Raw genomic sequence first — 115,343 nt, forward strand, 5'->3', positions numbered from 1 at the left:
CATTGAGCCGGTAATTTGGCGTATTGAAATAGGGAATAAAACCTTCTGCAACATCCCCAATTTCGTCTGAGTAAGCATTCAAAGACAAACTATTTGCTTCATTGAGTTTGTACTGCATTCCAAGTCCAAATCCATAAACTTTTACTTTATCCTGACCATTGGTAACAATGGAATAAGTTAAACCTTTTGATGGCTGATAAAGGGTGGTTCTGCCAAGAAAGTCTTTGTATTGTCCCCAGTATGCATAGGCATCGAACATGAATACATCATTCCATAAGGCTTTATAACCAATTTCAAAAGATTGATTACTTTCTGGTTTCAATTCAGTGAAAACATATGGTTTAGGTTTCGGCACTCCACCTACAAGCTCATGAACAGGATGCTTAGACACTTCCATATAATCCTGTATCCATGGCAGACCACCCAAAAGAGTATAGCCACCTACATTAAGTCTTATGTATTTTCCTTGCGTTGATGCGAAGCGATATGCAGTCTGGTATGAGAAACGAATATTATTATTCTTTGCCACCCTGATTAAAGCAGTGAATCTCGGGGTGAACCTGGGTTTGAAGTCATCGTTCTTATCCCATCTCCCGGAAGCAGAGAGATTAAGCCGTTTGTTCAGCATGTCTTTAGATATCTGGGCATATGCACCAATTTCCTGGATGGTTATGGGGCCCGCAGTATCAATAAACAAGGTGCCATCGGAGTCAAGAATGTATTTTTTCCAATTGCCTCCTACAATCACATCCACGAATTTTACCAGATGCGTAAAGTTATATTGCAATTCGGTCATCCATAACTGTGATTTTTCTTTAAATAATCCTCCAGCTGGTATTGGTGTTTTTCTAATAGCATCAAATGCCTGAACGAATTGTGCGCTTCCAGGTGATGCAAGGTCACGGTCGGCAAAAGCCCTTGCTGCCTGGTGCGCCTCTCTATCCCCAAGATTATTTGCCCTTGCCTGCAGGTATGCCCCTGTATATTGTGGATACCAGCTTTGCATTGGATTGGCTGGATCATAGCTGGGTTTAAGCGCTTCATTAAGATACTGGCCAGTAATATTTGCTGTATATGCTTCCCCGGCATCCTCCTGGGTGGTGAAACTTCGGATAAACCAGTTACGGTGCTTCAATTCAAATTTGTATTGGCTGATCATGATCTCTTTTAAGGCATATCGGTTATTACTTGTATAAACGGTGTTGCCCTTTGACCAGTTTCCCAATACGATGGCCTCTAATGCAGGTGTAATACGATAATGGAGCGCACCTGACATGCGTGTGTTTTTAGCTTGTGGATCTATAAGGCTTTTCTCCTCAAACCCTGTACGCGAAACCATCACAGCCTCTGGTGGCAGAACACCCCCAGGGTTGAGTGCCGCAAGAAAAGGACGAATATCAACGGAGGTCTCATCACCATAAATATTAACGCCATTGTAGTTTGGGTCTGAATTACGGTCACCTGATTTTACCCGTCCCGTAGCACCCACACCTTCATAGTTTGTGCGATCAACAGCAAGCCAGTCTTCTCCTTTAATGAACTGTCCTCCAATCTTAAAGGCAAACCTATCATTAAATGCTTTGGCAATTCGGAAACTATAATCTGAAATAAGGGAAATCTTTTCACGTTGTTTTTTATCAACTTGCATCACTCCGCTACGGGCCTGAAAACTTATGCCCTGGTGGGCAAATGGATCCTTGCTGGTGATCAGGATGGTCCCATTCATACCTCCTGGACCAAAGAGTGCAGATGAAGCGCCGGGCAGGATCTCAACATTGTCAACATCAAGGTCAGTTGGCCCGGTAAAACTTCCCACAAAAAAATTAAGGGCCGGCGCCTGATTGTCCATGCCATCAACAATTTGGTTTACTCTGGGGCTGCCACTGTAGTTAAATCCACGGGTGCTTATAGTTTTAAACGTTAGACTGGAGGTCGTGATATCAACGCCCTTCTGAAATGCTGCGATATCATAATAGGAGAAAGCTGGTGATTGAACGATCTGTGCACTGCCATAACGTTCTATGGATACCGGTGATTCCAGTATACGTGTAGGCTGCCGGGTAGCTGAAATAATTACCTCATGCCCCATTGAGTGTTGTGGTACCATTTCTATGCGCAGCGGTACAGTATCAATAGCCTCAAGTGAGATGCTGTCATATCCGATCGAACTTAGAATAAGGGAAACCGGGAAGCCGGAAACTGGTAATCGGAATTCGCCCCTGTTATTGGTATAGGTGCCTGTGGTTGTCCCTTTTATCAGTACTGTAACATTGGAAAGAGCCTCATTGCCGTATTGATTGAACACTTTGCCCCTAACATACTGGGTCCAGCCCTTTAAGGCTGCAGGCAATGTTAAACACAGTGCCAGCAACACTTTTAGTAGATTCTTTTTCATAATTTAAGGTTTAATGGTAATAGGTAATGGCTCATTTTGTCATGGCCAATTCCGCGAGCCGATTATAATTTGAATGGAATTTTTCTTTTTTGCCTTCAATAAGAAAGGTCTTCTTTGTAAGGGTACCAATTAGTGTTCCTGCTACGGCGCCGAGAACACCATACACAATTGCCCCGCCCGCAGCTTTTTCTTCGGCTGTCATGGCAAAAATCCAATCTTGATCAGGATTATCATCCCCAGATGCAAACCCAAATACCGTCCCAAAAATGGCTCCTGCTCCAAGGCCAATAAGGGCCCCTTTGCCTACTCTTCCTTTTCTTTTGAACTTCATGGATTGGACCTGTTCCGGACTAAGCACATAATTTTCGCTTAAAGAGGTGGAAAAGGGCTGAATGTAGATGGAATCAGTAGTTACCCGCGAAAGATAACCCTCCACGAGCTTGCCATTGGTTTCAATTACGGTCGACTTGTAGATACGTATTTTCCTTGCTCTGGAGGAACTGTCTTGCTTTTGGGCGAATCCGGTAAACATTATGAAGATCGCCAGTATGGTTGTTATTGTCATTTTCATATACCAAAACTAAATGGAGTGAGTAGCGGTATAAAATGGGATTATCATAGCGTTAAAACAAGAATTGCATAATTCGGTAAATGCCCGGGTTTTTCATTGCAGTCGGAAATTGATTATTGCAATAAAAGGAGGTATATTTAATAGAAGTTGGTAGAATTTACTAATGTGAAATTGTGATTTGGCAGAAATTCCCAAAATCTGGTTATGGAAAACGGCAATGTTCAGGTAGCGTTCTTTCAGCATCTTAAATCTCAATTGCCTACGCATGTATCGTTGGTGGAAGAGATTGCAGATTTGCTGGATATTAGTACTGATAGTGCTTATAGAAGACTGCGTGGGGAGAAACCGATAAGTTTTGAAGAACTCCAGAAACTTTGTTTTAAGTACAAGATTTCATTGGATCAGCTTTTTCACCTTCAGTCTGACACCTTAATCTTCTCCGGTCGGAATGTAGGTCAGCCGGATTTTAACTTTCATCAATACCTCAATGGGGTTGTTAGTAATCTGCAATACATGAATACGTTTGAGAAAAAGGAAATCTTTCATCTCAATAAGGATGTTCCAATTTTTCATTTTTTTTATTACCCCCGGCTGGCAGCATTTAAGCTTTATTTCTGGCGGCGTTCTATTGCGCAGGATGAAGAACTTCTGAGTCATAAGTTCAGCTTTGATCTTATTGATGATGAATTATTGAAACTGGGTGAAAAGATGGCCGATGCATATGCCCAACTTCCCTGTACCGAAATATGGAATATTGAAAATATTTCAGCCAGTCTTATGCAGATTAATTACTATAAGGATTCTAACCTCTTTCAATCTAACAGTGATATTCATGATGTTTATCAGGATCTTGAAAAATGTATCGACCATATTGAATACCAGGCTGAATTAGGTTACAAAACGAGTCCTGATGGTAAGGTACATTACCGACATATCCCATACAGGATTTATGTTAATGAATTTATACTTGGTGACAATACCATACAGGTAAAACTCAATGATACGCTGGTTACTTATCTCACGCATTCTGTATTCAATTACCTGAATACCCGCGACCAACAATTCAATGAAAGCATCTCGAAACATTTTCACAATATCATCCGTAAATCAACACTGATAAGCGATTCGGGAGAAAAAGACCGCCGCCGTTTCTTTACTGCTATACGAACAAGAATTAATGAAAGAAAAGCTGCAATTTCGTAGCGACTAAATGATCGCTTTACATGTTTGATTCCTTACAGTTGGTTGAATGCCCCCGGGATGCTATCCAGGGTTGGCATTCCCCGGTTTCCACAGAACAAAAAGTTCGTTATATCAATGCGCTTTTAAAGGTAGGATTTCAAACTATAGACTTCGGAAGTTTTGTATCCCCAAAAGCGATTCCCCAGATGGCGGACACAAAGGAGGTTCTTGCTGCACTGGATCTTAGTGTTACAAAATCTTCACTTCTCGCAATTATCGCTAATAAAAGAGGTGCTGAGGAAGCAGTGTCGTATGATTCAATCCGTTACCTTGGGTTTCCACTTTCAGTTTCAGAAACATTTCAGCAACGAAATACAAATAGCTCTATTGATTCATCTCTGAAGATAGTGGAAGAGATCCAGGACCTTTGCCTGCATCGCAAAAAAGGACTGGTGGTTTATCTTTCCATGGGATTTGGTAATCCCTATGGAGATCCATGGTCAGCCGATATTGTATTTGAAAAGGCATCATTGCTGGCCAATATGGGAATTGATACAATATCTCTGGCTGATACTGTGGGTGTGGCCACTGCCACCCAGGTTTTTGATCTGACTTCCCAACTTATTAGGGAAATGATTGGAGTAAGAATTGGTGTACATCTTCATGCGACCCCAATTAAATGGCTTGAAAAAGTTGAAGCAGCATTTAAAGCAGGTTGTCGCCGGTTTGATGGTGCCTTGAAAGGTATTGGAGGCTGCCCAATGGCAGGAAATGCGTTGGTTGGAAATATTGATACAACTAACCTCATTTGGTATCTCGAAAAGGAAAAACTTAACACAGGGCTAAATATGCAGGCCCTTGAGGAAGCATCCGAGATTGCTAATGAAATTTTCAATTAACCCATGTGCCATGAAATTTATTGCAGATATAACTATCAAAGGCCCGGAAACACCAATAGAATATAGAGACCCTATCTTCCTGATCGGTTCATGCTTCACTGAACATATTGGCAATAAACTGCAAGATCTTAAATTCAATATAGTTCAGAATCCCCACGGAATTCTCTTTGATCCGATCAGTGTATGTAACAGCCTTAACAGTTATATTGAACGCAGCCATTATAATGATGATCACCTTATACTGTTGAATGAGCTCTGGCAGAGTTGGAGCCATCATTCAAAGTTTTCAGGAACAAATAAAGCTGAAGTGCTGAGGCTTATCAATGAATCTCAGGATCGGGCAAACGCACATCTTAAAACTGCCCGATGGCTGATTATTACCCTTGGTTCCGCCTTTTCTTACAGGCTCGTTGATTCAGAAAGTCCGGTGGCAAATTGTCATCGGGCCCCTTCCCAGTGGTTTCGAAAGCATATGTGCACAATTGATGAAATAGTAACCGCTCTTGATAATACGCTCTACCGCTTATTTCACTTTAATCCTGATCTGAAGATAATTTTTACAATTAGTCCTGTGCGTCATTTACGTGACGGGGTTATCGATAATAACAGGAGTAAGGCAAGGCTACTGGAATCGGTGCATCATCTTGTCAATAAATTCAACAGGCTCTATTATTTCCCGGCCTATGAGCTGGTGATTGACGTGTTGCGTGATTATAGATTCTATGATATTGATCTTGCCCATCCCAATTACCAGGCCACTGAATTTGTTCTTGATGCATTCCGAAAACATTATATTTCAGGGCCTTCACAAGATATCATGGAACAGATACAGCAAATCGTAAATGCAAGGCGCCACAAACCCTTTCAACCTCAAACACAAGCCCACCGGCAATTTCTTCACAATTTTGCAGTAAAAGCACATCAGCTGCAACAAGAGCATCCGTACTTGTTATTGCAGGATGAGATTGAGTTTTTCAAGGCATCATAAGTCTGTTTCTAATTGTTCAAGTAACACTAGTTGATGAAACGCTTTGATGAGGTGGTCTTCTTCGTTTATTGGATCTTCACCCAACTTATTTGATAGATACTTAATTGTATGCTCAAGTGTTTGCCTGTACTCATCAATCAGGTTTACGTAATTTAAATTAGTAAGGTCAGCTGGTTGATGAACATAATGAGATTTTTCACGTAAACATGCAATTATATGTGTGGCTTTTAAGAGGTAGCGAATATTAGCACGAAGAATTGTTTCTTCAAAAAGTTGATAGGTATCATTCAAACTAATCATGAAAATTTATTTATGATTTTAATGAATACGGTCACCCCTGATCTCAAGGGTATGCATTATTTCCACTTCGTGCCGGAGCCATTCATTCCATCGATGTCGGACTTTTTCCCTGTCAATATAATGCTCTGCGAGTTCTATGAATAGCCTGTAATGGCCCGCTTCGCTTTCCATAAAACGGCGATAAAATTTTCTAAGGTACTCATCACCCAGCCCTTCGCTTAACCTCTTAAATCGTTCACAACTGCGGGCTTCAATTAGAGCCATAGTTAATAGCCTGTCCAGAAACCGGTCCTCCGGATGTCCGTCTTTTTTTTGAAAAATTAGCAGCTGGTTTACATATTCATCTTTTCTCTGTTTTCCAAGTTTCAATCCCCTTTTATTCAACTCCTGCAGAACAAGCCTGAAATGCCCCCATTCTTCTGACACAATAGGAGCTAGTTCCCTTACCATCAGTTCTCTGTCACTGTATTTCTGAATAAGTGAAATGCAGGTGGTGGCAGCTTTTTGTTCACAATAGGCATGATCGGTTAATACGGCTTCTAATGAAATGGCAGCCAGGTCAACCCATCTGGGATCTGTAGGTAATTGAAGTCCGAGGATATTTTTTACATCGCTATTTTCAGTCATTTCCATTATGAGCCTTAATTTGGCGGTAAATTAAATATTCCGGATGAAAGAAGCATTTCTTGAAAAGAAACTTGAAGAAAGGAAGAATGAGGGTGCTTTGAGAAAACTCTCCCTCCGGAAGGAGATGATGGATTTCTGTTCCAATGATTATCTTGGCCTGGCAGGTATTTCCCGAAATAATGGTTATTATCAATCACAGCAATTATTGCTGGAAGGATTATCGCATGGCAGTACTGGATCCAGGTTGTTATCAGGAAACAGCGTGATGGCAGAAAATATTGAATCTATGATTGCCAGCTTTCATGATGCCCCTGCCGCCCTCTTGTTTAATTCAGGCTATGATGCTAATACAGGTCTTCTCTCAGTTCTTGGAAAAAAAGGTGATTATATACTCTATGACAAGCTTTCTCATGCATCCATTCGTGATGGTATCAGACTGGGGTATGCAACTGCCTGGCCTTTTGAACACAATTCCATAGAGTCACTGATAAGCAAACTTAAAAATGCCCGGCAAGCTCATTTAAATGATGCAGGAGAAGGAGAGATTTTTGTAGTAACGGAATCTGTTTTTTCCATGGATGGAGATATTGCTCCGTTAGTAGAAATGGTGGAAGTGTGTGATCGTTATGGGGCTCACCTGGTTGTTGATGAGGCCCATGCCCTTGGTATAATTGGAGAGAGGGGAGAAGGCTGCTGTCAGAGTTTTGATGTACATGCTAAATGTATGGCCAGAATATATACTTATGGAAAAGCTGCCGGGGCACATGGTGCGGCAATAGTTGGGAGTACGATTCTTAAGGAATACCTGCTAAATTTTGCACGATCGTTTATTTACACTACAGCATTGCCTCCCGTTAGTTTAATTGGTATCCAATATGCTTATGAACGCTTTCCGCAAATGGGGAAAGAAAGAATGCACCTGCATAAACTAATTAGCATCTTTCGTGATGCTGTACTTGTTCATGAAAAACTGGATTCAAATACTGCCATTCAGGGAGTGATAGTACCTGGTAATTATACGGTACGATTGTTGGCAGAGAAAATTCAGGATGCCGGCTTTGATGTCAGGCCCGTCATGTATCCAAGTGTACCGAAGGGGAAGGAGCGTTTAAGGATTGTATTGCACGCTTATAACACTCCGCAGGAACTCGAAATGCTTATCGGACACCTGCAATAACTTATTTCATCATGAATAGAACCAGGAGTATCACAAAAAGCAATCCCAATATAGTTTTGCTGCTTAAAATTTGTTTGGTATAATTTGTTTTCATAATGATGCGTTTATAAATGATGAACAGGGTTTCATAAATATGACATCAAAAACAGCAGGAAGTTTACCCATAAACCTGTTAAATAGAAATTAATATTATTTTTAGCCAAAGCAATAAAGATCAAATGAGATTAATCTTCCTGGCTGGTGCCGCTCTTTTTACCATCGGATTAATATACTTATTGAATGGTAGCCAGGTTTTACCAGCCCCGCTGGGTAAACTGCTGAGCCCGCAGCATGGGGTATGGCAGAATGCCGAGGCAGTTGATGAATCCTTTGATGGTGATATTAGTATTCGTGGATTAAAAGGCAATACAGATGTATATATAGACGAAAGACTTGTACCACACGTTTTTGCGGAACAGGAAGATGATCTCTATTTCGTTCAGGGTTACCTGCATGCAAAATTCAGATTATGGCAAATGGAATTCCAGACCCACGCTGCTGCAGGTAGGCTTAGTGAAATTTTAGGAGAGGGTCCGGATAGCAGAATTCTTCAGTATGATCGAAGCATGAGGCGGCTGGGTATGGTGTATGCCGCGGAACGTTCAATGGAGGAAATGGAAAAATCACCTGCTTCCAAAGCACAATATGAGGCCTACTCTAATGGAGTGAATGCATATATTGATCAGATGACCGAAGCAGAATTGCCTCTTGAATACAAACTCCTTGGGTATTACCCTGAAAAGTGGACACCATTTAAAACAGCATTGTTCCTGAAATACATGAGCTATGATCTTGCAGGAAGGGAAGATGATCTTGAATTCTCCAATGCACGTGATAATTTTTCTAAAGCTGATTTTGAATCAATATTTAATATTCTGTCAGACTCACTTAAACCGGTAGTTCCTAATACAATTGAAAATCCTTATCCAGTAAAACCTGTAGTAGATCTAGCGCCACCTGCAAATGCGGATTCATTGTATTATTCTTTTCGCAATGATAGTCTCACTGCTTCCGATCCCTTTAAACCCGCTCGTGAAAATGGCAGCAATAATTGGGCTGTAGCTGGAAGCAAAACAAAAAGTGGCCGCCCGATCCTGGCAAATGATCCACATCTGGGTCTCAACTTACCTTCCTTATGGTTCGAAATGCAACTAACTACTCCGGAATTTAGTGCCTATGGGGCAAGCTTTCCAGGCTCACCAAATGTGATCATTGGATTCAATGAACATATTGCTTTCGGATTTACAAATGCTGGCCGTGATGTGAAAGATTATTATGAGATACAGTTCCAGGACCAGGGAAATAATGCATATCTGTATAATGGCGAATGGAAACCATCCACCAAACGAGTGGAGATCATTCGCATTAAAGGGCAGTCACTCCTGAGAGACACTGTTGTATACACTCACTTCGGTCCGGTTATGTATGACCATACTTTCAAAGCTTCAGAAAGGGAAGTTCGTAATCTCGCTGTGAGATGGAAAGCACATGACAGCAGTAATGATGGCCTTGCTTTTTATGGTCTTAATCATGCAAAAAATTATGAAGAATATCTTGCTGCTATCAGAAACCTGGGCTGCCCCGGACAGAATTGCATTTTTGCTTCCCGAAGTGGTGATATCGGTATCTGGCAACAGGGTGAATTCCCCGCAAAATGGCGGCGGCAGGGAGATTTTATTATGCCAGGTACAGACAGTAGTTATATGTGGAAGGCAATGATTCCTCAGTCTGAAAACCCCCATATGGTTAATCCCCCCCGGGGATATGTGAGCAGTGCCAACCAGCTTTCTACCGATAGCAGCTATCCTTACTATACAGGAAATGTATTTCCAGTTTACCGTGGATATATAATCAACAGGATGCTTGATAGTGCTTCCCACATTACGCCTGAGGACATGATGAAGATGCAGTGCGATAATTATAATGTGAAGGCTGAATTTGCCAGGGAAATTCTGCTTCGTACTAATACCAATGTACTTGATGAAACAGCACGTAAATATTTTGAAACCTTCAGAAGCTGGGACCTTAGAAATGAGATTGGATCAATGGGTGCAACTGTTTTCGAATTATGGTGGCAGCAATTACAACAGCTAATCTGGAATGACGAATTTACATTGGCCGGCGTTCCATTGCCCTGGCCATCTGAATATGCCCTGGTTGAATCTCTGAAAAATGACAGTGCTTATAAATTCACTGATGATATCAACACTCCTGCAAAAGAGTCGCTTGAGGATATGCTTGCACTTTCTCTGAAAAAAGCAAGCGATTCCCTGTCAAGGCTTGAGCGGGAAGGAAGAGGACAGTGGGAGAAGGCAAAAGATACCCGTATCACACATCTTCTCAAAGTCATCGATCCGCTTAGCCGATTGCATGTGCGTGTAGGTGGGGGAAAAGGAATAATTAATGCAACCAACCGTGATAATGGTCCGAGCTGGCGTATGGTTGTGCACATGACTGATGGTATCGAAGCTTATGGAATTTATCCGGGCGGACAAAGCGGTAATCCGGGCAGTCGTTATTATGATAATTTTATTGATGACTGGGCGGGAGGTAAATACTATGAACTTTGGATGATGAAAAAAGAAGAAAATAAGGATAAAAGAATCCGTTGGACTATGCGTTTTCGAGCAGCCTGACCAATTTTGAAACAACTAACAAGTAAAGATGAAATTCCTGATCTCCCTTCTCCTGACAGCTCTTCTTAGCTTTGCCCTGAGTCTTTTCTTACCCTGGTGGATTATTGCAGTGGCAGCATTTATTGTTGCAGTATTCATTTGCCAACACCCCGGAAAAGCTTTCCTGGCGGCATTTCTATCCCTTTTTCTCTTTTGGACCATCATGGCATGGTCTATAAGTTCCGCTAACGAAGATATCCTGGCTTCTAAAGTATCAATGGTAATACTGAAGCAGGATAATCCATTTCTACTGATTCTTCTTACAGGTTTAATCGGCGCCCTGGTGGGGGGATTAGGTGCTCTTACCGGAAGCCTTGCAAGATGGGCAATGAATAATCAAAGGCAATAAAAGTTATTGGCCTGTAAACTCAAACTGTTTTATTAATTTTGCATCCGTCCAGGAAATTTTGTTCACAAGGTAAGTGTCCTTAAAATTTCAAATAAAGATGCCCGTATTACACAATCGTGTCTCCCAGGAGGAGCTGAAAAAACGTTTAATGGAAGAGTCCGAACCCCGGACCACTATTTCCTTTTACCAATATTTTTTTATTGAGAATCCGCAGGAGTTCCGTGATCAACTCTATAGCCAGCTGAATGCAATGAAAGTATTTGGTCGGATTTATGTTGCTAATGAAGGGATCAATGCGCAGATAAGCGTTCCTTCATCCGGTTTTGACGCGCTTCGCCAATACCTGTACTCCATTCCTGAACTCAATGGTTTGCGTCTGAACATAGCTGTGGATGATGACGGAAAATCATTCTGGGTGCTGAAAATAAAAGTGCGTGATAAGATTGTAGCAGATGGAATTGATGACCCTGCATTTGATATGCGTCGTAAAGGCCGTTATGTAGACGCCGTCACATTCAATAATCTCACGGAAGATCCCCAAACCATAGTAATTGATATGAGAAACCACTATGAATATGAAGTGGGTCATTTTGATGGAGCAATAGAAGTACCCAGCGATACATTCAGGGAGCAATTACCAATGGCTGCAGAAATGATGGAGGCGCATAAAGAGCAGAATATCATCATGTATTGCACAGGTGGAATAAGATGTGAAAAGGCAAGTGCCTATCTTTTGCATAAAGGTTTCAAAAATGTATTTCACCTTGAAGGCGGTATAATCAATTATGCAAATAAGGTTAAGGAAGAAGGATTGAAAAATAAATTCAGGGGGAAGAATTTTGTATTTGATAACCGTATGGGAGAGAGAATCAGTGAGGAAGTGCTGGCCCATTGCCACCAATGTGGTGAACTGGCCGATACCCATGTTAATTGTACCAATGAAGCTTGTCACCTGCTCTTCATTCAATGTAGCAAATGTGCCTCAGTTTATGACGGATGTTGCAGCAGAGAATGCCAGGATTTTATAAAGCTGCCGGAAGAAAAACAGAAATTACTGCGTAAAGGCATCATGAAAAACCAGAATGTTTTCAATAAAAGCCGTGCGAGACTCAGGCCGAAGAAGATCTCTTAACAATTTATTGGTGGGGAAAATACCCCTCTTTTCCGGGGAAGATGACCATGGTAAGTGTGGCTGATAGTGGTAAATTTGGGTTGTGCTTCTAAACCTTAATTACCACATCGAAACCTTTTGTTATGAAAAAGAAAATTGCAATTATCGCGACCGCGATACTCCTGCTGGGAGTAACATCAACCAGTGTTGTAAATGCAAACCCCGAATTGCGCAGCACTCCAGCCAGCACTTTTGGAATCCTTGACGATTCCTCAGTTTCCCCAATGACAAGTTTTGCCAATGCCCTGGTATTGTTAGACAAAAATCTCTTCCGGAAATTTGATAAAGCTTTCCCAAGTGCATCTAATGCTAGTTGGTACAGGGAAGGTAAAAAAACTAAATTCTATTTTAACCAGAGTAATAGAATCATCCGTACCAGCATGAATGACAGGGGACAGTTTGATTATATAATCCAATATTATCCCGCTACAGAATTGCCAGAGGATGTTGCCCAGTCTGTTCAGGATGAATTCAAAGGATATGTTCTCGACAAGGTTACTGAAGTTAATATTGATGAAAAAAATGCATATATCATTATTATCAAAGGAATGCGGGATTGGCTAAAAGTAAAGTTCCTGGATGGTGAAGTAACTGTGATGAACACATTTAGTTACGATCGTTGAAAAAAAGAAGATAGTTTATTCACCGGATGCATATGCGTCCGGTTTTTTTATTGTAGTTCCCCATACTTGGTTTTCCTCAACCTTCTTTGGTATTGCTTTGCCTTTCCGAAATCGAAATAACGCTAACTTTGCCGGTCCGGGTAATTAACGCTTACCTGGATTACTTGATTATGAAACTATTTCCTGAATCGGCGATCGTACAGCTGGAATTCGAAAAGATCCGGACCCTGCTCGAGCAGCATTGCAAAACAGAATATGCAAAGCAAAAAAGCCTCGGATTGCGGATTCATACACGTTTGTCATTCATCGAAACAGAACTACGGCAGAGCCATGAATTCCGGCAATTATTACAACACTCAGTATATTTCCCCAACGACTTTATTCTTAACCTGGCCAAGGAACTTAAATTATTGGGGATTCCGGGGGCTGTATTATCTGGGGAACAGTTCATTCATATTCGCAAACTCGCTGAAAATATCCAGAATATTTTCAGATGGTTCGATAACGAACGCCGCCTTGCTTACAGCGGACTTGCGTTGGTGCTGGAAGGCACCTACTATGAAAAACAGATCAAAGATCGGATAAATGAAATTCTTGATGATCAGGGTGTGGTAATGGATCATGCTTCGGAGGAATTACGCCGCATCCGGGTTAGCCTATACAAAAAAAGAGGAGACCTGCGCCGGGTCTTTGAAAGGGTAGTTCAGAAACTCAATAAACAAGGATACCTGGCCGATATCGAGGAATCTTTCCTGAATGGAAGACGGGTGCTGGCCGTGTTTGCAGAACAAAAAAGAATGATCAAAGGAATCCTTCATGGTGAAAGTGATACAAGAAGAACTGCCTTTATTGAACCTGAGGAAACCATAGAACTCAACTATGAAGTTTATTCACTTGAAAACGAAGAGCAACGTGAAATTTACCGCCTACTCTGGGCTCTGACTGCTGATTTATCGGGCCATGCTGAATTATTGAAGACCTATCTTCAGGTTGCCGGAGAATATGATTTTATACGCGCAAAAGCAAGGCTCGCCCAGGACTATAACGGCGAATATCCCATGGTAGTGGATAAAGCTCATATCCACGCTGTGAATGCTTACCACCCTCTGCTCTATATTTATAATAAGCGATTGGAGAAACCTACCATACCGGTCAGTATTACCCTCGACGACAGGAACCGGATACTAGTAATTAGTGGCCCGAATGCAGGAGGAAAAACAGTCACCATGAAAACCATTGGCCTGAACCAAATGATGGTGCAGGCAGGATTACTTGTACCTGTTCATCCCTCATCGGTTTTCGGCATTTTTAAACAGTTGATGATACATATTGGTGACACCCAGAGCCTTGAATTTGAACTAAGTACATACAGCTCCCATCTCAAGAACATGAAACATTTCATGGAAACGGCCAATGGTAAAACCTTATTCTTTATCGATGAACTCGGGAGTGGCTCCGACCCCAACCTGGGTGGCGCTTTTGCTGAAGTGATCATGGAAGAACTTGCGCGTAAACATGCAATGGGTATAGTTACCACCCACTACCTGAACCTTAAGGTAATGGCAAATAAAACACCCGGAATAATTAATGGCGCCATGGCTTTTGATGAGCAAAACCTGATGCCCCTGTATAAATTAATCATCGGAAAACCAGGAAGCTCTTATACTTTTTCAATCGCAGAGCGGATAGGGCTCGAAAAACGTTTGATTGAACGTGCCCGGCAAATGGTGGATGAAGATCATTTTAGCCTCGATCGCCTTCTCAACCGAACTGAACAGGATCTCCGCGAACTTGAGCTAAAAGAAAAGGAACTCAGTAAATTATTGAAAGAGAATGAGCGACTGAAAAAAGAAATGGAACAGGTGCTTGATAAAGAAAAACACCGCCAGCAAGTTGAACTGCTTAAAGAACAGAACCGTATCTCAGAAGAGAAAATGATGCAACTCAAGGATATGGATCGCAAGATGAAACAGATCCTGATAGAGTGGAAAAAAACTTCCGATAAGGAAAAAGTGATGAAAGAAATGTTCTCATTGCTTTTCAAAAAGGACGAGAAACAGGTTGTAAATAAACTTCAGAAAAAAATTGATTCAAAATTTGATGAGGTGGGTGGTGAAATAAAGGTGGGAATTAAAGTAAAGATGAGGCGAAACCACCAGGTTGGCGAAGTGATTGAATTAAGGGGAAAACGCGCAGTGGTTAAGATCGGGCTTCTTCCTATGCAGGTCGACATAAAGGACCTCGTGGCGGTTATAGAAAAGCCGGTAATTGAATAATGGCGTAACATAGATTATTTTAATTTCATATACGGGAATAAAATTTTTATCTTACCACATCCTTAGAAAAACGGGTAGCTCTGAACTGTAGGCATTCCTTATACCTAAAACAGTTACTATGAAATGGTTTATCCGGATTTCAATCGCAAGTCTTCTATTTTTAATTTACACCATCCCGGTCCATTCTCAACTTATTAAAGATCTCCAGAAAAGAGCTGAATGGAAGTTGAAACAGAAAGCCAACCAGAAAGTTGATGATGCCATTGGTAAAACAGTGGATGGAAAACCAAAAAACAAGGAGACCTCTGCAAAGGAAAATGATAAATCGAAGAAGAAAGCCGGCGATCCCGACAAAACTGAGGAAAAAGAAACTGGAGCTGTTACTGATTCAAAGGGAACTTCTACAAAATCCTTCAAGTCATATTCCAAATTTGATTTCGTTGCCGGTGAGAAACTGGTAGTATATGAGGACTTTAGTAAAGATGCTGTCGGAGATTTTCCCCTGCATTGGAACACAAATGCCGGGGGTGAGGTTGTGACTGTTGAGGGAAGTGATGTACGTTGGCTTAAACTTCCGAAAGAGGGAGTATTCCATCCTGAATTCATTAAAGACCTTCCCGAGAATTTTACATTGGAATTTGATCTCATTTGCACCAATCCTTTTAGTTTTTATTCCACTGCCTTAATGGTGAATATGGTTCAACTTAATGAGCCTTCCGAGTTCGAGAACTGGGGTCGCTTTATCCGCTCAGGTAATAAGGGGGCGCGATTTTCAATCCACCCAACAAGTGCTGGAAACGGATCTGGGCGCCTTGAATTTTTCTGGATCGAGAATCGTAAGGAATCCATGAAGAATGAAGTTGATGTGAGCCAGTTTCATGCCAAAACAGATAATATAGCCCATATCTCAATGTGGCGTCAGAACCAGCGGATGCGGATCTATGTTGACGAAGAAAAGGTGTTTGATCTGCCAAAAGCAATTCCTCCCTCCACAAAATTGAATGCATTGCTTTTTACATTGGGTGGCTATCATGACAAGGCCGATCATTATCTCATAAGCGGCCTCAGGCTTGCGGTTGGTGCTCCTGATACACGCCATAAACTCATAAATGAAGGAAAATACTCAACAACCGGAATTCTATTTGATGTTAACTCAGATAAGATCAAACCCGAATCCTACGGTACTTTAAAGGATCTTGCATCTGTACTTAAAGAGAATGGAGTTGTTAAGGTTAAAGTTATAGGACACACTGATAGTGATGGTGATGCAGGGAATAATATGGAACTTTCCAAAAAACGCGCATCAGCGGTCAAAGCCAGCCTCGTTAATGATTTCGGAATTGAAGCAGGGCGGATAGAGACAGATGGAAAAGGAGCTTCACAACCTGTTGGAGATAATGCAAAGGCTGAGGGAAAGGCACAAAACAGAAGAGTTGAATTCCTCAAACAATAATGGCTGCCTTTTAAGATCAGGGTAATAAACTGCTTATCTTTCTGCTAAGAATGTATATAAGACTGCAAATGGGAGATCGTTTCTGCCTGGTTTGCTATAACTGCTTTAATGACATCATTCACTGAAATTATACCCACCAGGTATTGATCATTAAATACCGGTAGATAACGGATATTATTGACCGACATCAGTTGCATACATTCTTCAATTGAACTATCGGGACTAATCCTTGGTAGATCAGTACTCATGATATCTGAAACCATGGAATCAGTGGAAGATTTACCCTTTAGGATCACTTTTCTCGCATAGTCCCTTTCTGTCAATAAGCCTTTGTATTGATCATCTTCCGTAACCAGGATAGAGCCTATGTTATTATCTGCCATGATCTTTAATGCATCCAAAACAGTAGTGGAGGGCACAACACTGATGAGCTGGCGGTTTTTGCGTGCCAGTATATCTGCTACTTTTTTCATACAGAAGCTTTAGGATTAAGCCTTAAGGTACATATTTATTGGGATAATGTGAAAGTTGCCCAGTCCTTATCTTTGGGCTTGACCGAAATGACAAATGCAAGCTGATGAATGAAGAGAAGCAACGACTGAATGATCCGCTCTGGAAGAAATGGGGACCTTATGTGTCAGACCGCCAATGGGGTACTGTACGGGAAGATTACAGCGAGGATAGCAATACCTGGGAGGCGGTTTCCTATGATATGGCCCGGAGTTATGCCTACCGCTGGGGTGAGGACGGCATTGGCGGTATTTCCGATGATCATCAGAATCTTTGTTTTTCACTGGCATTGTGGAATAAAAAAGACCCCTGGCTGAAAGAGAGGTTGTTTGGACTTACCGGCCCCCGGGGAAATCATGGGGAGGACGTTAAGGAGCTTTATTATTACCTCGATTGTTCCCCCTCACACTCCTATATGAAGATGCTTTATAAGTATCCACAAAGAGCATTTCCATATGATCAGCTTTACCAGGAAAATGATAAGCGTAGCCGGGAAGAACCGGAATATGAACTTCTTGATACTGGAATATTTGACAAAGGCGATTATTTCGATGTCTTTATTGAATATGCAAAAGCAGACCCAACTGATATTCTCATTAAGATATCAATTGCAAATCGTCATAAAGAAGCAGCTCCTATTTCTGTACTCCCAACTATTTGGTTCAGGAATACATGGGCATGGGGGCGTGATGATTACAAACCCACCATGGAAGCGGAAGGCGCTGGATATATCAAAATTCATCATCAACGCATAGGACATTATTATCTTTATTGTAACGGAAATAATGAGCTTCTCTTTTGCGAAAATGAAACCAATACCAAGAGACTCTATGGCAAGAAAGGTATACAACCAGTAGCAAAAGATGGTATCAATGATTATGTTGTAAACAGGAAGCGAACTGTTCTCAATAAGTCGAAATCTGGTACTAAGGCCGCTGCACACTATAATCTAGTAGTAGGGGCAGGTGAAACCCTCACCCTTCAGCTCAGGCTTTCCAAACATGCACTTGATCATCCATTCCATGATTATGATGCGGTATTCTGGCGTCGTATTTCAGAGAATGATGAATACTATGCTGATAAACAAAGGGTTGTACTCTCGGCTGAAGACAGGATGATCCAAAGACAGGCCTTCGCGGGTATGCTTTGGAGCAAACAATTTTATTACTATGATGTAGAACAATGGGTGAATGGCGACCCCAAAAAGCCTGCACCTTTCCATCGTCCATGGGGTCGCAACCACGATTGGACCCACCTTAATAATGCCGACATCATATCCATGCCTGATAAATGGGAGTATCCCTGGTATGCTGCATGGGATCTTGCTTTTCACTGCATACCTCTTGCATATCTCGATCCTGGTTTCGCCAAGAGCCAACTGCTGCTGCTAACCAAAGAATGGTATATGCATCCCAATGGTCAGTTTCCAGCTTATGAGTGGAATCTTGGAGATGTAAATCCCCCAGTTCATGCCTGGGCTACCTGGCGGGTATATGAAATTGATAAGGTCAATAATGATGGTAAAGGAGATATAGCCTTTCTCGAAAGTGTATACCATAAACTACTGCTGAACTTTACCTGGTGGGTTAACCGGAAAGACCATGATGGGAACAATATCTTCCAGGGAGGTTTCCTTGGGCTGGACAATATCGGGGTCTTTGATCGCAGTGCGCCTCTTCCCGGTGGGGGACATCTTGAGCAAAGTGATGGTACAAGCTGGATGGCCATGTATTGCCTCAACCTCCTTCGCATTTCATTGGAACTGGCAACCCATAATCATGTGTATGCCGACATGGCCACGAAGTTCTTTGAGCATTTTGTTTATATAGCCAAGGCCGTCAATAGCTTCGGTGAACGGGAATCCGGGCTATGGGATGAAAAAGACCAGTTCTTTTATGATGTTCTTAAAAAGCCCGACGGGTCAGAACAGAAATTAAGGGTAAGGTCAATGGTTGGCTTAATCCCGCTTTTTGCAGTTGAGGTAATTGATCACAGTCTCTTCGAACAAATACCAGAATTTGTGCAAAGGCTGGAGTGGTTCCTGAAGCATAAATCATCATATGCAACCGTGATCTCTGAATGGAGTAGTACACTAAAAGATTCTAAGCATTTGCTATCATTGATTAGGGCCGAAAAACTTATCGCCATACTGCGCAGGGTTCTTGATGAAACAGAATTTCTTAGCGATTATGGTATCCGGGCACTATCTAAATACCATGAGGAAAAACCATTTGAAATAGAGGTGGAGGGAAATAAATTTGGCGTAAAATATCTCCCGGGTGAATCTGATAGTAGCATGTTTGGTGGCAACTCTAACTGGAGAGGTCCCATCTGGTTCCCACTGAACTATCTGCTGATTGAATCATTGCAGCGGTACCATTATTATTATGGAGATGCACTTAAAGTGGAATATCCAACAGGAAGCGGAACATTCCTGACTCTGGACCAGGTGGCTGATGAGCTTGCAGCAAGACTGGTCAGAATATTCCGGATGGACAAAGATGGCCGACGACCACTGGCAGGGGAATTTGAACTTTTGAATAAAGACCCTTATTTCAAAGATTATATCCTGTTCTTTGAATATTTTAATGGTGATAATGGTAAAGGAATAGGGGCTTCACATCAAACAGGATGGACGGGGCTGGTAGCAAAATTACTTCATCCGCGTCATTAAGGAACACTAGTAAAAACATCATCAATGAGGAGGTCAGCCGGTTCTCTTATAGTAGCTGCTATTTTTATTCTTTCCGTAAATTATGCCACTGCGCAGAGCGGTAAAACTGCCCGCGAACTCGGTATAAATATTGGTGTTATGAAGCCAGGTAACTGGAACGCTATCACAGATGTAGCAGGAGTTAAAGTTGGTCATATTACCTTGGTTAGAGGTGACTCAGTGCGCACAGGCGCCACCGCCATTATTCCTCATGAGGATAATTTATTTCAAAGTAAGACTCCTGCTGCAATCTTTAGAGCAAATGGATTCGGAAAACTTGCCGGATCTACTCAGGTGGACGAGTTGGGTAACCTTGAAACACCTGTTTTACTAACTAACACATTGGCAGTAGCTGATGCCATGCAGGCTATTATTGACTATACACTTCTTCAGCCTGGAAATGAGAATATACAATCCGTTAATGCACTGGTGGGAGAAACAAATGATGGCTGGCTGAATGATATCAGGGGCAGACATCTCACCAGAAAAGATATCATTAAAGCTATTGCATCTGCTAAAAGCGGTGAAGTAGAGCAGGGTGCCGTAGGAGCCGGAACAGGTACGGTTTGTTTTGGATTTAAAGGCGGTATTGGAAGCTCCTCCAGAAAATTGCCGGAAACACTTGGAGGATATACAGTGGGCGTGTTGGTGCAATCAAATTTTGGAGGTGTGCTTCAGGTTAATGGAGTACCGGTGGGAGAAGAACTTGGTCGGTTTTCTTTTAGCAACCAGTTATTGAATAATGTTGATGGATCTTGTATGATAGTTGTTGCAACCGATGCCCCGCTTGATGCCAGAAACCTGGAAAGATTGGCCAAACGGGCTTTTCTGGGATTAGCAAAAACAGGTGGAATAGCATCGAATGGAAGTGGAGATTATGTTATCGCCTTTTCCACTTTCAAAGGCAATCGTATTCCTCATGACGCTAAAGAAAAGGACCTGCCATTGGTCGTTTTACATAATGATTATACAACGCCTGTCTTCATGGCAGCCATTGAAGCAACTGAAGAAGCAATAATTAATTCTATGCTCATGGCAACCACCACAAAAGCAAAAGGAAAGGTGGTAGACGCATTAACTCCCACCATACTAATACCGATTTTAAAAAAATATAATCGTCTTCAACGCTAATGAATCGTTTAACCCTTATAAATGATGCCCTTGCTCCTGCTGACCAGGCACTCATCCATGTTTCCGATCTTGCTTTGCAAAGAGGATATGGAATATTTGATTTTTTCAAAGTGATTAACGGCAACCCCGTATTCCTGGATAATCACCTTGATCGTTTTTATCGTTCTGCCGCCAGGATGCGACTCCAGCCTGTTATGCCTGCAGATATTTTACGGGAAAAGATCGCCGAACTTATTGCTGCAAATAATTTAATTCAATCTGGTGTTCGAATTACCCTCACAGGTGGATATTCACCCGACGGGTATACTATTAGCCATCCTAACCTGATAGTCACAGAGCAACCCCTTAACCTTCCCACTTCAATTCACGAGCAAGGAATCAGCCTGATTACATTCCCCTATCAACGGCAATTACCTGATGTGAAGACAATAGATTACCTCATGGCGGTATGGCTTCAGGATAAAATAAGTCAGGCGCAGGCGGCAGATGTTCTATACCATTATGATGATTGTATCACCGAGTGTCCCCGTGCAAATATTTTCATGGTCACCTCTTCCAATGTTTTGATAACCCCTGCTAATAATATACTAAAAGGGGTTACCAGGCACCGGGTTCTTGAGATTGCCGCAGGGGAAATGAAAGTGGAAGAGCGTGATATTAATAAAGAAGAGATTTATAAAGCAAGGGAAGTATTCATTACCAGTACAACGAAACATCTGATGCCCGTAAAATTAATTGATGGCAAGATTATTGGAACCGGAACTGCCGGAGAAACAACCCGATACCTATGCAATAAATACAATCAAAGTGTTTATGGTAAATGAAAAAGGGGTGAACATTCGTCCATCCCTTTCATTAGAATTAAAAGTAAAATTTAGCGTATAGGCGTATTAGTTATTTATTGAATGTTGTTCCGGAAATTAAACCACCATCAGGGATAAGTCCACCTGTTGGTATCAATCCGCGTGACGGAATCAGTCCACCGCTTGATTGAACCCTTCCCGATTTTCTGTCACGTGAGCGGCCAATTGCATAACCCGCACCGGCTCCTACAACACCACCAATTATAGCACCACGGCCACGCTTGTTTTTGTCAATTACAGCACCTGCACCTGCGCCAACTACACCTCCAATCACAGCTCCTTTTGCAGCATCACTCCATCCCTTCTTCTTTGCTGGCTCCATTGCAGCATTTTCACTTGGTATCTCGTAGCTGCCGGTTTTCTGCGGCGCTGGAGAATAATCGGTGTTTACTTTTCTGCTTGTTCTTTTAGAAGCTTTTCGGGCAACTGTTGGCTTCACTGTTTCTTCCACAGGTGTTTCCGTAGTCAGATTTTCTGCAGCCTTTTCTTCACCAGGCTTTTCAATGGTCTGGCAGGCTGCCAGTCCTCCAATAACGATCATTGAGTAGATAATTTTTTTCATGTCTTAGATTTTAGTGTTTAAAAAAATATATGACATGAAGTCCAAATTTGGGACCATTGTGCCAGTTTTACCCTTAGGTACAATCCTATTAACAAAGGATTCTGTTAGCTGTTAAATTGACGATAAGTATGACTTTTTTCTGAAGGGGTGATTAAACCTTTTTAATCATTTCATGTCACCCACCATTTTAGCGCATTTTTACACGCAGAACATACATATCCGCTGTGATATATAAGGTTTTATCATTATCGGCGAGGGCCACATTTGAACATGCTTCCGGAACAAGGATTTTCCCAAGAACTCTTGCATTCTTATCAAAGATCCAAACACCGCCCGGACCTGTAGCAAAAACATTCCCACGGGAATCAACTTTTAATCCATCCGGACCACCCTTGTCTGTCTTACCTGCTTCTGTTGCATCATGGAACATACGTGGATTGATCAATGAATCATTTGTTGCAATATCAAATGCATACCATCCCAGTACAGGTGCTTCAGAATTCGCAACAATCAGTGTTTTTTCACCCGGGAGGAAGGCAATACCATTGGGACGTTTGATTGAATCAACAAGAAGGCTTACAGTTCCATCTACGGCAACTTTATATACACCCTGGTAAGGGGCGGCTTTTGTAGTATCATCAATATAACCGGGAAGTCCATAAGGCGGATCAGTGATAAAAAGATCTCCATTACTCCGATATACAGCATCATTCGGGCTGTCAAATTTTTTCCCCTGATAATTGTTTGCAATGGTTATATAATCTGCACGTGGTGCATCAAGCGGCGCATCCATCAGCGCAATCTGTCTGTCACCATGCTGGCATAATACCAGTTGTCCTTTTTTATTGAGTAATAATCCATTTGATCCGGGTTCTCTTCCTCCTTCACCACTTCCGGTAAAGCCACTTGGTTGCAGATATAGCTCCTTGCCTTTAGCTTCTGTCCATTTGTAAATAGAATTCCGCGGTATATCAGAAAATAGCAGCATTTTGTGGGAATCAACCCATAATGGTCCCTCACTCCATTCAAATCCATCCGCAATTATTTCTACAATAGCATCATTACTGATGATTTCCTCCAGTGCAGGGTCTGTTCTTTCAATGGATCCGATGGTCTTATATGTTGCCTTCCTGGGGGAATTACAGGCTGAGATTATTATTGTAACGCTGAAGAGTATCCGTAGAATTGATCTATGAAATGGAATATTCGATTGAAACATGGCGGTGGATTATGGGATAATGAATTTACGATATATCTCCAGCTTTAAGTATTTTAGGGTACAATCAACCAATCTGCAAATGAATCGTCGCAAATTCCTGAAAATGTCCTCAGCGGGCGTGCTGGTTTCTTCGATGCCTGTATTCCCTTCCTTTACCCAATATGCAAAATACCGAACTGCTTTGGTTGGATCCGGATGGTGGGGGATGAACATCCTGCGGGAAGCAATCGTAGCCGGGGAATCTAAAGTTGTGGCATTATGCGATGTGGATGACCGTTATCTCTATCCGGCGGCAGAGGAGGTAAATAAACTGAATGGAGATCGGCCTAAAACCTATAAGGATTACCGTGAGATGCTTCAAAAGGAGCGCCCGGAGATTGTGATCGTTGCAACGCCCGACCATTGGCATCCACTTATTACCATTGCTGCCCTCCAGGCTGGTGCGCATGTATATGTTGAGAAACCCATTGGCCATACCATCAATGAAGGGAAGGCTATGGTGCGTGCAGCAAGAGAAACCAACCAGGTGGTTCAGGTTGGAACACATCGCCGTGTATCTCCTCATAATATTTCGGGGATGGATTTTCTGAAATCTGGTAAGGCCGGTAAAATTGGAATGGTGAGGGCTTTTGTACATTATGGTGGTGATGCCGGAAAAATGATTCCAGACTCAGAAGCTCCTAAAGGACTGGATTGGAATGAATGGTGTGGACCTGCTCCTTTGCGTCCTTACAATGCTGCAATCCATCCAAGAGGATTTCGCCAGTTTCTCGATTACTCCAATGGTCAACTGGGCGACTGGGGCATTCATTGGATGGATCAGATTCTATGGTGGACGGAAGAAAAGGGACCCAGGAAAATATATTCTTCTTCTGCCCGAAGAATTAAGAAAGATAATACCGATGCACCTGACACCCAGTTGGTCAATTATGAATTTGAATCATTCAATGCAGTGTGGGAACATCGCCTCTATGGCGCCAACGAAGCAGAAAAAGCCAATGTGGGTTGTTATTTTTATGGAACGGAAGGAACTTTCCATATGGGTTGGCAGGATGGATGGACTTTTTATCCGGCCGATAAGAAAAAATCATTGATTCATGCTGATCCTGTTCTACATACAGTAGATCATCATAATGTGAAGGAACTATGGGCCGATTTTCTATTGTCCATTTCACAGAAACGCCGGCCTGTTTGTGACATTGAAATAGGTCACCGTTCTACCAATATGAGTTTGCTGGGTATGATTTCGGCTAAAGCGGGGAGGAGCATCAGCTGGGACCCTGAAAAGGAAATGATCCTGGATGATAAAGGCGCTTCAGCTTTATTGAAAAGAAATTATCGCGCTCCCTGGATATATCCATCTATATGATTGAATAAGTCAAATAATATCATTTAATTTTCATTATAAAATAATTCGATATGCCTACCAATCGTCGTGAATTCATTACCAATTCTGCAAAAGCAATCGCTGGGGTTTATGCAGCCTCCGTAGGATTCAGTGCTAAGAGTTATGCACGCATAATTGGAGCAAATGATCGGGTAAGAGTTGGAGTAGTTGGATTTTCAGATCGCTTCCGCCATTCGCTCTTGCCTTGTTTTATGAATCATTTCAAACAGCAAAACTTTGATATGGTGGCAGTTTCCGATCTCTGGAAAACCAGGCGTGAAGAAGGTGTTGCACTTATAAAGGAGAAAATGGGCCATGATATTACAGCATGCAGGAACAACGATGAATTATATGCTATAAAAAATATCGATGCCGTAATGATCAGTACTGCCGATTTTCAACATGCCCGCCATGCCATAGAAGCTATTAAGGCAGGCTGTGATGCTTATGTAGAGAAACCATTTGCAGAAACCATGGAAGATAACAGAGCCGCATTGAGAGCCGTCAGGGCATCAGACCGCATCGTGCAGATAGGTTCACAACGCCGAAGTGGTTCAAATTATATGGCTGCTGATAAGTTTATCAGGGAAGGGAAATTTGGTGCTATAACAATGGTAGAACTTACCTGGAATGTTAACCAGCCTGGTCGCTGGCGCAGACCCGCCCTGGTTGCTTCATTAAAGAAAGAAGACACAGATTGGAATCGTTTCCTGTTGAACCGTCCATTTGAAGCATGGGATCCAAGAAAATATCTTGAATACCGTTTGTTCTGGCCTTATTCATCCGGCATACCGGGTCAATGGATGAGCCACCAGATCGATACGGTTCACTGGTTCTCCGGACTCAAGCATCCACGAAGTGTTGTGGCAAATGGGGGCATTTATATGTGGAAAGATGGCCGAAGAAATTGGGACACACTTACAGCCGTATTTGATTATGGGCCGGCAAATGATGCTTCCACAGGCTTCCAGGTTACTTTTGGTTCAAGAATGCACAATGGCGAAGAAAGACCTGCTGAAATATATTATTCAAACGGAGGAGAATTGAATCTGATCACCAACAAGGTTTCACCGAAAGGTGGACTCACAGAAAATTTCGCAGCTGCAATGAATATACCTCCTAACCTTTTACCCGAACTAAATCTGGCTGATACAACCAGCCAGGTTGTAGCTTCTGCGAATACAGGTGGTGATACACTAACATCTGCTCATGTTCTGAATTGGATGGAATGTATAAGAAGCAGGAAACAGCCGAACGCACCAGTTGAAGCCGGATATTATCACTCAATAGCCAATATCATGACAACCGCTGCATCCAGAACCGGAGAAAAAGCTGTGTTTGATGAAAAGTCACAGGAAGTTATGGTGGGCAATAAAATATTTAAATACTGAAAAATCTATTCAATAGAAAACACCATTGATTCTAATGGTTCGCTGTCAATGGTAATGTATCCTAGGCCATTTCTAATTTTCAAGGTGGCGGTTCTTCCTGTCAGCTCATCCTTAAGGTCATAGCTTGAATTAGCCAGCTTCCATTTTTTGATGATAGAATCCGGCAAAAGCAATTCACCAGTGAATCGATTTGTGTCACTGAAATTCGAAAATACTATCAGTTGCTTATCTGCTGTCCATCTCACAAATGAAAATTGTTTGTCCGAATAAGATTTGTTTTGTTGGCGATTAAACCGGTGAATCTCTTCATAATCACCCATCAGTACATTATTAGATTTAGTGAAATTTAAGAGTGAACTATAAAATTTTTGAAGTTCTTTTTCCTTTTGAGTAAGAAGTCCGCCATCAAACTTCCCCCCATTCATCCATCTCTGATGTGTTGGTACTCCTATATAATCGAAAATACTGGTACGGGTTGGATTACCATATCCTGCATCCTCTTTACCTTCTTCACCCAATTCCTGGCCAAAATAAAGTAGGGTAGGTGAACTGCTGATCAAAGTAGAAACTACCATAGCTGGCTTTGCCTTGTCAGGATCACCCGCGAAACCAGTGCTGGCTATTCTTTGTTCATCATGGTTTTCAAGAAAATGAAGCATATGATGTTCAATATCAGCCATCCTCCTTTGCAATGCTACCAGGTTATCAGTACTACCTTTACCCTGTATGATGTTCCTTAGCGTATCATACATTTCAACTTTATCATAGAGATAATCCATTTTACCTTGTTTGATATAGTTTCTGTATTCTGATGGGTTGTATATCTCCGCAATAAGTGTTGCATCTTTATTTCTCATCTTAATAGCAGCATTCATATAACTCCAAAATTCAACTGGAACCATTTCTGCCATATCGAAACGGAAACCATCAAGCCCAAGATCTAACCAGAATAAAGCAATTTCCCTGAATTTTTTCCAGGTTGCCGGAACCTTTTTATTTGCCCAGAATGCATTATGATCCTCTACCGGAAGCGAGGCATAAGTAGCTGGTAGCGTGTCAAAATCCTTAACACCATCGGGCTTTATACCATAATTGACTTTTATGGTTTCATACCAATCATCCACATCAGGTTGTGAAAGCCTGCTGCCATTTCCCGTCCACTTTGCAGGTATCTCTTCAAATTTTCCATCACTCAAAGGATGTGCAGCCCCGCCTAATGGCTTATAACTGTCTTTACTTGCCGGAACCTTAAATGATTCACCTTGTATATAATAAAAACTATTATCCCGATGATATTCCACATTCCGATCATCCTTTGCACCAAAGTCTTCTGCACTATCGGGTTTGTTCAACGAAATATATTGTCGTGCCACATGATTGGGCACAATATCAATAATCACTTTCATCCCGTTCTTGTGCGTGCGTTCAATTAATGATTTGAATTCTTCCAGCCTTTTGGCTGGATCTGTTGCCAGATCTGGATTTACATTATAATAGTCCTTCACAGCATAGGGTGATCCGGCGCGGCCTTTTACAACATCCGGATCATCGTGGCTGATCCCAATACCTGAATAATCTCTGATCACTGCGTGATGCGGAACACCTGTATACCAGATATGGGTGATACCCAGCTGGCGAATCGCGGCAAGGGCGGTATCAGTGAAATCATTAAACTTGCCAACGCCATTTTCTTCAATCGTTCCCCATGGCTTCCAGGTAGTATCTTTATTGCCGAACAGACGGGTAAATACCTGGTAAATTACAATCTTACCTCCCTCAGGTGTTGGCTCTGAATTATCAGTATTTACAGTTGCAGTACATGCTGTTAAAAAAATAAGTACCACTACTAACCCCGACAATGTTCTCATACCTGCAGCTTTTTTGTTACCAATATTTGTAAAAGTATAGCAATTTGGAGATAAACTTTCTATAACATAAACGCAGCGCTGGAGGCGCTGCGTTTCACATTTTAAGTAGTTAAGAATTTATTTTTAAAGCGTCTGGTATATCAACCTTTTGTTCAAGCGGTAATACGATCACGAAACTCGCACCTTCTCCTTCCTTACTGTAGGCCGTAATGATACCCTTGTGCTTTGCAATTATCTTTCTTGCAATGGCCAATCCAATTCCAGTGCCCTCATATTCATGCCTCGAATGCAATCGCTGAAAAATCGTAAAAATCTTTTCTGCATATTCATTATCAAAGCCAATCCCGTTATCCTTAATAGTTATTCTACAGAATTTTCCTTTTTTATCAAAGGCATTAGTAAATGAAAGTTCGCTCACTTTAGTGCAACTTATACGGATATGTGGTTGCCGGTCATCTCTACTGAATTTTAGTGAGTTGCTTATGATATTCTGGAATACCTGTCGCATGTAACCGGGTACTATATCAGCTACCGGCATATCATCAACTTCTATGATTGCATTCTTCTCATTTATTACAAGTTCCAAATCACTTAAAACCTCTGCAATTACCGTGTTGAGTTTAATGCTTTCAAAGCTGCTGTCTGCCGTCAGTTTTGTAAAGGAAAGCAGATCGTTCACCAAAGCTGCCATTCTTGTAGACGACTCAATGATTTTATTAACATACTGAAGTGCACCGATCGGCAAAGCCTGGCTGTGACGGTCCTTTACCAGGTTACTGAACATTGTGATCTTCCTGAGCGGTTCTTTTAGGTCATGGCTCGCTATTGATGCAAACTGGAGAAGCTCACTATTTCTTGCTTCCAGCTCTGTGTTGATGGATTGCAATTCTTCTGTTCTTTCAATGACCCTTGCTTCGAGAACATCATTCATAATTTTCTGGTCATGGATATCAGTACAGGTTCCAAACCACTTTACAATATTGTTATTGTCATCGCGCATGGGAAGGGCACGGGCAAGGAACCATCTATACTCGCCATCATATCTTTTAAACCTGTATTCAATTTCATAGGCATCACCTGTTTCAAGTGCAGTATGCCAAACTTTTAGCGCACGTGGGTGATCTTCAGGGTGAAGTACTTTACTCCATCCTTTACCCATTGATTCACTTTCAGTGAGGCCTGTATACTCATACCATCCGTTGTTAAAGAAGATATGATTTCCATCGGGTAGTGTTACCCATACCAGCTGCGGCATGAAGTCAGTTACAAACTTGAACTCCTGGTTCAGTTTTACTAATTCATCATTGGCATCCTGGATCGCCTTTCTTGCCTTAACCTGTTCGGTAACTTCATAAGCGAAGATCAGAATGCCATTAATTTTATTATTCTCATCCCTGGTGGGTTGGTAGATAAAGTTGAGATAGATATCTTCTCTCTTTAATCCAGATTCCGAAGCAATATTTAGTTTAACCTCTTTTCCTATATATGGCTCCCCTGTTCTATACACCTGCTCAACGAGTGACAGAAGTTTATGACCATCATCATCCAGCAATGTTTCCTCAAATGTTTTTCCAACAAGACTTGTCTTGCCAAATAAGCGCTGGTAGGATGGATTCACGAGGGTATATACATGGTTCGGCCCACTTAATGTACATATCATGGCAGGTGCCTGCATAAACAGATTCTGAAGTATTGTTTTTTGGGCCTCTACATCAGCAGTCCTGATTTGTACTAATTCTTCCAGTTCAGAATTGGATGCCTTGAGAACTTCATTCTGGCGTGCAATATCTTCTGCGGTTCTGTCCGTAATGGCTCCCAGAAGCCTGTAAGGCCTGCCATTTTCATCTTTGAGAACTGTACCCTTATCAGATACTAGGATATAAATGCCCTCGGAATTTTTCAGGCGATATGAAATGTGGTAATCTTCTCCTTTTCTTATTGCATCATTGATAGCTGATGATACTCTTTGCTGGTCCTCCGGGTGTATAGCATTTAGCCAGAAATTAATAGTATTTGTTTCAGGTCCTTTTTGATAACCAAACCATTTGTAAAAACTATCACTCCACCATATATTGTCGGTTACAAGGTTGCGATCCCAGATTGCATCACTTATGGCATTGGAGATAAGGCGAAATCGCTCTTCACTTTGTGCCAGGTCATGAGTCCTCTCCTTAACTTTCTGCTCCAGGGCAAGGTTCAGGCTCCTGTAGCTTTCCTTGGATTTGATTAGTTCATGATAATTATTCCTTAGTTTCTCTTCGCTCTTCTTCTTCTCATTTATATTCGTTAAACTTATAAGTATTCCATCCATCATAGGGGTCACAATGATATCAAACCAGTTTGTTTCACCTCTAAGATCTAATTGCATCTCCATCTGGAAAGATTGACCACTGCTGATCACGCGGATGCATTTTTCAAAAAATCCTTTCTTTAACACTTGGGGAAACACAGCCTGAAGCGATTGACCCATATATGTTTCATTCGCCTGTTGAAGAAGCTCATCACTTGCATAGTTGGCCGCTATCCATTCAAAGTCCTTTATTTCGCCTTCCTTATTTCTTACTGCCTTGAATGCCATCACAGCACTCTGGGTGGCATTGAATACACTGTGAATGATGGTGTTTAATTCCCTTACATTAGAAATATCGATAAAGGTTATTACAGCTCCATCTACATTATTATCCTGACGAACATAAGGCAGAATTCGCATGAGATTAGTTCTGCCATTAATTAACTGGACCTCTTTCTCCAGAAGTTGTTTGTTCTTTATAACATTGCCTATATCCTCAGGAAAATTATTTCCATCTTTTATGTTTGTTGAGATATGTGCAATGGGGCGTCCGATATCACTTTCAATCAGGTTGATCATCTTAATGGCTGCAGGGTTGAATTTCCTGATTCGAAAATCCCCATCAACAAATACCTGGGCAATTTCAGTACTGCTGAAATAATTGTTGAGATCATCATTCAGTTCTACCAATTCGCGAATGCGAAGTTGGTGCTCGGTATTAAGCGTGTGTAATTCCTCATTCAGACTCTGCAATTCCTCATTGGAACTTTGCAATTCCTCATTGGCTGACAATAATTCTTCATTACTCGACTGTAGCTCTTCATTAGAAGTCTCCAGGCTCTCCACCGCCATCTGAAGATTGAAGCGGGTCTCTTTTAATTCCTCTTCCAATTCTCCTATATAACTGGCAGCACCTGCTTCCGGGATGTCAATGTTCTCATGTGTATGGCGGATATGGGGAAGCTCATGGCTTTCGCTTAACAACACCAGTACATTATTGGTGCTTGCTGATGGACGAACAAAAATATTGATTGGTTTATCAGTGTTGGTTCCACCTTTGAAGTTGGACAGGACTACCTCCGCATTTTCCCTTACAGATTTTCTTATGGCTGCATTCAGACTTATGGAAAGATCCTTCCCAACCATTTTCATAAGGTTCAGCGAAGTGATCCTGTCGGGTAATGACAGGTATTTCCTGAAGTCGCCGATAGCTTCTTTTATCTCAAAGTTCTTGTCAATATACAATGCAGCAAAGCCATACTTTTCGGTAAGAACAGCCCTGAAATCATCTGTAAGATCTTTCAGTAATACTGCTTCCCTTGCAGTTGAAATAAACTGCATTTCCTTACCCGTTTTTAATGACTGGGCAGATGGAAGTCTTTCCGCATTAAAACGGGTATCATTAGTAACTTTTTGGTAGAGTTTCCATTTACCATTTAATTCTTTAAAGCCGTCATTGATATTTACAGGCGATTCACTAGGTCCAAGAAATAAATACCCACCTGTATTCAATGCAAATTCAAAAGTCGTTATTATTTTTTTTTGCAGGATATTGTTCATATAAATGAGCATATTCCTGCAGCTCACGATATCATTTTTAATAAATGGAGGATCTTTGAGTACGTTATGTCGTGCAAAAACTATTTGTTTACGTATCCTTGAATGTACAACATAGCGGTCGCTTTCCCGGAAAAAATAACGTTCAATAAGGGAAGGGTCAATCTCCAGAAGGTTAGATGGTTCATAAGTTGCCCGTGATGCATATTCTATGGCCTCCTGGTCAATGTCGGAAGCAAAAATTTTAACCTCAAGGTATTTATCTTCCTTCTGTAAAAGGTCATCTATAAGAATTGCAATTGAATAAGCTTCTTCACCTGTACTACAGGCAACGATCCAGATCTTCAGAACTTCACCCTCTTGTTTTTTTCTGATGAGGGGAAGCAAAACATCATTTTGTAAGGCATTAAAACCTGCCTTATCGCGGAAAAATTTAGTTACACCTATTAAGAATTCCTTGCCCAGAAACTTACACTCATCAGCGGAATTATGCAATAGTTTTAAATATTCTTCAAAATCCTGATAACCAAGCATTCCCATCCTTCGCGTTATTCGTCGGATGATTGTCGGAGTTTTATAGTTTGTGAAATCCTGCTGGCAATTTTTTTCTATCAGCATCATCACTTCGGGTAACATTTCTTCGGTTGGTTTGCCATCAAGAATAAGAGGCTGAGGCTTCTCATTTATGTAATTGAAGATCTCTTCCGGCATTAATTCAGGGGTAAGAATAAGGTCTGCTACGCCTGTTGCAATGGCACTGTTTGGCATGCCGTCAAATTTCGCCGTTAAAGGATCCTGCACCATTACAAGCCCCCCTTTTTTGTGGATCTCTACAATACCTTTTGATCCATCAGTACCTGTACCTGATAATATAATTGCAATAGCTTTAGAGCCTTGGTCCACAGCAAGCGAACGCATCAAAGTATCCACTGCTGTATTGGGAGCTTTCTCTACACTTTTTTCACCTAGGATTAATTTTCCCTGATGTATTGTAAGCAATTTATTATTGGGAATTACATAAACCGAGTTTTCTTTTACTTCCATCATATGGTCAGCCTCCAGAACCTCCATATGGGTGTGCTTTGCGATCAGTTCAACCAAAAGGCTTTTATAATCAGGAGATAAATGCTGAATAATGATAAAGCTGAGGTTGCCGTTTGACGGCATATTGTCAAAGAATTCGTGGATGGCTTCCAATCCACCTGCGGATGCGCCTATGGCAACTATAAAATGATTATTCGGGGTTTCTTTTATGTTGAGTGAATCCATAAAACAGGGTTTACCAATCCTCTTGCCAGAATACACCTCAATCCGGAAATCCGTGTTTTATTGAGATAATATTATGATTTTCCTGTATAGACATTGCCTATTTAGAAAAGGATCAAATCAGGTAAAAAAAATTTATTCCACCAATAACTGGGGGGCAATTTCTCATATTTGGTACATTCAAATATTCAAAAGTCATTTATTATGTAGAACTATTTCCCCGCACATATATTATTACTGATTTCGGACTGCAGAAGTTCTTAGGATTTTAAAATTTAAACATTTTGAAACGGGATTATATGGATACCACATGGGGACCACATGGGGACCACCCCTTTAGAGTTCCATAAGGTACTCTTTCCATAAGTGGAATAATAAGCTGCTGGTTTATTGATTATTTATAAAAATTATTTTTATATTTTTGACGCTTACCAATAATTATCCCCCCTTACATGAGTAGAACAATAAGGATTTTTGTGGTTGATGACGATCTGGATGATACTGAAATATTCCAGGAGGTTTTATCTTTTATCGACCCAACAATCCAGTGTTCCACAGCCGATAATGGGAGAGATGCATTGGATAAACTGTCGAGGGTAACTTTCATACCCGACCTGATATTCCTGGATCTTAATATGCCCCGGATGGATGGAAAGGAATGCCTGAGGAAATTAAAGGAGAATCTTCTTCTCCGAAGCATCCCGGTTATTATCTATACAACCTCTTCACAATCGAAAGATATTGAGGAAACTATGGCGGCTGGGGCAATAAAATTCATCACCAAGCCATTGAATGTTAATGACCTGGAAAAAATTCTTCGTCCCATTGTATTGGGACTGAAACAGCCTACAATCCAAGATTGAGTTTCAGGTTTCCCTATCATAACTCACGAAAGGTCCAGTATTGGAAAGTCCACTGGATCCCTGAACATCCCGCCTTGAGTGTGCCCGGAAATGATTTACCGCGCTTTCACCCCTTGCCGCAGCGGCCAGGGCTGAATTTCGCTTCTTTTTAGGCGGTGGATTGTCCTTTTGCTGAATGGATTTACCTGCTTCATCATTTGTGGCAGGATTTGCCGGAGGATTTTCTTCCATACCGGCTGCAAGATTCGGATTATCAGTTGCCATGGTATGCTGATTTAGTACTATAATTTACGAAAAAATCAGTACTAACGCATTTATAATGATCCCAATCAATTCCTTGACATGACCAGTTTTATCCCTCATATGTTATGTCAACGGACTATGTCCGTCTCCGTCAGCCGTAATTTCTATATTCCACATATAAAAAAACCAGCTGAAACCAAAAGCTTCAGCTGGCGTAAGCGGAGAGAGAGGGATTCGAACCCAACCCCCTGAAACAATTACTGGAAATATTTTTATACAGTTAACTTATTGATAAACAGTACTAATATTGTACTGTGTATATTTTTATATAGCTGAGTATAGAATAAATTTTGCCCCCTAAATTGCCCCCCCGTATCTTTGGAGAGAGTTTTAAACCTGAACCCCCGACAGGGAGCAAAAAAGGGGTATTTTTTATGTCAACCATAAGATTTGAGTACAGAAAAGAGAAGGCGGAGAAGTCAGGACTTGCACCCCTTCGCCTAGTATATCAACAGCATGGGCAACGCCTGTATTACTCAACAGGGGAGAAATTATTAGGGGGCAATTGGGATGAAAAAACCCAGCAGGCAGTATATGACAAAAATCTAAGCCTGACCGCTAAGGAAGTTAAAGCAACCAACAGCCGCCTTGCTGACATTAAGCGGGAAATAGAGCGCATTGAGGAACGCTACCGGATCAATGAGGAACCCTATACCATTGAGGACGTAATAAGCGAATTAAAGGCCAAAAGGGACGGCAAGCAAATGGTTAAGAAGGCTGCAACGAGTAAGGAGGTTTATGCCTTTATAGACAATTATATAGCCGACCATACCACCCAGCGGGTGAAAGGCTCCCTAAGCGTTTATAAGGCCGTTAAGGAGCATTTGGAAGGCTTTGAAACTGATAAGGGGTATAAGGTGACATTTGAGAATATTGACTATTCCTTTTTCCAAAAGTTTCAGAACTACCTTATAGGGCTTACAAAAGAGGTAAACGGTAAAGAGGAACCGGCACTAAATAATATCACTATTGCGAAACAATTAAGCACCCTGAAAACATTGCTCAACTATGCAAGGCAGCAGGGGATCGAGGTAAGCGATAAGTATAAGGGGTTTAAAATTAGCCGGGATAATCCAGGCGAAGTCATTGCCCTGACCCGAAAAGAATTTGAAACACTATGGAACCTGGATTTAAGTAAGCGGCCTGCATGGGATCAGGTAAGGGACGTTTTTATATTTTCATGTGTTACTGGTTTAAGGTATTCAGATGTATTTCAATTGAAGCGGGAGCATATAAAAGAGGATCTTATTGACCTGACCAGTATAAAGACCAGCAACAAAGCTAAAATCCCCCTTAACCCGTATTCAATAGCCATCATTAAGAAGTATAAGCACCTTCCCACCCCTTTGCCTGTTATAAGCAACCAGCGGACCAATGAGCATTTGCAGAAATTATGCGATTGGGTAGGGTTTAACGAACCAGTTGAGATAGTTAGAAAGCATGGTGCGAAGCGGATCGTTAACGTATATCCTAAGCATGAGTTAATCAGGTTTCATTGCGGGCGCAAAACTTTTGCTACCTTATCAATAGAGGCTGGCATGAGTGCTGAATATGTTATGAAAATTGGGGGCTGGAAGTCTTACACAAGCTTCAAAAGATATATGAACCTGACAGACGAAAGTACTAAGGGCGCAATGGCACAAGCATGGGGAGGAAAGGTCAATAAATTAAAAGCCGTTTAATTCAAAAATATGGAGCAAAGAATAGTAAATTTTCTAAAAGAAATTAAAAGCCTAAGAATTGAAGAGGTAGGTGGATTCCTTGACCTTCATCATTATACCAAAACTACTGCAGTTGATAGTTATATATATTGGGATGAACTTTTAGAAATGATGGATTCTATTTATTTTGATTTAGAAAATCTAAGCCGCCTTGACTTTAACAGAATAAAAGAAAGAATAAAGGAGTTGGATAGGGCTTTTGATTATTTGGCCAATAAAAATCTAATGCAGTTCCATAATCAACCGGATATGCTTCCCCGGCATATATTACAGAGTGAGATATTATCAAGATTCTATTGTAGTAATTACAATAAAAATATAGGGCATTCAGCTAGGTTTTTTAAAGATTTATATCAAGTGGTTATGACAAAACAAAATGCAATCCGGGGATTAAATGCCGCATTGAATAAAATCTATATTGGCACTGATGCAAAAGGAAAAGAAAGCTGGACTGCATATACATGGATAATGTATACGTATTATTATCAAAAGGCTAGGGGGAAAGATTTGAATGATACCCACCGTATAATTATTAAGGAATTATCAGGATTATCGGATCAGACAATTTCAACCCAATGGAACAAGTTTTTAGAGAATGGAGATAATGTACCCGATCATACAAACCAGCAGCGAACATATAAAGAAGCTTTAGAGTGTGTTATTTCAGAATTAAGTAAGGAAGGGGCTAATTATGCTTTAGAGTTAGCTGAACAAAAGTTGAAGACCTATAAAGAAGCATATAGCCGCTTATAGATATTACAACAGGGGGTTTCAGGGGGTATGCCCCCAATGAATTAGCAATTTGCCATTAACCGCAAATTGCTTTTTTATGCAAAATCCGTTTGACATTCTACTGACAAGGTTTGATGAATTGGAGTTAAAAATATCCAGTCTGAAAGGTCAACCCGAAATAGAAAAGCCCGAATTAATCAACAGGTTTGAATTGTGTAAGCGTTTATCCATTACAGAGGCACACGCAATAAGGCTGGAAAAGAAAGGGCGTATTCCTGTAATAAAACTAGGAGCATCATGCCGCTATAATTGGCTAAAAGTTGTTGAGCAACTCGAAAACAGGGGAGGTGCTGCATGACGGACAAAATAAATGCCGGATTGGCGAACCCGGCACTAAAGAGATATGAAGCGGAACAACAGGCCAAAGGTACAAAAAAAGAAGTTCCAAACATAGACCCGGAGCGGTTTTATGGCAATATGGATTATACTGAATTACCTAGCGTTAACGTATTGGACAAGGTTTATATTCCTACATGGAATAACAAGCCAGCAGACGTGCCAGCCGTTCTAAAATTAGGCGGTTGCAGTATTCTTACTCATCAAAATAGTTCAGGCATAATAGCTAACCCAGGAAGCGGAAAAAGTAGCATCATGGAGGCTATACTTGCTAGTTATCTTAATCCGGGTTGCGATGCTTTAGGCTTTGAAGTTGATCCTAATTGCAGGGGAGTAATTTATATTGACAATGAGCGGACTAATACGGATGTATGGAATAGTTATTACCGGATGTGCAGGAGGGCAGGAATACCGGAAGGGGCAACTACAAATAATATTCTTATTGCCGGTTTGCGTTCAATTCCCAGACTTGCTGAAAGAATGACCGTAATAGAAAAGCTGGTAGAAGATAATCCATGTTCTTTATTACTTATTGACGGTGCAGGCGATTTGGTGAGCGATACCAACGATTTAGCACAAGCGATTGAATCCCGGATATGGATCAGGGAAATGACGGTAAAATATAACCTTTCCATTGTTACCACTTTACACCCTAACCCTAATTCAAATAAGCCTAGAGGCCATCAGGGATCGGAAATATGCAGGGAGGCAGAATGCGTTTTACTGGTTAAGTCGGCGGAAGGTGACACTAGAATAATAACCAGCGATTTTGAGCATGGAAAGAATAGGAATAATCCTAAGCTATCAACGGCATTTACATGGTCTGAAAATTTCAAAATGTTTATAACAGCGGATTTGGATCAGATTAAAGAAGCGAAGCAGAACGCTAAAGACACGCTAAAAAGGGATCAGGCTCTAAAATTAGCGCAACAAGTTATTCCCGCTCCCAATTCAATGACCTATACAGAACTAAAAAGCGCAATCATGCGCAAAACTTCAAAAGGGGATTCTACAGCCCGAAAGTCAATACAGGATTGGGATGGATGGGGAATTATACACAAGCGGCCTGATGACCGTTACCAGCTAACGCTATAACGCTAAAACAACGCTAAAACAACGCTATTAATAGCCTGATGTATGTAACGCTACTACTCACCCTATATATAGGGTAGTAGCGTAAATAGCGTAACTATTAAAACTAAAAATGTATGTGGTTAGAAAAACAGGTATCACTATACAGGTCGGTGACAGATAACACCGGGAGGGCTGCAACCCTTCGCCAAATATTACTTACAGAATGCGCTAACGATATTGGAACAATAACAGCTATCAGAAAACTAGACAGGCAAGAACCTGACTATAAGACTAAACAGGTAGCGTTAAAAAATCGGGTGCAATGTTTTACCCCGGCAGCTTTATTAAAGTCAAAAGCAAAAGGGAGTTTAGAAATTATATCCCGGTCAGGATTAATGCAATTAGACTTTGATCCCTATGATATATGGGAGTATGATCTTGAGGAATTAAAAAACTGTGTATTCTCATTGCCTTTTATAGCCTTTTGTGGCAAGTCAGTAAGCGGTGACGGGTTTTATGCGTTAGCTAATATTGCGGAGCCGGAAAGGTTAAAAGAATATGCAGAGCATTGTTTTAAAGTGCTTGAGGGTTATGGAATAAAAGCAGATACTAGTAAGGGACGCAACCCCCAGGATCTTCGCTTTATTTCCTACGATGCAAATATGCTTATCAGGGATAACCCCGAAGCATTAAAAATACCCCCTAGTAAGCCAAAGGAGGCTATTAAATCATTTGGCAATACTTACTATCCATCCGGTAATAATGCGGGGCTAATTCGCAAAGCAATAGCGGAAATTGAAACAGTACAAGAGGGGCGAAGATGGGCAACCGTTCAGCATTGGGCATACACGCTAGGGGGTAAGGATGCGGGGTTAGATCAAATTATTGAAGCGATCAACCGCAACGCCGAATTTATCGGCAATGAACCTAAATACATTCAATGCGCTCGTGACTGTTTCAGGGCCGGGCAATTAAAACCATTTTAAAATGTACATAGATGCAATACTTTCAGAAACACATACAGGTGCTTGTATTATGGTTTTCGTCCGTTTCGGAGATGGCAGTACCGGGGATTTGTTATTTGATGCAGATGGCGAACCGATGGACCTAAGTAGCCCGGAAGCAAAAGCTATTAGTAACTATTATCAAAAATTATTCAATGAAATACAAATTCACCCCTGAAGCATGGGAGGCCGGATCATGCCGGGTAATAACCAGAGCCGGAAAAAAAGTAAACAGGTTTAAGAGAACCTCTACCGGGTTTACTGGCATAGTTGACGGGTATCACCTTAATTGGGCGGATAATGGTTGTTTAAGGGATCACACAAAACATTCTTATGATTTGTTCCTGATACCTCAATCCTATTTCAAACAAATAATTAAATCAATATTATGGAAATAAGTAAAGACGGATCGTTATTAGATAATGATATGACCCCCGATAAATTCAACACGTTACCAAAAGAGATACGCCTAATATATGTACACCAGTACGCAAACGTATTGCCGGGAGCCGGGATCATAACGCTAAATACAATGGTAATAGCTTATACAGCTAACTGCCAGGGGCAAGCAGTTGAAGCATTCGCCACCGATTCTAAGAAGATACCGTTATCATTGAATTAAAGGTAAATAAACAGGTAAATGGTAAATATAAAAGGGTTCAAATCTTAATGTATCTGTAAATTGAATTGATACAGAATAGCTTAAAATCAATTCAGGCTTATTTATCAGTTAACAAAACAGTAAAATATTATTGAACAGGGGGTAATATAGGGGGCAATTAATGCCAGTTTTATCGTAACTTTACATTGTTTTTAATCCGTTCCATTTATGAGCAAATTATTTGCAGTCGGCAAAAGTGGTAACCCCGCTGGGAGGCCGAAAGGTTCTAAATATTCTGTACTAACTACTAAGGGCAGAATAGAACGTTTTTTAGGTCGCAATATGACTGCAAGGTCAATGCAAGACCTCTACTCAAAACTTTCTCCAAAGGATCAATATGAGTTCTTAACCACGCTATTGCCTTACATACTTCCTAAGGTTCCTGTAGAGGGATTATCAGCAACCGATATAGACAGGCTCTATGAGCAAATTGCAAAAGACGTACAATCAAAAGCAAGTGGCAAAGCAGTCTGATAAGGTTAGCAAACTAAGGAAGATCATTAACGGCACATTGTCTGCCTTATCGTTATTGCCGCCTCAATCGTTTATGGTTACTGTAGAGGACACTATTTCCGGCACTACCTATTCAGTTGAGGGTGAGCAATACAATGAGGAGGCGTTTAACCTTTGGCGTGAGGCCAATGTAAGGCAGGAAGATCGGGTATTATTTATACAGGATGCGGACGGATGCGACCCCATTTTAGATAACCCGGCTGAACTATATAATCAACTACGTACAGAAGCCCCAAAAGAGCCTATTCTAGCCCCTAATAAGCGAAGGAAGGGTAAAGTATTGCGGCGACCTGAAAGAGCCGAATTTAAGCCAATGGAGGCCGAAATAATAGAGGTTGAACCAGCAGAGCCAATACGGCAAACAAAAGGTTTACTATCTGAATACGGTATAACATGGGGTTTGATGCGGGAGCCAAAAAATAAGCAGCACCCGTACCATGCAGCCCCGGCAAAGTTCTTTTAAACGGATACCGTTAGCACTCCCTGATCATGAGCAGCTAACCAGCCAATACTAATAAAACGTGACAGCAGTCACACAAACTATTCTTATAATGAGTGAAATTTTAAATGCCGTTCAACAGCTAGGTACAAAGGTAACCGAGCGACATGCGGAGATGAAACAGAACATTGAAAAGCTGGAGGCAGAAATTAAGACCATCCGGGCGAAGGGTAACACATTGAATGGCGGAGGTGGATCGGTTGAACCGTCTATTTCCTTAGAAGGGCAGCGCGAAGCATTCGAGGCGTTCAGGTCAGGTAAAACAAGGGAGTTCACACCGGAGGTTAAGAGCATGACCTTAGGGGCTAGCCTTACTGGTCCGGGCGCGTCTATTTCAGCACCCGCGCGGCTGGTATCAGAGCCTAATCAGGCGGTGAGGTTAAGGACGTTATTTCCTAACCAGCCCATGATTACCTCAAGTTTGCCCATCATCCAGGAAACCGGGCAAGTAGGGGGATTTGGTACGGTAGCGGAGAGCGCGGAGAAACCCACGCTTGACTTTGCTTTGAGTGAAACACCCGCCAAAGCAGAAACCATTGCCGCAATCGTTAACATAAGCCGTCAAATGCTGATGGATTTGGATTATGTAGGTTTTCAGGGATGGCTTAACACCCGGCTAATTGAATTGTATTATCAAAAGGAAGATCAGCAACTAATGCAGGGTAACGGCACAAGTCCTAACCTGAAAGGTTTATTGGATGTTGGCAACTGGACACCAGCCGCCACGCCATCCAGCACCAATGATGTTGAACAGATCGTTTCAGCCATGATCCAGTTAAAAGGATACGGGCGCACCCCTACTGCCATTATCGTGCATACAAGCGCGTTGGCTGGCCTCTTGTTAAATAAAGCAAGTGGAAGCGGGGAGTTTGACCTGCCTAATTACATTTCAGTAAATGCGTTTGGCGGGATCTCTATTTTGGGCGTTCCTGTTATTGATTCGCAGGCGCAGGAAACACCAAACTTTAGTGTTGTGGATGGTTCGCGTATGTTGTTCGGGGTTAGGGAGCCAATATCAATTAATATGTTTGAACAGCATGGCACTAACGTACAAACAAACATGATTACGATCCGATGTGAGGCGCGTGTTGCGTTTGCTGCTAATGGTGAGTATAATCATATTTTAGGCGCATTCAGCGGATCACCGACATATCCGCTATAATTTTTCTTTGGTCATTCTTTTTTTTATTGAGAGTTAACCCCGGTATTTCTATACTGGGGTTTTTTATACCTTGCTGTTATGCCTTTCTATAAAATAACATATACAACAGCAGCGGGAAAACTTGTTTCAGGCATCCGGCAATTTCACCTAAAGAGCATAGACGATACTTTTAATCATTTCCTGAATAAGGCAAAGCAGAATGAGCCTAATTTATCCGGATATCAATGTTATATGATTAGTGAGTTAAGCGACGAATTTAAAGACTACCAACAGGCTAAGAATAGCAGAAAGCGAAGCCCTCAACCAACGCAGCAGTATAACCGAAAGAAAGGAACGGAGGGGCCTAGTCTTGAAAATCGCTAAATATATGATTTGTAATTATGAAATAATTGTGGTTTGATTAGTTGTTGAAGTTGTCGTTCCAATATTATCGTCAAACAAATTGGAAAATATTGTATTTATTATACTTTCATTTTTCTCATGAAATATTTTAGTTTTTAGGTCGCTTACAGCCTGTTGAAAATATTCATTAAACAATACCAGGTTTAAATTGCGATACACAGAATCTTTGGCGATTAATATGTTTTGGTTAGGGATTTTAGTCACACCATACATTTTTTTGCCACTAAACTTCGGAAAAAAAATGTGCATTATTTTATGCCGATAATTGTACACTATTGAATCTCTATCTAGTACGCTAATTTGTGGCATGTAATCTTCCATAAATCTCTTTAAATAAATTGCGCCCTCCTTCTCTTGTGGATTAGGGGTTAATAATGTTCCAAATAATTCGGATGCGGATAATATTACCATTGCAGCAGGTATTGCACAACCTTTATTATAATTAGCATCGGGTTCTATTTTCATAAGAACTTCCAAATCACCTAGAATATATCCATCCACTTGTTTATCAAAGAATTTTTTAAGTTCAATTAGTTGTGTTTCCATTTAAGTATTTTTTAATGAGAGAATATCTTGTGGCCTTTCTATCTCAGCCCTGTTTTCGGCAGGGAATACACTTACTATTTGCGTAATGGGTAAGCCTAAAATGTTTTCATAATTGATTTTCACCTGATAGTTTTCTAGAAATAATTCCTTAGGCACGGTTAAGGATATTGTTAGCTTACTTTGCTTTTCACAGTTTTTCTGATGCTTAATTTTTTCTGAATATCCTTGGGGGAATTTATAAGAGATATTTGTTGCAGTCTGGCCTATATTTGAAAAGTTCATGGTATGATACAATTCCTGTTCCCCTTTTGCAAATCCACCTCTTATAAAATATGGAATTCTATCTTGGATCGTAAGTGACCTTTGCAATTGCAAATCCTGTTCAAAAATTACTGTTTGCTTTGCTAATTCTTTATTTATGTCAACTAATTCGTCAATTTTCTTAGAATTAAAATAAGTGAAGCCTGCCCAAATCAATGCAATGATAGCCGCCGCCGCCTGAATGATATCTGTAATTGTGTACATATTATAAGGTTTAATTAAATATACTATCCGAACAGTCAACCTGCAACATTGCCCCCACAATTACCCCCTGAATGGAATAAAAAAGCGCAAACCCTTATCTGTATTGAGTTTGCGCTAATTATGAGCGGAGAGAGAGGGATTCGAACCCCCGGACCTGTAACAGTCAACGGTTTTCAAGACCGCCGCATTCGACCGCTCTGCCATCTCTCCGGGCGCAAAATTAGGGTTTGGGAATAAATACCAAAATATATTTTTCGGATCTAAGTTAATTTCGACTGATAAATTGATGGATTTGACGTTGTTAGCCATTGCATGGATGGTTAATTTTCCATAGTCTTAGGGCTAAAAGAAAAACTAACCAGCATGCCGCGCCAAAATAAATACCTGCTTCCCTTTATACTGGTCACCAGCCTTTTTTTTCTCTGGGCTTTCCTGCATAATATCAACCCCATCCTGATTCCACATCTGAAAAAGGCCTGCCAGCTATCAGATACTGAATCTGCACTGATTGATTCCGCCGTTTACCTCGCATACTTCACCATCGCCTTACCAGCAGGATGGTTCATGAATAAATTTGGATTTAAAAAAGGCATTCTTTTCGGACTTCTGCTTTATGGAATCGGTGCTCTGCTTTTTTTACCAGCAGCAGGAAGCCGGAGTTTCAGTTTTTTTCTGGTGGCGCTTTTTGTGATTGCCGCGGGTGCCACTTTTCTTGAAACTATAGCTAACCCGTATATCACCAAACTGGGAGATCCAGCAACCGCAACCCAACGACTCAATTTCGCACAGTCATTTAATGGAGTGGGGGCATTCCTTGCACCTATCATCGGTGGACAATTCATTTTATCTGGCATTGAGCATAGTCCGGCTGAACTGAGCAATATGCATGCTAGCGGAACCCTCAATGCTTATCTTCAATCAGAAGCCGATGCCATCCGCATGCCTTACCTCGTTATCGCTGTAGTAGTATTGGTTCTCACCACGATCTTCTACCTGGTTAAATTACCTGAAGGAGAAGGTGATGCAACCGAAGAACAATCAGGCAATACAAAATTCTCGCTCGCCATTCTTCGCAACAAACAGGTACTCTGGGCAGTTATAGCCCAGTTCTTTTATGTTGGGGCACAGGTTTGTGTGGGAAGTTTTTTTATAAGGTTCTCCAAATACGTGATCGATCTCCCTGAAAAACAGGCTGCATTCTGGCTGGGTTCTATTGCCATGGTAGGATTTATGGTTGGCCGGTTCACAGGAACATTTCTGATGAAATTTATCCGTCCGGCTCAATTGCTTTTCCTCTACGCTGTTGCAAGTACTCTTCTACTTGTGGTCGCAACAAATAGTCAGGGTCCATTCGCTGTATATTGTTTGATGGCTGTACCTTTCTTTATGTCGATCATGTTCCCCACCATTTTTGCACTTGGAATAACCGGGCTTGGAAAAGGTGCACGCATGGCTTCTTCACTATTAGTGATGGCAATTGTAGGTGGTGCTATTATGCCGCTGTTAATGGGGCAAATTTCTGATCTCACAGGTGGTAATATTCAATTAGCCTACGTAATACCCATGATTTGTTTCATGATTGTGGGCTGGTTTGCCTGGTCGCGTTCAAGGGATGAAATGCCTGTTACAGTAGGTGGCGGACATAGATAATATTGAAAACAGTAAATGATGTTTGATTATACTAATAAAACGGTTGTTATTACAGGTGGTGCCAGTGGTATAGGCAGGTCTGCTTCCCTTGCCTTTGCAAAGAATGGCGCAACTGTGCACATTATTGAATTGCAGGCACCCGGTTGGGCAGAACTCAAACAGGAAATGATTGAAGCCGGACATCCTGCCCATATACATTACTGTGATGTTAGTGACCACCAGAAACTCCTCGATGTATTTCAAAAGATTGGTAAACCAGATGTGTTGGTAAATAATGCCGGCATTTCGCATATAGGCCGTGTAACCAATACTACGGAAGAAGATTTTGACCGCCTCTTTAATGTAAATGTAAAAGGCGTTTATAACTGCATGTTTGCAGCTATCCCAATGATGCAGGAAAATGGCGGCGGGGTTGTGCTTAATATGTGTTCTATTGCTGCCTGGGTTGGACTGGCAGACCGTTTTGCCTATTCCATGACAAAAGGAGCTGTGTATGCCATGACCATTTCTGCTGCCAGGGATTACCTGCAAGACAATATTCGCGTCAACTGCATTTCTCCGGCAAGGGTTCATACTCCTTTTGTAGATGGCTTCCTGGCCAGGAACTATGCAGGAAAAGAAAAAGAGATGTTCGATAAACTTGCTAAATCACAACCCATCGGAAGGATGGCAAACCCGGAAGAAATTGCTAACCTAATGATCTATCTCTGTTCAGATGAAGCATCCTTTATTACCGGAACAGATTATCCCATTGATGGTGGATTTTTAACACTGAATACTTAAGATATGAAACTGATACGTTTCGGAGAACCCGGAAAGGAAAAACCCGGTTTGTTGATAGCGGATAAATTCTATGATGTTTCCGGCTTTATACACGATTATAATGAAAGCTTTTTTGAGAATGGTGGTATTGCCCACCTTGCCTGGATGATGGACCAATACAAGAATATGCTGAGGCCGATGCCAGCCGGTAGCCGGATTGGAGCACCAGTTGCAAGGCCTTCAAAAATTGTTTGCATCGGACTTAATTATGCAGATCATGCGAAAGAAACCAATGCCACACCACCTGCAGAACCAGTTGTATTCATGAAATCCACTACTGCGATCTGTGGCCCTTATGACGATGTGATCATACCCAGAGGATCAGAAAAAACCGACTGGGAAGTAGAATTGGCAGTGGTTATAGGCAAAAGGGCAAGCTATGTAGAAGAATCAGAAGCGATGGATTTTGTTGCGGGGTATTGCCTCCATAATGATATCAGTGAAAGAGCATACCAGCTCGAAATGGGTGGAACCTGGGATAAGGGAAAGGGCTGTGATACCTTCGCACCCTTAGGCCCGGTGCTCGTAACAAAAGATAAAGTTGAGAATGTGGACAATCTTCGGTTATGGCTTACCGTAAATGGCAAACTGATGCAGGATGGATCAACTTCTAACCTGATCTTTAATATTCCCTTCCTGGTTGCCTATGTAAGTAGATTTATGACATTGCTTCCGGGAGATATTATATCTACCGGTACACCAGCCGGTGTGGGCCTGGGTATGAACCCACAGGTATACCTCAAGCCAGGTGATATTATGGAATTGGGTATTGATGGACTAGGTACCTCAAGACAAAATGTTATAGCATATGCTTCGGCTTGATGCACACCAGCATTTTTGGCGTTATGATGAAAATCGTGACAGTTGGATAACCCCGGAGATGAGTGTCATCAGGAGAGATTTTCTGCCTGAAGATCTACATCCCTTATTGATTGAAGCCGGGTTTGACGGTTGTATAGCGGTGCAGGCAAGCCAGTCAGAAGCCGAGACGCATTTCCTGCTTGAGTTAGCTTCCGGTCATTCATTCATCCGATCAGTTGTTGGCTGGATTGATCTTCAGAGTGCTTCTTTGGAAGAAAGACTGCCCTATTATAAATCCTTTGAAAAACTCAGTGGATTCCGACATATACTGCAGGGGGAAGCTGTTCGTGATCGGATGCTGCAACCACCATTTAAGCAGGGAATCAAATTGTTAGGGAAACACGGATACAGGTATGATATCCTGATCAATAATGACCAGTTGGGCTATGCATACCAGTTATGCCGTGAATTGGATAACCAATCCTTTATCATTGATCATCTTGCAAAACCTGATATCAGGGGTGGCGGTTTTGAAAGCTGGCAGAAAGAAATTCAACCATTCCATGAACTTGAACATGTTTATTGTAAAGTGTCGGGTATGGTTACAGAGGCGGACTGGCATCATTGGAAGGAAAGTGATTTTACTCCCTACTTTGATACGATCTTAGAAGTTTTCGGTGCGCGCCGATTGGTATTTGGTTCCGACTGGCCTGTATGCCTGCTGGCTGCCGGATACAGCGAAGTGGTAAAGCTTACGGAAGAAAATTTTAAAAAACTTTCAGGAGATGAGCGAGCAGGAATTTTTGGTGGGAATGCACAAGATTTTTATGGCATAAAAAATTGAATATGAATCTGCAATTAAAAGATAAGGTCATTATCGTTACGGGTGGTGCAAAGGGGATCGGTGAAGGTATTGTAAAGTTGCTGGCAGAGGAAGGAGCTATCCCCGTTATTATCGGTAGAGATGAAACAGATAATAAAAAGCTGGTTGCAACATTACATGATTCAGGTTTGCAGGCTGCGCAGTTTGTGGCGGAGCTTTCTATTCCGGAAGAATGTAAAAAGGCAGTAGATGAGGTGATGAAAAAGTTCGGAAGAATTGAAGGGGTGGTAAATAATGCCGGTAAAAATGATGGGGTATCCTTAGAGAAAGGTACCTATGAAGAATTCATGGCATCAATGCATCGCAACCTGGTGCATTATTTCCTGATTGCTCATTATGCATTGCCGGCACTTAAAGTTTCGAAGGGATCCATTGTAAATATCAGTTCCAAAACTGCTGAAACAGGGCAGGGGGGCACATCGGCCTATGCCGCCGCTAATGGTGGCAGAAATGCACTAACCCGCGAATGGGCAGTTGAGTTATTGCCATACCGTATTCGCGTAAACGCAATAATTGTAGCTGAATGCTGGACCCCGCAATACAAAACATGGATCAATTCACTACCGGATGCGGAGGCGAAGCTTAAGAAAATAAATGCACGTATCCCTCTTGAGAACAGGATGACCACGCCCGAAGAGATCGCGAATATGACTGCCTTCCTTTTATCAGAAAGATCCAGCCATACAACAGGGCAGCTCATCCATGTAGATGGTGGCTATGTTCACCTCGATAAAATTATCAATGATTAAGTTGGCAATATGCAACAAAAAGTATTAAAGATACATCCGAAAGATAATGTGCTGGTGGCGCTCACCGGTTTAAAGAAAGGCGACCTTATTGTTTATGAGGGCGAATCGATCATTCTCCAGGATGATGTTCTGGCAAAACATAAATTCACCCTCAATGAACTTAATGCCGGCGATGGCGTTTATATGTATGGTGTACTGGTGGGCAGGGTTAAGGGAACAATACCAGCAGGGGGCTGTCTTACTACTGAAAATCTGAAGCATGCCGCGGAGCCCTATGATTATCATGGATCGGATTATGAATGGGAAGCACCTGACGTATCACCCTTTAGCAACAGAACATTTAATGGATTCCACCGTAAAGATGGCAGGGTGGGTACAGCCAATTACTGGCTTTTTATTCCAACCGTTTTCTGTGAAAACCGTAACCTGGATGTGATACGCGAAGCGCTTGTTAATGAACTCGGGTATGGTATAACAGATAAGTATAAACGATATACTAGGCAATTGGTTGAAGCAGTAAAGAAAGGAGAGGGAGTTGATACAATAAACTTTGCGCCTTCATCTGATAGCAGGCAGGAGCGACTGTTCCCAAATGTGGATGGCATCAAATTCCTGAACCATGAAGGAGGTTGCGGCGGAACACGCCAGGACGCCGGTATATTGGGAAAATTACTGGCCGCATATGCCAACCATCCGAATGTTGGTGGTATAACTGTGTTAAGCCTGGGTTGTCAGCATTTACAGACTTCAGATTTCCTGGAGGAATTAAAGAAGCTTGATCCATCTTTCGATAAACCGCTTTTTATATTTGAACAACAGCAATCGGGAACAGAGCAGGACCTGATCAGTGCAGCCATACGGCAAACTTTTTCAGGGCTGATAGAGATAAACAAACAGGAGCGGAAACCCGCTACCCTCGATCATTTATGCATTGGTGTTAAATGTGGTGGCAGTGATGGCTTCAGTGGAATTTCGGCTAACCCTGCTGTTGGATATTGTTCAGACCTGGTAGCGGCGCTCGGGGGAAAGATTTTACTTGCAGAATTCCCTGAATTATGTGGCGCGGAGCAGGACCTTATCGACAGGAGTGTAGATGAACCTACAGCCCGGAAATTCATTAAGCTGATGCAGGCATATGACTCACTTGCCCACCAGGCCGGCTCCGGATTTTATATGAACCCTTCTCCCGGAAATATCAGGGATGGACTGATTACTGATGCAATTAAGAGTACAGGTGCTGCAAAAAAAGGCGGTTACTCACCCGTGGTGGATGTGCTTGATTATACAGAGCAGGCAACTAAAGCTGGTCTCAACCTGGTTTGTACCCCGGGTAACGATGTGGAAGCCACAACGGGTAAGGCTGCCGCAGGGGCTACCCTGATCCTGTTCACCACCGGATTGGGAACACCAACTGGCAACCCTGTTTGTCCCACCATCAAGATCTCCACCAATTCTGCTCTCGCTAAACGAATGCCTGATATCATAGATATTGATACCGGACCGATCATAACCGGCGAAAAGTCGATCCTGCAAATGGGAGAAGAAATACTGGAATATTGCATCCGTGCTGCCAGCGGAGAAGTTATACCAAAAGCAGTTTTGCTGAATCAGGATGATTTCATTCCATGGAAGCGTGGCGTAAGCTTATGATTGCATTATCTTTAATGGTATATATAGATATTGCCATGCAAAGATTAATTATTGCCTTCCTCCTGAGCTTTGTTTTTATTACAGGAGCCATAGCCCAGGATACCAACCTATTTGAGAAAAAACTATTTATCTCCAGTAAAGGGGATAGCCTCCCGTACAGGATTCTTTACCCGGAAAATTATGATCCAGCCAAAAAATATCCACTCGTACTATTCCTGCATGGAGCAGGTGAAAGGGGAAATGACAATGAAAAACAGTTGGTCCATGGATCAAAACTTTTTCTGGCTGATAGCAACAGAAGCAGGTATCCTGCTATTGTTATTTTTCCCCAATGCCCCGAAAATAGTTTCTGGGCAGCAGTAAAAGTGAATAGGGAAAAGCAGCCCTTTGAAATTAATTTCAATTATGGTGCGGAGATGACCGCTCCGTTGCGATCAGTTACAGAACTGACCAAACAGCTTATTCAGGAAGCTGGTGTTCAAAAGAAAAAAGTATACATAACTGGATTGTCGATGGGAGGGATGGGCACTTTTGAAATGGTTTACCGGCAGCCAAAATTATTTGCTGCTGCAGCTCCTATATGTGGTGGTGGAGATACGGCATCGTACAATAAAAAAACAGCCAAAGTGCCTTTCTGGGTTTTTCATGGGGCGGATGATTCAGTGGTTGATGCTAAACTGAGCCGCCAAATGGTAGATCGGCTAAGGGCCTTGAATGCTGATGTAAAATATTCAGAATACCCAGGTGTGAACCATAACAGTTGGGACAATGCATTTGCAGAACCTGAATTTTTAGCCTGGATGTTCTCCCAGCGTAAATAATTTGTGTTACCATGATAAGGAAACTATTATTTATAAGTTTTATTCTGTTCTTATTATCAGCCTGCGACCAACAAAAAAAAGTGGCCGACACAACGGATTATATCAAGGTAGGTGATAGTATTGCTGCTATAAGCTTTGATCATCTTCGTACAGCATTGCAGGCCTCAATGTCCACCGATGGCCCTGCTGCAGCAATTGCCTTCTGCCGTCAGCAGGCAATGCCTTTGACCAGCAAGTACAATACAGATTCTATAACGGTTATGCGTGTGGCTGAAAAGTTCCGCAATCCATCCAATGCGTTGAAAAATCCTGACAGCACTGCATGGAGTCAATACAAAACTGCCATTGCAAATGGAGACAGTATTTTTTCAAAAACCGTGGTTACAGATAGCGCTATTCATTATTATAAACCAATTCTTCTTCAACCTCTATGCTCCAACTGTCATGGAGTTGCAGGAAAAGATATTCCGGCATCCCTTGTTACAGTAATAGATTCGTTATACCCCGGCGACATGGCAAAAGATTTTTTAGTAGGCGAGCTAAGAGGGATGTGGCATATCCGGTTTGATAAGTGATTATAACTTTTGTGCCAGCATTCTAAGAATAGCAGCCTTACCCTGGTGATAATCTCCTTCTTTTAATATAATTTCTTTTTGTTCGCAACTAATCTGGTGAAGGAACTGAAAATCATTACAGATAGAGGCGGCATCATAAAGCAATTCCGGATCACGTGGACCGCCACTATCGAGTGTCGCCTGTTCTTTTGCAAATGCTTCCAGCAATAAAAATCCACCAGGCTTAAGCGCCTTTACAATCTCCCTGTGAAAGCTTTTTCGAATATAGGGAGGGAGGTGCAGGTATATCAAAGCAACGGCATCATATTGCTCCGTTGCAACAAACTGAGTAACATCTTTTATTTCATAGTTGATAACAACGTCATTAGCTTCAGCCTGGCTTAATGCCTTTTCCCTGGCTACTTCGCTGAAATCAAAAGCATCAACCTGCCATCCTTTGGAAGCAGCATAAAGGGCATTCCTTCCTTCCCCTTCAGCCGGCAGTAATATTTTGCCCGGCTTATGCAGGTCAATAAATAATTTGAAGTATTGATTGGGCTGATAACCATAAACTGTTTCATTCTCTGCATATCGCTGGTCCCAGAAATGCTTCATGTTTTTTGAATGCAATCTGCAAAATATAAAAGGCCTGTTATGTGATGATAGTCACCATAACAAGCCTTTGTATTTTGAATAATTTTATTTATTAACCCATCGACTGTGCCACCTTTTCGAGCAAGGCTTTGGTTTTACGGATACCTTCATCTTCGCTCAGAACATCCCCTTCATATTCGATACCCACAATTCCCTTGAAACCACTATCCTTAACGATCTTCATCATCTTAAAATAATCTGTTTCTGTTTCGTTGCCTTCGGCATCAAAAACATTGCTTTTGGCGCTTACCCCTTTTGCATAGGGCATCAGCTCCTGTGTACCCTTATAACGGTCATAGCCCTCTACACAGGTACGCCAGTTTGCAGGATCTCTTTTAATGCAGAAATTTCCGAAATCCGGAAGTGTTCCAACATTTTTTCGGTTCACCTGTTTCATAACACCAGCCAGCCAACTTCCATCAGAAGACCATCCCCCGTGATTCTCAACAATAACATTGATGCCTGTTTTTTCAGCAAATTCCCCCAACTGGTATAGTCCATCAGCGGCAGTCTTGGCCAGTTCTTCCCTGCTTCCCTTGCCGGCTGCATTTACCCTGATGGTGGAACAACCCAGATATTTAGCGGCTTCAACCCATTTGTAATGATTCTCTACAGCCTTCTGCCTGTCTTCTTTGGTGGCAGCACCGATCTCACCCTCGCCATCACACATGATGAGGTGATTGCGTACACCATTGTCCTTGCAACGTTTCAGTAATTCGTTGAGGTAGTTTGTATCCTGTGCCTTATCCTTAAAAAACTGGTTTACATATTCTACAATGCTGATACCAAAATCATTCTTCGCTTTTGCAGGAAAATCAAGGTTGTCGAGCTGCTTGGCAAACAGTGCCTTGTGCAAAGACCATTCAGCAAGGGAAATTTCAAAAAAGGAACCGTTCACTCCGGCAGCAGTACCAGCTGCTTTTGTATTGAGGCAGGAAACACCGGTAGCGCCAATGGCAAGCCCACCCATTAGTTTGAGGAAATGTCGACGATCGGATTGCATGTGATTTTTTTTAAGTGGAATAAAGGTAAAATATACAACTATTTCAATTAATTGCCTTTCACTTATCACATCTTAATAACTTCGTATACATGTTAAAATGGATTGCTTTTATCATACTCCTCGGTTTGCTGTTTTCTTGTAGTTCAGAAAAAAAAACAACCATTCCCAAAGCTTCTGTGCCTGACTTTATTTCAGGTGTTGACCTCTCCTATGTTAACCAGGTGGAGGATCATGGCGGGAAATTCAGGGTGAAGGGCATTGAAGCTGATCCCTTCAGAATATTTCAGGAGCATGGGGCCAGTACAGTAAGGGTGAGGCTCTGGCATAACCCGGAATGGACGAAGAAACTGAATGGTGGAAAAACTTACAGTGACCTTGCTGATGTAATTAAGACTATCAGGAGAGCCCGTCAGGCAGGAATGATGGTGAACCTTGATTTTCATTATTCCGATGATTGGTCTGACCCGGCAAAACAGGCAGTTCCAAAAGCCTGGGAGGGATTAGCATTGCCTCTTTTAAAAGATTCTGTGTATAATTATACGCTTGCTGTTCTCAATCAGCTCAAATTGCTTGGCCTGGTTCCTGAAATGGTGCAGGTGGGAAATGAGAATAATAACGGGATCATGTTTCCGTTAGGGAAAGTAAGTAATGACGACTGGTCATCATTTGCATCACTGTTAAACAGTGGTATTGATGCCGTGCGGGATTTTTCAAAAACCTCTTCCATAAAACCTCGTATAATCATTCATGTTGCACAACTTCAGAATGCTTTCCACTGGTTAAAGAATCTTACTGCGGCGGGAGTAAACGACTTCGATATTATTGGATTATCCCATTATTTTAAATGGTCAGAAGTTACCAGCATGCAAGCAATCAGTGATACCATTTCAGCGATCAGGAATAAGTATGGCAAAGAAGTTATGGTTGTGGAAACTGCCTATCCATGGACGGCGTTAAATGCTGACCTGTATCCTAACGTCATCTCCGGCGCTGATGCCTTTGAACAGTATCCTGCCAGCCCGGAGGGCCAGCAGCGTTACCTATGTGATCTGGTTGATGCCATCCGGAAAGGAGGCGGGAAAGGCGTCATGTATTGGGAACCAGCCTGGATCAGCAGCCGTTTACGCGACCAGTGGGGGCAGGGCTCATCATGGGACAATTGCACCCTGTTTGATTTTGAAGGAAATGTGCTTCCTGCTATGAACTGTCTTGGGCATTAAACAAGTTCCCTACCTTCGCAAATCCATGAAGCATCTGTCTGCACTCAATAAATATTTTTGGAAATACCGCTGGCGCCTTGTACTTGGTATATTGTTCATCATCCTCTCCAACTATTTCAGGATCCTTGCTCCCCAGATCACCGGGTTTGTTGTGGATGCAGTGGAGAAGCAATTACCTGGCTACAAGGCCACCCGTATGGTTCATGGTTATGATCCCATTGTACAATGGCTTGTTGGTATTACTGAGAAGTCAAGTTTTTCCAATCTGGTCATTCTTTGCGGACTCACATTACTTGCGGTGGCTATACTCAGTGGATTCTTTATGTTCCTCATGCGGCAGACCAATATTGTAATGAGCCGGTATATTGAATTTGACCAGAAGAATGAAATTTACAGCCATTACCAGAAACTGGACCTGGGCTTCTATAAGCGCAACAGCACGGGCGACCTGATGAACCGTATCACAGAAGATGTAAGCAGGGTGAGGATGTATACAGGGCCTGCAATCATGTATTTCATCAACCTTGCATTCACTATCAGTTTCAGTGTTTTTTATATGATGCGCACCAACGCTGAACTTACCGTACTCGTATTATCGCCCCTGCCATTGCTTGCCATCACTATATATTATGTGAACACCATCATTCACAAGAAAAGTGAGAGGAACCAATCATTATTATCAGACCTCACTACCACGGCACAGGAATCCTATTCTGGGATAAGGGTCATAAAATCCTTTGTTCAGGAGAAGGCGCAGCAATTGTTTTTTGAGAATAACAGTGAGGCCTATCGCAGTAATGCCATCGGGCTTGCGAAAGTGGAAGCTATTTATTTTCCATCAATGTCGCTCATGATTGGCCTCAGTACTTTGATAACAATACTTGTTGGAGGTATATATGCGATGCAGCCAGGTAGTAATGTAACAACAGGAACGCTGGCAGAATTCATTATGTATATCAATATCCTGACATTCCCAGTGAGTGCAATAGGGTGGACCGCCAGTATGATCCAAAGGGCGGCAGCATCTCAGAAAAGGATCAATGAATTCCTTAATACAGAATCACTGATCCGCCAGCCTGTGAATGCCTTGAGTCCGTTTGTGCGTGGAAGAATTCAATTTAAGAATGTCAGCTTTACCTATCCACATACAGGAATCACGGCTGTTTCTGATTTTACCCTTGATATAGAACCCGGACAAAAAATAGCCATTATCGGCAGAACGGGATCGGGCAAAACGACGCTCGCCCAATTACTGCTGCGTATGTATGATCCCGCCCAGGGAATCATTAGCCTTGATGGAACTGATATCCGTTCCATGGATCTGCAGCATCTCAGGATGCAGGTAAGTTATGTGCCCCAGGATATCTTTCTGTTCAGTGATACCATTGAAAACAATATTGGTTTTGGATTGGAGCAAACAAGCCATGAGTCGGTGAGGTCGGCGGCTTTTGCAGCAAGCGTGGATAAAGAGATTGACGGATTTGAAAAACAATATTCAACACTTGTGGGAGAGCGGGGGGTAACGTTAAGTGGCGGACAAAAACAGCGGATAAGCATTGCCCGTGCGCTTATAAAGGAACCGAATATCATGGTGTTTGACGATTGCCTCAGTGCCGTGGATGCTAAAACAGAAAAAACAATTATTGCTAACTTAGACCATTACCTGAAAAATAAGACGGCCATTTTCATTACCCACCGGATATTTTCACTCCTCTCATTTGATAAGATCGTTGTAATGGAAGATGGAAAGATCGTGGAACTGGGAACGCATGATGAGCTGCTACGAAATGATGGTTATTATACATATCTATATGAACACCAGCAGGACGATCCCGAGGAAAGCAGCGATGGAGGCTGAATAGGAGGAAACACTTAGTGCATTAAAAAGTTTGGTAAAATTTTGCTAATTCGCAAACAACCCTATATTTGCTCCTACATAATTCCGCACCTAACGAAATTAATAATTGTAAAAACAACAACTGTGGGTTACGAGAACAACGACAAAAAAATGGAAAGCGTTTATAGTAAACGCATCAGAGCAGGTAAAAGAAGGACATATTTCTTTGATGTGAGAGCTACAAGAAGCAATGATTATTACCTGACCATTACTGAGAGTCGTAAGAAGTTTGATGATAATGGTTATGACAGGCATAAGATCTTTTTGTATAAAGAAGATTTCAACAAATTCCTGAAGGCCCTTACAGAAGCTGTAGATTATGTAAAGACTGACCTGATGCCAGATTTTGATTTTGATGCATATAACCACGACAACCTCGAAGAAGGCGGAGAAATGGTAGAAAGCAGTGTTGAAGCAGATGCTATTGTAACTGCATCTGCTGTTGTACCGCCCGTTGTGAACAACGAGAATACTGTTGAGCCTACTCCCGGTATTGATGAAGAGGTGGATAAGTGGTAAACTGAACCAACCAATTGCTTATGTAGTGGCCTCCATTTGGAGGCCATTTTTTTGTATCCAACAAAAACTTTAGGTAATTGTTAAAGGGAAGCCATCAATGTCTATTTTTGTGCAAATTTTTCAACAAAAAAGTTTACGGATGAAATGGTCTGAATTCTTTACTTCTTCAGTAGGCAGGAAATTCGTAATGGGGCTTACCGGTTTATTCCTAATAACCTTCCTGATCATACATGTGTCTATCAATGCCTGTATTTTTGCTGATCTGCCGATCTTTAATGAAAATGACAATGGTTCTGTTTTTAACAGGGCAGCCCATTTTATGGGTTCAACAATCCTGATCCGCATTATGGAAGTTGGTTTGTTCGCAGGTATAATACTCCATATAGTTCAGGGCTATATGCTTGAACTAAAAAACCGCAGCGCACGTTCTGTAGGATACGCGGTTAACCTGGGAGAGAGGGGCAGTAAATGGTATAGCCGGTCAATGGGATTACTCGGAACTATAATCCTGCTTTTTCTCGTAATACATATATCGCATTTCTGGGTGAAGGCTCGTATAACCCATGCATTGGAACCCGTTACATATAATGGTGTGGAGATGCACAATATGTTTGAAGAAATGAAGATGGTATTCTCGCAGCCATGGGTCGTGATCCTATATGTGCTGGGATGTATATCTCTTGCATATCATCTCGCCCATGGATTCCAGAGTGCCTTCAGAACAGTAGGTGTTCATAACAGGAAATACAACCAGCTGCTCACCAGCATAGGTTATGGTTTTTCCATTATTGTTTCACTTGTATTTGCACTGATGCCTGTTGCTATGTACCTGGGATGGGTAAAGTAGGCCAAAAGGTCAACAAAAATGCAATCAGATAACAATCACTGTTAATTTCAATACTTAAAGTATCTAATAGTCGATTTATGCTCAACTCCAAAATTCCTGCAGGCCCGTTGGATCAGAAATGGACCGATTTCAAAGGGCACTGTAAGCTGGTGAATCCGGCTAATAAAAGAAAGCTTGAGGTGGTGATTATAGGAACCGGTCTGGCCGGTGCTTCTGCTGCTGCCGCACTTGGTGAGTTAGGTTATAAAGTGAAAGCATTCTGTTTTCAGGACTCTCCGCGTCGCGCGCACTCTATTGCAGCACAGGGAGGGATCAATGCTGCAAAGAATTACCAGAATGATGGTGACTCGGTTTTTCGTCTTTTCTATGATACCATAAAAGGAGGCGATTACCGTGCACGTGAAGCCAATGTACACCGCCTTGCAGAAGTGAGTGCCAATATCATTGACCAATGCGTTGCACAAGGGGTTCCTTTTGCACGCGAATATGGTGGGCTGCTTTCCAACCGATCTTTTGGCGGAACCCAGGTTCAGCGTACCTTCTATGCTGCCGGACAAACTGGCCAGCAGTTATTGATCGGAGCCTACCAGGCCCTTGAAAGGCAGGTGGCCCTTGGAAATGTGGAGATGTTCAACCGGCATGAGATGCTGGATGTTGTAGTAATAGATGGAAAAGCCCGCGGCATCATTGCCAGGAATCTTGTAAATGGAAAACTCGAGCGCCATTTCGGTCATGCCGTGCTGTTATGTTCAGGTGGATATGGCAACGTGTTTTACCTCTCTACAAATGCTATGGGAAGTAATGTAACCGCTGCATGGAAAGCTCATAAGAAAGGTGCCTATTTTGGAAACCCCTGCTTTACACAAATACATCCAACCTGTATACCCGTAAGTGGCGATCACCAGAGCAAACTAACCCTCATGTCAGAATCGCTTCGTAATGATGGTAGGATCTGGGTGCCGAAAAAACAAAATGATACCCGCAAGCCATTTGATATTCCTGAAGAAGAAAGAGATTATTACCTGGAGAGAAGATATCCGGCTTTCGGTAACCTCGTTCCGCGTGACGTTGCCAGCCGGGCTGCAAAAGAACGTTGTGATGCGGGTTACGGCGTAGGCTCTTCCCGCCAGGCTGTTTACCTCGATTATGCTGATGCCATTGAGCGTTATGGCAAAGGAGAAGTTAACAAGCGGAATATCCAGGGTGCTACCCAACAGGTGATCACTGAACTTGGTAAAGAGGTAGTAAAAGAAAAATATGGTAATCTTTTCGATATGTATGAGAAGATCACCGGTGAAAATCCTTATGAGGTGCCGATGCGTATCTATCCTGCTGTTCACTATACAATGGGAGGTCTTTGGGTTGATTATGAACTGATGACTACTGTACCTGGCTTATATGCATTGGGAGAAGCTAATTTCTCAGATCATGGAGCCAACCGCCTGGGTGCCTCCGCCCTTATGCAGGGTCTGGCAGATGGATATTTCGTTATACCATATACTATCGGTAATTACCTTGCCGATGAGATCCGCACCAATGCCATCCCAACCGACCATCCCGCCTTTGTGGAGGCCGAAAAGAATGTGGCCGACCGCATCAGCCAGTTGATAAATATCAAGGGCAAGCAAACTGTGGAGAGCTTCCATAAGCGTTTGGGTAAGATCATGTGGGATAAATGTGGCATGGCCAGGAATGCAGAGGGACTCACCCAGGCGATTGAAGAGATTCGCCAGTTGAAAAGAGAATTCTGGTCTGATGTGCGCATACCAGGTGATATCAATGAAATGAATCCCGAACTTGATAAGGCAAACAGGGTCGCCGATTTCATTGAACTCGGAGAGCTGATGTGCATTGATGCCCTCGACCGAAATGAAAGTTGTGGTGGTCATTTCAGGGAAGAAAGCCAGACAGAGGAAGGGGAAGCAAAACGTGATGATGCTGCCTTCGCCTATGTTTCAGCCTGGGAACTTAAAGGAGAACACCAGTGGCAACTGCATAAGGAAGAACTCCATTTTGAAGTGGCCAAACCTACCCAACGTTCTTATAAATAATTAAAACATCAACCATAGCCGATATGGAACATTATAATATGAACCTCACACTAAAAGTGTGGAAGCAAAAGAATAGCCAGGAAAAAGGACGGTTTGAGACCTACCAGGTTAAGAATATCTCTTCTGAAATGTCTTTCCTTGAAATGTTCGATGTGTTGAATGAGGAACTGATCCGCGAAGGCAGGGAACCAATTGCATTTGACCATGATTGCCGGGAGGGAATTTGTGGAATGTGCTCCATGTATATTGATGGCAAGCCCCATGGTCCATGGCATGCCAATACCACCTGTCAGTTGCACATGAGAGCCTACAAAGATGGCGATACCATTGTAGTTGAACCATGGAGGGCCAATGCTTTCCCTGTGATCAAGGACCTGGTGGTTGATCGTACATCATTTGACAGGATCATGCAGGCTGGTGGATATATATCGGTGAATACGGGTAATGCTGTGGATGCCAATGCATTACCCATTGAAAAAGACAAAGCGGATATGGCATTTGCTGCTGCCTCCTGTATAGGCTGTGGTGCTTGCGTTGCGGCCTGTAAGAATAGCTCAGCCATGCTTTTCCTTTCTGCCAAGGTGAGCCACCTGGCATTACTGCCACAGGGTGGACCGGAGCGCAAGAACAGGGTACTTAATATGGTTGCGCAGATGGACAGGGAAGGATTTGGAGCCTGCACCAATACAGGGGCCTGTGAAGCAGTATGTCCGAAAGAGATATCCATTAGCAATATTGCCCGCCTTAACCAGGAATACCTTGGTGCAGGGCTGGTATCCGAGAAATAATAAGATTGGCCCAGCTAAATAAAAGGTCTGAAACGGAACTATCAATTCGGTTTCAGACCTTTGTCGTTGCAGTTTCTACCTCATCCAAACAGGCAGGTGCGCTTACATTCTTTTTTCTTTTCCTGCTTAATGGTCTCTTTCTTTTCTACCTTCTTTTCCGGAACTGATTTTTTGGAATTGCTCCGTAAGCTCGCAAATGCAACGGCAGCGCCCAGTGCTACCAGGAGCACAACGATCAATACCTTTTTCATATGCGAAAAATTGCTGTTATAAGATACGAAAAATAAGCAAAATCGCCTCAATTTTGTTGTACCTTTGCGCCTCGAAAAAGGTAGACTAATATGATTTCAGTTAATAATGTAACCCTCTCTTTTGGTAAGCGTGTTCTCTTTGATGAAGTGAATCTCAACTTCATGAAAGGCAATTGTTATGGAGTGATTGGTGCCAATGGTGCAGGAAAATCTACATTTCTCAAGATCCTTTCAGGAGAAATAGAACCCAGCAAAGGCTCTGTGACCATTGGGGCGGGGGAACGTATGGCAGTGCTTAAGCAGAACCACTTTGCTTATGATGAAGTTACCGTTCTCAATACGGTATTGATGGGGCATCAGAAAATGTGGGAGGTGATGCAGGAGCGCGATGCAATTTATGCTAAGGAAGATTTTTCTGAAGAAGATGGCATGCGCGCCGGCGAATTAGAAGGTGAGTTTGGTGAAATGGGTGGATATACAGCAGAAAGTGATGCGGGAAGCATGCTTTCAGAATTGGGTGTGCCCGAGCAATTTCACCAGAGCCTGATGAAAGATATTCCCGGTAACCTTAAAGTAAGGGTGTTGCTGGCACAGGCTATTTTTGGAAACCCGGATATCCTGTTGCTCGATGAACCTACCAACGGCCTGGATATTGAGACCATCAGCTGGCTGGAGAATTTCCTGGCCGACTATGAAAATATTGTATTGGTGGTATCACACGACCGTCACTTCCTCGATGCAGTTTGTACCCATGTGGCAGATGTTGATCGCCAGAAGATAAAGATCTTTACCGGTAACTATACTTTCTGGTATGAGTCTTCGCAGCTGATGAGCCGCCAGGTGAATGATAAGAATAAGAAGACAGAGGAGAAGCGTGCTGCCCTGATGGAATTCATTGCCCGATTCAGCGCCAACGCTTCCAAGTCGAAGCAGGCAACCAGCAGAAAGAAAGCCCTTGAAAAACTCACCATTGAAGAGATAGAACCATCCAACAGGCGTTATCCCGGAATCATATTCCAGCCCCAGCGTGAGGTGGGTAACCAGATACTTAACGTCGAAAAACTTGGCTACTCAGTAGATGGGCGTTTGTTGTTTGATAAAGTCAGCTTCAGTGTAAATAAAGGAGATAAGATCGCTCTGCTGAGCCGCGACCCTCTTGCGGTGACCAGTTTCTTCGAGATCATCAACAATCATAAAAAGGCAGATAAGGGACAGTTTGAATGGGGTACCACTATTACCAGTGCTTATCTGCCCATTGAGAATAATGAGTTCTTTACCGACAAGCTTTCACTGCTCGACTGGCTTCGCCAGTTTGTTCCACCGAATGTAACAGATGCTGATGAACCTTTCCTCCGTGGGTTCCTTGGAAAAATGCTATTCAGCGGAGATGATATCATGAAGAAGACCAATGTACTGAGTGGTGGTGAAAAAGTACGTTGCATGCTCAGCCGCATGATGCTTCAGAATCCAAACCTGATCATGCTCGATCAACCCACTAACCACCTCGACCTGGAAAGCATCCAGAGTTTCAATGAAGGCTGCCAGAATTTTCCGGGTATCGTTCTGCTTACTTCGCATGACCACACTTTTATGCAAACAGTGGCAAACCGGGTTATTGAACTAACACCTTCAGGTATTATTGATAGACTCATGACATTTGATGAATACCTCGAGGATGCACGTGTAAAACAACTCCGGGAGGAGATGTATGGGAATGCCGTAATGGTTTGGTAAGAAGGCGCAGGCAATAAATGCTATCTTTAGCGCGCTTAATAGAAAACCACGGGCTTGTTGAGAAGGCTGTTGATATGCATTTTTATCCTAACCACTGCTTTTAGCGCAGCCGGACAGATACCTGCCACCGGCAGTAAAAGCCTATCCAACCTTCGACAGAAAAAGATTCCGGTTGCCAGCGGTTCCATTACAGTGGATTCTTCAAGTCTTGTTCCCGGATCGCTAAAGATTACAGGTATTGCAGATTCCCTTTATACGATCGACTGGCTGAATGGTATCCTACGCTGGAATCAACAACTCCCTTTTGATTCAGTACTTGTACAATACCGGGTGCTCCCAAATAAACTCAATGCTAAGGCGAGGGTCTTTGATTTCGACAGCCTGGTGAACAGCTATATTACAAGAGCCACCATCAGCGGACCAGGAAGGCAGACGCCCGCAGAAGATTTCTTCAACTTTGGAAACATCAGTTATAGTGGCAGTTTCGGCAGAGGGATCTCCTTTGGGAATGCACAGGATGCTGTGGTGAGCTCAAACCTTAATATGCAGCTGAATGGTTTCCTGGCAGATAGCATTGAGATCATGGCTGCTATCACAGATAATAATATTCCGATTCAACCCGATGGAACAACGCAGCAGCTCAATGAGTTTGACCGAATATTCCTTCAGTTCAAAAAGAAAGGCTGGCAGCTTAGTATGGGTGATATTGATATCCGTCAGAATAGGAACTACTTCCTGAATTTTTATAAACGATTACAGGGCGCTGCTTTTGAAAATACTTCACGCATAGCAGAAAATATAACTAATAGTACCATGGTGAGCGGGTCCATTGCCAAAGGTAAATTCACACGTAATGTATTCGATGGACTTGAAGGCAACCAGGGTCCATACCGGCTTACCGGTGCCAACAATGAACTCTATTTTGTAGTACTTGCAGGAACCGAAAGGGTTTTCATTGATGGCGAATTGCTGCAAAGAGGAGAGGACCGTGATTATGTTATCAATTACAATACTGCCGAAGTAACGTTTACCCCTAACCGTATGATTAATAAGGACCGGAGGATACAGGTGGAATTTGAGTATGCCGACCGGAATTATCTTAATACAAATCTTTACCTCGCCAACGAAACCAATTTCGGAGAAAGAATTAAGGTTAGGCTGGGAGCATTCTCTAATAATGATGCAAAAAATTCACCCATCAATCAGAACCTCGATACAAGGCAGAAACAATTTCTTGGATCAGTTGGTGACAGCATCCAGCGCGCATTTTTCCCGGTAGCGGAAATTGATACTTTCTCACCTGGAAAAGTTCTCTATAAGAGAATTGAAGTGCTCGTTAATGGCGTTCCTGATTCTATCTATGTGTATTCAACCAATCCCGATAGTGCAAGATACAATCTCGGTTTTGTTGATGTAGGGGAGGGAAATGGAAATTACCTTCCTGATCTGAATGCTGCCAATGGCAAGGTTTTCAGGTGGGTGGAGCCTTTAAATGGAAGGCCGAATGGCAGGTATGAAGCGGCAACATTTCTGGTAACGCCAAAGCAACAACAGGTGTTAACAGTAGGTGCAGATTATGTTATTCAAGGAAAAACCACGGTGAGTGCAGATATAGGAATGAGCAACTATAATATCAATACATTTTCGGTTAAGGATAAAGGAAATGATAAAGGGTTCGCTGCACGTCTGCTTGCCAGGCAGGTGATACCTATTAATAAAAGCCTCCGTGTGCAAACGGATGGTTCTATGGAATGGGTGGAACGAAGTTTCAGGCCTATTGAACGTCTCAGGAATGTGGAGTTCACCCGCGATTGGGGACTCCCGATTTTGGTTAATCCAGCTGACGAAACCATGTATAGCGGTGGTGTTGAATTGTTAGACCAGAAAGACAACAAGGTCCGGTATCAGTTAACCGGTTATAACCGGAGTGATGATTTCAGGGGCCTGCGTAATAGTTTTCTTCACCTTCATCAAACCAATGGCTGGCGCTTCAATAACCAGATAAGTATTACAAATGCTTCCGGAGCTTCCGACAAGGGATATTTTTTCAGACCATCAATAGATATTGCAAAAACATTTTCCTCCCTCCGCAATTATACGCTCGGCATAAACTATGCACTCGAACATAATGAGGCAAGAAATAAATCTTCCGATAGTATTACGCCTTATAGTTTTTCCTTTGACATTATGAAGTTCTATCTACAGTCTGATGCCACTAAACAGAACAACTGGATACTGAGCTACTATACAAGAAGTGATAAACTTCCCATTGGTAAAGACCTTATAAGGACAGACCGAAGCCAGAACTTTTCACTGGGGGCATCAATTTTTTCGAATCCGGCCCACCAGTTGAAAGTCAATACCACCTACCGCACCTTAGAAGTTTTTCAGAAAACAAACAGTAATGCTGTTTCGGACAAGAGCCTGCTGGGGAGAATAGAATATATAGTTAATGAGTGGAAAGGAATGCTAACCGGCAATATGTTATATGAGTTGGGTGCAGGGCAGGAACAAAAAAGGGATTTTGTTTTCCTGGAAGTACCTGCCGGTCAGGGAGAATATGCATGGTTTGATTATGACAATGATGGTGTTCAACAGTTGAATGAATTTGAAGTAGCGCTGTTCCAGGACCAGGCACGTTATATCAGGATATTCACGCCAACCAATGAATTTGTAAAAGCAGCCTATAATAGTTTTAATTATAGCATGTCGCTGAATCCGCGGGCCATGATCGATCCGCAGCAATCATCCGGCCTGGGTAAATTCGCGGCCCGGATTAATCTTCAATCGTCCCTTCAGTTGTTTCGTAAGGAGCTTGCAGATGGTATTTCTCATTTCAATCCATTCAGTAATTCACTTTATGACAGCACGCTGATCACCCTCACCAGTGTTTGGGTAAACAGTCTGGCCTTTAACCGCTCGGGAACTAAATGGGGATTTGATATCAGCAATACAAGGAACAGTGGAAAACTTTTGCTGACATATGGTTTGGAGAGCAGGTCACTTCAGGAGTGGACCCTCAGAAGCAGGTGGAATTTAACGCGGAAGTTCACAGCAGATATCACTGCAAAAAACGGATACACTACGCTTACAACCGGCAATATAAAATTTGATAACAGGAACTATGATATAGAACAATATTCCCTTGAGCCTCGCCTCACATTTACCTATGGGGCAAACTTCCGGATCGTGGGAGGATATCGTTATGGCAATAAAAATAACCAGATGGGTGGAGCAGAAAAATATACTTCCCATGCTTTCAATACCGATATAAAATATAATCTCCTGCAGAATGCCTCCGTGCAGGGAAAATTCACTTATAATACTATTGAGTATCCTTACTCTACCAATTCAACCATCAGCTATATCATGCTGGATGGATTACAACCCGGTAAGAATTTACTATGGAGTCTTGACCTTACAAAACGATTAGGAAAAAACCTTGAGTTGAATATTCAGTATGAAGGTCGTAGGCCAGGAGAAAACCGGACCATTCATGTAGGTAGGGCAGCACTCAGGGCATTGTTGTAAAAAAAGAAGCCCTACCGAAGTAGGGCTCTGTGTGCTATTCAAGAGATTGTTGGATAAAATATCGTGATTAACCGAAGAGGCCACCTTTTTTAAGTTCGCGAGTTCCTTCACCGATCTTGAAACCATTGTGATAGATCTCGATCTTATAGTTTCCGCGCTGGAAATCAGAACCCTGCTTCCATGCAAACTCAACAGGAGTTTTCTTACCAGTCTCGATCTTTACAGGAACCTTTGCAGTGAAAGGCTTGTCACCTTCTTCACGGGTAGTGAATGTACCGGAACCAAGTGCTTCCTGAGATACAGGCTTGCCATCAGGACCAGTTACGAGAACATAAACTTCTGCGCTTCCTGCAGGTGCAATACGGTTGTCAACATCAAAAGAGATAACCAGTTTGTCAACACGCTTTGCAGTAGATGTTACTTTCTCTTTACCACCACTCTTCTCATTGATTGGAGTAATAGAAATGTTGTAGGCATTTAATGTAGATGCGATATCAACAGTTTTCTCCAGTTCCTGCTTCTGCGTAGTAGTTGTAGTAAGATCAGTAGTCAACTGTGAAGTCTTAACTTTTTCAGTTGTCAGGTCAGTATTAAGCTGGGTATTCTCCGTAGTTAGACGGGCAACTTCCTGCTCAAGTCCTGCTACTTTCTCGTTCATTGTAGAGATCAGTTTCTTGGCGCGATTCAATTCAGCCTGTGTTGCATTACGCTTGTTCAGGATGCTGCGGATCTCAGTTTTGAGTTTTCCGATCTCACTGTTTTTGTCTGTCAGTTGACCCTGCAAAGCATTGTTGCTGCCGGTAACTGAATCCAAACGGGCGAGGGAAGCATCGAAGTTACGCTGCAGTTCTGTCTTTTCATCTGTTACCTGAGCGATGGTTGCTTCTTTTTGCTGAATGTTCTGTTCGTTCTTATTGTTGTTGTACAATAAGTAACCCCATGTTCCCAGCAGACCAGCTGCCAGTAGTGCAATGATCAGACCTTTATAGTCTTTCTTAGGTTCTTGCGTGGGGGTTGCTGAGGGATAATTTGATGTGCTCATTGCTATTTGTTTTTTCTTAATTTAGAAATGGTTAATGAATGGGTTATTAAGGTTTTTTTTAAACGGTTAATGAAGGCTTTTCGAAAACCGTGCCAATTTTTTTTTTAGTAGAAGATTTGTCGTTCTCAGGAGGGTAAGATGCAATGCCACGCTAATTTCCAACTTTTTCCCCAGCTTTCAATTATTATTGCAATTCTGAACAAAAGCGAATGTCTGTAGAAAAAATACTGTCCGACTGGAAAAAAAAGCAATTCAAACCTGTTTACTGGCTCGAAGGTGAAGAGGACTACTATATTGACCAGTTGGTAAGGGAAGCTGAACATAACCTACTTTCAGAGGCGGAAGCCGGCTTTAATCTCACAATTTTCTATGGCAAGGAAGCAAACTGGGCTGATGTGGTAAATGCCTGTATGCGCTATCCGATGTTTGCCGAAAGACAGGTTGTATTATTGAAGGAGGCGCAACAAATGAGGGATCTGGATAAATTGGAGAATTATATCAATAAGCCGCTTACTTCAACGGTTTTTGTGGTTGCGCACAAAGAAAAGAAGTTTGACAGCAGAACTAAGTTCGGTAAACTGCTAAAGGAAAAAACCGAATTGCTGCAAACGAAGAAAATGTATGATAACCAGTTGCCGGGCTGGACGGAAAAGCTTGTTTCTTCAAAGGGCTACCAGATCAACCAGAAAGCAGTGCTGTTGTTGGTAGATCATATCGGGAATGATCTTAGCCGTATAGATAATGAGATCAATAAACTCCTGGTGAATCTTGGAAATTCCAAAACCATAACGGAAGATGATATCGAACAGTTTGTTGGTATCAGCAAGGAGTTCAACGTTTTTGAATTGCAGGATGCCATTGCCCGGAAGGATCTTGCAAAGGCAATCCGGATCATCAATTATTTTGAATCAAATCCTAAGGCCGGACCAATACAGATGGTACTTCCTGCGCTGTATGGATTTTTCAGTAAGGCATTTATGTTGTTCGGAGTGGAGAGCAAGGATGAAAAAATGATTGCCTCCTCCATAGGCACGTCACCCTTTTTTGTAAAAGATTATATCAGTACGGTTAATCGTTACGGTTATGAAGGAATTGAAAGAATATTGCTTCTGCTGCATGAATATAACCTCAGGGCTATTGGAATTAACGACAGTGGAACAGAAGACTCTTCTTTAATGAGGGAGATGGTTTTCAAAATGATGTAAGCTGGCCTGCTTGTCTTCAGCCAGCTGCAGCTTCAAGGCTTCCAATCCATCAAATTTCTGTTCGGCTCTTAAGCGTTCCTGCAGGTGCACTTCCACTGTTTCGCCATAGATATCTGATGAGAAATCAAACAGGTTCACTTCAATAACCCTGTTCAGTCCATCTACAGTAGGCCGAACACCAATATTCATCATCCCCCTGAGGATGCCATATGAACTTCGATTGATCATTGCTGTTACTGCATACACTCCATTGGCAGGTATTAATTTCTCATTATCTGTGAGCTGCAGGTTTGCAGTTGGGTACCCGAGTGTTCTGCCTAACTGGTTACCCTTTACAACCACTCCGTCAAAAAAATAAGGATAGCCAAGCAGTTCAGCAGCCATTTTTACATCACCCTTTAGCAGTGCCTGGCGGATGCGGGTGGAGCTTATGGTAGCTTCATCCAGTACTTTTCCCGGAATCTCCACTAGCTGAAAAGCATTGGTAGCAGCATATTTTTCAAGCAGATGAAAATCACCACCCCGGTCTTTCCCAAAACGGTGATCATAACCTATAATGACCGTGTGAGGATGAAAATATTTAATCAGGAAGTCCTCAATATAGGCGGTAGGAGACTGCGCTGCGAATGCTGCTGTAAAGGGTACAACTACCAGGTGATCAATGCCTGCCGCTTCCAGCAAGCGGATCTTCTCGGGTAAACTGTTGAGCAGGAGTATGGGTTGTTGTTGCCCGCTCACAATGCGGCGTGGATGGGGATGGAAAGTAATGATGACTGTTTCGCCATCCACCTTTTCTGCAATGGCTTTTAATTGGGCAATAATACTCCGGTGACCCAGGTGTACACCATCAAATGTGCCGATGGTTGCCACGGCATTCCGGAATACCGGTAGATCTTCAATATTTCTGTGTACCTGCATGGGGTCGGCAAAACTAAGCCAATGAATGGAATGCACAAGGGAAATACCCCCTTTTGCCCTTTTGCCCTTTTTGTTGCACCTTCGCCCTTTGAAATAAATTACCATGAGTCTTTATTCGCAACGTGGCGTTTCGGCCCAGAAAGAAGAAGTGCATAAGGCAACGGAAAAGCTGGACCAGGGCCTTTATCCACATGCATTCTGCAAGATCTATCCTGACTATCTGGGGGGAGATGCTAACTGGGTGAACCTTATGCACGCCGATGGGGCGGGAACCAAAAGCATTCTGGCTTATCTATATTGGAAGCAAACAGGGGATACTTCAATCTGGAAAGGTATTGCCCAGGATGCGATTGTAATGAATATTGATGACCTTCTTTGTGTAGGTATTAATGATAATCTTCTTTTTTCTTCTACCATCGACCGGAATAAAAGACTTATTCCTGGTGAAGTGCTGGAAGCTATTATATCAGGCACCCAGGAATTTTTTGATGAGATGAAGACCTATGGAGTCAACATCCATTACCTGGGGGGTGAAACTGCTGATGTGGGGGATGTGGTGCGGACCATTGCAGTGAATGGAACCATGACAGCCCGCTGGCCTAAGAAAAAACTGGTTACCAATGACCTGATAACAGAAGGCGATGTTATAGTGGGGTTTGCCAGTGCCGGTAAGGCAAAGTATGAAAATGCATACAATAGCGGAATTGGAAGCAATGGACTTACCAGTGCCCGACATGACGCCCTTATTAAAATATATGCAAAGGATTTTCCCGAATCATTTGATACCGGCTTGCCGGATGAAGTGGTATATATAGGCAAGCACCGGTTGACGGATGCCATTGAAATACCAGGTTTCGGAACTACTGATATCGGTCACCTGGTATTGAGCGCTACCCGCACTTATGCACCCCTCATGAAAGTTCTGTTGGGAGAATATTTTAATGATATCCATGGATTGGTTCATTGCAGCGGAGGGGGACAAACAAAATGTCTCAAATACTTACCTAAGCCCTTCCGGATCATTAAGGACAATCTTTTCGAGCCTCCTATAGTGTTTAATTTGTTACAGCAGGCTTCCGGGTCAGATTGGCGTGAAATGTACCAGGTATTTAATATGGGACATCGGCTTGAAGTATTCACCAGTGATCATAATGCTGGTAAAATGATAGAAGCGGGAAAAGCATTGGGCATAGAAGGCCGCATTGTGGGAAAGGTGGAAGCCTCACAGAGCAAGAAAGAGCTAGTTGTCCACAGTCCGGATGGAACTTTGGTAAAATATTAACCGAAATCGATTGCGTTAGTCCCCTTAAGGGTTTGATGGCACACCAATTGAATATTTATCTATAAAAAGCAGATAATTATCCACAGACGCTATGAAATCTGTGCGCCAGTGATTATTTTTGCAGACAGTTCGTGGACCGAATTCGCCTTCCTACACCTTCCTATTGCAACCTCCGGCGAACCGTAAGCGTCATTAGAGCGTTATAAATTAAATTAAAGACAGGCATGAGGCAGCTTAAAATTGCTACACAGATTACCAATCGTGATTCCCAAGCGGTAGAAAAGTATCTCCAGGAAATTTCCAAGATCTCCATGATCACCCCGGAAGAGGAGACTACTCTGGCCCAACGGATCAAGATGGGCGATCAGCGCGCGCTGGACAAATTAGTTCAGGCTAACCTTCGTTTCGTTGTATCTGTGGCTAAGCAGTACCAGCACCAGGGCCTTTCCCTGAGTGACCTGATCAATGAGGGTAACCTCGGTCTGATCAAAGCTGCACAGCGTTTTGATGAAACAAAAGGATTTAAATTCATTTCCTATGCTGTATGGTGGATTCGTCAGTCAATCCTTCAGGCTCTTGCCGAACAGGGTCGTCTTGTACGTCTGCCCCAGAATAAGATCGGAACATATAATAAGGCTAACAAAGCCTACATGGCGTTTGAACAGGAACATGAGCGTGAGCCATCTACTGAAGAACTTGCCGAGATCCTGGAAATGAGCGAAACCGAGATCAATAATATCTTCCAGAGCAATACCCGTCACACTTCCCTCGATGCACCCGTGCACGAGGCAGAAGATGTAGCCATGGGCGATTTGCTGGAAGGAAGCGATGATACTGATGAGGATGTTATGCAGGATTCTCTCCGCAATGAGATCCGCCGGGTACTTAAATCTCTGAGTCCCCGCGAAGCAGAGATCGTAAATGCTTATTTCGGTCTTGATGGCGAAAATGGAGTTACCATTGAGCAGATCGGGCAGAAGTATGATCTTACCAAAGAGCGTATCCGCCAGATAAAGGAAAGGGCAATCAAACGCCTGCAGAAAGCACGTTACAGCAACGCGCTGAAAGCATACCTCGGATAAAATAAAGAATGGCAGGCTAGCTTGTCATTATATATAGTAAAGGTGCCTGTCATGATAAATGCCAGGCACCTTTTTAGCACCTAACCTTTTCCCGCCATCCTTGTTATTATTGCAATAAAATTCTTCCATGATCTTTCGGTTTATAAAACATATAAGCTTTTTGCTGGTTCTGGTACTGGCACTGGCCTGCGAGAAGACAGTTGAATTTGACCTGGATAATGAAGAACCGAAACTGGTGGTTGATGCAGTTATTGAAACAGATCAACCTCCGGTAGTTATTCTCACCAATAGCTTTGATTACTTCAGTGAAATCAATGAGGAGATACTTGCGTCCTCCTTTGTAAGAAATGCCGATATTAAAATTTCTAATGGTATACAGGAGCATTCACTTAAGGAGTATTCACTGGTTGCAGGTAACAGCACGATCTACTATTACAGTATTGATTCAGCTGATCTGGCAACAGCCTTTGTTGGAGAACAGGGGTTGAATTACCAGATGACAATAACCGTTGAGGGTAAGCTGTATTCTGCAGAAACCACAATCCCGATCCTCTCTAAAACCGTTGATTCACTCTGGTGGAAACCGTCTCCCAATAATCCTGATACAACAAAAGTTGTGTTGATGGCAAGGGTTACAGACCCACCTGGATTCGGAAATTATATCCGTTTCTTTACTTCTGTAAATGGCGGGAACTTCAATCCCGGTCTTAATTCTGTTTTTGATGACCAGATCGTTGATGGAACCACCTATGATACGGAAGTGGAACAGGGCGTGGATCGTAATGCCGATATCGATTTTGAGGATTATTCATTTTTTGCCCGCGGCGATACGGTAGTTATAAAATTCACCAATATCAACAAGGCCAGCTTTGATTTTTGGCGAACCATGGAATTCAACTATAGCAGTATTGGCAATCCCTTTTCTTCTCCCACCCGTGTGCTTGGCAATATTTCCGGAAGGGCTCTCGGCTATTTTGGGGGTTATGCGGTACAGTATAAAAGACTTATCATACCCAAATAATCCCGATTGTTGAAGATCAGGATGTATGGGTGCTTTTGGTCACATCATCTTAACACAATTCCAGCTATTTTTGCAAATTCTGAAACAGCGTAAAAGCAATCTACAAGTATGGAGAATAAAGAAACAGAACATGTGCACTGCCTGATCATCGGATCAGGACCTGCAGGTTATACAGCAGCCATTTATGCAGCACGTGCAGCACTCAAACCAGTATTATACCAGGGCATACAACCAGGTGGACAGTTAACCATAACCACCGAGGTAGAAAATTATCCGGGCTATGCTGACGGAGTACAGGGGCCTGAGATGATGGTGCATTTTGAAAAGCAGGCGGTAAGAATGGGAGCTGATATCCGCTTTGGCCTGGCTACAAAGGTTGATTTCAGCAATCGTCCTTTTAAAGTAACAATTGATGAGGAAAAAGAGATAACAGCAGATGCTGTAATCATAGCAACCGGCGCATCCGCAAAATGGCTGGGTTTGGAAAGCGAACAAAGACTGAATGGTTTTGGGGTTAGCGCCTGTGCAGTATGTGATGGATTTTTCTTTCGCGGTAAAGAAGTGGCTATTGTTGGTGCTGGAGATACAGCAGCGGAAGAAGCACTTTACCTTTCTAAGTTGACAAGTACGGTTCATATGATCGTTCGGAAAGGGGAAGATGGAATGAAGGCTTCCAAGGTGATGCAGGACCGAGTGAAAGCAACACCTAATATTAAAGTCTATTGGAACTCCGAAACAGATGAGATACTGGGCGATAATAAAGTTCAGGCAGTAAGGATACACAATAATCTCACTGGCGAAAAAACAGAAGTCCCGGTAAGTGGGTTTTTTGTTGCCATCGGCCACCAGCCCAATTCTGATATATTCAAAGGCTGGCTGACTATGGATGAAGCCGGCTACATTCAGACAGTACCTGGTACTTCTAAAACGAATATAGAAGGTGTATTTGCGGCCGGAGATGTTCAGGATAAGATATACCGCCAAGCGGTAACGGCTGCAGGAAGCGGATGTATGGCCGCCCTGGATGCAGAGCGCTTCCTGTCTGCAGCAGCACATGTATAACCCTTTCCGTTATTATGACGACCATTCATTTACATAACCTTATCTTTCATGGATACCATGGTCTCTATGATGGAGAAGATAAGACTGGTAACAGGTTCGAGGTGAATCTTGACGTTGGTTACGAGGTAAAGAAAGGAGGCTATGACGATATCGGGAATCTGATCAATTATGTTGATCTCTATAACCTGGTTCGCAAGCGGATGAATACTGCCACCCCTTTGTTGGAACAACTGGCGGATGGTATTATGCGGAAAATTGCCCGTGAATATAAACAGGTACGGGAGATACGTATCAGTATTTTCAAACTGAATGTTCCCATAGAAAATTTCGAAGGGAAATTGGGAATCAGCATGAGCATGAATTTTGATAAGTGATTATGATGATGAAGATCCTGACCCTATTTCTTTTATTGCCTTTCATAGCGTTTTCGCAGGACTGGCAGGTTCTTATGCAGGAAGCTGTGAAGGCGGAAACAGCTATGAATGATGAACTTGCTTTTGAGAAATATCAGCAGGTAGTCAAATTGCAACCTGCAAGCATTGTTGCGCTTTGCCGGTCAAGTGAACTCGCTTCTAAAATTGGTCATCGCCATAAAAGAAAAGAAATCCAGGCAAGGCATTATGAGATTGCCCGTGCCTTTGCAGCAAGGGCACTTAAGCTGGATCCGAATTCCGCAGAAGCTAATTTTGTGATGTCGGTTGCCATGGGCAGGCTTGCACTTGTTTCTTCCGGTAAGGATATGATCAGTTATGTAAAGGACATCAAAACATTTGCTGACCGTGCGGTACAACTTGCACCCAACGACTTCCGTGGATATCATGTTTTGGGAAAATGGTATTATGAAATTTCCCATCTGGGCATTTTTAAAAGAACAGCTGTAAAAGTTTTCTATGGCGAATTTCCCGAAGCAAGCTATTCGGATGCTATCAATGCATATGAAAAGAGCCGTCAGTTAAATCCGGCATTCAATCTTAACTACCTTGAACTCGCTAAAGTATACAACCAGGTGGGCCAAAAGGGGAAAGCGATATCCTTATTACAAACACTCAACAATTTACCTGTTAAGATCCAGGATGATATAAGGGTTAAACAGGAGGGGCGGAGATTACAGGAAACTATCAGCCAGAAATTAAATTCATAACCTGGTTTCAAGGATCATCTTCAATATCTTTCTTGGCACCCCTTCATATATCATATCGGGTATCTCTTCCTCGCTAAATCTGAATCCGAGTTTAAGGTAGCAATGTATTGCAGCATCATTTCCTTCCATTACAAAAAGGCAGATAATCTCCGCCTGGTGCAGCCGTTTACATTCATCAATTAGTTCACTAATAAATTTTGTTCCCAGGCCTTTGCCTCTTAAGGCTCTTTCCCCAACCAGCAATCTTCCCAGCCTGGGAGAATGTGGTTCATTGGTGATGATCTCACCCATAGCATAAGCATCTCCATTATCATCGCATCCCATATACAATTGCTTAAAGGGATATAATAATTGGTGCTGCCGGATTTGGTCTTCTATTAAGGGAAATTTCCAGGCCGGTCCGGCAAATTGAAAAAGTAAAAAAGGATCAGATACCCAACTTTTTAAGAGTTGGAAATCTTCAGCCTGGTACTTGCGTATCATGTTTTTGTTTTTCTCGCATTATCAGAAATATTTTGATTCCTTCAAACCAAACAACAGATATACACCCGATTGCTGCGGCTACTCCCAATTCAGAAATAGCGGGTGTGCGGAATTCAAAGAATTCCGTTAGCGGATGAATCAGCAGGAGTGCTGCCGTTAATGCCATAGTGATAAAAATAATCAATGGAACAAGGTTGTTCTTATACTGTATGGTGGTGGAGATGAGGTGATGGAAAGATCTGTTCACTAAAGTCAGGAATATATTCGCCGATACAAGTGTAATGAATACCATGGTACGGGTGAGCGCTTCGTCCATTCCAATTCTTACAGCATACTGGTAAATGAAGAGGGTTCCGGCAGTAATAGCAAGTCCCTGGATTATACTTGTGGTGAGCTCCCGCCAGTTAAAGAATGTTTCCTGGAATGGCCTGGGAGGCTCCTGCATAATGCCTGGCTCGGCAGGCTCATTCTCGTAAATAATGGAACATGTTGGCCCCATTATGAGCTCCAGAAATATAACATGCACTGGTGTGAAAATATTCGGGTATATCCATCCGAGAGCCAATGGAATAAAGACGGTCAGAATGATCGGTATATGAATGGAAATGATATACCGGATAGCTTTTTTAAGGTTAGTATATATGCGACGGCCCATAGCGATCGCTTCAACCATCTTTCCAAGGTCATCATCAATCAGTACTAGTGATGCAGCCCTTTTAGCGATCTCAGAACCTTTCTCGCCCATTGCAATACCTATATGTGCAGCTTTCAGAGCGGGACCATCATTTACACCGTCACCAGTCATCGCAACAATCTCACCGGCTGATTTAAGCGTTCTGATAATAGCGAGTTTTGCCTCCGGGAAAACCCTGGTGAAAACGGTGGAATTTCTTGTTTTTTCTTCAAAGGTTTTAGCCGGCAGATCCATCAATGCACCACCATCTATTGCCATTTCGGGATGCCTCAAACCAACCTGTCTTGCAATGGTATCGGTAGTGGCGGCATTATCGCCCGTGAGGATCTTCACATCTAATCCAGCCGAATAAAAATCATCCAGTACTTGTTTAATATTTTCTTTTGGCGGATCATAAAATCCAACTAATCCCCTGAATTCAAATTGAAAGGATTGCTGTTCTGCGGGGAAATCATTTCCTTCATAAATTGCATCTGCCACTCCCAGTACACGATAACCTTCACGTGTCATCTTATCCAGAACTTGTTGGATACGAATTAATATTTCCTCTGAAAGGGTCGATACAGAAAGGATTGCCTCAGGAGCTCCTTTTGCTGCTATGATTCGCTCTCCTTCATCATTTGTGAAGACATGCGTCATCATCGGTGGCTGTCCTCCCAATGGATATTCATGTACCATGTGAAAGGAAGTTCTTTCATTAACGGCGGCAGTTTCTCCATAGGCTTTATGTAATGCCTTTTCCATGGGATCAAATGGAAAAGGCTCGCTGGCCCACATGGCTGTTCTTATCAAAGCTATTGTGTGCTCTGATGCAGCACCGTCGCTATCAACAATTTTGTCATCAACCAAAGTGTAGAGTCTGGCCAGGCTCATCTGCCCATTGGTAAGGGTGCCTGTTTTATCGGTACAGATCACGGAGGCGCTTCCTAATGCTTCTACTGTTGTAGTCTGTTTTACGATGATCCCCATTTTCATTAATCGCCATGCACCTAAGGCCATAAAAGTGGTAAAGGCTACCGGTATTTCTTCCGGAAGAATACTCATGGCCAGTGTGAGTGATTTTAAAAGGCTGTCGAGGATATCAGCGGATTTATTGTAATTGATGGCCCATACTATTGCAAATACCACAATTCCGAATAATGCCATTTTTTTGACAAAGCTGCTGATCTGGACCTGCAGGGGAGTCCTTTCTTCTTCAATACTCTCCATGCTTTTTCCGATCTGTCCCAGCTTAGTATTGATGCCTATACCTGTCACCTCGCAAATAGCTAATCCCGTGGCTACTGTTGTTCCCTGGTATACCTGTATATCTGAACTTTGATTGTTCTTGGCAACAGGCATTGATTCACCGGTAAGGATAGCTTCATTAACACTGAAATCATTGGCTTGCAGAATAACTCCATCGGCCGGAACAGAACTTCCTTCATCAATTATCATTATATCTCCCAATACAATTTCACCTAAAGGCAGGGTTATCTTTTTCCCATTGCGAATGAGCTTTGCATTTGGCTGTGTTAGTTTGTGCAGGGCCTCTAAAGCAGTCCTGCTGCGGGCATCCTGGTAGAGCGAGATAGCGGCAACCAGTAAAATAGAAACCCCCATGAATATTCCATCTCCCACCTGGCCACTGATGAAGTATATAGTGGCCGCGGCCAGTAGCAGTATTACCATGGGCTCCTTTGCAAGATCACGAAGAGCCCGGAAAATTGCATACTCCTTTTTGCGCACCAAAATATTGGTACCATTGGCCTGCCTTGAAAGGAGCACCTGCTCATCCGTTAAGCCGGTTATATTTGTTTGCCTTTCCATTTTCCACTACGTATATACATAAACGATAGCATGAATAATATACTCCAGTAAATCCATTCTGCCATCCATCCAATGGTTATTGGCAGGCGATATACTTCCAGAACAAGATAAACATATATGCTGTATGCTATGATGGCAAACACTTCAATCTTAAGATTAACACCGGGATTTCCAGTACCTGTAACTGCATTGAGCCAGATGTTTGCAAATGACATCAGGAACAGCGCTACCGATACAACCCTGAGAACCGGAACGCCTTCGCGGATAAATTCAGGTTGGCTGCTGAAAAGCGAAAGGAAGGTTTCCGGTATAATGTTCAGCAGCAGGCAAAGCGTGAAAGCAAGCATCATACTTAGTTTTACAATTCTTCCAACAAGTGCCACCACCTGGTCTGAACGGCCCTGGCCGATGATATTGCTTACCATGGTATTGGTTGTAGCTGCGAAGGCCCAGGTGAATACGCCAAAGATGCCGAAGATATTTCGCATCGTATTTGATATGGCAAGATCACGTGAGCCATGATGCTCTACCAAAACATAAAAGAATTCCCAGCTGATAACGCTTATTGCATACTGAAATATCAACGGTGATGACTGCTCGAAAAGAAGACGGCTTTCTTTTGGATTGAATCTTAGGTTTCGATAGAGTGAAAGTTGCCTGCTGATTCCCTTCCATTCAATAACGGCAAATACTACGAACATACCCAGGAATTCAGCAATGATTGAGGCAATGGCGGCGCCGTTAAATTCTAACTCGGGCAACCCGAGATGGCCGAAAATTAGTCCATAGTCGAGCACAATATTGGCAAGCGTTTCAGCCAGCGTTCCCCAAACCAGTAATTTACTCTGGTTGGTTCCTACCAGCAAGGCATTTCGCATCTGGTAGATATAAAGGAAGGGCAACCCCCAGATCCTTATCTGAAGAAATTCAATACATTGATTGGTCATTTCAGGAGAGCGGAGTGTGCTTCCCAATAATGCAGGTGCAAAAAAATAGGTAATAATTATACCAATTGAAGCAATGCCCAGGGAAAGGTATACACCCTGGATAAAAAGTTTGCCGATCTCTTCCACGCGGCCTTGCCCGGCCCTTCGGCTAATAATAGCTTGAAGGCCATTATTTAAACCAAAGCCAATTACCGCAAATATTAAATAATATACTCCTGTGATGCCGGCAGCTGCGAGAGATGTTTCACCTAGCTGCCCTAAAAATATATTATTGGTTATAAAGTTGATCTGCGGTACAAAAATGGAAAAGCTTATCGGCAATGCGATATAGAGTATCTGCCGGTTGCTGGTGGTTAAACGAAGGTCTGATGCGGGGGCTGCAGAAGACATAATTAGCCCGAAAATAGCGTATTATTGCAGCCATCAATATGTCTCATTCAACAAGATTTGATATAACATTAGGTGTCCATTCTGACCCTTCGCAATGTTTACTGATGTTGCAGGTACTGGAAGAAGGACTAAGGCTGCTGGTAGTTGACCAGGAGAAACATCCATTATTGTATCGCCTTATCCAATTTGACAGGTCGGCAGTGGAGCTGGACTTTGCCCTGGTAGACTGGCTAAGGGAAAACCACCAGTGGTTGCAATCATGGTCAGAGATAGTTGTAGTGCACCAGGGAATTCAGGCTGCCGTTATTCCAGCTGCCGTGTTTCATGAGGAGAGTAGCAAAGAATTACTTGATCTACAGTATGGTGATCTTTTCCGCGGCACCACTCTTACCGACCTGGTTGCAGGAAGGGAAGATTATGTGATTTATCGTGTTCCAACCAGTTGGTATCATGCACTCTCAGATGCCAATTATAAAGTGAGGCACCGGCACTTTTTCTCCCTCTGGATCAAATGGCTCGACGGGCTTCCTAAAGACCCTGCTATCGGGCAGGCATACCTGATGTTTGAAACCAACAGGGTAGCCATGGCAATCCGCCGCGATGAATGGCTTCTTCTCCAGCAATATGAATACCATGTTCCGGAAGATATCAGCTATTTTCTTTTATCAGCTCTCGAGCAATTTAATATGTCGCCCGAAACGGTCCATGTAACACTTGATGGATGGATAGATGTTCAATCGGCACTCTATCTCGAATTATTTAAATATATCCGGAACCTCTATACGGTGAAGCTTCCCGACTCAGTTCAGCTCGACAAGGCATTGTTTCAGGAGCAGCCAGAACATTATTTCACCCCGCTCATACAAATGGCCACATGCGTATAATCAGCGGCAGGCTTGGTGGCAGAAAGGTCAATCCACCGGCAAAAATGCCACATACAAGACCAACCACTGATATTGCTAAAGAGGGACTTTTCAATATACTACAGAATAACATTGACTTCGAAGGACTCAAAACACTTGACCTTTTTGGGGGAACAGGTAGCATCAGCTTTGAGCTGGCTTCGCGTGGGGCTGCAGACCAGACCATTGTTGAAAAGGATCCGGTTATGCACGAATTTATCAAGAAAACAGCAAATGAATTTGGACTTACCGGTGTAAAAGTGATCAAAATGGATGTTTTCAAATTCATAGAAACCTGTGATGATCAGTATGATTTTATTTTCGCTGGTCCACCGTATGCACTCGCTACAATTGATGATCTCCCGCGAAAGATCATTGAGCATGGTCTGTTAAAACCAGGTGCAATGTTTGTGCTGGAACACACCCCGCGTAATAATTATGCCGACTTCGAAAAATTTGTTCAGGAGCGGAATTACGGAACAACCTTATTTTCATTCTTCATAAATCGCTGATACCATGCAGCAACCCATATTTATAACGGGTATCGGCACGGGAATAGGTAAAACAGTTGTTGCTGCCATCATCACCGAAGCTATAGGAGGGGATTACTGGAAGCCTGTGCAGGCAGGTATTGAAGGCGGAACAGACCGGGAATGGGTTTCGTCCAGAATAACTAAAGGGACTAATATCATATATCCAGAAGCATACCTTTTGCAAATGGCTGCATCACCGCATATTGCTGCACGTGAGGAAAATATCAGGATTACCTGTGCAGGAATTGTAAAGCTGATGCCCCATACTCAGAGGCCACTAGTAATTGAAGGTGCAGGTGGATTACTTGTACCATTAAATGAAACAGAGTTCATGGCAGATCTCATTCACCATATGAATGCGAGAGTTATACTGGTTAGCAGGAATTACCTCGGTAGCATTAATCATTCACTCCTGGCAGCGTCATATTGCAAAAGTAATAACATTGATGTGATGGGATGGGTATTTAATGACCAGTATATGCAGTATGAAGAGGAGATTGTTGCGTGGAGCGGATTTCCCATCATTGGATCCATTCCATTTAATGCTGACTGCAACGCATGGTTTATACGGGAACAGGCGGCAAATCTCCGGCCTGCATTAATGCAACTTATATGACAAAGGAAGCATTAAGAAAATATTATTCAGAAAAGCGCTTATCCCTCAGCGCTAGCGAACGAAATAGGTTTGATGACCTAATCCTGATTTTGTTTCAGCAGCTCGAAATAGCTCCACATGTTCAAACTGTTTTATCCTATTGGCCCCTGCCTGAACGGGGAGAAATAAATAGTTTCCTCTTTACGGATTTCCTGGAATTCAGAATTCCGTCCCTTCAGATCGCTTATCCCGTTTGTGATTTTACAGACCATTCAATGGAGGCGTTTCTGGTAAATGAGGAAAGCACATTCCGGAGGAACCGGTATGGTATCGCAGAGCCTGTGGATGGCCAATATATTTCTCCAACCGAAATAGACCTGGTGCTGGTGCCTTTACTTGCCTTTGACGCTAAGGGATACAGGCTTGGTTATGGCAAAGGTTTTTATGACCGATACCTGGAAAGATGCAGGGAAGATGTTATCCGTATCGGCTTTTCATACTTTGAAGCGGAGCCGGCAATACCAGGTGTGGACCAATTTGATGTACCTTTAAATTACTGCCTAACACCTGATGCCATCTATGAATTTTAATTTTCCCTTGCTCAAACCGGTTAGGATCATTTTATTCCCTTTCTCACTGCTATATCTGGCGGCCATAATTATCCGTAACTGGTTCTACGATAAAAATATACTCCCTTCATCCTCTTTTGCACTCCCTGTCATTTGTGTGGGTAATGTGGCAGCGGGAGGTACCGGCAAATCGCCTATGGTGGAATATCTGCTTCAACAGCTCGGCACCCAATACAAACTGGCAACACTTAGCAGAGGCTATAAGCGAAAGACGAAAGGATATGCGCTGGCCAATACTTCTTCCACTGCCCTTGAAATCGGTGATGAACCAATGCAGTTCTACCAGAAATTTCCCCACGTGGCAGTTGCAGTAGGTGAGGAAAGGGTACTTGCTGTTCCTCAATTGCTGCATGACCGTCCTGACACCGAGGCAATTATTCTGGATGATGCTTTCCAGCACCGCGCTATTAAAGCCGGACTAAATATTGTTTTAACTGATTATAACAATTTATATACCCGCGACTGGTACCTGCCAACAGGTGACCTGAGGGATGAAAGACGCAGTGTGCAACGGGCAGATATTGTGGTGGTTACAAAATGTGCTGCTGATCTTGATGATTCAAAAGCTTACGAGATCAAAAAGGAACTTGCACTATTGCCGAATCAGCAATTGTTTTTTTCATCCATCCGTTATGGTCAACTCTATCATATTATTCATGGCAGTAATTACCAGATCACCAATGATGTTGAAGTGCTGTTGGTAACGGGTATTGCAAATCCCAAACCACTTAAACGCCTGCTTACTGATGTGGCGGGCACTTATGAACAACTGGTATACACAGACCATCATATATTCACCATTGATGACCTGAATGAGATCAGGCGCAGGTTTGAAGAAATGGATACAAAGCATAAGATTATCCTGACTACCGAAAAAGATGCTGTACGATTGAAAAAATTTGAACAGGAATTACAGGCATTGCCATTTTTTGTTATACCGATCGAGATGCGTTTTTTGTTTGATGATGATGCTCGCTTTACAGCTTTAATCGGTACATTTATTAAGCAATTTTCTGCAAGTGCCTAATAAAAAAATGATGAGTAAAAAGAAGGATTCCAGAAAGAAATCACGTGGCGGTTCAGAAACTAAATCCACCTCAGCAAATGAATTTCGTGGCAGGCTCGATATTACCAGGAGTGGTATGGGCTTTGTAATTGTGGACCAGCTTGAGCAGGATATCCTGATCAGGCCCAATGATTTCAATACTGCCATGCATGGTGATACAGTTCGCGTCAGGATTACGAAGTCGGCAGGAAGAAGCGCCCGTATGCAGGGAGTTGTTACCGAAGTGATGGGCCGCAAACAAAATGTATTCATGGGGCGTATAGAAATAAGCAAGTCGTTTGCATTCTTTATTTCAGATAGTGATAAACCCATGCCGGATATTTATATCCCACTTTCTAATCTGAATGGGGCTGAAAATGGCAATCGGGTAATAGCAAAGATCGTTCAGTGGGAGCTTAATAAAAAACCAACCGGTGAAGTAGTGGAAGTATTGGCAGAACAGGCAGAAAATGATCTGGCCATGAAAGAGATCATTATGGAAAATGGTTTCCCAATGGCATTCTCTGAAGATGTTCTTGAAGAAACTGCCCGCATTCCTGAATTGCTTCCTGCCAACGAAATCAAGAAGAGACGTGATTGCAGGGAAGTTCTAACATTTACCATTGACCCTGTGGATGCAAAGGATTTTGATGACGCCCTTTCAATCCGAAAACTTAAAAACGGGTATGAGATTGGTGTACATATTGCAGATGTGAGTTATTATGTTGAACCCGATACCGCCCTGGATAAGGAGGCCTATCAACGCGCAACTTCTGTATACCTTCCCGACCGCGTTAATCCTATGTTGCCCGAAAAAATTTCCAATGAATTATGTTCACTCAGGCCACATGAAGATAAATTCACCTTTTCAGCAATTTTCCAGCTATCGGGTAAGGGTGATGTGAAAGATTACTGGCTTGGACGTACTATCATCCATTCCGATCATCGGTTCACTTATGAAGAAGTACAGGAGATAATTGAAAGCGGTGATGGCCTTTATAAAGAAGAAGTTTTGCTACTCAATGATTTTGCACAACGATTCCGCAAGCAACGATTCAAAAAGGGTGCTATCAATTTCTCCTCGCAGGAGGTGCGGTTCAAACTGGATGAAAACCGTAAACCTATTGGGATCATGGTTAAAGAAAGCAAGGAGGCACACCAGCTAATTGAGGAGTTCATGTTACTGGCAAACAGGACGGTTGCAGAACATGTTACGAAGGCCGAGCAAAACAAGAAAGCTATCCCATTTGCCTACCGTGTACATGACCAACCGGATGAGGAAAAGCTTGTTCCTTTTGCTGCGTTCGCCCGCAAATTCGGACATAGTTTTGATACGAAATCACCTGAAAGAATTGCAGAGTCTTTTAACCAGTTATTGAAAGAAGTTCAGGGTATGCCGCAACAACATGTGCTGGAACAATTGGGAATCCGCACTATGGCGAAAGCTATCTATACCACTAAGAATATCGGACACTATGGTCTGGGCTTTGAACACTATTGTCATTTTACTTCACCTATCCGCCGCTATCCCGATGTATTGGTTCATCGCGTCTTGCAGGAGTTGCTGGATGGCAAGGTGCAGCCTGATAAAAAGATGGAAGAGAAATGCAAGCATAGCAGTGAGCGCGAACGTGCTGCCATGGAAGCAGAACGCGCAGGTAACAAATACAAACAGGTGGAATACCTGCAGAATTTCCTGGGTGATGAATTTGATGCAGTCATCAGTGGCGTTTCTTCTTTTGGTTTCTGGGCGGAAACAGTAGAACATAAATGTGAAGGACTTGTAAGCATTGCCAGCTTGTCTGAATACGATGATTTCCGCCATGTGGAAACAGATTATATGCTTGCTGGCCGGCGAAGTGGTCGCACTTTCCGTATGGGCGATAAAATTCGCATAAGGGTAGTAGCGGCTAATCTTGATAAACGCCAGCTCGATTATGAATGGGTCATCACCACCGCATTAAAAGAAGATACAGGATCTGGAGAACATCTGCAAAGAGTCGCAAAAAAAAGCAGGAAAAAGAAATAATACACTGCTGAAAATTAGATTGAGCAGGCTCAGCCGAAACAATGAATAGAATCAGCGCCGTTGACGGTATCTTTGTGCAATGGACCAGTCAATCAGTCTTAATAAGTTTATCAGTGATACAGGATATTGTTCGCGCAGGGAAGCCGATGAACTTATCACAGCAGGAAGAGTATTGATCAATAATAAAACCGCCCGGCTGGGAAACCGCTACAAGCACGGCGACCAGGTGGAGGTAGATGGCAGCCTCATTACCATTGATAACAGGGAAAAACTGATTTATATCGCTTTCAATAAACCTCTTGGAATTACAACTACCACCGAGGAACATATTAAAGGGAATATTATCAGTTATATCAATTTCCCCAAGAGGATCTTCCCGATCGGCAGGCTTGACAAAGATTCAGAGGGACTAATATTTCTGACAAATGACGGCGATATCGTCAATAAACTCCTGCGCGCAGGCAATGCTCACGAGAAAGAATACATTGTTAGGGTCAATAAGACTATCACACCTGGTTTTGCGGAAAAGATGGCAGCAGGTATTCCAATGCTTGGAACGGTTACTCTCCCCTGTAAGGTTGTAGTAACCGGCAGGCAAAGTTTCCGGATCGTACTAACGCAGGGATTAAACCGCCAGATCAGGAGGATGTGTGAGTTCCTTGGTTATAATGTTGAGGGATTACAACGTGTCCGGATCATGAATGTTCGCATCGACAAACTAGCCCCTGGCAAATGGCGTTATCTCAGTGATGCTGAAATCACTTTGTTAAAGGAATCGGTTAAAGATTCTTCAGGCCAGGCCGTTAAGAATGCCAGGTTCAGGGAGCCCGCTACAAAATCAACAACCTCTAAAAAGAAAGGTAGTTTTAACCGATCCGGCGAAAAGGAAGTAGGGGCTGATAAATCAAAGCGATCCAATTCCACCAAACACGCAGGCACCAGCAGAAAATCATCACCCGGCAGGAATGCTGTTGCTGAAAAGAAAGCTGATTTTCAAAAGAAAGCAAAGGCAGCTAAAAAGGCTTTAACACCGGCGAAAACAGGATCCAATACAAAAACAGCAGCAACAAAAAAAGCCGGCAGCAAACCTCCCTTAACAGAGAAAAAACCATTAGGTAAATACAAGGCATTCCGTCAGAAAGGCAAATAGAAGCTACCATCCGCCACCACCGCCACCACCGCCCCCGCCACCACTGGAACCTCCACCTCCTGAACCACCACTACTACTGCTGGGCGGAGTAGAGGCTGATGAAATAGTGCCAGTTAATCCCGATGATATGCTCTTGCTCAGATCACTCATGGTGAAACTTCTTCCAAAATTACTTCCCGTATGAAAATATGCTGGCTTGTATCCACCCGCTATTGCATCCTGAAGCATCTTATCAAACTTGGATGCCCATTCATTCTCAACTTTTAATGCAATGGCATAAGGAAGGTATTTTTCAAACAGATCCAGCGTTTTTTCGGGAGGGGTTAGTTGATTGTAAATATTTTGTTCTGCTTCCTTCAGGTATATGCGGAACCCTTCTATATGATCAGTAATATTCCGACCTTCTTCGGTATATGCACTCATGATCCTGGAGAATACAAGCTGCACAATTATCATCAATATGATCATCATTATACTGAAGTAAACAAGCGGCAAAGAAAAATAAGCAGTATTGAAAATAAAGGCAAGGATAATTGCCAACACCAGTATAGCCGCACCCAGCCATAAATAACCTTTGTTAAGTACAAACATGCCTTTGAAACTATTTTTTCTCCCGGAACGGATCAGGAAGCGACTTTTTAATGATTCTTCCAGTTTTGTGTTAAGTGTTTTGAGTTTGCTGTTATACGTTCCTTTGGAAGCTGTTTCCCCATAAATGTCTTCAATATTAAATCCATATCGGTCAGCAGGCATATTTTGGGTTTCCTTTTTTCCCTCTAATTCAGGTTTATTGAACCGGTATTCTGTTACAGGAAATATTTTTCCTTTTTTATTGACATCAATTTCAAGTTGCCGGTGAACCGCTGCATCTACAAGTGTTGCAGCAAACAAATGCGATCCGAACTGCTGTTCCAATAAATAACCCGTATCTGCTGGACTAAATGCCGGAGGAGGTTCAAACTGGGGGTAGATTGTGCCTTTAAGTGGATCACGGCCCCTGCGTTTCCATGTTCTGTAATAAAACAAAAACAAACCACTGAACAGTAATAATAATACCGGGATTATGTAATTACTTAGCACCAGATCAATAAAATTATCTGCCTTGCCGGGCGGTAGCAATACACCCTTTTTAATACTTGCAGCAACTGTCAGACCTTCTCTTGATTCAAACCTTCGCTTTCCCCAAAAAAGGATAGACCTATCATTCTCCAGCATTCCTGAACATTCCTTTTCCGTAGATCCCTGTATCCCTGTATAACAGTTCCATTCAAAAATCCTGGACTGATCCGGAAAAAGAATACTGCAGGATATGCTGTCAGCAGAAAAAACCCATCCATTGCCGTTTACATTCCAATAAAATTCATCTTTGTCGGGGTGGAAAATAAGCTGACGCCTTGTTTCATAATCAATTCGATAATCATACTTCCCCTCTGGCAATAACAGGTCTTTGCGACCAATCATTATTCGGCTTCCATTATACAATGCTTCGCTTATATATGGTTCCGGTGCACCATTTTTAAGTACAGCATTCAGGTGGAAGCCTGTTCGTGTCCATAATCCATCAGGTTTCAGATATCGTGTTGGGAAATCGCGCACAATGCCTCTTTGTATATCATCATTAACTGAGCCATTGCTGCCATTTCCATTATATACACTAATAAACTCACTCACTTTGATCGTTCCGTCTTTTTCAATCCTTATTTCGGAATGAAATGAAAGGATACGGTCGCTATTGTCTTTTATGAAAAGAGGATAAAAGTTGTCGGGATATTCAAATGCCCTTTCAATGGCTTCTGCTGCTGCCGAAAGATAAGCCTGTCTCGCTTTTTGAAAACCGCTGCTCCCTACAGAAGTTTCACTGTAATTATTATCAAGATGGGTGTACGGGTTTTGTAATAGAGCCTGCATTAGTTCAGAAAAGCGACTCCTTGATTTTGGGTAATTCATCCTGATCTCTTCTGCACTAAGAGATCTTTTGGCGCCAATTATTATGGCTTTTTCCAGGATCATGCTATCAAAATCGGCCGCACTGATAAACCTGTCTGATATTTCTGAATTGGCAAACTGCGCACCCGCACAAACTGACGTTGTCAATAGCCATCCCATTAAAAGACAGCGGAGGAAATTAATATGACATAGTATGTTCATACTTCACCTGAAACTAACCTTAGGTACTGCAGTGGCCGTGCGTTCTTCCTCAAAGAATACTTCTTCTCTGAAACCGAATATTCCTGCAACAATATTTCCGGGGAAAGTTGCAACAGACTGATTGTAATTGCGAACTGTACCATTATAATAACGACGGCTCTGGTTCAGTTTGGTTTCCATTTCAGTCAGATCATTCTGCAGGTTGATAAAATTCTGGCTGGCTTTGAGGTCGGGGTATTGTTCCGCTAATGCAAAAAAATCTACCAGCGCCCTGTTCATACCATTGGTTGCCTCGATCTGCTCTGCCGGCGTTCCGGCCTGCATACTTTTATTTCTCCACTTTACAACTTCTGTTAACGTGCTGCTTTCATGTAAAGCATAGCCTTTAACTGTTTCCACGAGATTGGGAATAAGATCATTCCTCTGCTGCAGGAAAGTACCTATTCCACTCCATCCTTCACGCACAAGTATCCGCAACCTGGTTAGCTTGTTATACAAGAAAACCACTAGCAGAATCATCAATACAATTACTATTATAATGATCGTTAGAGTTGACATTTGAGTATTATTTCAGGGTTAATCAGGACAGAGATTCTAATTGTGTTTTGTAGGTTGGAAGTTGCCTGTTTTTTGTTGCCTGTTCATAGGAATAGGCAAGAGAAAGGAGGGTAGGTTCTGAATACGCCGGACCATAAAAAGAAAGACCAACGGGCAATCCGTAAACCATTCCACAGGGTACTGTAATATGCGGATATCCCGAAGAAGCTGCAGGTGCAGTAAGGAATACATCACCCCACCGGTCGCCATACCAGAGGTCAATACTACAGGCCGGTCCCATTGTTAATCCCGATATGGCATCCAGCTTGTGTTCTTTTAGTATCCCGTCAATGATGACTTGCGATCCCTTGTGTGAATTTTTTAAAGCATCCTTATATTCTTTAGTATCGAGTGTGCCTAATGCTTCACAAGCTTCCAGTGTTTCCTGTTTAAAATATGGCATGGCACGATCTTCATTCGCCTTGTTGAATTCGATAACTTCTTTTAGTGATTTGATCTTAGCATTAGCGTTCGCGAGGTATTTATTTAAGCCAGCCTTGAACTCGTATTTCAAAACATTGTACTCATCATTGCCAAGATCATTGATGCGCTTCAGATAGCTCACCTCTATTACTTCGGCTCCCTTCGAACGCAGAACATCCTTAGCCTTCGCAAGTAAAGCATGCATATAATGGTTCTTTCCTGGCAATTCTTTCTCAATACCAATTCTTTTCCCTTTCAGGCCCTCTGTATCCAGAAATTTGGTATAGTCCTCTAATTTTTTTCCTTCGCTGGTGCGGGTTATTTCATCGTTTTCATCAATGCCTGTAAGCACCCCCAGTAGAATTGCCGTGTCGCGTACTGTCCTGGCCATAGGCCCTGCTGTATCCTGCGTATGGGAAATGGGAATGATACCAGTTCTGCTCACCAGACCAACGGTTGGCTTAAGTCCAACGATTCCGCTAACAGCAGCAGGACAAGTGATTGATCCGTCTGTTTCTGTTCCAATAGCCACAACGCAAAGATTTGCAGAAGGAGCAACTCCTGATCCTGAACTTGATCCGCAAGGGTTATGAGTGAGCAGGTAGGCACTCTTTGTTTGCCCGCCTCTGCTACTCCAGCCCGAGCAGGAACTGGTGGATCTGAAATTGGCCCATTCTGAGAGATTGGTCTTACCTAATATAACGGCACCGGCCAGTCGCAGTTGCTTTACGATAAATGCATCTTCCTTAGCTATATGTCCCTCCAATGCCAATGACCCGGCCGTTGTCTGCATCTTATCTGCCGTATCTATATTATCCTTGATCAAAACGGGAATACCATGCAGGCTACCCCTTATATTACCGGCTTTTCTTTCATTATCCATTTCTGCTGCAATGGATAAAGCATCAGGGTTTATTTCTATTATGGAATTTAATTTTGGCCCCGATTTGTCAATTTGCAGGATCCTGTCAAGGTACAATTGCGTTATGGACACGGCGGTCATGCTACCTTCCTTCATCTTCTGTTGTAAATCCTCGATGGTGATTTCCATTAAGGGGAAGCTATCTTGAGGGGATGCGATATCCTTAACACTGGATTCAGCCCCTTTCTTGCTTTCTTTGCATGCTCCCAAAGAAAAAGCGGAAACCGAGAGACCGGCGAGTGACCCGTTCCATAGAAAATTTCGTCTGTTCATTCTGGTTGGTTGGTATTAGAATTAATTCAATATAAGAAAAATCAACCTGCTCAAAGTAGAAAAATGGGGAAGCCATCGAGCATGATTTTCCACATTCAGGTAAAAAATTCCGCGACTATCCTATCATTCTTAGCCATTTAATACAAGAGAACCGCTGGCCCGGAGTTTGAATTATAAGTGTAGGTTTTTCATAGGATATTGGATTATAAAACGGGCTGTATTTCTATACTGGCCCTTTTTTTTTGCCTACACACCCAGTTCCTTCCGGGTTTTTGCAGGTAGTTTATTCCTCAAATGATTCTTCAGGCACTTTAAAAGTTGCATTTACAGGCACCTCATCAGGCGAACTGATCAGGAACATTTTACCCCCCACATTAAAACATAGGTGTGATTCCCATTTTATATCTTCTGTAACTGCAGGAAGTGAAAGGCATATTTCACGTATAAGGTCTATTATCATCGGTCTCCATTAAAAATGCCCCGCAGCTTTCACTACAGGGCATTGTTCAAGATAGTTATTTATATCAAATGTATTTTGTTTTACCTGGAACCGCGATAGGATAGAATCCATCTGCATCTGGCAATACCGGGGGTGCTGCATCCCAGGCAAATGTTTTGGGCATGATATCCAGCCCACTGTTAAGCGCCTTATCCATATCAATGATCTGACCGCTATAAGTTGCCATTCGGCCAAGGATAGAGGTCATTGTGCTATGAGCCCCATTTTCAGCATCTTCAAATTTGTATTGACCCTTAGCTATAGCAGCAAATAATTCATCATGCTCAGTCTGGTATGGATTATTTTCTGTTTTTGAATCAAACTTATACAGGGTTTTGCCTTTGCTGTCAGCAACCATACCTGCTCCGCAATGTATTTTACCTTTTGTTCCGATCAGCAATTCATCCACGCGACTCATAGTTCCCGGGATATGACGGCACTGGCTGTTCAGAATAGTGCCATCGGCATAGGTGAATTCTACAAAGTGATGATCAAATATCTCTCCATGATCCTTTCCTTTACGTACCTGTCTGCCTCCCATACCCTGTGCCTTAACGGGGTACGCTCCTTTGAACCAGTTTACAACGTCAAGATTATGGATATGCTGCTCTGTGATATGGTCACCACATAGCCAGTTGAAATAATACCAGTTGCGCATCTGGTATTCCATTTCAGTTTGTCCAGCCTTACGCCCCCTTACCCATACACCATCATTATTCCACCATGCCTGGGCAGAAGTAATATCACCTATCTGGTCCTTACGTTTGAAAAGTTCGCGGTAAGAGTTCTGGTAATGTCTCTGAAGACCTACAACTACATTCAGTTTTTTCTGCTTTGCCACAGCTGCTGCTTTTAATACTCGCTGAACACCAGTGGGGTCAACGGCAACAGGTTTTTCCATGAATACATGTTTGCCCTGTTTGATGGCTTCTTCAAAATGAATGGGACGGAATCCGGGAGGAGTGCATAGTATTACTACATCAGCAAGCGGAATGGCTTTAAGATAGCCATCGAATCCTGTGAATTTTCTTTCTTCCGGAACATCGATCTTTGCAAGCACAGCCGCATTATCAGCTAGCTCTTCCCCAATGCTTTTATAGCAATTATCAATATTGTCGCGGAATGCATCAGCCATTGCTACCAGCTTAACATTCTGCTTCGAAAGAAGCGCCTGGATAGCGGCACCAGTTCCTCTTCCGCCACATCCCACCAATACTACCTTAATAGTATCTTCACTTCCGGAAAAAAAATTGGCATGTGACATGAGTGGGGCTGCAATAATTCCACCTGTCAGGAGGCTGGATTGTTTTACAAATTCCCGGCGGGAATTTGTACGGTTTTTGGCATCGTTAGACATCTTGCTTGTTTGTTTATGGTGATCTAAGTTAATGCTGAAGGTATTCATCAAAAAATGCATTTGCTGCAGAAGGCGAGGGTTGTTCCAGTGGACGGATAATCCGGAAGCCGATAAAGCTGCCTTCGGTAAGCCACCAGGGACTTTTTGGTATCTGCGGATCACGGCGGTTCCATGCGGCAACAGATTTTATCCTGTTGGCTGATCTCAGTTCAATTGCTTCACTATTATAGCCACCACCCTTAAGCGTTTTTGGATAACGGGAAGCATTAAACGTTGTTTTTGGGTCTTTGGTTTTATCAGTCAGGCCTTCCTGAGGGTCAGAATAATAATGGTCAAGGGTCCATTCGGCAACATTCCCCATCATATCATAAAGTCCCCATGCATTCGGTTTCTTTGTTCCCGATTTATGGAATTTATTCTGGCTATTGGCGTTGTACCATGCATACTGGTCAAGCTCTTTCTCACTGGAGCCAAAAAAATAGCTGTCATTGCTCCCTGCCCGGCAGGCATATTCCCATTCTGCCTCTGTAGGAAGTCGATAAAAAACACCGGTTTTATTATAGAGCCAGCGGCAATACATAAGAGCAGATTGCTGGCTCATACTATTTACAGGATAGCCTCCCTCTTTTCCCATTCCTAAACTAAAATCTATATACTGCGGACTTGGCCTTGTGATAGCATCCACATCAGAATTCTGGCTGATAGATTCATCTTTGTAAAAAACATCAAAAGCATCGCGACTTACTTCCATAGACGCCATCCAGAAGGGTGATATACTTACTTGTCGCCTGGGTGCTTCATCTGTTTCATGACCTTTCTCTGTAGGATCCGATCCCATCGTGAAGGATCCGCCAGTAATGGGTACCATGGTGAAACTGATTGAACTTCCAGGAATGATTTGCTGATAGGTACGGAATGAATCCACGGGATTCTGGGCGGCAACAGTGAGCGTTGCCAGGGAGCCGCCAATAAATAAAAATAGCTCTTTCAAAATTGCTTGTTTAAAAAACCAATTTAGTTCATTTTCGGTAAGTGTTCATTTTACAGTTGTCCAGAATGAGGCAAAGCCCCTGCTCAATCGTTTGCGTATTTTTTCATTTCTGTATTCTGATATGATGAATTCTGCATTTTGTTCTCTCGCGAGTTTCCTGGCAGAAGAAAAGGAGAGTTGGCTGAATGCCTTGGTAAGCCAGTCGGCCTTTATACCATCGTCAGCAATAACGGTGACTGTGCGGCCCGAAGTGAGACCATACCCCGTTTGTGGATCAAGTACATGTGAATATTTTTTTCCTTCATGTATCATAAATTGAAAAGCATTACCAGAAGTTGTAACAGCTTTTCCTGATACACTGATGGTGCGCTCCAGTACTTTTTCGCGGCTCTCAGGTAGGCCCAGGGCAAGGGTCCAGCCATTTTTTCCAGGAGGGCTCCCTAATGTTACTATATCTCCACTTACATTCACCAGCGCTGAGGATATTCCCATAGAACGAAGGCTGTCAATCACCTTTTGTGCAATATATCCCTGTGCAATACCTCCCAGGTCAAGTAGCATACCTTTCTGGGTAAGCCATACCGAGCGTGTTGCTTTATCCAGCTTTATTTTTTTGTAACCACTAACTGCAAGGGCCTGTTGTACCTGGTTTTCTGATGGCCAGATCTTCTCTTTTCGGGCCCTACGCCAAAGGCGGGTCAGAGCACCAAGTGTAATATCAAAACTTCCCTGGCTTTTCCTGGATGCATCAACTGAAATCTCCAGAATGTCAAAGAGGGCAGGGGAGGCAATAAAAGCTTGATCCTGACCCGCTCTCACACATAAGCGATTCAGTTCGCTGCTGTCAATATAATCACTGAAGATATAAACCAGTGAATCCACCATTTTATATGCATCATCTGCAGCCCGGTTGGCAAGTAAGCTGTCAGTTGAATACAAAATGATATTAAAGGGAGATCCCATCTTGCTGGCAGAATAGCTAAACTTTTTCGGCTGCGCCTGGAGGTTATAAAAGGATATTAACAATCCTGCGTTCAAAATTATCTTAAGGAGCAATATTTTATATTTTTTGGATTGGATTCCGGTAAATTTAAGACTCAAATTTAATTGCCATGCAAAGAAGGGATTTTGTTCATCAATCATTACTTGCCGGTGGTGCACTTCTCACATCAACTGTGGCAGAAGCGGCAAAAGGAAAAACGGACACAAGTAGTTTATCAGAAAAACCTTTTAACCTCGATTATGCTTTCCATGATGGGATGTTCAAAAACCATGGCGGTGATGATTTTATTGAACAGATCAAATTTGCCCACAGTATGGGATTCCGTTCCATTGAAGATAATGGAATGATGGGCCGGTCGGTTGATCAACAAAAGAAGATTGGTGAAACCCTTGCGAAACTTGGAATGCGCATGGGCGTATTTGTTATAACATCTCAAAACTGGCATTGGAAGACCTCCCTCACGTCAGGGAAACAGGAGTTTATTGACCTCATGATCAAAGATTGCAAGGAAGCAGTTGAGGTGGCCAAACGTTGCGGTGCTAAATGGATGACGGTTGTTCCGGGTAATTATGAGAGAAGCCTCTCCCATGAATACCAGACCGCCAATGTTATTAATGCCCTGAGAAAAGGATCTGAAATTCTTGAACCGCATGGACTGGTGATGGTGCTGGAAGCGCTGAGTGATAACCCCGATCTTTTCCTTCGCCATACTGATCAGACCTATATGATATGCCAGGCTGTGGGAAGCCCATCCTGCAAGTTTCTTTTTGACATGTACCATATGCAGCGTAACGAAGGAAACATTATCGCAAATATTGACAAAACCTGGTCTGAAACGCCTTATTTCCAGATTGGCGATAATCCCGGCCGCAATGAGCCGGGCACGGGTGAAATGAATTATCGCAATATTTTCAGGCATATCCATTCAAAGGGATATAAGGGCATTCTTGGCATGGAGCATGGCAATGCCGGTAAAGGTAAAGAGGGTGAACTGGCTCTCATAAAAGCCTACCGTGATGCTGACAATTTCCTTGCTAATCCCCCTCGGTAAAAGGAATACTGTGCTGGTTCAGGAAATCTTTGATGATGGCCACATGTACGCATAATCCTACATGCAGGAAGGGATGGTTTGATACCTGTGTCTTATGTCCTCCATCAATGATCTCCTTACCATTAAGGTCAAACCCAAGGTGAAGATGCTTGGTTGCGAACTGCATTCCGTAAATGATGCCTTCCCGGTCAAAAAGAGGACCACCACTTTGTCCCCTTAACCCGGGTGTGCTCAGCTCAATTCCTGTATGTCCACCCTGGGGTTTGCCCAGAAAGCGGGTTACAATCCCATCGATCGGGAAGATGGGTGAATTTTGCTTTCCCTCTGTTGTCCACTCAATATTATCTGTTTCAGTATTGTGTTTGAAATTATTGAACTCCGGGAAAGGGAAACCAAGCCGGCAAAGGTATTTGCCTTGTTTAATACCGGTATTGTTGCGCTTGAAAATGGCATGACCACTGTAAAAGGTCTTTTCAAATCCCTTGAATTCAAGAATGGCCAGATCCTGCGTGGCATGCATATGTATATCGATCTTGGCTATCTTGTCAAAGCTGTTCCGGAAATTGGTTTTCAATTGAACCATGGTCTCCTTGGTATACTTGTACTTATTATCAAGGTTTTTCAGGAATTGCGGGTATTTATTATCTTTTGCGAGCCGGTTTCTCTCTGATTTATATTCGTTATAGGCATTGTTGATCTTATCGGCTGAAATGATCATATTGGCCACATGCTTACAGGTAATGGCAGCGCCCTTATCATTTACAAAAAAGAAAGTGGATGCCCCCGGAACAATCATACCGTTATGATACCGGGCTATTGTATGCAGTGGCCTGGTGAACTTTGATACATTTTCAATGGCGCTTTCGAACATGGGGCTTCAATTAGATGGTAATATACTATTTTAGCCCTTCGCAATAATACCTCTATGCACTCCTTTGAAGAATTATCAAAAGATTTTATATCGCGTTTTCAGCAATCACATTTTCCGGAACATCCTGCATCCTTATATGGTGCGGCTGAATATTTCCTGGGCCTGGGAGGAAAAAGGATACGGCCTGTTTGCTGCCTGATGGGCAATGAACTGTTCGATGAGATCAATCCAAATACCTGGCATGTGGCCAATGCCATTGAGATCTTCCATAATTTCACACTCATTCATGATGACATTATGGATAAAGCTCCCCTGAGAAGGGGTATGGAAACGGTTCATTATAAATATGGTGAACCCACTGCATTACTTGCGGGCGATGTTATGCTGGTTGTATCTTATGATTACCTCAATAAGATCCGTAGCGAACACATTCACAGGATCATCCAATTATTCAACCGTACTGCCAGGCAGGTCTGTGAGGGCCAGCAGCTGGATATGGATTTTGAGAAAGCAGATGATGTTTCCCTGGATGCCTATATTAATATGATAGAATTGAAGACCTCGGTTCTATTAGCCGCCAGCCTGAAATTGGGCGCTATACTCGGAGGAGCAGGAGAGGGCAACCTCCATCATATATATGAATTTGGCCGGAATCTGGGTATAGCTTTCCAGGTGCAGGATGATTTCCTGGATGCCTTCGGTGATCCAGCCAAGTTTGGTAAACAGGTAGGTGGTGATATACTTGCTAATAAAAAAACATTCCTTTTGATCAGGGCTATGGAATCGGCCAGTGAAAGCCAGCGTGCCGAACTGCGATCACTCTCAGATTCAAATCCCCCCGATAAAGTGGAGAAAGTATTATCCATATTCCGGAGTTGCGGAGTAGATGTTTGGGCAAGGGAATTGCAGGATAAATACCTCAATACAGCCCTCCAACACCTTGATGATATAGCGGTATTGAGTAAGCGCAAAGAGCCCCTTAAGAAACTGGCTCATTTCCTTGTTCAACGCGATTACTGAGTAAAAAAACCGTTCTTACACGCTCTTACCTGATCCAATAATTACATATCTTGGCCAATTAAACCAACTGCATGCCGACTTCTTTATTCAGAAAAAAATCCATAGATAAGATCATACGCGACCATGAGCAGGGACTATCCGATGGTCATGAGTCAGGAATGAAAAAGGTATTGAATGTTCGCGACCTCACCATGATGGGTATCGCTGCAGTTATTGGGGCGGGCATTTTTTCTACCATAGGATCAGCCGCTTTCAATGGCGGACCGGGAGTCATATTTCTTTTTCTTATAACCGCAGTTACCTGTGGATTTACCGCACTCTGCTATGCTGAATTTGCGTCGCGTGTTCCGGTTTCCGGTAGCGCTTATACCTATTCGTATGTAACCTTTGGTGAACTGATCGCATGGATCCTGGGATGGGCACTTATCCTTGAATACAGTATTGGTAATATTGTTGTTGCCATTAGCTGGAGTTCTTATTTCAATAATATTCTGCATAATGTGCTGGGCATCGACCTTCCGGCATACCTCACAACAGGTTATCAAACTGCGAAGTCGGCCTACCAGTCCGCATTGGCAGCAGGTGAGCCCACCGATGCCATGGTGTATGCAACCGCTCCCAAAATCATGGGTATACCTTTTGTTGTGAACCTGCCTGCCTTCCTTATCGTGATCCTGGTTACCATGCTCGCTTATATTGGTATTAAGGAAAGTAAGAATACTGCCAATTTCATGGTTGGTTTGAAGATCGTGGTGTTGTTACTGATTGCTGCAGTTGGTTTATGGATAATCTTTTCAGAAGATACAACCAGTAACTGGACGCCTTTCCTTCCAAATGGAATGACAGGTGTATTAAAAGGGGTTTCTGCTGTTTTCTTTGCCTATATCGGCTTCGATGCCATATCAACAACGGCAGAGGAGTGCTCTAACCCACAGCGCGATATGCCCCGGGGTATGATATATTCCCTTATTATCTGCACCGTCATTTATGTAATAACAACGCTGGTAATAACAGGGATGGTTAACTATAAAGAATTTGAAGGCGTTACTGATCCGCTCGCATTTGTTTTTGACAAGATCAATATGCAGAAGATTGGAACCTTCGTTTCCATTAGCGCCGTTATCGCAGCCACCAGTGTTATGCTTGTTTTCCAGATCGGGCAACCAAGGATCTGGATGAGTATGAGCCGCGACGGACTCATGCCAAAATCATTTTCAAAGATCCATCCCCGTTACCAGACTCCCTGGTTTGCAACCATCATAACCGGCCTTGTGGTAGGTATCCCGGTATTGTTCGCGGATGATAAGCTGATGACCGACCTTACCAGTATAGGAACGCTGTTTGCTTTTGTATTGGTTTGTGGTGGTGTTTTACTGCTGCCCCGGATTGCCAATAAACCCGGAAAGTTTAACCTTCCTTACATTAATGCAAAATTCATAATACCAGTTGTTGTGATTGCTTTTACCTGGCTCTGGCGCCATCGTATAGCCGAAGCAGTTAGTAATATCAGCGATGAAGGATACCAGGAGATTTTATTCCTTGTTTTCATGCTCACCTCCTGGTTGATGGCAATTTTTTCCTTCCTCCGTAACTATTCGCTGATCCCGGTTTTAGGTATGCTATGTTGTATGTATCTCATGATCGAGATCCCTGCAAAGAGTTGGCTGGTATTCTTTATCTGGATGGCTGTGGGCCTTGCTTTCTACTTCCTGTATGGTTACCGGAAGAGTAAGCTGGCAACTAATCTATAAACCATTTGCGGACCTTATCTTTGTCACATGAAATTTGAAGTTGGAGATAAGGTGGTGGTACGTCTCACCAATGAGGATGGGGAAGTGGTGGAAATTATTAATGAAAAGATGGTGATGGTGGATGTTCGGGGGGTTAAGTTCCCGGCATATACTGACCAACTTGATTTCCCCTATTTCAAACAATTTTCTAAACAAAAACTGGTAAAGGAAAAGCCCAAACCAAAAACTTTCATTGACCAGGTACCAAAAGAGAAGATCGTTCAGAAACCTCGCCGCGATCCCAATGGGGTCTGGATCACCTTTATTCCGAAATTTGAAGCGGATGAATTTGGTGATGAAGTGGTTTCAAATCTTAAGATCCACCTTCACAACCAGAATGATGCAGGATACAGCTTCACTTATCAGCTAAAGTATTTTGGTGATACAGATTTTGAATTGCGGAATGAGATTCTTGCCTTCCAGGATTTCTATCTCCACGATATCCCTTTTGCGGATCTCAATGATAGTCCGTCATACCATTTTGAATTTTCATTACTTACCCCCGATAAGAAAAAGGCTCCTTTTTTTGAGGCTTCATTAAAATTGAAACCAAAGCAGGTTTTCATGAAGATCCAGGAGATACAGCAGAAAGGTGAGCCAACATTTTCCTACCAGCTTTTCAAAGATTACCCGGCAAAGGTGGAAGAGGAAAAAATGGAGTTGGGAAAACTTGCTGCTGCCGGTTATAAGATCTATGAGGCCTCCCAGGCCCGCCAGCATCTTCCTCCTGCCCGAACAGTAGTAGATCTTCATATGGAGAAGCTTACCGATAGTTGGAAGGGCATGAGTAATTTTGAAATTTTACAAATGCAGATGCAGGAGTTTGAGAAGTATTTTGACCTCGCATTGGCACATTACCAGCCTATGCTCACCATCATCCACGGGGTTGGAAGTGGACGGCTTCGCGATGAGATCCATGATATGCTTCGCCATCGTAGCCAGGTGAAATACTTCGTGAACCAATACCATCCCAGTTATGGGTATGGAGCAACCGAGATCCACTTTCAGTACTGAGTTCTTCTTATCTTTACAGGCTTCTCACCGCGCTGCCGCGGTACATGTTTCATGTAACGAGGAAAGTCCGGACAGCATAGGGCAATACACCGGCTAACGGCCGGGGGGCGGGCAACCGTTCACAGAAAGTGCCACAGAAAATAACTGCCCGTTTCGCTTTGGCGAAACAGGTGAGGGTGAAAACGTAGGGTAAGAGCCTACGGTAGCCGGCAGTAATGCCGGTTGGGGGTAAACCTTGTATGCTGAAATGCCATGTAAACCGGTGGCTGAGGGCGGCTCGCCCGATGGTTCCGAAAGGGCCAACGCCGGAGGGTAGGCAGATAGATCGCAATAGTAATGTTGCGGCCAGATAAATGGTAGCGGCCTGTTATGGGTAAAACCAAAACAGGAACAGAATCCGGCTTACAGGTGAGAAGTTTATTAAAACGACCAGGGGGTCGTTTTTTATTTGTTTATTCTAACCTAATCGCCAAGGCCTGGTCTTTTCCTCAATTGTTTGATCTGCGCCTTTTGCTTTTTATGTTCAATTCTTTTTTCTTTAGCCCCCGCACCTGGTTTTGTGGCTATCCTTGATTTCTTTTTCCGGAAGGCCTCTTTAACAAGCTCATTCATTTTGCTGATGACGATCGCTTTATTTCCCAGTTGTGTTCTGTCGGCCTGTGATCGCACCTGCAGAAAACCTTCCCCCTTTATACGGTTAGCTAATTTCTGGTGAAGCAATAGCTTTTGTTCGGTATTAAAAAAAGCGGAGCCATCAATATGCCACCTTCCCTCTACCATGGTTTCCACCTTGTTCACATTTTGTCCGCCACTGCCCCCGCTTCTTGCAGTACGGAATATTATCTCACTGCTGATATCAATATTCATGATGACGCAAAGTTATGGCAACCGTGGCGGCAATCTCCATCATCCAGGCCAGTCCAAGATGTATTATTATTCCACCCCAGATACTGTGAGAATAACAGGCAATGATGCCCAGTATCATTCCCCCGAAATAGGAAGAAATACATTCCAGCATGGGCTTACCAAAATGTATGGAACAATAGAATACAGCCATTGGCAATATTGCTGCCGGCCCCACATAACGGCTGAATAAAATAACCAGGAACCCCCTGAAAAAAATTTCAATGGTAAAGAAATCACTGCCATAGGAGAGTTCATATAGCAACTTTTGCCACCAGGATGGCCCGGCCGGTGCAAGGAAAGAAATATTTCTAAGTTTAGGATAGGTATTCAGGAAATCGGATTGTGTTGCAGCAAATGCCACCAGTGGAATCATACATGAAAGCAGCATTATATAGGGGCCCCATGAGGGAATAGAATAACTTAATCCATGTGCGTTCAGGAACCCGCTCCCTTTATTTGCTGATGAGGGAAGAAAACTATAAATGATAAATAATAAACTAGCAGTGATCAATAATCGAAGCGGCCAGTCAGTTATGATGGATAGGTACCATCCCTTGTGACCCGGATGCCATCCCTGTATCAACTCTTTCCAGCCTCCGGCTGTTACCTTGATTGCAAAAATTGCTGGAGCCAGTATCACCAGTATAATTATTAAGGGGCCAGGGCGTATACTGCCATCAAAAAGATAGTATAACATGTAGGGTATAGCAAATGCTATGAGGTAAACAAAATAATATCCCAGGAATTTAATAGGACGGTTAGGAAGATTGTGTAACCATTTTGGTTCTATACCCCATCTATAATTGAGAATGATTAACAGGGCAGCAAATAGCGTACAACAAAGCAGGTAAGGTTTACTTGTTTGCTGGTAAAATTCCTGGAACCACGATAGAAAATTTTGCATATTTAATTATACGTGCACTATTATTAAGAGGAAAGTTAATATAGTTTTTGATTGCCCTGTGGTAACTGTTTATGAAGCGTTAAGAGAAGTCTGTAGAAATGTTAAGTTGTCTTCCTTAAATCTGTTTTAAAGGTAGTTGGCCCGCTAATTGAATTACTACGATTGTATTCAACTATTAAAATAAGTACCATGAAAAAGTTAATGTACTCAATAACAGCAATTGCCTTTCTGGCCGCCTGCGGTACAAAAGGTACAACCGAAGAAAAAGAAGTAGCTGCCGCGCCTGCCCCAGTTGTGGTGGAGCGTGCAAAAGTTACAACCAAGAAAAGCTCAAATTATCGCTCATCTAACAGTGGTAACTACTCCATCAATAATGAAAGTGCGGCAAGAGTTCCACAAAAACCTACAGGAGTAAGTGATGCTGCAAAAGGCGCTATAATTGGTGGTGTGGCTGGTGCTGGCGCCGGTGCCATCATTGATCGGAAAAAGCCTGCCCGTGGTGCAGTTATCGGTGGCGTGGTTGGAGCAGGTACCGGATATACGATCGGACGTTCCAGCGACCGGAAATCTGGTCGTGTTGAACAGGGCCGTGAATACAGGGATTACAAAAGAAGTCAATAACTAATATAAAATAATAACCTGGTGATCCTGGTTGGCTGGTTCGGTTTTACCGATAAAGTTGACCGGGATCCCTTTTTTAATCCTGCGGGGTTTCCTGGCGGAATGCATCCTGCATATTCTCCAGCAATTTGGTCCCGATCATTTTTTTAGCAAGTCGTAGCATGTTTTTGAAGGAAGTGGAATGGGAGATTCCATGACCGATAATAACCGGTTTATTAACGCCTAGAATTGGAGTACCACCATAATTTTCGAAATTGAAGCGGTCGAAGTATGCATGTTGAATATTCTTCCGGCTGGTTACCTCATATAATGATTCGGCTAACTTAAGAATGATATTACCCGTAAAACCTTCACATACCATGATATCGGCCTTGTCAACCAGTATATCACGCCCTTCAATATTGCCAATGAAATTGATCTGGGTATTTTCTTTAAGGAGGGGATAAGTTGCTTGTGCCAGTATATTACCTTTCCCTTCTTCTTCCCCTATATTCACCAATCCAACTCTTGGGTTCTCCACACCAAGAATATGTGTGGCATAAAGGCTACCCAAAATCGCAAACTGGTTTAGATGTTCCGGCTTACAATCTGCATTAAGACCTACATCCAGTAATAAACCTGTTTTACCATCTTCCTTCGGAATAATGGTGGAAATAGTGGGTCTTAAAACCCCTTCAATGGGTTTGAGACTGTAATGTGCACCAACCAGCATGGCACCGGTATTGCCGGCACTGATAAACGCATCGATCTTAGCATTGGCAAGATAATAGTATCCTACTGCAATGGAAGATTGTTGCTTTTCTTTCAACGCCTTGGTGGGATGCTCATGCATGCCAATCACCTGAGGGGCATGCACTATAGAAACCTTTTCGGAGGCGATCCCATATTCTTCCAGTAATGGCTTCAGAAGAGCTTCATCACCGAATAAAACAATATTTGCCGGAGAATGGTGTTCCGACAGGAAAAGCTGAAGACCCTTCACCGCTTCCAGCGGCGCAAAGTCTCCACCCATCATGTCCAGACCGATTTTCATCTCCGGCAAACTATACAATTGTATACAGGTTAATTATTTCTTGATGGGTGATTTCTCAGCCACCAGCTTTCCCTTGTAGAACAATTTTCCTTCGCTCACGTGTGCACGATGACGTACATGCAGTTCACCAGTTGTGCTATCTGTGCTCAGGGTAGCTGCAGCGGCCTTGTAATGCGTCCTTCTCTTGGCACTACGCTGCTGTGAATGTCTGCGTTTCGGATTTGGCATATCTCAACAGTTTATTATATACAAAAATCAATTTCCCAGGTCCTTAAATTTATCCAGTCCCTTCCAGATCGGATTATCTGTGTGGGTCTCTTCCGTGTCCATCTTCCGGAGCATTTCCAGCGCCTCCTGGTTACAGTAAGGCTGCTTTCCGGCTTCCTCCTCCGCGCACATACGGCGCATTGGCATACTCAGTACAATGAACTCATAGATCCAATCGGCAACATGCAGGTGACTTTCTCCCCTCGATATATAATATACATCAGGATCCTCTTCCTGTCCATTCATCTCCTCAGGGTTCTCCACCAGCTTTACAACTATATTGAACTCATCGAAAAGGGTCCAGGGTAATGAAGTGCTTCCACACCGGTCACAATTCACTTCCACCGTTCCACCGATCTCGAACTTCAGCAACATGAAACCATTCTTCTTATCCAGACTCAATTTTACCTGAGCCCTTGAATTACGAACGTCCGCCTGCTGATAGTTCTCAAAGAACTTATCCGTTACTGAATATTCAAACTCATGAATTCCGGGCTTCAACCCCACAAAAGCAATATCAAATTCCCGTCTGCTGCTCATGAGTACCTTTTTTAAAGGTTGGCAAAGGTAGTAAAATATAATTGAACCAAAGGGTTTTTTTTGCTCAAAACCCTTAATTTCGATGCCGTAAAACAAAAGTACATTATTCACAGGCATGAACGGAATTGTAAACATATTCGGTGCATATCTGGCCTTCTTACGGTCCGCCTGTGCTAATGTTCCCTGACAAGCACCCTCTCAAAGCTCTCCCTTGAAATGATTCATTACTTTCTGTGATAAGTCATATCTGTTGTTTTTGTATTTCGTATACTTACATATTAAACATATAAATAATGAAAAACGTTGCTGTCGTTGGACTTGGCAAGGTTGGTTCTTTGGTTGGAACCCTGCTAAGCGATCTTTTTATCGTAACCGGCTTTGACCAGAGCAAGCCCGCTACCGATCTTTCTTTTGCAGTGGAAACGGGTTCTATCAAAGATACCGCCCAACTGGAGGCTTTTCTCTCTAAGCAGGATGCTGTTGTTTCCTGTCTTCCCTATAACCTTAATCTGCCAGTGGCACAAGCTGCTCATAAACTCGGGATCCATTATTTTGACCTCACAGAAGATGTTCCCACCACTGCGGCAATCCGCGAAATGGCCAAAACATCTAAAGGGGTGATGGCACCCCAGTGTGGCCTCGCCCCCGGCTTTATCGGTATAGTGGGAGCCGACCTCTATAACCGCTTCACCAAACTCCGCGATGTGGAACTGAGGGTAGGAGCTCTTCCCCGTTATCCCAACGGACTCATGGGTTACTCCTTCACCTGGTCGCCTGCCGGCGTTATCAATGAATATATCAATGATTCTGAAGTGATCCATAACGGTGAAAGAAAAATGGTTCCCTCCCTGGAAGGCATTGAAATGATCAATATAGAAGGGCAGGAGTTCGAGGCTTTCAGCACAAGTGGCGGTTTGGGTACAATGTGCGAAACCCTGGCGGGAAAAGTAGATACCCTCAACTACAAAACCATGCGCTATCCCGGTCATGCCAAACTCATGCGCTTCCTCTTATATGAACTGATTCTGAAAGAAAAGCGTGAACTGGTGGAACAAATTTTAACCGAAGCAAAACCACCGGTTCGTGAAGATGTTGTATATGTATATGCTGTTGTGGAAGGATGGAAGGATGACCAGCTTGCAAGGGAAGAATTCTATCATGCGTATCATCCAATCATGATCCATGGAAAAGAGTGGCGTGCTATCAGCTGGACTACCGCCGCTTCAGTTGCTGCCGTGGTGGAGATGGTTGCCAACGGAACCCTGGCAAATCAGGGCTTTATCAAGCAGGAAGAAATTTCCTATGAAGCCTTCATCAAAACCAAGAACGGAAGCCTCTATCAAAGTCAACATTAATAAACTGAAGATGAAAAGGGATTATACCGGGTTAGAGCAAGTATTATCGGGATTAATGCGCCGCTACCAGGAAAGGGTGCCTGATGTTCAGGCTGTAATTGATGCCATGATTCAGGAGGGAATGATCTCCAATGCCAATGAAATCGAGAATGACCATATTGCCTTCCGCACAATGGGTGTTCCCCACCTGGGCATAGCCTCCCTTGAAAAAATATGGATGCATTTTGGTTACCAGAAAAGGGATCACTATTTTTTCCCTGAGAAAAAACTTGACGCCTACTGGTATGCACCCCCTTCACCTGAGTTCCCACGTATTTTCATCAGTGAATTAAGGGTAAATGAATTATCTGCCGAAGCCCGGCAGATAATTCATTCCTATACAGATACGGTAACCTCAGATCCGGTTGATAATATTGATCTGAATGACCCGGTAGCAGTTGATGAATTCCTGCACAGCGGCCTCTGGCGAACTCCAACATGGGAAGATTTTAAAACGCTTTCCAGGGAAAGTGAATATGCCGCCTGGGTCATCTATAATCGTTATTACCTGAATCATTTTACTGTTAGCGTTCACAATCTCCCGACTGGGTATGATACCATGAAAGGCTTCAATGCATTTCTTCTGCGCAACGGGTTCAAACTTAATGATTCTGGTGGTGTAATTAAAACCAGTCCGGATGGAAAGCTGGCCCAGTCGTCCACCGTTGCAAAAATGGTAAAGGCTGTTTTTACGGATGGACAGCAGCGAGATATTGCAGGCTCTTATGTTGAATTTGCCGAAAGGAAATTGCTGGATGAATTTGCCCATCTTCCCCTCCACCAGGTTCAGCGCGAACACCGGCGCGAAGGCTTTGAGGCGGGTAATGCCGACAAGATCTTTGAGAGCACTTATTCAACACAAACCTCCAAAGGAGGCTGATCCTTAGCCTTACCTTTACAATTCATCCGCGTTTTTGCCAATGCAGAGCTTCCGTCAAATTCTTTTATAAAGCACTTAATGGCTTATAAGCTGGAACTACATTCTTAACTGGTTTGGTTGCTTTCAGGTAGGTGAAAATTGCTTCAATATCATCGTCCTTCAGTTTCGCAAAATTATACCAGGGCATGGGTGGAAGCATCGGGCGACTATTATCAAGTCCCTTGTACTTGCCTTCGCGGAGTGCCTTTGTAAACTGCTCCAATGTCCATGCTCCGATACCTGTACTATCTGAGCTGATATTGGCGGCATAGCTAACTCCCCATGGACCAACGGCCACCGTTAGTTCAGGTCCGAATAAAGCCCATCCTTTTGATAAAGCGGCAGTATCAATAGGGCCAGTTGGCCTGTCGGCCAGGTGACCCGCAAAGCGATTGGCCATATCCGGTATTGGACCATTCGGACCAAAATTCTTTGGCGTATGACAGTCATCACAACCAATGGTATTCACCAGGTATTCTCCCCGGGTTAGCATCTCTTCTGCCGGTGCATCAGCAACTTTCGCAGTATTGCCGGAACTGTCGGAACAGGCAACTATACCGGTTATTAACAATGCCGCCAACGCTCCTGCAGTAAGGAATTTCTTTTTCATGTTGATAATTTCTAATGGTTAATCAGGTTTATAATTTAGCTGGAAAATTAAGCAAAATGAAACTGCAGCAGGTAGTAATATGTATGGGTTGAGCATTTGCCGCGATGAATTGAGAAAGTTCACCCATGCACGTGACAGTCATCATCGGCTATGGGTCAATATTAGGTTAGATTGTGGAAAAGCTATGAAAGGCTTTACCATACCATTTAAGGATATTAAAGCAACAGATGTTGCCCTGGTGGGAGGTAAGAACGCCTCCCTCGGAGAAATGATCCGGTCATTATCTTCTACGGGTATCATGGTGCCGGATGGATTTGCCACCACTGCGATGGCATTCCGTTATTTTCTTTCCTATAATGCATTGGAAAAGCCGATTGCTAATGCCCTGGCCCGTTTAGACCGTACCAATTATCATAACCTTGGAGAAACCGGCGCTGCTATCCGTTCACTTTTTCTTGCGGCGCAAATGCCCCCCGACCTGAGTGGCGAAATTGCACAGTCCTACCGCGAATTGATTTCCGGCACCCGAAAAGAAGTTGCCGTGAGAAGCAGTGCTACTGCTGAAGATCTGCCCGAGGCAAGTTTCGCCGGGCAGCATGAATCTTACCTGCACATCTCCGGCGAACAGGAAGTAGTGGAAGCTGTTCAACGATGTTATGCTTCGCTGTACACCGATCGCGCGATCAAGTACCGCGAGCACCATCATTATGCGCACAGCCAGGTGGCATTAAGCGCCGGTATCCAGAAAATGGTAAGGTCTGACCTCTCCGCTTCAGGTATAGCCTTCACTCTCGAGCCCGAATCAGGATTCCGGGATATCATTCATATCAGCGGGGTATGGGGACTCGGTGAAACAATTGTGCAGGGCACTGTTAACCCCGATGAGTTCCTTCTCTTTAAACCATCCCTGCAGAAAAACTTCAACCCTATACTTGAAAAAAAGAAAGGCGACAAAGGTATCATGCTAGTATATGAAAAAGATGAAAACGGCATAACGGGTACTATCCAGAAAATCACTCCATCCGAAAAGCAGCAGCAATTTGTTCTCCCAGAATCAGAGATCATAACACTCGGTAAATGGTGCCTTGATATTGAATCACTCTATAACCGGCCCATGGATATTGAATGGGCTAAAGATGGTGAAGACAACCGTATCTATATTCTGCAGGCCAGGCCCGAAACTGTTCAGTCAAAACAGAATACTGCCCATATGACGCAGTATAAACTCAGGCAACATGCTGAAGTTCTTGCAAGTGGACAAGCCGTGGGCTCATCAATAGCAAAAGGCAGGGCTCGCCTTTTATCGGATCCTTCACAGGCATCCAAACTGCAGGAAGGCGAAATTGTGGTAACGGATAATACCAGTCCGGACTGGGACCCCATCCTGAAAAAATCAGCTGCCATCATCACCAATAAAGGCGGAAGAACCAGTCACGCCGCCATTGTAGCCAGGGAGCTCGGCGTTCCCGCCATAGTTGGTTGTAATGATATTACTTCAAAACTTCAGGACGGTCAGGAGATCACCGTTTCCTGCTGCGAAGGCAAGACAGGCTTCATTTACGAGGGACTACTTAACTGGGAAGAAACAACTATTGACCTTTCTGCCATTGATATGCCCCTTCATACTAAAGTGATGATGATACTCGGTGACCCGGAAAAAGCTTTTCAACTTTCTTTCTATCCAAATAACGGGGTGGGATTGATGCGCATGGAATTTATCATCACGCATTCAGTAAAGATTCACCCCATGGCATTGGTAAATCCTGAAAAGGTAAAAGACGATGAAATCCGGAAGCAGATCAGCCGGCTTACTACAGGCTATGAAAAAGCACGTGATTATTTTGTAGATAAACTGGCCGAAGGCATTGCCCTGATAGCCGCGGCTTTCTTTCCCAAACCGGTTATTCTCAGGATGAGTGATTTCAAGACAAACGAGTATGCAGGACTTATGGGGGGAAAATATTTCGAACCCCATGAAGAGAACCCAATGCTGGGCTTCCGGGGTGCATCAAGGTACTATAATGATCTTTACCGGGAGGGGTTCCAGCTTGAATGTGAAGCGGTGAAGAAGGTCAGAACTACAATGGGCCTTTCAAATCTGAAGCTCATGATACCCTTCTGCAGAACCGTACTGGAAGGAGAGAAGGTTTTGGAAGTAATGGCAGCATTTGGGCTCGACCGGAAAATAGATCCTGCCCTTGAAATATATATGATGGCAGAAATTCCGAGTAATGTGCTCCAGGCCGCTGCATTTGCAAAACTCTTTGACGGGTTCTCCATCGGATCAAATGACCTTACCCAGTTAACGCTGGGCATAGACCGCGATTCATCTATTATCTCCGCCCTCTTTAATGAGCAGGACCCTGCCGCTAAAGAAATGATCTCCCTGGTAATAAGGAGGGGAAGGGCAGCAGGAATACCCGTTGGACTCTGCGGACAGGCACCCAGCGATGATCCCTCCTTCGCTCGTTTCCTTGTGGAAGAGGGTATCAGCAGCATTTCATTTACCCCAGATGCATTACTCGCGGGAATAGAAAACATCCTCCTTGCCGAGCAGGAATACATATAACTACTGTGCAAACATTTCCTCAATGGACTCAAATTGGCGTTAAAAACTCTTAGGTGGGGTTTATATTCTACGGTTTTGTACCTTAACAGAGCATAAATTAGAATAGGCCTGATTCTTTTTATTGTTGGGTAAAACAACTAACAATGAAAATCTCAAACATCTTTAAAAGCTCCATTCTTGGTGTATCCGGATTGCTGACAAGCCTGGTTTTGTTTGCCCAGGATAAAGGTCTCGATGTTGATATCGATATTAAAAAAGAACCAACCTGGTACATGCAACCATGGGTTTGGATCGTAGGAGGAGCAGTATTCATTCTCCTGCTGATCGGTATGCTCAAGGGTAATAAATCAAGTTAATCTATACCCATTATTTTTTTAATCAAGTAAATCATTACAATATGAAAAAGCAAATCTTTAGTTTCCTTACAATCGCCGCAGGTTCCCTGTTATTTGTGGCCTGCAGTGATTCAAAAGCTACTTATGTAGACCTGGAAACAGGAAAGTCAATCGAAGTAAAGAAAGACGATGCAACCGGTAAAATGGTTAATGCAGAAACCGGCGAGCCCGTTACTTTCTATGTAGACACAAGGTCCAATGATACTTTGTATGGTGCCAATGGAAAAGTTGTAAATGGAGAGATCGTTCGTACCAGCGAAGGAAAGTATATCCTCTCTGGTGATATGAAGATCAAAGCCGATGAAGATGAATACAAGATCAAAGGCGATGATTACAAAATGAAAGTTGAAAAGGATGGCGATATAAAGATCAAGGATGGCGATACGAAGACCAAGATAGACGAAGACGGCAAGAAAGTTAAACAGGACTAATTAAATATCTTTTTAAACTTTAAATGGCCTGTGAAGGCCATTTTTTTGGATCATGAAATTTTCATCCAACCATATTAATCCATTAAACTACATAATAGGACTTATATCCCTTATGTTAAGCCTTTTACATTTTTCCTGCCAACACAAAAATGATGAAAAAGGAAAAAAAGAAAAGCCCGGAAAAGGTCGTGTTATGTATAGCATCAACGGATTTAATCTGGAAAACCCCTTGTTGATCAATCTCCCTTTATCACTCTCAGAAGTGTCCGGAATCGCATTTTACGATAAGGACACTTCTCTTTTTGCCATTAATGATGAGTTCGGCTTCCTTCATAAAATTCGTCTCAACAAACCAGATTCCTCCGGCATGTGGAAGTTTGGTCCTCCCGGTGATTATGAAGATGTGGTACTGGTAGACAGTACCTTTTATGTGCTGGTAAGTGATGGCAGCATCCTTACTATTCGATTTGCCGCTTACGATTCATTGTCAGTCACAAAATCACAGATACCTGAAACATTTAAAGGCGAATATGAGATTCTTTACTATGATCCATCCGATAAGAATTTATACCTCATCTGCAAGGATTGTGAATCAGATAAAAAATCTGCCCTTACTGCAATTAAATTTGATCCCCTTAACAAGGTATATGCCGAAGGTTTTATGATTGATGTAAAATCAATCGCCGGTATGGTGGGCAAAAAAAAGATGAGGTTTAAACCAAGCGCCGCTGCTTTACATCCCAAAACCGGTGAGCTCTTTATTGTATCTGCAATTAATAAAATGATTGTTGTAGCCGACAGATCCGGCACCCCTTTAAAAGCCTACGAAGTAAACGAACAACATTATAAACAACCAGAAGGAATTAGTTTCAGTAAGGAAGGAGATATGTTTATATCCAACGAAGCTGCTGATATAGGAACAGGCAATGTTCTTTTCTATTCTTATAATGCAAAACCATGAGGAAGTATTTAATCATTTTAACTGCCTATTTTTTCCCTTTATCGCTGTTAGCTCAAAAAGATAGCATAACAACCCGAATCGTTCTGATTGGAGATGCCGGTGCTTTGGTAAATGGCAGGCAGCCGGTGGTAGACGCTGTAAAGAAGAATATTAAACTGGATAGCAATACCACCGTATTATATCTTGGTGATAACTTATATAAAGATGGTCTGCCAGATGAACAGATGCTCACCTATATGGAAGCTAAAGTTCAGCTTGATTCACAATTGCTGGTGGCGAAAAACACGGGAGCAAGTGTCTTTATGATTCCAGGTAACCACGACTGGAACAACGGAAGTCCAAACGGCTGGAATGCCGTAGTGCGTGAGCAACAATATGTGCGATCTCTGAATGACCCTAAAATTCATTTTCAACCGGAAGATGGCTGTCCCGGGCCTGTTGCCGTCAAACTCAATAAAGATGTAATGATGGTATTGTTTGACAGCCAGTGGTGGATCCATACCAATTCCAAACCTACTATCGAATCGGATTGTCCCACTAAGACCCGTGAAGATGTATTAAACGAACTCCAGGATATTGTTGAAAAGAACGGAGAAAAGCTGATCATTTTTGCTGCCCACCATCCTTTCCGTAGTAATGGTATTCATGGGGGTTTTTTCACCTGGAAGCAACACCTTTTCCCCTTTACTGATCTTAATAAGAATTTATATTTACCCTTACCTCTGTTGGGTTCGGTTTATCCTATAGCACGCAGTGTTTTTGGTACACCACAGGATATGAAACATCCTGAGTATGATGGAATGATCAATAGCATAGAAGGGGTTATGAAAAAGCATCCCAATGTTATTTTTGTACATGGGCATGAACACAATCTCCAGGAGATAAAAGATACAGCCCATTATTATATTGTTAGTGGTGCCGGTTGCAAAACTACCCGCGTGTCCAATTCAAAATATTCAACCTTTACTTCATCAAAGCTTGGCTTTGCTGTTCTGGAAGTGGCCAGAAATAAGAATGTATATTCTAATTTCTATGAAGTGGAACCTGATTCCATTCATATGGCACATAAGGGTGCCCTCCTGAATTTCACTGTTCAGAACAAACCAGAAACCGATAGTGGAACTGCTAAAGTTGTTTATTATGATGGTCCGGATTCTGTGCTGGTAATTGCCAGTGAATTGTATAATAATCCAAAGCCGATGCAGCGCTGGATGCTGGGTACCAATTACCGGAAGGAGTGGAGTACACCCGTTAAAATGAAAGTATTCAATGTGCGTAAGGATCCCCGCGGTTTTGATGTTGAAAGTATGGGTGGTGGTAAGCAAACCAAGAGCCTCAATCTAATTGATAAGAATGGTGTTGAATACAAGCTCAGGACAATCGACAAAGATCCGGGCAAGGCCATTCCATCTAACCTGAGAGGAACTTTTGGAGAAGATATTGTGCAGGACATGATCTCCGCCTCCCATCCCTATGCGCCGCTCGTGGTTCCTCCTATTGCCCAGGCAATTGGAGTAACAGTAACAAGTCCACAGCTATATTATATTCCCAAAACATCTTATCTCGGCCAATATAGCGGAGTGATGGGAGACAAGATCGCCTTCCTCGAAAAAACGAACCCACTTGATAAAATTGATGACGACAAGAGTACTGCGAAAGTGATCACTAAAATTATTGAAGAACCACAGAACAGTATCGATCAGCCCACTACCCTGAAAGCAAGATTGCTGGATATGCTTATCGCTGATTGGGACCGCCACTTTGACCAGTGGAAATGGGTTAAGACAAATGACGATGTTTATAGGCCTATTCCCCGCGATCGTGATATTGCCATGTTCAAATCTGATGGTGTATTACCATGGTACCTGTCCCGTAACAGGATGCCTTTCCTGAAAGGATTTATTAAGAAAATGCCGAAAGAAGAATACCTGGCATTTTCTGCCCGCGACTTTGACCGCATTTTCCTCAACCAGCTCGACCGTCAGCAATGGGATAGTATCAGCCAGTATGTACAGAAACAGGTTACCGATGCAGTGCTTGATTCGGCTGTGAATAAAATGCCGGAAGAAGTAGTTGCCTTTGGTGGTGATATTATGAAGGAAACCCTGAAAAGCAGACGTGATATTCTCCATAAAGAAGCGCTTGATTATTACGATTTCCTGGCCTCCTATGTAAATGTATTAGGTACAAACCTTAAAGAAACCATTCAGATTGAAGAAGCTGATGGAAAGATAAAAGTGAATGTTTACCATACTAAAGAAGATGGTGATACAATTTACACTACTTACACAAGAACCTTTGATCCGAAAATTACAAAAGACGTCAGGATATATGGCTTCAATGGTGACGATATTTTTGTGGTAAACCCCGAAGTTAAAAGTAAAATTTCCTTCAGACTGATAGGCGGAAAGGGGGTAGATTCATTTGATATTAAAGGAAGATCGCGTGTGTTCATCTACGATTTTAAACCCGAGGGAAACCGTGTTCTTGATGATGGCAATGTAAAGCTCCGCCTCTCAGACAACCCTGAGGTAAATGCCTTCAAAACCGTCGAATTCAAATATCCCATTTCAAAGTACCCCCGCATCCAGCTTGGATTTAACAATGAAGATGGATTTATGATCGGGACGGGACTATGGTTACAGAAGCACGGTTTCCGGAAAGAGCCTTACAAGTATGACCAGAAATTCAGGTTCCTCTATGCCGTGTCAAACGGAGCTTATCAAATGAATTACCGGGGAAGTTTTATAGATGCATTTAAAAATGCTGACCTCATAGTAGAAGGTGATTACGTACATCCCACGCTGAATAATTTCTTTGGATTAGGTAATAACACTAAATACGACCAGGATAAACATATTCGTTATTACCGCACCCGCTATAACATGGTTACCGGAAATGTATTTCTTCGTAAGAAATATTTCGGAAATTTATTACAGGTATTGGCAGGACCAACTTTCAATCATTACTGGATCAACCAAAAAGACAATGTTGGTAAAATATTGGAGTACCCTGCTGAAGTGGGACTGGACAGCGTGCGGTTACACAACAATAAAGCTTATGCCGGGGGTACCCTGCGATTGCTGATCAATAACCTGAATAGTGATTTCTTCCCAACAAGGGGGGTAGATTGGGCTACTGAATTTACCAGCCAGTTGGGGATGAGTTCTCATTCAAAGAACTATACGGCCCTGAAATCTGACCTTACCCTTTATACCAGCGTACAAAGAAAACCAAGAGTGGTGGGCGTGTTCAGGGTAGGTGGTGGAAAGATATTGTCAAAAGACTATGAATTCTTCCAGGCGATGACCCTGGGTGCGAATAACTACCTTCGTGGATTCCGTAAGAACAGGTTTGCAGGTGGCTCTTATTTGAATACCGGAATGGAAATGAGGCTCAGGCTGTTCAATTTGAAATCCTATATCCTTCCGGGAACAGTTGGCGCTATAGGATTTGCTGAAATTGGCCGTGTTTGGTATGAAGGAGAAGAGTCGAGGCGTTGGCATCCTTCCTATGGCGGTGGCTTTTATTTCCTTCCCTTTGATATGATCATGGTGAGTGCATTGA

The 115,343-nt window shown here is 42.7% G+C and carries 102 protein-coding genes, 1 tRNA gene and 1 other RNA gene (2 of these 104 cut by a window edge); 69 read left to right on the top strand and 35 right to left on the bottom strand.

Annotated elements, in window-relative coordinates:
- Positions 1–2,395 carry the 5' portion of a TonB-dependent receptor domain-containing protein gene (locus tag HY58_RS12880; protein ID WP_039132613.1) on the bottom strand. The gene continues 278 nt to the left of window position 1, outside the view, so only the first 2,395 of its 2,673 coding nucleotides appear in the window; it begins with the start codon at positions 2,393–2,395; its stop codon lies beyond the left edge, outside the window.
- 31 nt (positions 2,396–2,426) lie between these two features.
- A complete protein-coding gene (locus HY58_RS12885; protein ID WP_039132615.1) occupies positions 2,427–2,966 on the bottom strand; it encodes a hypothetical protein in 540 nt (179 codons plus the stop codon).
- 204 nt (positions 2,967–3,170) lie between these two features.
- Between HY58_RS12885 and HY58_RS12890 the strand changes: the two genes are divergently transcribed.
- The 3 genes from HY58_RS12890 to HY58_RS12900 are packed head-to-tail and all read left to right on the top strand — an operon-like array spanning position 3,171 to position 6,035.
- Complete coding sequence (locus HY58_RS12890) at positions 3,171–4,169, top strand: helix-turn-helix domain-containing protein (protein ID WP_039132617.1); 999 nt, start codon at positions 3,171–3,173, stop codon at positions 4,167–4,169.
- A 20-nt stretch (positions 4,170–4,189) separates the two neighbouring features.
- Positions 4,190–5,047 (top strand): hydroxymethylglutaryl-CoA lyase, encoded by an 858-nt coding sequence (locus tag HY58_RS12895; protein ID WP_039132619.1) that lies wholly within the window; start codon positions 4,190–4,192, stop codon positions 5,045–5,047.
- 10 nt (positions 5,048–5,057) lie between these two features.
- Positions 5,058–6,035 carry a GSCFA domain-containing protein gene (locus tag HY58_RS12900; protein WP_039132839.1) on the top strand — a complete coding sequence of 326 codons (978 nt, stop codon included), beginning with the start codon at positions 5,058–5,060 and terminating at the stop codon, positions 6,033–6,035.
- Here the strand turns inward: HY58_RS12900 and HY58_RS12905 are convergent.
- Positions 6,030–6,335: a hypothetical protein gene (locus HY58_RS12905; RefSeq protein ID WP_039132621.1), complete on the bottom strand. Its 306-nt coding sequence runs from the start codon at positions 6,333–6,335 to the stop codon at positions 6,030–6,032. The two genes, HY58_RS12900 and HY58_RS12905, sit on opposite strands and share 6 nt — an antisense overlap.
- An 18-nt stretch (positions 6,336–6,353) precedes the next feature.
- Complete coding sequence (locus tag HY58_RS12910; RefSeq protein ID WP_216593804.1) at positions 6,354–6,962, bottom strand: tRNA-(ms[2]io[6]A)-hydroxylase; 609 nt, start codon at positions 6,960–6,962, stop codon at positions 6,354–6,356.
- Between the two features lie 43 nt (positions 6,963–7,005).
- Between HY58_RS12910 and HY58_RS12915 the strand changes: the two genes are divergently transcribed.
- The 7 genes from HY58_RS12915 to HY58_RS12945 all read left to right on the top strand — a co-directional run bounded on the left by HY58_RS12915 (position 7,006) and on the right by HY58_RS12945 (position 16,725).
- On the top strand, positions 7,006–8,139 hold the full coding sequence (locus tag HY58_RS12915; protein ID WP_039132626.1) for an aminotransferase class I/II-fold pyridoxal phosphate-dependent enzyme: 1,134 nt from the start codon (positions 7,006–7,008) through the stop codon (positions 8,137–8,139).
- A gap of 218 nt (positions 8,140–8,357) precedes the next feature.
- A complete protein-coding gene (locus tag HY58_RS12920) occupies positions 8,358–10,814 on the top strand; it encodes a penicillin acylase family protein (RefSeq protein WP_039132628.1) in 2,457 nt (818 codons plus the stop codon).
- Positions 10,815–10,842: 28 nt separating this feature from the next.
- Positions 10,843–11,202: a hypothetical protein gene (locus HY58_RS12925; protein ID WP_039132630.1), complete on the top strand. Its 360-nt coding sequence runs from the start codon at positions 10,843–10,845 to the stop codon at positions 11,200–11,202.
- Positions 11,203–11,299: 97 nt separating this feature from the next.
- A complete protein-coding gene (locus HY58_RS12930) occupies positions 11,300–12,334 on the top strand; it encodes a rhodanese-related sulfurtransferase (protein ID WP_039132632.1) in 1,035 nt (344 codons plus the stop codon).
- A 122-nt stretch (positions 12,335–12,456) separates the two neighbouring features.
- On the top strand, positions 12,457–12,996 hold the full coding sequence (locus tag HY58_RS12935) for a hypothetical protein (RefSeq protein ID WP_039132634.1): 540 nt from the start codon (positions 12,457–12,459) through the stop codon (positions 12,994–12,996).
- A 170-nt stretch (positions 12,997–13,166) separates the two neighbouring features.
- On the top strand, positions 13,167–15,272 hold the full coding sequence (locus HY58_RS12940; protein ID WP_039132636.1) for a DNA mismatch repair protein MutS: 2,106 nt from the start codon (positions 13,167–13,169) through the stop codon (positions 15,270–15,272).
- Positions 15,273–15,390: 118 nt separating this feature from the next.
- Positions 15,391–16,725 carry an OmpA family protein gene (locus HY58_RS12945; RefSeq protein WP_052324107.1) on the top strand — a complete coding sequence of 445 codons (1,335 nt, stop codon included), beginning with the start codon at positions 15,391–15,393 and terminating at the stop codon, positions 16,723–16,725.
- Between the two features lie 44 nt (positions 16,726–16,769).
- Here HY58_RS12945 and HY58_RS12950 read toward each other — a convergent pair whose 3' ends face one another.
- Complete coding sequence (locus HY58_RS12950) at positions 16,770–17,198, bottom strand: CBS domain-containing protein (protein WP_039132638.1); 429 nt, start codon at positions 17,196–17,198, stop codon at positions 16,770–16,772.
- A 104-nt stretch (positions 17,199–17,302) separates the two neighbouring features.
- On the opposite strand from HY58_RS12950, the gene HY58_RS12955 reads away from it, so the two are divergent.
- Genes HY58_RS12955 through HY58_RS12965 form a run of 3 tightly spaced genes read left to right on the top strand, consistent with a single transcriptional unit; the run spans position 17,303 to position 21,903 of the window.
- On the top strand, positions 17,303–19,909 hold the full coding sequence (locus tag HY58_RS12955; protein ID WP_039132640.1) for a glucosidase: 2,607 nt from the start codon (positions 17,303–17,305) through the stop codon (positions 19,907–19,909).
- A gap of 24 nt (positions 19,910–19,933) precedes the next feature.
- Positions 19,934–21,079 (top strand): P1 family peptidase, encoded by a 1,146-nt coding sequence (locus HY58_RS12960; protein ID WP_039132642.1) that lies wholly within the window; start codon positions 19,934–19,936, stop codon positions 21,077–21,079.
- Entirely contained in the window at positions 21,079–21,903 is an 825-nt protein-coding gene (locus HY58_RS12965; protein ID WP_039132644.1) for an aminotransferase class IV, read from the top strand. The genes HY58_RS12960 and HY58_RS12965 overlap by 1 nt, the downstream gene beginning before the upstream one ends.
- Positions 21,904–21,973: 70 nt before the next feature.
- Here HY58_RS12965 and HY58_RS19335 read toward each other — a convergent pair whose 3' ends face one another.
- Complete coding sequence (locus HY58_RS19335; protein WP_082022164.1) at positions 21,974–22,504, bottom strand: YMGG-like glycine zipper-containing protein; 531 nt, start codon at positions 22,502–22,504, stop codon at positions 21,974–21,976.
- A 187-nt stretch (positions 22,505–22,691) separates the two neighbouring features.
- On the bottom strand, positions 22,692–23,723 hold the full coding sequence (locus HY58_RS12975; protein ID WP_039132646.1) for an SMP-30/gluconolactonase/LRE family protein: 1,032 nt from the start codon (positions 23,721–23,723) through the stop codon (positions 22,692–22,694).
- A 79-nt stretch (positions 23,724–23,802) separates the two neighbouring features.
- Between HY58_RS12975 and HY58_RS12980 the strand changes: the two genes are divergently transcribed.
- The gene (locus tag HY58_RS12980; RefSeq protein ID WP_039132845.1) at positions 23,803–25,092 is read left to right on the top strand and encodes a Gfo/Idh/MocA family protein; all 1,290 of its coding nucleotides are present in this window, start codon (positions 23,803–23,805) and stop codon (positions 25,090–25,092) included.
- A 50-nt stretch (positions 25,093–25,142) separates the two neighbouring features.
- Positions 25,143–26,501 (top strand): Gfo/Idh/MocA family protein, encoded by a 1,359-nt coding sequence (locus tag HY58_RS12985; RefSeq protein ID WP_039132648.1) that lies wholly within the window; start codon positions 25,143–25,145, stop codon positions 26,499–26,501.
- A 5-nt stretch (positions 26,502–26,506) separates the two neighbouring features.
- On the opposite strand, the gene HY58_RS12990 is transcribed toward HY58_RS12985, so the two are convergent.
- Both HY58_RS12990 and HY58_RS18945 read right to left on the bottom strand, forming a co-directional pair.
- Positions 26,507–28,369 (bottom strand): alpha-amylase family protein, encoded by a 1,863-nt coding sequence (locus tag HY58_RS12990; RefSeq protein WP_039132650.1) that lies wholly within the window; start codon positions 28,367–28,369, stop codon positions 26,507–26,509.
- Between the two features lie 109 nt (positions 28,370–28,478).
- The gene (locus HY58_RS18945) at positions 28,479–33,485 is read right to left on the bottom strand and encodes a CheR family methyltransferase (RefSeq protein WP_052324108.1); all 5,007 of its coding nucleotides are present in this window, start codon (positions 33,483–33,485) and stop codon (positions 28,479–28,481) included.
- 449 nt (positions 33,486–33,934) lie between these two features.
- Here HY58_RS18945 and HY58_RS13000 point away from each other — a divergent pair, with 449 nt between their 5' ends.
- A complete protein-coding gene (locus HY58_RS13000) occupies positions 33,935–34,345 on the top strand; it encodes a response regulator (RefSeq protein ID WP_039132652.1) in 411 nt (136 codons plus the stop codon).
- A 3-nt stretch (positions 34,346–34,348) separates the two neighbouring features.
- Here the strand turns inward: HY58_RS13000 and HY58_RS13005 are convergent, their stop codons facing one another.
- Positions 34,349–34,609 carry a hypothetical protein gene (locus HY58_RS13005; protein WP_039132654.1) on the bottom strand — a complete coding sequence of 87 codons (261 nt, stop codon included), beginning with the start codon at positions 34,607–34,609 and terminating at the stop codon, positions 34,349–34,351.
- 413 nt (positions 34,610–35,022) lie between these two features.
- Here HY58_RS13005 and HY58_RS13010 point away from each other — a divergent pair, with 413 nt between their 5' ends.
- From HY58_RS13010 to HY58_RS13065, 10 genes are all read left to right on the top strand, one after another.
- Positions 35,023–36,330: a site-specific integrase gene (locus tag HY58_RS13010; protein ID WP_039132656.1), complete on the top strand. Its 1,308-nt coding sequence runs from the start codon at positions 35,023–35,025 to the stop codon at positions 36,328–36,330.
- Between the two features lie 9 nt (positions 36,331–36,339).
- Positions 36,340–37,122, top strand: coding sequence for a hypothetical protein (locus tag HY58_RS13015; RefSeq protein WP_039132658.1), 783 nt, complete (start codon positions 36,340–36,342; stop codon positions 37,120–37,122).
- Between the two features lie 76 nt (positions 37,123–37,198).
- Entirely contained in the window at positions 37,199–37,459 is a 261-nt protein-coding gene (locus HY58_RS13020; RefSeq protein WP_039132660.1) for a hypothetical protein, read from the top strand.
- Positions 37,456–38,592 (top strand): ATP-binding protein, encoded by a 1,137-nt coding sequence (locus HY58_RS13025; RefSeq protein WP_039132662.1) that lies wholly within the window; start codon positions 37,456–37,458, stop codon positions 38,590–38,592. Before HY58_RS13020 ends, HY58_RS13025 begins: the two co-directional genes overlap by 4 nt.
- Before the next feature lie 113 nt (positions 38,593–38,705).
- Positions 38,706–39,557 carry a BT4734/BF3469 family protein gene (locus HY58_RS13030; RefSeq protein ID WP_039132664.1) on the top strand — a complete coding sequence of 284 codons (852 nt, stop codon included), beginning with the start codon at positions 38,706–38,708 and terminating at the stop codon, positions 39,555–39,557.
- Position 39,558: 1 nt separating this feature from the next.
- Positions 39,559–39,753 carry a hypothetical protein gene (locus tag HY58_RS13035; RefSeq protein ID WP_039132667.1) on the top strand — a complete coding sequence of 65 codons (195 nt, stop codon included), beginning with the start codon at positions 39,559–39,561 and terminating at the stop codon, positions 39,751–39,753.
- Positions 39,754–40,404: 651 nt separating this feature from the next.
- A complete protein-coding gene (locus tag HY58_RS13050; RefSeq protein WP_039132672.1) occupies positions 40,405–40,710 on the top strand; it encodes a hypothetical protein in 306 nt (101 codons plus the stop codon).
- Positions 40,694–41,212 (top strand): hypothetical protein, encoded by a 519-nt coding sequence (locus tag HY58_RS13055; RefSeq protein WP_156123686.1) that lies wholly within the window; start codon positions 40,694–40,696, stop codon positions 41,210–41,212. Before HY58_RS13050 ends, HY58_RS13055 begins: the two co-directional genes overlap by 17 nt.
- Before the next feature lie 88 nt (positions 41,213–41,300).
- A complete protein-coding gene (locus HY58_RS13060) occupies positions 41,301–42,410 on the top strand; it encodes a phage major capsid protein (protein ID WP_039132675.1) in 1,110 nt (369 codons plus the stop codon).
- 78 nt (positions 42,411–42,488) lie between these two features.
- On the top strand, positions 42,489–42,773 hold the full coding sequence (locus tag HY58_RS13065) for a hypothetical protein (RefSeq protein WP_039132677.1): 285 nt from the start codon (positions 42,489–42,491) through the stop codon (positions 42,771–42,773).
- A 15-nt stretch (positions 42,774–42,788) separates the two neighbouring features.
- Here HY58_RS13065 and HY58_RS13070 read toward each other — a convergent pair whose 3' ends face one another.
- From HY58_RS13070 to HY58_RS13080, 3 genes are all read right to left on the bottom strand, one after another.
- Positions 42,789–43,358: a hypothetical protein gene (locus tag HY58_RS13070; protein WP_039132679.1), complete on the bottom strand. Its 570-nt coding sequence runs from the start codon at positions 43,356–43,358 to the stop codon at positions 42,789–42,791.
- Complete coding sequence (locus HY58_RS13075) at positions 43,359–43,883, bottom strand: hypothetical protein (protein WP_039132681.1); 525 nt, start codon at positions 43,881–43,883, stop codon at positions 43,359–43,361.
- A 125-nt stretch (positions 43,884–44,008) separates the two neighbouring features.
- A tRNA-Ser gene (locus tag HY58_RS13080) sits at positions 44,009–44,093 on the bottom strand.
- A 153-nt stretch (positions 44,094–44,246) separates the two neighbouring features.
- Between HY58_RS13080 and fucP the strand changes: the two genes are divergently transcribed.
- From fucP to HY58_RS13120, 8 genes are read left to right on the top strand one after another with little or no spacing between them, the layout of a single operon-like run.
- A complete protein-coding gene (gene fucP, locus HY58_RS13085; RefSeq protein WP_039132683.1) occupies positions 44,247–45,533 on the top strand; it encodes an L-fucose:H+ symporter permease in 1,287 nt (428 codons plus the stop codon).
- An 18-nt stretch (positions 45,534–45,551) separates the two neighbouring features.
- Positions 45,552–46,316, top strand: coding sequence for an SDR family NAD(P)-dependent oxidoreductase (locus HY58_RS13090; RefSeq protein WP_039132685.1), 765 nt, complete (start codon positions 45,552–45,554; stop codon positions 46,314–46,316).
- Positions 46,317–46,319: 3 nt separating this feature from the next.
- The gene (locus HY58_RS13095) at positions 46,320–47,177 is read left to right on the top strand and encodes a fumarylacetoacetate hydrolase family protein (protein ID WP_039132687.1); all 858 of its coding nucleotides are present in this window, start codon (positions 46,320–46,322) and stop codon (positions 47,175–47,177) included.
- Complete coding sequence (locus tag HY58_RS13100; protein ID WP_039132688.1) at positions 47,164–48,000, top strand: amidohydrolase; 837 nt, start codon at positions 47,164–47,166, stop codon at positions 47,998–48,000. The genes HY58_RS13095 and HY58_RS13100 overlap by 14 nt, the downstream gene beginning before the upstream one ends.
- A 2-nt stretch (positions 48,001–48,002) precedes the next feature.
- On the top strand, positions 48,003–48,788 hold the full coding sequence (locus HY58_RS13105; protein ID WP_039132689.1) for an SDR family oxidoreductase: 786 nt from the start codon (positions 48,003–48,005) through the stop codon (positions 48,786–48,788).
- A gap of 9 nt (positions 48,789–48,797) precedes the next feature.
- Complete coding sequence (locus HY58_RS13110) at positions 48,798–50,438, top strand: UxaA family hydrolase (RefSeq protein WP_039132690.1); 1,641 nt, start codon at positions 48,798–48,800, stop codon at positions 50,436–50,438.
- A gap of 35 nt (positions 50,439–50,473) precedes the next feature.
- Positions 50,474–51,259 (top strand): alpha/beta hydrolase-fold protein, encoded by a 786-nt coding sequence (locus HY58_RS13115; protein WP_039132851.1) that lies wholly within the window; start codon positions 50,474–50,476, stop codon positions 51,257–51,259.
- A gap of 11 nt (positions 51,260–51,270) precedes the next feature.
- Positions 51,271–51,834: a DUF3365 domain-containing protein gene (locus HY58_RS13120; RefSeq protein ID WP_039132691.1), complete on the top strand. Its 564-nt coding sequence runs from the start codon at positions 51,271–51,273 to the stop codon at positions 51,832–51,834.
- Here HY58_RS13120 and HY58_RS13125 read toward each other — a convergent pair whose 3' ends face one another.
- Together HY58_RS13125 and HY58_RS13130 are read right to left on the bottom strand one after the other, a co-directional pair.
- Positions 51,835–52,428, bottom strand: coding sequence for a bifunctional 2-polyprenyl-6-hydroxyphenol methylase/3-demethylubiquinol 3-O-methyltransferase UbiG (locus tag HY58_RS13125; protein WP_039132693.1), 594 nt, complete (start codon positions 52,426–52,428; stop codon positions 51,835–51,837). It abuts the gene before it with no gap.
- Positions 52,429–52,519: 91 nt separating this feature from the next.
- Positions 52,520–53,470, bottom strand: coding sequence for a sugar phosphate isomerase/epimerase (locus tag HY58_RS13130; protein WP_039132695.1), 951 nt, complete (start codon positions 53,468–53,470; stop codon positions 52,520–52,522).
- A gap of 89 nt (positions 53,471–53,559) precedes the next feature.
- Between HY58_RS13130 and HY58_RS13135 the strand changes: the two genes are divergently transcribed.
- The 6 genes from HY58_RS13135 to HY58_RS13160 all read left to right on the top strand — a co-directional run bounded on the left by HY58_RS13135 (position 53,560) and on the right by HY58_RS13160 (position 60,792).
- Entirely contained in the window at positions 53,560–54,690 is a 1,131-nt protein-coding gene (locus HY58_RS13135) for a glycosyl hydrolase 53 family protein (protein WP_072037626.1), read from the top strand.
- A 25-nt stretch (positions 54,691–54,715) separates the two neighbouring features.
- Positions 54,716–56,548 (top strand): ABC transporter ATP-binding protein, encoded by a 1,833-nt coding sequence (locus tag HY58_RS13140; protein ID WP_039132857.1) that lies wholly within the window; start codon positions 54,716–54,718, stop codon positions 56,546–56,548.
- 123 nt (positions 56,549–56,671) lie between these two features.
- A complete protein-coding gene (locus tag HY58_RS13145) occupies positions 56,672–57,106 on the top strand; it encodes a DUF3276 family protein (RefSeq protein ID WP_039132696.1) in 435 nt (144 codons plus the stop codon).
- 139 nt (positions 57,107–57,245) lie between these two features.
- Positions 57,246–57,953, top strand: coding sequence for a succinate dehydrogenase cytochrome b subunit (locus HY58_RS13150; RefSeq protein WP_039132697.1), 708 nt, complete (start codon positions 57,246–57,248; stop codon positions 57,951–57,953).
- 77 nt (positions 57,954–58,030) lie between these two features.
- On the top strand, positions 58,031–60,004 hold the full coding sequence (locus HY58_RS13155; protein ID WP_039132698.1) for a fumarate reductase/succinate dehydrogenase flavoprotein subunit: 1,974 nt from the start codon (positions 58,031–58,033) through the stop codon (positions 60,002–60,004).
- Positions 60,005–60,027: 23 nt separating this feature from the next.
- Complete coding sequence (locus HY58_RS13160; RefSeq protein WP_039132700.1) at positions 60,028–60,792, top strand: succinate dehydrogenase/fumarate reductase iron-sulfur subunit; 765 nt, start codon at positions 60,028–60,030, stop codon at positions 60,790–60,792.
- Positions 60,793–60,872: 80 nt separating this feature from the next.
- Here HY58_RS13160 and HY58_RS19530 read toward each other — a convergent pair whose 3' ends face one another.
- Positions 60,873–61,043, bottom strand: coding sequence for a hypothetical protein (locus tag HY58_RS19530; RefSeq protein ID WP_156123687.1), 171 nt, complete (start codon positions 61,041–61,043; stop codon positions 60,873–60,875).
- 90 nt (positions 61,044–61,133) lie between these two features.
- Between HY58_RS19530 and HY58_RS13165 the strand changes: the two genes are divergently transcribed.
- Positions 61,134–62,777: an ABC-F family ATP-binding cassette domain-containing protein gene (locus tag HY58_RS13165; RefSeq protein ID WP_039132702.1), complete on the top strand. Its 1,644-nt coding sequence runs from the start codon at positions 61,134–61,136 to the stop codon at positions 62,775–62,777.
- A 57-nt stretch (positions 62,778–62,834) separates the two neighbouring features.
- On the top strand, positions 62,835–66,308 hold the full coding sequence (locus HY58_RS13170) for a hypothetical protein (RefSeq protein WP_253271567.1): 3,474 nt from the start codon (positions 62,835–62,837) through the stop codon (positions 66,306–66,308).
- A gap of 67 nt (positions 66,309–66,375) precedes the next feature.
- Here the strand turns inward: HY58_RS13170 and HY58_RS13175 are convergent, their stop codons facing one another.
- Positions 66,376–67,350, bottom strand: coding sequence for a hypothetical protein (locus HY58_RS13175; protein WP_039132706.1), 975 nt, complete (start codon positions 67,348–67,350; stop codon positions 66,376–66,378).
- Between the two features lie 209 nt (positions 67,351–67,559).
- On the opposite strand from HY58_RS13175, the gene holA reads away from it, so the two are divergent.
- Complete coding sequence (holA, locus tag HY58_RS13180) at positions 67,560–68,555, top strand: DNA polymerase III subunit delta (protein WP_039132708.1); 996 nt, start codon at positions 67,560–67,562, stop codon at positions 68,553–68,555.
- Here the strand turns inward: holA and HY58_RS13185 are convergent.
- Positions 68,523–69,578 carry a bifunctional riboflavin kinase/FAD synthetase gene (locus HY58_RS13185; RefSeq protein ID WP_253271568.1) on the bottom strand — a complete coding sequence of 352 codons (1,056 nt, stop codon included), beginning with the start codon at positions 69,576–69,578 and terminating at the stop codon, positions 68,523–68,525. The genes holA and HY58_RS13185 overlap by 33 nt on opposite strands.
- On the opposite strand from HY58_RS13185, the gene HY58_RS13190 reads away from it, so the two are divergent.
- From HY58_RS13190 to HY58_RS13215, 6 genes are all read left to right on the top strand, one after another.
- Positions 69,577–70,755 carry an AIR synthase related protein gene (locus HY58_RS13190; RefSeq protein WP_039132710.1) on the top strand — a complete coding sequence of 393 codons (1,179 nt, stop codon included), beginning with the start codon at positions 69,577–69,579 and terminating at the stop codon, positions 70,753–70,755. The two genes, HY58_RS13185 and HY58_RS13190, sit on opposite strands and share 2 nt — an antisense overlap.
- A 224-nt stretch (positions 70,756–70,979) precedes the next feature.
- Positions 70,980–71,837 (top strand): RNA polymerase sigma factor RpoD/SigA, encoded by an 858-nt coding sequence (locus HY58_RS13195; protein WP_039132713.1) that lies wholly within the window; start codon positions 70,980–70,982, stop codon positions 71,835–71,837.
- Positions 71,838–71,964: 127 nt separating this feature from the next.
- Positions 71,965–72,858: a DUF4249 domain-containing protein gene (locus tag HY58_RS13200; protein WP_052324109.1), complete on the top strand. Its 894-nt coding sequence runs from the start codon at positions 71,965–71,967 to the stop codon at positions 72,856–72,858.
- 108 nt (positions 72,859–72,966) lie between these two features.
- Positions 72,967–73,920, top strand: a complete 954-nt coding sequence (trxB, locus tag HY58_RS13205) for a thioredoxin-disulfide reductase (RefSeq protein WP_039132715.1) — start codon at positions 72,967–72,969, stop codon at positions 73,918–73,920.
- A gap of 14 nt (positions 73,921–73,934) precedes the next feature.
- Entirely contained in the window at positions 73,935–74,294 is a 360-nt protein-coding gene (locus tag HY58_RS13210) for a dihydroneopterin aldolase (RefSeq protein ID WP_039132717.1), read from the top strand.
- A 5-nt stretch (positions 74,295–74,299) separates the two neighbouring features.
- Complete coding sequence (locus HY58_RS13215; protein ID WP_156123688.1) at positions 74,300–75,061, top strand: hypothetical protein; 762 nt, start codon at positions 74,300–74,302, stop codon at positions 75,059–75,061.
- Here HY58_RS13215 and HY58_RS13220 read toward each other — a convergent pair.
- Genes HY58_RS13220 through HY58_RS13230 form a run of 3 tightly spaced genes read right to left on the bottom strand, consistent with a single transcriptional unit; the run spans position 75,056 to position 79,384 of the window.
- Positions 75,056–75,544, bottom strand: coding sequence for a GNAT family N-acetyltransferase (locus HY58_RS13220; protein WP_039132721.1), 489 nt, complete (start codon positions 75,542–75,544; stop codon positions 75,056–75,058). The genes HY58_RS13215 and HY58_RS13220 overlap by 6 nt on opposite strands.
- Positions 75,522–78,047: a cation-translocating P-type ATPase gene (locus HY58_RS13225; RefSeq protein WP_039132723.1), complete on the bottom strand. Its 2,526-nt coding sequence runs from the start codon at positions 78,045–78,047 to the stop codon at positions 75,522–75,524. Before HY58_RS13225 ends, HY58_RS13220 begins: the two co-directional genes overlap by 23 nt.
- On the bottom strand, positions 78,026–79,384 hold the full coding sequence (locus HY58_RS13230) for an MATE family efflux transporter (RefSeq protein ID WP_039132725.1): 1,359 nt from the start codon (positions 79,382–79,384) through the stop codon (positions 78,026–78,028). Before HY58_RS13230 ends, HY58_RS13225 begins: the two co-directional genes overlap by 22 nt.
- 38 nt (positions 79,385–79,422) lie before the next feature.
- Between HY58_RS13230 and HY58_RS13235 the strand changes: the two genes are divergently transcribed.
- The 7 genes from HY58_RS13235 (at position 79,423) to rluF (ending at position 86,267) form a co-directional block, all read left to right on the top strand.
- Complete coding sequence (locus HY58_RS13235) at positions 79,423–80,268, top strand: DUF3822 family protein (RefSeq protein ID WP_082022166.1); 846 nt, start codon at positions 79,423–79,425, stop codon at positions 80,266–80,268.
- A complete protein-coding gene (locus HY58_RS13240) occupies positions 80,259–80,798 on the top strand; it encodes an RsmD family RNA methyltransferase (protein ID WP_039132729.1) in 540 nt (179 codons plus the stop codon). Before HY58_RS13235 ends, HY58_RS13240 begins: the two co-directional genes overlap by 10 nt.
- Positions 80,799–80,802: 4 nt before the next feature.
- Positions 80,803–81,435, top strand: coding sequence for a dethiobiotin synthase (bioD, locus tag HY58_RS13245; RefSeq protein ID WP_039132731.1), 633 nt, complete (start codon positions 80,803–80,805; stop codon positions 81,433–81,435).
- Complete coding sequence (locus tag HY58_RS13250) at positions 81,432–82,004, top strand: 5-formyltetrahydrofolate cyclo-ligase (RefSeq protein WP_039132733.1); 573 nt, start codon at positions 81,432–81,434, stop codon at positions 82,002–82,004. Before bioD ends, HY58_RS13250 begins: the two co-directional genes overlap by 4 nt.
- Entirely contained in the window at positions 81,985–83,070 is a 1,086-nt protein-coding gene (gene lpxK, locus HY58_RS13255; protein WP_253271569.1) for a tetraacyldisaccharide 4'-kinase, read from the top strand. Before HY58_RS13250 ends, lpxK begins: the two co-directional genes overlap by 20 nt.
- A gap of 10 nt (positions 83,071–83,080) precedes the next feature.
- Complete coding sequence (gene rnr, locus HY58_RS13260; protein WP_039132864.1) at positions 83,081–85,117, top strand: ribonuclease R; 2,037 nt, start codon at positions 83,081–83,083, stop codon at positions 85,115–85,117.
- Between the two features lie 79 nt (positions 85,118–85,196).
- Positions 85,197–86,267 (top strand): 23S rRNA pseudouridine(2604) synthase RluF, encoded by a 1,071-nt coding sequence (gene rluF, locus HY58_RS13265; protein ID WP_082022167.1) that lies wholly within the window; start codon positions 85,197–85,199, stop codon positions 86,265–86,267.
- Between the two features lie 3 nt (positions 86,268–86,270).
- On the opposite strand, the gene HY58_RS13270 is transcribed toward rluF, so the two are convergent.
- The 7 genes from HY58_RS13270 to HY58_RS13295 all read right to left on the bottom strand — a co-directional run bounded on the left by HY58_RS13270 (position 86,271) and on the right by HY58_RS13295 (position 94,503).
- The gene (locus HY58_RS13270) at positions 86,271–88,415 is read right to left on the bottom strand and encodes a DUF2207 domain-containing protein (RefSeq protein WP_082022168.1); all 2,145 of its coding nucleotides are present in this window, start codon (positions 88,413–88,415) and stop codon (positions 86,271–86,273) included.
- A 3-nt stretch (positions 88,416–88,418) separates the two neighbouring features.
- Positions 88,419–88,973: a LemA family protein gene (locus tag HY58_RS13275; RefSeq protein WP_039132739.1), complete on the bottom strand. Its 555-nt coding sequence runs from the start codon at positions 88,971–88,973 to the stop codon at positions 88,419–88,421.
- A gap of 22 nt (positions 88,974–88,995) precedes the next feature.
- Positions 88,996–90,630 carry an amidase gene (locus HY58_RS13280; RefSeq protein WP_039132741.1) on the bottom strand — a complete coding sequence of 545 codons (1,635 nt, stop codon included), beginning with the start codon at positions 90,628–90,630 and terminating at the stop codon, positions 88,996–88,998.
- Positions 90,631–90,913: 283 nt separating this feature from the next.
- Positions 90,914–91,090 carry an MmcQ/YjbR family DNA-binding protein gene (locus tag HY58_RS19340; RefSeq protein ID WP_082022169.1) on the bottom strand — a complete coding sequence of 59 codons (177 nt, stop codon included), beginning with the start codon at positions 91,088–91,090 and terminating at the stop codon, positions 90,914–90,916.
- A gap of 64 nt (positions 91,091–91,154) precedes the next feature.
- Positions 91,155–92,486 (bottom strand): Gfo/Idh/MocA family protein, encoded by a 1,332-nt coding sequence (locus HY58_RS13285; RefSeq protein ID WP_039132870.1) that lies wholly within the window; start codon positions 92,484–92,486, stop codon positions 91,155–91,157.
- Positions 92,487–92,514: 28 nt separating this feature from the next.
- On the bottom strand, positions 92,515–93,477 hold the full coding sequence (locus HY58_RS13290; RefSeq protein WP_052324110.1) for an SUMF1/EgtB/PvdO family nonheme iron enzyme: 963 nt from the start codon (positions 93,475–93,477) through the stop codon (positions 92,515–92,517).
- Between the two features lie 45 nt (positions 93,478–93,522).
- On the bottom strand, positions 93,523–94,503 hold the full coding sequence (locus HY58_RS13295; protein ID WP_172644660.1) for an FAD:protein FMN transferase: 981 nt from the start codon (positions 94,501–94,503) through the stop codon (positions 93,523–93,525).
- Between the two features lie 86 nt (positions 94,504–94,589).
- Here HY58_RS13295 and HY58_RS13300 point away from each other — a divergent pair, with 86 nt between their 5' ends.
- Positions 94,590–95,531 carry a hydroxypyruvate isomerase family protein gene (locus HY58_RS13300; RefSeq protein WP_039132745.1) on the top strand — a complete coding sequence of 314 codons (942 nt, stop codon included), beginning with the start codon at positions 94,590–94,592 and terminating at the stop codon, positions 95,529–95,531.
- On the opposite strand, the gene HY58_RS13305 is transcribed toward HY58_RS13300, so the two are convergent.
- The gene (locus HY58_RS13305) at positions 95,515–96,402 is read right to left on the bottom strand and encodes a trypsin-like peptidase domain-containing protein (RefSeq protein WP_039132747.1); all 888 of its coding nucleotides are present in this window, start codon (positions 96,400–96,402) and stop codon (positions 95,515–95,517) included. The genes HY58_RS13300 and HY58_RS13305 overlap by 17 nt on opposite strands.
- Positions 96,403–96,456: 54 nt before the next feature.
- Here HY58_RS13305 and HY58_RS13310 point away from each other — a divergent pair, with 54 nt between their 5' ends.
- The 4 genes from HY58_RS13310 (at position 96,457) to rnpB (ending at position 100,647) form a co-directional block, all read left to right on the top strand.
- The gene (locus tag HY58_RS13310) at positions 96,457–97,422 is read left to right on the top strand and encodes a polyprenyl synthetase family protein (RefSeq protein ID WP_039132749.1); all 966 of its coding nucleotides are present in this window, start codon (positions 96,457–96,459) and stop codon (positions 97,420–97,422) included.
- A gap of 71 nt (positions 97,423–97,493) precedes the next feature.
- Complete coding sequence (locus HY58_RS13315; RefSeq protein ID WP_039132751.1) at positions 97,494–99,173, top strand: amino acid permease; 1,680 nt, start codon at positions 97,494–97,496, stop codon at positions 99,171–99,173.
- Positions 99,174–99,200: 27 nt separating this feature from the next.
- Positions 99,201–100,226 carry a Smr/MutS family protein gene (locus tag HY58_RS13320; protein WP_039132753.1) on the top strand — a complete coding sequence of 342 codons (1,026 nt, stop codon included), beginning with the start codon at positions 99,201–99,203 and terminating at the stop codon, positions 100,224–100,226.
- 19 nt (positions 100,227–100,245) lie between these two features.
- An RNA gene (gene rnpB, locus HY58_RS18955) (RNase P RNA component class A) lies at positions 100,246–100,647 on the top strand.
- 41 nt (positions 100,648–100,688) lie between these two features.
- Here the strand turns inward: rnpB and arfB are convergent.
- Both arfB and HY58_RS13330 read right to left on the bottom strand, forming a co-directional pair.
- On the bottom strand, positions 100,689–101,093 hold the full coding sequence (gene arfB, locus HY58_RS13325; protein ID WP_039132756.1) for an alternative ribosome rescue aminoacyl-tRNA hydrolase ArfB: 405 nt from the start codon (positions 101,091–101,093) through the stop codon (positions 100,689–100,691).
- Entirely contained in the window at positions 101,083–102,036 is a 954-nt protein-coding gene (locus HY58_RS13330) for a CPBP family intramembrane glutamic endopeptidase (protein WP_052324112.1), read from the bottom strand. The genes arfB and HY58_RS13330 overlap by 11 nt, the downstream gene beginning before the upstream one ends.
- Positions 102,037–102,225: 189 nt before the next feature.
- On the opposite strand from HY58_RS13330, the gene HY58_RS13335 reads away from it, so the two are divergent.
- Positions 102,226–102,657 (top strand): YMGG-like glycine zipper-containing protein, encoded by a 432-nt coding sequence (locus HY58_RS13335; RefSeq protein ID WP_052324113.1) that lies wholly within the window; start codon positions 102,226–102,228, stop codon positions 102,655–102,657.
- A gap of 76 nt (positions 102,658–102,733) precedes the next feature.
- Here the strand turns inward: HY58_RS13335 and plsX are convergent, their stop codons facing one another.
- The 3 genes from plsX to HY58_RS13350 are packed head-to-tail and all read right to left on the bottom strand — an operon-like array spanning position 102,734 to position 104,497.
- Positions 102,734–103,690 carry a phosphate acyltransferase PlsX gene (gene plsX, locus HY58_RS13340; RefSeq protein WP_039132758.1) on the bottom strand — a complete coding sequence of 319 codons (957 nt, stop codon included), beginning with the start codon at positions 103,688–103,690 and terminating at the stop codon, positions 102,734–102,736.
- A 33-nt stretch (positions 103,691–103,723) separates the two neighbouring features.
- On the bottom strand, positions 103,724–103,918 hold the full coding sequence (gene rpmF, locus HY58_RS13345; RefSeq protein ID WP_039132760.1) for a 50S ribosomal protein L32: 195 nt from the start codon (positions 103,916–103,918) through the stop codon (positions 103,724–103,726).
- A gap of 27 nt (positions 103,919–103,945) precedes the next feature.
- On the bottom strand, positions 103,946–104,497 hold the full coding sequence (locus tag HY58_RS13350; protein WP_039132898.1) for a DUF177 domain-containing protein: 552 nt from the start codon (positions 104,495–104,497) through the stop codon (positions 103,946–103,948).
- 293 nt (positions 104,498–104,790) lie between these two features.
- On the opposite strand from HY58_RS13350, the gene HY58_RS13355 reads away from it, so the two are divergent.
- Together HY58_RS13355 and HY58_RS13360 are read left to right on the top strand one after the other, a co-directional pair.
- Positions 104,791–105,852, top strand: a complete 1,062-nt coding sequence (locus HY58_RS13355) for a saccharopine dehydrogenase family protein (protein WP_039132762.1) — start codon at positions 104,791–104,793, stop codon at positions 105,850–105,852.
- 10 nt (positions 105,853–105,862) lie between these two features.
- Complete coding sequence (locus tag HY58_RS13360; protein WP_039132901.1) at positions 105,863–106,771, top strand: DUF1338 domain-containing protein; 909 nt, start codon at positions 105,863–105,865, stop codon at positions 106,769–106,771.
- Between the two features lie 64 nt (positions 106,772–106,835).
- Here the strand turns inward: HY58_RS13360 and HY58_RS13365 are convergent, their stop codons facing one another.
- Complete coding sequence (locus HY58_RS13365) at positions 106,836–107,420, bottom strand: c-type cytochrome (RefSeq protein WP_039132764.1); 585 nt, start codon at positions 107,418–107,420, stop codon at positions 106,836–106,838.
- Between the two features lie 79 nt (positions 107,421–107,499).
- Between HY58_RS13365 and ppsA the strand changes: the two genes are divergently transcribed.
- From ppsA to HY58_RS13390, 5 genes are all read left to right on the top strand, one after another.
- A complete protein-coding gene (gene ppsA / locus HY58_RS13370) occupies positions 107,500–109,989 on the top strand; it encodes a phosphoenolpyruvate synthase (RefSeq protein WP_253271570.1) in 2,490 nt (829 codons plus the stop codon).
- A gap of 143 nt (positions 109,990–110,132) precedes the next feature.
- Positions 110,133–110,345 (top strand): hypothetical protein, encoded by a 213-nt coding sequence (locus HY58_RS13375; RefSeq protein WP_039132769.1) that lies wholly within the window; start codon positions 110,133–110,135, stop codon positions 110,343–110,345.
- A 41-nt stretch (positions 110,346–110,386) separates the two neighbouring features.
- Positions 110,387–110,815 carry a hypothetical protein gene (locus HY58_RS13380; RefSeq protein WP_039132770.1) on the top strand — a complete coding sequence of 143 codons (429 nt, stop codon included), beginning with the start codon at positions 110,387–110,389 and terminating at the stop codon, positions 110,813–110,815.
- 112 nt (positions 110,816–110,927) lie between these two features.
- On the top strand, positions 110,928–111,776 hold the full coding sequence (locus HY58_RS13385) for an SdiA-regulated domain-containing protein (protein WP_156123689.1): 849 nt from the start codon (positions 110,928–110,930) through the stop codon (positions 111,774–111,776).
- A protein-coding gene (locus HY58_RS13390) for a BamA/TamA family outer membrane protein (protein WP_039132775.1) crosses the window boundary here: on the top strand, positions 111,773–115,343 show its 5' portion. It continues 68 nt past the right edge of the window; only the first 3,571 of its 3,639 coding nucleotides appear in the window; its start codon is at positions 111,773–111,775; the stop codon falls past the right edge of the window. The genes HY58_RS13385 and HY58_RS13390 overlap by 4 nt, the downstream gene beginning before the upstream one ends.

The sequence above is a fragment of the Flavihumibacter sp. ZG627 genome (assembly GCF_000814325.1).
Classification (GTDB): Bacteria; Bacteroidota; Bacteroidia; order Chitinophagales; family Chitinophagaceae; genus Flavihumibacter.

Excerpts from the sequence above, each read along its gene's own strand:
- HY58_RS12885 (WP_039132615.1), bottom strand. The coding sequence starts at position 2,966 with ATGAAAATGACAATAACAACCATACTGGCGATCTTCATAATGTTTACC.
- HY58_RS12890 (WP_039132617.1), top strand. The coding sequence starts at position 3,171 with ATGGAAAACGGCAATGTTCAGGTAGCGTTCTTTCAGCATCTTAAATCT.
- HY58_RS12895 (WP_039132619.1), top strand. The coding sequence starts at position 4,190 with ATGTTTGATTCCTTACAGTTGGTTGAATGCCCCCGGGATGCTATCCAG.
- HY58_RS12900 (WP_039132839.1), top strand. The coding sequence starts at position 5,058 with ATGAAATTTATTGCAGATATAACTATCAAAGGCCCGGAAACACCAATA.
- HY58_RS12905 (WP_039132621.1), bottom strand. The coding sequence starts at position 6,335 with ATGATTAGTTTGAATGATACCTATCAACTTTTTGAAGAAACAATTCTT.
- HY58_RS12910 (WP_216593804.1), bottom strand. The coding sequence starts at position 6,962 with ATGACTGAAAATAGCGATGTAAAAAATATCCTCGGACTTCAATTACCT.
- HY58_RS12915 (WP_039132626.1), top strand. The coding sequence starts at position 7,006 with ATGAAAGAAGCATTTCTTGAAAAGAAACTTGAAGAAAGGAAGAATGAG.
- HY58_RS12920 (WP_039132628.1), top strand. The coding sequence starts at position 8,358 with ATGAGATTAATCTTCCTGGCTGGTGCCGCTCTTTTTACCATCGGATTA.
- HY58_RS12925 (WP_039132630.1), top strand. The coding sequence starts at position 10,843 with ATGAAATTCCTGATCTCCCTTCTCCTGACAGCTCTTCTTAGCTTTGCC.
- HY58_RS12930 (WP_039132632.1), top strand. The coding sequence starts at position 11,300 with ATGCCCGTATTACACAATCGTGTCTCCCAGGAGGAGCTGAAAAAACGT.
- HY58_RS12935 (WP_039132634.1), top strand. The coding sequence starts at position 12,457 with ATGAAAAAGAAAATTGCAATTATCGCGACCGCGATACTCCTGCTGGGA.
- HY58_RS12940 (WP_039132636.1), top strand. The coding sequence starts at position 13,167 with ATGAAACTATTTCCTGAATCGGCGATCGTACAGCTGGAATTCGAAAAG.
- HY58_RS12945 (WP_052324107.1), top strand. The coding sequence starts at position 15,391 with ATGAAATGGTTTATCCGGATTTCAATCGCAAGTCTTCTATTTTTAATT.
- HY58_RS12950 (WP_039132638.1), bottom strand. The coding sequence starts at position 17,198 with ATGAAAAAAGTAGCAGATATACTGGCACGCAAAAACCGCCAGCTCATC.
- HY58_RS12955 (WP_039132640.1), top strand. The coding sequence starts at position 17,303 with ATGAATGAAGAGAAGCAACGACTGAATGATCCGCTCTGGAAGAAATGG.
- HY58_RS12960 (WP_039132642.1), top strand. The coding sequence starts at position 19,934 with ATGAGGAGGTCAGCCGGTTCTCTTATAGTAGCTGCTATTTTTATTCTT.
- HY58_RS12965 (WP_039132644.1), top strand. The coding sequence starts at position 21,079 with ATGAATCGTTTAACCCTTATAAATGATGCCCTTGCTCCTGCTGACCAG.
- HY58_RS19335 (WP_082022164.1), bottom strand. The coding sequence starts at position 22,504 with ATGAAAAAAATTATCTACTCAATGATCGTTATTGGAGGACTGGCAGCC.
- HY58_RS12975 (WP_039132646.1), bottom strand. The coding sequence starts at position 23,723 with ATGTTTCAATCGAATATTCCATTTCATAGATCAATTCTACGGATACTC.
- HY58_RS12980 (WP_039132845.1), top strand. The coding sequence starts at position 23,803 with ATGAATCGTCGCAAATTCCTGAAAATGTCCTCAGCGGGCGTGCTGGTT.
- HY58_RS12985 (WP_039132648.1), top strand. The coding sequence starts at position 25,143 with ATGCCTACCAATCGTCGTGAATTCATTACCAATTCTGCAAAAGCAATC.
- HY58_RS12990 (WP_039132650.1), bottom strand. The coding sequence starts at position 28,369 with ATGAGAACATTGTCGGGGTTAGTAGTGGTACTTATTTTTTTAACAGCA.
- HY58_RS18945 (WP_052324108.1), bottom strand. The coding sequence starts at position 33,485 with ATGGATTCACTCAACATAAAAGAAACCCCGAATAATCATTTTATAGTT.
- HY58_RS13000 (WP_039132652.1), top strand. The coding sequence starts at position 33,935 with ATGAGTAGAACAATAAGGATTTTTGTGGTTGATGACGATCTGGATGAT.
- HY58_RS13005 (WP_039132654.1), bottom strand. The coding sequence starts at position 34,609 with ATGGCAACTGATAATCCGAATCTTGCAGCCGGTATGGAAGAAAATCCT.
- HY58_RS13010 (WP_039132656.1), top strand. The coding sequence starts at position 35,023 with ATGTCAACCATAAGATTTGAGTACAGAAAAGAGAAGGCGGAGAAGTCA.
- HY58_RS13015 (WP_039132658.1), top strand. The coding sequence starts at position 36,340 with ATGGAGCAAAGAATAGTAAATTTTCTAAAAGAAATTAAAAGCCTAAGA.
- HY58_RS13020 (WP_039132660.1), top strand. The coding sequence starts at position 37,199 with ATGCAAAATCCGTTTGACATTCTACTGACAAGGTTTGATGAATTGGAG.
- HY58_RS13025 (WP_039132662.1), top strand. The coding sequence starts at position 37,456 with ATGACGGACAAAATAAATGCCGGATTGGCGAACCCGGCACTAAAGAGA.
- HY58_RS13030 (WP_039132664.1), top strand. The coding sequence starts at position 38,706 with ATGTGGTTAGAAAAACAGGTATCACTATACAGGTCGGTGACAGATAAC.
- HY58_RS13035 (WP_039132667.1), top strand. The coding sequence starts at position 39,559 with ATGTACATAGATGCAATACTTTCAGAAACACATACAGGTGCTTGTATT.
- HY58_RS13050 (WP_039132672.1), top strand. The coding sequence starts at position 40,405 with ATGAGCAAATTATTTGCAGTCGGCAAAAGTGGTAACCCCGCTGGGAGG.
- HY58_RS13060 (WP_039132675.1), top strand. The coding sequence starts at position 41,301 with ATGAGTGAAATTTTAAATGCCGTTCAACAGCTAGGTACAAAGGTAACC.
- HY58_RS13065 (WP_039132677.1), top strand. The coding sequence starts at position 42,489 with ATGCCTTTCTATAAAATAACATATACAACAGCAGCGGGAAAACTTGTT.
- HY58_RS13070 (WP_039132679.1), bottom strand. The coding sequence starts at position 43,358 with ATGGAAACACAACTAATTGAACTTAAAAAATTCTTTGATAAACAAGTG.
- HY58_RS13075 (WP_039132681.1), bottom strand. The coding sequence starts at position 43,883 with ATGTACACAATTACAGATATCATTCAGGCGGCGGCGGCTATCATTGCA.
- fucP (WP_039132683.1), top strand. The coding sequence starts at position 44,247 with ATGCCGCGCCAAAATAAATACCTGCTTCCCTTTATACTGGTCACCAGC.
- HY58_RS13090 (WP_039132685.1), top strand. The coding sequence starts at position 45,552 with ATGTTTGATTATACTAATAAAACGGTTGTTATTACAGGTGGTGCCAGT.
- HY58_RS13095 (WP_039132687.1), top strand. The coding sequence starts at position 46,320 with ATGAAACTGATACGTTTCGGAGAACCCGGAAAGGAAAAACCCGGTTTG.
- HY58_RS13100 (WP_039132688.1), top strand. The coding sequence starts at position 47,164 with ATGCTTCGGCTTGATGCACACCAGCATTTTTGGCGTTATGATGAAAAT.
- HY58_RS13105 (WP_039132689.1), top strand. The coding sequence starts at position 48,003 with ATGAATCTGCAATTAAAAGATAAGGTCATTATCGTTACGGGTGGTGCA.
- HY58_RS13110 (WP_039132690.1), top strand. The coding sequence starts at position 48,798 with ATGCAACAAAAAGTATTAAAGATACATCCGAAAGATAATGTGCTGGTG.
- HY58_RS13115 (WP_039132851.1), top strand. The coding sequence starts at position 50,474 with ATGCAAAGATTAATTATTGCCTTCCTCCTGAGCTTTGTTTTTATTACA.
- HY58_RS13120 (WP_039132691.1), top strand. The coding sequence starts at position 51,271 with ATGATAAGGAAACTATTATTTATAAGTTTTATTCTGTTCTTATTATCA.
- HY58_RS13125 (WP_039132693.1), bottom strand. The coding sequence starts at position 52,428 with ATGAAGCATTTCTGGGACCAGCGATATGCAGAGAATGAAACAGTTTAT.
- HY58_RS13130 (WP_039132695.1), bottom strand. The coding sequence starts at position 53,470 with ATGCAATCCGATCGTCGACATTTCCTCAAACTAATGGGTGGGCTTGCC.
- HY58_RS13135 (WP_072037626.1), top strand. The coding sequence starts at position 53,560 with ATGTTAAAATGGATTGCTTTTATCATACTCCTCGGTTTGCTGTTTTCT.
- HY58_RS13140 (WP_039132857.1), top strand. The coding sequence starts at position 54,716 with ATGAAGCATCTGTCTGCACTCAATAAATATTTTTGGAAATACCGCTGG.
- HY58_RS13150 (WP_039132697.1), top strand. The coding sequence starts at position 57,246 with ATGAAATGGTCTGAATTCTTTACTTCTTCAGTAGGCAGGAAATTCGTA.
- HY58_RS13155 (WP_039132698.1), top strand. The coding sequence starts at position 58,031 with ATGCTCAACTCCAAAATTCCTGCAGGCCCGTTGGATCAGAAATGGACC.
- HY58_RS13160 (WP_039132700.1), top strand. The coding sequence starts at position 60,028 with ATGGAACATTATAATATGAACCTCACACTAAAAGTGTGGAAGCAAAAG.
- HY58_RS19530 (WP_156123687.1), bottom strand. The coding sequence starts at position 61,043 with ATGAAAAAGGTATTGATCGTTGTGCTCCTGGTAGCACTGGGCGCTGCC.
- HY58_RS13165 (WP_039132702.1), top strand. The coding sequence starts at position 61,134 with ATGATTTCAGTTAATAATGTAACCCTCTCTTTTGGTAAGCGTGTTCTC.
- HY58_RS13175 (WP_039132706.1), bottom strand. The coding sequence starts at position 67,350 with ATGAGCACATCAAATTATCCCTCAGCAACCCCCACGCAAGAACCTAAG.
- holA (WP_039132708.1), top strand. The coding sequence starts at position 67,560 with ATGTCTGTAGAAAAAATACTGTCCGACTGGAAAAAAAAGCAATTCAAA.
- HY58_RS13190 (WP_039132710.1), top strand. The coding sequence starts at position 69,577 with ATGAGTCTTTATTCGCAACGTGGCGTTTCGGCCCAGAAAGAAGAAGTG.
- HY58_RS13185 (WP_253271568.1), bottom strand. The coding sequence starts at position 69,578 with ATGGTAATTTATTTCAAAGGGCGAAGGTGCAACAAAAAGGGCAAAAGG.
- HY58_RS13195 (WP_039132713.1), top strand. The coding sequence starts at position 70,980 with ATGAGGCAGCTTAAAATTGCTACACAGATTACCAATCGTGATTCCCAA.
- HY58_RS13200 (WP_052324109.1), top strand. The coding sequence starts at position 71,965 with ATGATCTTTCGGTTTATAAAACATATAAGCTTTTTGCTGGTTCTGGTA.
- trxB (WP_039132715.1), top strand. The coding sequence starts at position 72,967 with ATGGAGAATAAAGAAACAGAACATGTGCACTGCCTGATCATCGGATCA.
- HY58_RS13210 (WP_039132717.1), top strand. The coding sequence starts at position 73,935 with ATGACGACCATTCATTTACATAACCTTATCTTTCATGGATACCATGGT.
- HY58_RS13215 (WP_156123688.1), top strand. The coding sequence starts at position 74,300 with ATGATGAAGATCCTGACCCTATTTCTTTTATTGCCTTTCATAGCGTTT.
- HY58_RS13220 (WP_039132721.1), bottom strand. The coding sequence starts at position 75,544 with ATGATACGCAAGTACCAGGCTGAAGATTTCCAACTCTTAAAAAGTTGG.
- HY58_RS13225 (WP_039132723.1), bottom strand. The coding sequence starts at position 78,047 with ATGGAAAGGCAAACAAATATAACCGGCTTAACGGATGAGCAGGTGCTC.
- HY58_RS13230 (WP_039132725.1), bottom strand. The coding sequence starts at position 79,384 with ATGTCTTCTGCAGCCCCCGCATCAGACCTTCGTTTAACCACCAGCAAC.
- HY58_RS13235 (WP_082022166.1), top strand. The coding sequence starts at position 79,423 with ATGTCTCATTCAACAAGATTTGATATAACATTAGGTGTCCATTCTGAC.
- HY58_RS13240 (WP_039132729.1), top strand. The coding sequence starts at position 80,259 with ATGCGTATAATCAGCGGCAGGCTTGGTGGCAGAAAGGTCAATCCACCG.
- bioD (WP_039132731.1), top strand. The coding sequence starts at position 80,803 with ATGCAGCAACCCATATTTATAACGGGTATCGGCACGGGAATAGGTAAA.
- HY58_RS13250 (WP_039132733.1), top strand. The coding sequence starts at position 81,432 with ATGACAAAGGAAGCATTAAGAAAATATTATTCAGAAAAGCGCTTATCC.
- lpxK (WP_253271569.1), top strand. The coding sequence starts at position 81,985 with ATGCCATCTATGAATTTTAATTTTCCCTTGCTCAAACCGGTTAGGATC.
- rnr (WP_039132864.1), top strand. The coding sequence starts at position 83,081 with ATGAGTAAAAAGAAGGATTCCAGAAAGAAATCACGTGGCGGTTCAGAA.
- rluF (WP_082022167.1), top strand. The coding sequence starts at position 85,197 with ATGGACCAGTCAATCAGTCTTAATAAGTTTATCAGTGATACAGGATAT.
- HY58_RS13270 (WP_082022168.1), bottom strand. The coding sequence starts at position 88,415 with ATGAACATACTATGTCATATTAATTTCCTCCGCTGTCTTTTAATGGGA.
- HY58_RS13275 (WP_039132739.1), bottom strand. The coding sequence starts at position 88,973 with ATGTCAACTCTAACGATCATTATAATAGTAATTGTATTGATGATTCTG.
- HY58_RS13280 (WP_039132741.1), bottom strand. The coding sequence starts at position 90,630 with ATGAACAGACGAAATTTTCTATGGAACGGGTCACTCGCCGGTCTCTCG.
- HY58_RS19340 (WP_082022169.1), bottom strand. The coding sequence starts at position 91,090 with ATGATAATAGACCTTATACGTGAAATATGCCTTTCACTTCCTGCAGTT.
- HY58_RS13285 (WP_039132870.1), bottom strand. The coding sequence starts at position 92,486 with ATGTCTAACGATGCCAAAAACCGTACAAATTCCCGCCGGGAATTTGTA.
- HY58_RS13300 (WP_039132745.1), top strand. The coding sequence starts at position 94,590 with ATGCAAAGAAGGGATTTTGTTCATCAATCATTACTTGCCGGTGGTGCA.
- HY58_RS13305 (WP_039132747.1), bottom strand. The coding sequence starts at position 96,402 with ATGTTCGAAAGCGCCATTGAAAATGTATCAAAGTTCACCAGGCCACTG.
- HY58_RS13310 (WP_039132749.1), top strand. The coding sequence starts at position 96,457 with ATGCACTCCTTTGAAGAATTATCAAAAGATTTTATATCGCGTTTTCAG.
- HY58_RS13315 (WP_039132751.1), top strand. The coding sequence starts at position 97,494 with ATGCCGACTTCTTTATTCAGAAAAAAATCCATAGATAAGATCATACGC.
- HY58_RS13320 (WP_039132753.1), top strand. The coding sequence starts at position 99,201 with ATGAAATTTGAAGTTGGAGATAAGGTGGTGGTACGTCTCACCAATGAG.
- arfB (WP_039132756.1), bottom strand. The coding sequence starts at position 101,093 with ATGAATATTGATATCAGCAGTGAGATAATATTCCGTACTGCAAGAAGC.
- HY58_RS13330 (WP_052324112.1), bottom strand. The coding sequence starts at position 102,036 with ATGCAAAATTTTCTATCGTGGTTCCAGGAATTTTACCAGCAAACAAGT.
- HY58_RS13335 (WP_052324113.1), top strand. The coding sequence starts at position 102,226 with ATGAAAAAGTTAATGTACTCAATAACAGCAATTGCCTTTCTGGCCGCC.
- plsX (WP_039132758.1), bottom strand. The coding sequence starts at position 103,690 with ATGAAAATCGGTCTGGACATGATGGGTGGAGACTTTGCGCCGCTGGAA.
- rpmF (WP_039132760.1), bottom strand. The coding sequence starts at position 103,918 with ATGCCAAATCCGAAACGCAGACATTCACAGCAGCGTAGTGCCAAGAGA.
- HY58_RS13350 (WP_039132898.1), bottom strand. The coding sequence starts at position 104,497 with ATGAGCAGCAGACGGGAATTTGATATTGCTTTTGTGGGGTTGAAGCCC.
- HY58_RS13355 (WP_039132762.1), top strand. The coding sequence starts at position 104,791 with ATGAAAAACGTTGCTGTCGTTGGACTTGGCAAGGTTGGTTCTTTGGTT.
- HY58_RS13360 (WP_039132901.1), top strand. The coding sequence starts at position 105,863 with ATGAAAAGGGATTATACCGGGTTAGAGCAAGTATTATCGGGATTAATG.
- HY58_RS13365 (WP_039132764.1), bottom strand. The coding sequence starts at position 107,420 with ATGAAAAAGAAATTCCTTACTGCAGGAGCGTTGGCGGCATTGTTAATA.
- ppsA (WP_253271570.1), top strand. The coding sequence starts at position 107,500 with ATGTATGGGTTGAGCATTTGCCGCGATGAATTGAGAAAGTTCACCCAT.
- HY58_RS13375 (WP_039132769.1), top strand. The coding sequence starts at position 110,133 with ATGAAAATCTCAAACATCTTTAAAAGCTCCATTCTTGGTGTATCCGGA.
- HY58_RS13380 (WP_039132770.1), top strand. The coding sequence starts at position 110,387 with ATGAAAAAGCAAATCTTTAGTTTCCTTACAATCGCCGCAGGTTCCCTG.
- HY58_RS13385 (WP_156123689.1), top strand. The coding sequence starts at position 110,928 with ATGTTAAGCCTTTTACATTTTTCCTGCCAACACAAAAATGATGAAAAA.